The organism is Nocardia thraciensis (assembly GCF_054782435.1).
Genome location: NZ_BAAGSM010000011.1, coordinates 1 through 113551 on the forward strand (window position 1 = coordinate 1; position 113551 = coordinate 113551).

105 protein-coding genes and 4 pseudogenes (1 of these 109 cut by a window edge) are annotated in these 113551 nt (G+C 69.8%); 70 read left to right on the forward strand and 39 right to left on the reverse strand.

Annotation, left to right across the window (positions count from 1 at the left end; translation table 11 throughout):
- Positions 1-132 precede the first annotated feature (132 nt).
- The 3 genes from ACYVLQ_RS05055 to ACYVLQ_RS05065 all read left to right on the forward strand — a co-directional run bounded on the left by ACYVLQ_RS05055 (position 133) and on the right by ACYVLQ_RS05065 (position 3142).
- A complete protein-coding gene (locus ACYVLQ_RS05055; protein ID WP_460696195.1) occupies positions 133-423 on the forward strand; it encodes a hypothetical protein in 291 nt (96 codons plus the stop codon).
- Positions 360-1433 carry a hypothetical protein gene (locus ACYVLQ_RS05060; RefSeq protein WP_460696196.1) on the forward strand — a complete coding sequence of 358 codons (1074 nt, stop codon included), beginning with the start codon at positions 360-362 and terminating at the stop codon, positions 1431-1433. The genes ACYVLQ_RS05055 and ACYVLQ_RS05060 overlap by 64 nt, the downstream gene beginning before the upstream one ends.
- 83 nt (positions 1434-1516) lie before the next feature.
- Positions 1517-3142 carry an AAA family ATPase gene (locus ACYVLQ_RS05065; RefSeq protein ID WP_460696197.1) on the forward strand — a complete coding sequence of 542 codons (1626 nt, stop codon included), beginning with the start codon at positions 1517-1519 and terminating at the stop codon, positions 3140-3142.
- A 518-nt stretch (positions 3143-3660) separates the two neighbouring features.
- Here the strand turns inward: ACYVLQ_RS05065 and ACYVLQ_RS05070 are convergent.
- Both ACYVLQ_RS05070 and ACYVLQ_RS05075 read right to left on the reverse strand, forming a co-directional pair.
- Entirely contained in the window at positions 3661-4542 is an 882-nt protein-coding gene (locus ACYVLQ_RS05070; RefSeq protein ID WP_460696198.1) for a hypothetical protein, read from the reverse strand.
- Positions 4543-4624: 82 nt separating this feature from the next.
- Positions 4625-5167 (reverse strand): hypothetical protein, encoded by a 543-nt coding sequence (locus ACYVLQ_RS05075; protein WP_460696199.1) that lies wholly within the window; start codon positions 5165-5167, stop codon positions 4625-4627.
- A 132-nt stretch (positions 5168-5299) separates the two neighbouring features.
- On the opposite strand from ACYVLQ_RS05075, the gene ACYVLQ_RS05080 reads away from it, so the two are divergent.
- The 9 genes from ACYVLQ_RS05080 (at position 5300) to clpX (ending at position 13560) form a co-directional block, all read left to right on the forward strand.
- Positions 5300-5809: a VOC family protein gene (locus tag ACYVLQ_RS05080; protein ID WP_460696200.1), complete on the forward strand. Its 510-nt coding sequence runs from the start codon at positions 5300-5302 to the stop codon at positions 5807-5809.
- A gap of 48 nt (positions 5810-5857) precedes the next feature.
- On the forward strand, positions 5858-6331 hold the full coding sequence (locus tag ACYVLQ_RS05085) for an NUDIX domain-containing protein (protein ID WP_460696201.1): 474 nt from the start codon (positions 5858-5860) through the stop codon (positions 6329-6331).
- A gap of 184 nt (positions 6332-6515) precedes the next feature.
- The gene (locus ACYVLQ_RS05090) at positions 6516-7937 is read left to right on the forward strand and encodes a sensor histidine kinase (protein ID WP_460696419.1); all 1422 of its coding nucleotides are present in this window, start codon (positions 6516-6518) and stop codon (positions 7935-7937) included.
- A gap of 23 nt (positions 7938-7960) precedes the next feature.
- A complete protein-coding gene (locus ACYVLQ_RS05095; RefSeq protein ID WP_460696202.1) occupies positions 7961-8143 on the forward strand; it encodes a hypothetical protein in 183 nt (60 codons plus the stop codon).
- Positions 8144-8261: 118 nt separating this feature from the next.
- Positions 8262-8831, forward strand: coding sequence for an FKBP-type peptidyl-prolyl cis-trans isomerase (locus tag ACYVLQ_RS05100; RefSeq protein WP_460696203.1), 570 nt, complete (start codon positions 8262-8264; stop codon positions 8829-8831).
- 248 nt (positions 8832-9079) lie between these two features.
- Positions 9080-10459 carry a trigger factor gene (gene tig, locus ACYVLQ_RS05105; protein ID WP_460696204.1) on the forward strand — a complete coding sequence of 460 codons (1380 nt, stop codon included), beginning with the start codon at positions 9080-9082 and terminating at the stop codon, positions 10457-10459.
- Between the two features lie 233 nt (positions 10460-10692).
- A complete protein-coding gene (locus ACYVLQ_RS05110) occupies positions 10693-11280 on the forward strand; it encodes an ATP-dependent Clp protease proteolytic subunit (protein WP_460696205.1) in 588 nt (195 codons plus the stop codon).
- A 30-nt stretch (positions 11281-11310) separates the two neighbouring features.
- Complete coding sequence (locus ACYVLQ_RS05115) at positions 11311-11979, forward strand: ATP-dependent Clp protease proteolytic subunit (protein ID WP_068021188.1); 669 nt, start codon at positions 11311-11313, stop codon at positions 11977-11979.
- A gap of 300 nt (positions 11980-12279) precedes the next feature.
- Positions 12280-13560, forward strand: a complete 1281-nt coding sequence (gene clpX / locus ACYVLQ_RS05120; protein ID WP_460696206.1) for an ATP-dependent Clp protease ATP-binding subunit ClpX — start codon at positions 12280-12282, stop codon at positions 13558-13560.
- 119 nt (positions 13561-13679) lie between these two features.
- Here clpX and ACYVLQ_RS05125 read toward each other — a convergent pair whose 3' ends face one another.
- Both ACYVLQ_RS05125 and ACYVLQ_RS05130 read right to left on the reverse strand, forming a co-directional pair.
- Entirely contained in the window at positions 13680-14246 is a 567-nt protein-coding gene (locus tag ACYVLQ_RS05125) for a carboxymuconolactone decarboxylase family protein (protein ID WP_460696420.1), read from the reverse strand.
- A 317-nt stretch (positions 14247-14563) separates the two neighbouring features.
- Positions 14564-15163, reverse strand: a complete 600-nt coding sequence (locus ACYVLQ_RS05130) for a TIGR03086 family metal-binding protein (RefSeq protein ID WP_460696207.1) — start codon at positions 15161-15163, stop codon at positions 14564-14566.
- Positions 15164-15232: 69 nt separating this feature from the next.
- Here ACYVLQ_RS05130 and ACYVLQ_RS05135 point away from each other — a divergent pair, with 69 nt between their 5' ends.
- Positions 15233-15691: a MarR family winged helix-turn-helix transcriptional regulator gene (locus tag ACYVLQ_RS05135; RefSeq protein ID WP_460696208.1), complete on the forward strand. Its 459-nt coding sequence runs from the start codon at positions 15233-15235 to the stop codon at positions 15689-15691.
- Between the two features lie 251 nt (positions 15692-15942).
- Here ACYVLQ_RS05135 and ACYVLQ_RS05140 read toward each other — a convergent pair whose 3' ends face one another.
- The 5 genes from ACYVLQ_RS05140 to ACYVLQ_RS05160 form a co-directional block, all read right to left on the reverse strand.
- Positions 15943-16470 carry a hypothetical protein gene (locus ACYVLQ_RS05140; protein ID WP_460696209.1) on the reverse strand — a complete coding sequence of 176 codons (528 nt, stop codon included), beginning with the start codon at positions 16468-16470 and terminating at the stop codon, positions 15943-15945.
- Between the two features lie 306 nt (positions 16471-16776).
- Positions 16777-17496: a GNAT family N-acetyltransferase gene (locus ACYVLQ_RS05145; RefSeq protein WP_460696210.1), complete on the reverse strand. Its 720-nt coding sequence runs from the start codon at positions 17494-17496 to the stop codon at positions 16777-16779.
- A gap of 172 nt (positions 17497-17668) precedes the next feature.
- On the reverse strand, positions 17669-18046 hold the full coding sequence (locus tag ACYVLQ_RS05150) for a nuclear transport factor 2 family protein (RefSeq protein ID WP_460696211.1): 378 nt from the start codon (positions 18044-18046) through the stop codon (positions 17669-17671).
- 28 nt (positions 18047-18074) lie between these two features.
- Positions 18075-18929 carry a formate dehydrogenase accessory sulfurtransferase FdhD gene (gene fdhD / locus ACYVLQ_RS05155; protein WP_460696212.1) on the reverse strand — a complete coding sequence of 285 codons (855 nt, stop codon included), beginning with the start codon at positions 18927-18929 and terminating at the stop codon, positions 18075-18077.
- Positions 18926-21226 (reverse strand): FdhF/YdeP family oxidoreductase, encoded by a 2301-nt coding sequence (locus ACYVLQ_RS05160; protein WP_460696213.1) that lies wholly within the window; start codon positions 21224-21226, stop codon positions 18926-18928. The genes fdhD and ACYVLQ_RS05160 overlap by 4 nt, the downstream gene beginning before the upstream one ends.
- 239 nt (positions 21227-21465) lie before the next feature.
- Here ACYVLQ_RS05160 and ACYVLQ_RS05165 point away from each other — a divergent pair, with 239 nt between their 5' ends.
- Positions 21466-21924 carry a hypothetical protein gene (locus ACYVLQ_RS05165; protein ID WP_460696214.1) on the forward strand — a complete coding sequence of 153 codons (459 nt, stop codon included), beginning with the start codon at positions 21466-21468 and terminating at the stop codon, positions 21922-21924.
- Between the two features lie 227 nt (positions 21925-22151).
- Entirely contained in the window at positions 22152-23042 is an 891-nt protein-coding gene (locus tag ACYVLQ_RS05170; protein WP_460696215.1) for an RNA polymerase sigma-70 factor, read from the forward strand.
- A gap of 173 nt (positions 23043-23215) precedes the next feature.
- Here ACYVLQ_RS05170 and ACYVLQ_RS05175 read toward each other — a convergent pair whose 3' ends face one another.
- Complete coding sequence (locus ACYVLQ_RS05175) at positions 23216-24658, reverse strand: MFS transporter (protein ID WP_460696216.1); 1443 nt, start codon at positions 24656-24658, stop codon at positions 23216-23218.
- Between the two features lie 103 nt (positions 24659-24761).
- Between ACYVLQ_RS05175 and ACYVLQ_RS05180 the strand changes: the two genes are divergently transcribed.
- Positions 24762-25202 (forward strand): MarR family winged helix-turn-helix transcriptional regulator, encoded by a 441-nt coding sequence (locus ACYVLQ_RS05180; protein WP_460696217.1) that lies wholly within the window; start codon positions 24762-24764, stop codon positions 25200-25202.
- Between the two features lie 187 nt (positions 25203-25389).
- The gene (locus ACYVLQ_RS05185) at positions 25390-25632 is read left to right on the forward strand and encodes a hypothetical protein (RefSeq protein WP_460696218.1); all 243 of its coding nucleotides are present in this window, start codon (positions 25390-25392) and stop codon (positions 25630-25632) included.
- 19 nt (positions 25633-25651) lie between these two features.
- On the opposite strand, the gene ACYVLQ_RS05190 is transcribed toward ACYVLQ_RS05185, so the two are convergent.
- Together ACYVLQ_RS05190 and ACYVLQ_RS05195 are read right to left on the reverse strand one after the other, a co-directional pair.
- Positions 25652-27208, reverse strand: coding sequence for a glycerol-3-phosphate dehydrogenase/oxidase (locus ACYVLQ_RS05190; protein ID WP_460696219.1), 1557 nt, complete (start codon positions 27206-27208; stop codon positions 25652-25654).
- 306 nt (positions 27209-27514) lie between these two features.
- Positions 27515-28120 carry a TetR/AcrR family transcriptional regulator gene (locus ACYVLQ_RS05195; RefSeq protein WP_460696220.1) on the reverse strand — a complete coding sequence of 202 codons (606 nt, stop codon included), beginning with the start codon at positions 28118-28120 and terminating at the stop codon, positions 27515-27517.
- A gap of 155 nt (positions 28121-28275) precedes the next feature.
- On the opposite strand from ACYVLQ_RS05195, the gene ACYVLQ_RS05200 reads away from it, so the two are divergent.
- Positions 28276-29883, forward strand: a complete 1608-nt coding sequence (locus ACYVLQ_RS05200; protein ID WP_460696421.1) for an FAD-binding oxidoreductase — start codon at positions 28276-28278, stop codon at positions 29881-29883.
- Positions 29880-30821: a YegS/Rv2252/BmrU family lipid kinase gene (locus tag ACYVLQ_RS05205; RefSeq protein ID WP_460696221.1), complete on the forward strand. Its 942-nt coding sequence runs from the start codon at positions 29880-29882 to the stop codon at positions 30819-30821. The genes ACYVLQ_RS05200 and ACYVLQ_RS05205 overlap by 4 nt, the downstream gene beginning before the upstream one ends.
- A 28-nt stretch (positions 30822-30849) precedes the next feature.
- On the opposite strand, the gene ACYVLQ_RS05210 is transcribed toward ACYVLQ_RS05205, so the two are convergent.
- Genes ACYVLQ_RS05210 through ACYVLQ_RS05220 form a run of 3 tightly spaced genes read right to left on the reverse strand, consistent with a single transcriptional unit; the run spans position 30850 to position 34749 of the window.
- The gene (locus ACYVLQ_RS05210; RefSeq protein ID WP_460696222.1) at positions 30850-31842 is read right to left on the reverse strand and encodes a TAXI family TRAP transporter solute-binding subunit; all 993 of its coding nucleotides are present in this window, start codon (positions 31840-31842) and stop codon (positions 30850-30852) included.
- A 1-nt stretch (position 31843) separates the two neighbouring features.
- On the reverse strand, positions 31844-34033 hold the full coding sequence (locus ACYVLQ_RS05215; protein WP_460696223.1) for a TRAP transporter permease: 2190 nt from the start codon (positions 34031-34033) through the stop codon (positions 31844-31846).
- A 50-nt stretch (positions 34034-34083) separates the two neighbouring features.
- Complete coding sequence (locus ACYVLQ_RS05220) at positions 34084-34749, reverse strand: AAA family ATPase (RefSeq protein ID WP_460696224.1); 666 nt, start codon at positions 34747-34749, stop codon at positions 34084-34086.
- A gap of 55 nt (positions 34750-34804) precedes the next feature.
- On the opposite strand from ACYVLQ_RS05220, the gene ACYVLQ_RS05225 reads away from it, so the two are divergent.
- The 10 genes from ACYVLQ_RS05225 (at position 34805) to proB (ending at position 49400) form a co-directional block, all read left to right on the forward strand.
- On the forward strand, positions 34805-35149 hold the full coding sequence (locus tag ACYVLQ_RS05225) for a hypothetical protein (RefSeq protein WP_460696225.1): 345 nt from the start codon (positions 34805-34807) through the stop codon (positions 35147-35149).
- Between the two features lie 287 nt (positions 35150-35436).
- On the forward strand, positions 35437-38124 hold the full coding sequence (locus ACYVLQ_RS05230) for a valine--tRNA ligase (protein WP_460696226.1): 2688 nt from the start codon (positions 35437-35439) through the stop codon (positions 38122-38124).
- The gene (gene folC, locus ACYVLQ_RS05235; RefSeq protein WP_460696227.1) at positions 38121-39593 is read left to right on the forward strand and encodes a bifunctional tetrahydrofolate synthase/dihydrofolate synthase; all 1473 of its coding nucleotides are present in this window, start codon (positions 38121-38123) and stop codon (positions 39591-39593) included. The genes ACYVLQ_RS05230 and folC overlap by 4 nt, the downstream gene beginning before the upstream one ends.
- Positions 39590-39991, forward strand: coding sequence for a DUF4233 domain-containing protein (locus tag ACYVLQ_RS05240; protein ID WP_460696228.1), 402 nt, complete (start codon positions 39590-39592; stop codon positions 39989-39991). The genes folC and ACYVLQ_RS05240 overlap by 4 nt, the downstream gene beginning before the upstream one ends.
- Positions 39992-40037: 46 nt before the next feature.
- A complete protein-coding gene (gene ndk, locus ACYVLQ_RS05245) occupies positions 40038-40454 on the forward strand; it encodes a nucleoside-diphosphate kinase (RefSeq protein WP_068021124.1) in 417 nt (138 codons plus the stop codon).
- Positions 40455-40958: 504 nt separating this feature from the next.
- A complete protein-coding gene (locus ACYVLQ_RS05250) occupies positions 40959-45086 on the forward strand; it encodes a translation initiation factor IF-2 N-terminal domain-containing protein (RefSeq protein ID WP_460696229.1) in 4128 nt (1375 codons plus the stop codon).
- Between the two features lie 784 nt (positions 45087-45870).
- Positions 45871-46182: a 50S ribosomal protein L21 gene (gene rplU / locus ACYVLQ_RS05255; protein ID WP_068021122.1), complete on the forward strand. Its 312-nt coding sequence runs from the start codon at positions 45871-45873 to the stop codon at positions 46180-46182.
- A 113-nt stretch (positions 46183-46295) separates the two neighbouring features.
- The gene (gene rpmA / locus ACYVLQ_RS05260; RefSeq protein WP_460696230.1) at positions 46296-46562 is read left to right on the forward strand and encodes a 50S ribosomal protein L27; all 267 of its coding nucleotides are present in this window, start codon (positions 46296-46298) and stop codon (positions 46560-46562) included.
- Positions 46563-46678: 116 nt separating this feature from the next.
- The gene (obgE, locus tag ACYVLQ_RS05265; protein WP_460696231.1) at positions 46679-48139 is read left to right on the forward strand and encodes a GTPase ObgE; all 1461 of its coding nucleotides are present in this window, start codon (positions 46679-46681) and stop codon (positions 48137-48139) included.
- 160 nt (positions 48140-48299) lie between these two features.
- Positions 48300-49400: a glutamate 5-kinase gene (proB, locus tag ACYVLQ_RS05270; protein WP_460696422.1), complete on the forward strand. Its 1101-nt coding sequence runs from the start codon at positions 48300-48302 to the stop codon at positions 49398-49400.
- Between the two features lie 203 nt (positions 49401-49603).
- Here the strand turns inward: proB and ACYVLQ_RS05275 are convergent, their stop codons facing one another.
- The 3 genes from ACYVLQ_RS05275 to ACYVLQ_RS05285 all read right to left on the reverse strand — a co-directional run bounded on the left by ACYVLQ_RS05275 (position 49604) and on the right by ACYVLQ_RS05285 (position 52115).
- Entirely contained in the window at positions 49604-50959 is a 1356-nt protein-coding gene (locus tag ACYVLQ_RS05275) for a hypothetical protein (protein WP_460696232.1), read from the reverse strand.
- On the reverse strand, positions 50956-51330 hold the full coding sequence (locus ACYVLQ_RS05280; RefSeq protein WP_460696233.1) for a hypothetical protein: 375 nt from the start codon (positions 51328-51330) through the stop codon (positions 50956-50958). The genes ACYVLQ_RS05275 and ACYVLQ_RS05280 overlap by 4 nt, the downstream gene beginning before the upstream one ends.
- 80 nt (positions 51331-51410) lie before the next feature.
- On the reverse strand, positions 51411-52115 hold the full coding sequence (locus tag ACYVLQ_RS05285) for an ESX secretion-associated protein EspG (RefSeq protein WP_460696234.1): 705 nt from the start codon (positions 52113-52115) through the stop codon (positions 51411-51413).
- A 287-nt stretch (positions 52116-52402) separates the two neighbouring features.
- Between ACYVLQ_RS05285 and ACYVLQ_RS05290 the strand changes: the two genes are divergently transcribed.
- From ACYVLQ_RS05290 to ACYVLQ_RS05335, 10 genes are all read left to right on the forward strand, one after another.
- A complete protein-coding gene (locus ACYVLQ_RS05290) occupies positions 52403-55078 on the forward strand; it encodes a phosphoenolpyruvate synthase (RefSeq protein WP_460696235.1) in 2676 nt (891 codons plus the stop codon).
- Positions 55068-58478 (forward strand): AMP-binding protein, encoded by a 3411-nt coding sequence (locus ACYVLQ_RS05295; RefSeq protein WP_460696236.1) that lies wholly within the window; start codon positions 55068-55070, stop codon positions 58476-58478. Before ACYVLQ_RS05290 ends, ACYVLQ_RS05295 begins: the two co-directional genes overlap by 11 nt.
- Positions 58475-58723, forward strand: coding sequence for an acyl carrier protein (locus ACYVLQ_RS05300; protein WP_460696237.1), 249 nt, complete (start codon positions 58475-58477; stop codon positions 58721-58723). The genes ACYVLQ_RS05295 and ACYVLQ_RS05300 overlap by 4 nt, the downstream gene beginning before the upstream one ends.
- A complete protein-coding gene (locus ACYVLQ_RS05305; protein ID WP_460696238.1) occupies positions 58720-60087 on the forward strand; it encodes an SDR family oxidoreductase in 1368 nt (455 codons plus the stop codon). Before ACYVLQ_RS05300 ends, ACYVLQ_RS05305 begins: the two co-directional genes overlap by 4 nt.
- On the forward strand, positions 60084-60992 hold the full coding sequence (locus tag ACYVLQ_RS05310; protein WP_460696239.1) for a nucleoside-diphosphate kinase: 909 nt from the start codon (positions 60084-60086) through the stop codon (positions 60990-60992). Before ACYVLQ_RS05305 ends, ACYVLQ_RS05310 begins: the two co-directional genes overlap by 4 nt.
- Positions 60989-61954 carry a ScbA/BarX family gamma-butyrolactone biosynthesis protein gene (locus ACYVLQ_RS05315; RefSeq protein ID WP_460696240.1) on the forward strand — a complete coding sequence of 322 codons (966 nt, stop codon included), beginning with the start codon at positions 60989-60991 and terminating at the stop codon, positions 61952-61954. The genes ACYVLQ_RS05310 and ACYVLQ_RS05315 overlap by 4 nt, the downstream gene beginning before the upstream one ends.
- A complete protein-coding gene (locus ACYVLQ_RS05320) occupies positions 61945-62556 on the forward strand; it encodes a nitroreductase family protein (RefSeq protein WP_460696241.1) in 612 nt (203 codons plus the stop codon). The genes ACYVLQ_RS05315 and ACYVLQ_RS05320 overlap by 10 nt, the downstream gene beginning before the upstream one ends.
- Before the next feature lie 21 nt (positions 62557-62577).
- Positions 62578-63540, forward strand: coding sequence for a hypothetical protein (locus ACYVLQ_RS05325; RefSeq protein WP_460696242.1), 963 nt, complete (start codon positions 62578-62580; stop codon positions 63538-63540).
- Between the two features lie 219 nt (positions 63541-63759).
- Entirely contained in the window at positions 63760-64287 is a 528-nt protein-coding gene (locus ACYVLQ_RS05330) for a DUF4254 domain-containing protein (protein WP_460696243.1), read from the forward strand.
- A 108-nt stretch (positions 64288-64395) separates the two neighbouring features.
- A complete protein-coding gene (locus tag ACYVLQ_RS05335; RefSeq protein ID WP_460696244.1) occupies positions 64396-64860 on the forward strand; it encodes a pyridoxamine 5'-phosphate oxidase family protein in 465 nt (154 codons plus the stop codon).
- A 9-nt stretch (positions 64861-64869) separates the two neighbouring features.
- On the opposite strand, the gene ACYVLQ_RS05340 is transcribed toward ACYVLQ_RS05335, so the two are convergent.
- Both ACYVLQ_RS05340 and ACYVLQ_RS05345 read right to left on the reverse strand, forming a co-directional pair.
- Complete coding sequence (locus ACYVLQ_RS05340; protein ID WP_460696245.1) at positions 64870-65955, reverse strand: methyltransferase; 1086 nt, start codon at positions 65953-65955, stop codon at positions 64870-64872.
- A complete protein-coding gene (locus ACYVLQ_RS05345) occupies positions 65955-68750 on the reverse strand; it encodes a cytochrome P450 (protein WP_460696246.1) in 2796 nt (931 codons plus the stop codon). Before ACYVLQ_RS05345 ends, ACYVLQ_RS05340 begins: the two co-directional genes overlap by 1 nt.
- 80 nt (positions 68751-68830) lie before the next feature.
- Between ACYVLQ_RS05345 and ACYVLQ_RS05350 the strand changes: the two genes are divergently transcribed.
- Together ACYVLQ_RS05350 and ACYVLQ_RS05355 are read left to right on the forward strand one after the other, a co-directional pair.
- Positions 68831-70111: a glycosyltransferase gene (locus ACYVLQ_RS05350; RefSeq protein ID WP_460696247.1), complete on the forward strand. Its 1281-nt coding sequence runs from the start codon at positions 68831-68833 to the stop codon at positions 70109-70111.
- Between the two features lie 157 nt (positions 70112-70268).
- A complete protein-coding gene (locus tag ACYVLQ_RS05355) occupies positions 70269-71060 on the forward strand; it encodes an ABC transporter permease (protein WP_460696248.1) in 792 nt (263 codons plus the stop codon).
- 30 nt (positions 71061-71090) lie between these two features.
- Here ACYVLQ_RS05355 and ACYVLQ_RS05360 read toward each other — a convergent pair whose 3' ends face one another.
- The 6 genes from ACYVLQ_RS05360 to ACYVLQ_RS05385 all read right to left on the reverse strand — a co-directional run bounded on the left by ACYVLQ_RS05360 (position 71091) and on the right by ACYVLQ_RS05385 (position 77954).
- Positions 71091-71771, reverse strand: a complete 681-nt coding sequence (locus ACYVLQ_RS05360; protein WP_460696249.1) for an alpha/beta hydrolase — start codon at positions 71769-71771, stop codon at positions 71091-71093.
- 397 nt (positions 71772-72168) lie between these two features.
- Positions 72169-73098, reverse strand: coding sequence for a D-isomer specific 2-hydroxyacid dehydrogenase family protein (locus tag ACYVLQ_RS05365; RefSeq protein WP_460696250.1), 930 nt, complete (start codon positions 73096-73098; stop codon positions 72169-72171).
- Positions 73099-73253: 155 nt separating this feature from the next.
- Positions 73254-74222, reverse strand: a complete 969-nt coding sequence (gene ligD / locus ACYVLQ_RS05370; protein WP_460696251.1) for a non-homologous end-joining DNA ligase — start codon at positions 74220-74222, stop codon at positions 73254-73256.
- 44 nt (positions 74223-74266) lie between these two features.
- Positions 74267-76393: a RecQ family ATP-dependent DNA helicase gene (locus tag ACYVLQ_RS05375; protein ID WP_460696252.1), complete on the reverse strand. Its 2127-nt coding sequence runs from the start codon at positions 76391-76393 to the stop codon at positions 74267-74269.
- Between the two features lie 115 nt (positions 76394-76508).
- Positions 76509-76982 carry a VOC family protein gene (locus ACYVLQ_RS05380; protein WP_460696253.1) on the reverse strand — a complete coding sequence of 158 codons (474 nt, stop codon included), beginning with the start codon at positions 76980-76982 and terminating at the stop codon, positions 76509-76511.
- Positions 76983-77069: 87 nt separating this feature from the next.
- On the reverse strand, positions 77070-77954 hold the full coding sequence (locus ACYVLQ_RS05385; protein WP_460696423.1) for an alpha/beta fold hydrolase: 885 nt from the start codon (positions 77952-77954) through the stop codon (positions 77070-77072).
- Positions 77955-78120: 166 nt separating this feature from the next.
- Between ACYVLQ_RS05385 and ACYVLQ_RS05390 the strand changes: the two genes are divergently transcribed.
- Complete coding sequence (locus ACYVLQ_RS05390) at positions 78121-78603, forward strand: hypothetical protein (RefSeq protein ID WP_460696254.1); 483 nt, start codon at positions 78121-78123, stop codon at positions 78601-78603.
- An 83-nt stretch (positions 78604-78686) separates the two neighbouring features.
- Here the strand turns inward: ACYVLQ_RS05390 and ACYVLQ_RS05395 are convergent, their stop codons facing one another.
- Both ACYVLQ_RS05395 and ACYVLQ_RS05400 read right to left on the reverse strand, forming a co-directional pair.
- Positions 78687-79901, reverse strand: a complete 1215-nt coding sequence (locus ACYVLQ_RS05395; RefSeq protein ID WP_460696255.1) for an RtcB family protein — start codon at positions 79899-79901, stop codon at positions 78687-78689.
- 229 nt (positions 79902-80130) lie between these two features.
- Entirely contained in the window at positions 80131-81063 is a 933-nt protein-coding gene (locus tag ACYVLQ_RS05400) for a GlxA family transcriptional regulator (protein WP_460696256.1), read from the reverse strand.
- 71 nt (positions 81064-81134) lie between these two features.
- Here ACYVLQ_RS05400 and ACYVLQ_RS05405 point away from each other — a divergent pair, with 71 nt between their 5' ends.
- Entirely contained in the window at positions 81135-81470 is a 336-nt protein-coding gene (locus tag ACYVLQ_RS05405; RefSeq protein WP_460696257.1) for a cupin domain-containing protein, read from the forward strand.
- Between the two features lie 359 nt (positions 81471-81829).
- Here ACYVLQ_RS05405 and ACYVLQ_RS05410 read toward each other — a convergent pair whose 3' ends face one another.
- A complete protein-coding gene (locus ACYVLQ_RS05410) occupies positions 81830-82024 on the reverse strand; it encodes a hypothetical protein (protein WP_460696258.1) in 195 nt (64 codons plus the stop codon).
- A 69-nt stretch (positions 82025-82093) separates the two neighbouring features.
- On the opposite strand from ACYVLQ_RS05410, the gene ACYVLQ_RS05415 reads away from it, so the two are divergent.
- From ACYVLQ_RS05415 to ACYVLQ_RS05425, 3 genes and pseudogenes are all read left to right on the forward strand, one after another.
- On the forward strand, positions 82094-82933 hold the full coding sequence (locus ACYVLQ_RS05415) for a family 43 glycosylhydrolase (RefSeq protein WP_460696259.1): 840 nt from the start codon (positions 82094-82096) through the stop codon (positions 82931-82933).
- An 85-nt stretch (positions 82934-83018) separates the two neighbouring features.
- Positions 83019-83483 (forward strand): thioredoxin family protein, encoded by a 465-nt coding sequence (locus tag ACYVLQ_RS05420; RefSeq protein ID WP_460696260.1) that lies wholly within the window; start codon positions 83019-83021, stop codon positions 83481-83483.
- Between the two features lie 27 nt (positions 83484-83510).
- Positions 83511-83801, forward strand: a pseudogene (locus tag ACYVLQ_RS05425) (transposase); the annotation flags it as partial.
- Between the two features lie 10 nt (positions 83802-83811).
- Here ACYVLQ_RS05425 and xylB read toward each other — a convergent pair.
- Genes xylB through ACYVLQ_RS05440 form a run of 3 tightly spaced genes read right to left on the reverse strand, consistent with a single transcriptional unit; the run spans position 83812 to position 87294 of the window.
- Complete coding sequence (gene xylB / locus ACYVLQ_RS05430) at positions 83812-85212, reverse strand: xylulokinase (RefSeq protein ID WP_460696424.1); 1401 nt, start codon at positions 85210-85212, stop codon at positions 83812-83814.
- Positions 85209-86222 (reverse strand): zinc-dependent alcohol dehydrogenase family protein, encoded by a 1014-nt coding sequence (locus ACYVLQ_RS05435; protein ID WP_460696261.1) that lies wholly within the window; start codon positions 86220-86222, stop codon positions 85209-85211. The genes xylB and ACYVLQ_RS05435 overlap by 4 nt, the downstream gene beginning before the upstream one ends.
- A 40-nt stretch (positions 86223-86262) precedes the next feature.
- A complete protein-coding gene (locus ACYVLQ_RS05440) occupies positions 86263-87294 on the reverse strand; it encodes a glycoside hydrolase family 172 protein (RefSeq protein WP_460696262.1) in 1032 nt (343 codons plus the stop codon).
- Between the two features lie 267 nt (positions 87295-87561).
- Between ACYVLQ_RS05440 and ACYVLQ_RS05445 the strand changes: the two genes are divergently transcribed.
- Positions 87562-88089, forward strand: coding sequence for a DinB family protein (locus tag ACYVLQ_RS05445; RefSeq protein ID WP_460696263.1), 528 nt, complete (start codon positions 87562-87564; stop codon positions 88087-88089).
- Between the two features lie 50 nt (positions 88090-88139).
- Here ACYVLQ_RS05445 and ACYVLQ_RS05450 read toward each other — a convergent pair whose 3' ends face one another.
- Positions 88140-88388, reverse strand: coding sequence for a response regulator transcription factor (locus ACYVLQ_RS05450; RefSeq protein ID WP_460696264.1), 249 nt, complete (start codon positions 88386-88388; stop codon positions 88140-88142).
- Between the two features lie 288 nt (positions 88389-88676).
- Here ACYVLQ_RS05450 and ACYVLQ_RS05455 point away from each other — a divergent pair, with 288 nt between their 5' ends.
- The 3 genes from ACYVLQ_RS05455 to ACYVLQ_RS05465 all read left to right on the forward strand — a co-directional run bounded on the left by ACYVLQ_RS05455 (position 88677) and on the right by ACYVLQ_RS05465 (position 90759).
- Positions 88677-89588 carry an LLM class F420-dependent oxidoreductase gene (locus ACYVLQ_RS05455; protein ID WP_460696265.1) on the forward strand — a complete coding sequence of 304 codons (912 nt, stop codon included), beginning with the start codon at positions 88677-88679 and terminating at the stop codon, positions 89586-89588.
- 9 nt (positions 89589-89597) lie between these two features.
- Entirely contained in the window at positions 89598-90008 is a 411-nt protein-coding gene (locus tag ACYVLQ_RS05460; RefSeq protein ID WP_460696266.1) for an MmcQ/YjbR family DNA-binding protein, read from the forward strand.
- Between the two features lie 85 nt (positions 90009-90093).
- Entirely contained in the window at positions 90094-90759 is a 666-nt protein-coding gene (locus ACYVLQ_RS05465; protein WP_460696267.1) for a class I SAM-dependent methyltransferase, read from the forward strand.
- A gap of 46 nt (positions 90760-90805) precedes the next feature.
- Here the strand turns inward: ACYVLQ_RS05465 and ACYVLQ_RS05470 are convergent.
- Positions 90806-90915: pseudogene (locus tag ACYVLQ_RS05470) on the reverse strand (PadR family transcriptional regulator); the annotation flags it as partial.
- Between the two features lie 39 nt (positions 90916-90954).
- Positions 90955-91746, reverse strand: a complete 792-nt coding sequence (locus tag ACYVLQ_RS05475) for an IclR family transcriptional regulator (protein ID WP_460696268.1) — start codon at positions 91744-91746, stop codon at positions 90955-90957.
- A 193-nt stretch (positions 91747-91939) separates the two neighbouring features.
- Between ACYVLQ_RS05475 and ACYVLQ_RS05480 the strand changes: the two are divergent.
- Positions 91940-92156, forward strand: a pseudogene (locus tag ACYVLQ_RS05480) (3-ketosteroid-9-alpha-hydroxylase); the annotation flags it as partial.
- Between the two features lie 20 nt (positions 92157-92176).
- Positions 92177-92335 (forward strand): annotated as a pseudogene (locus ACYVLQ_RS05485) (VOC family protein); the annotation flags it as partial.
- A 174-nt stretch (positions 92336-92509) separates the two neighbouring features.
- On the opposite strand, the gene ACYVLQ_RS05490 reads toward ACYVLQ_RS05485, so the two are convergent.
- A complete protein-coding gene (locus ACYVLQ_RS05490) occupies positions 92510-94246 on the reverse strand; it encodes a nitroreductase family deazaflavin-dependent oxidoreductase (protein ID WP_460696269.1) in 1737 nt (578 codons plus the stop codon).
- A 107-nt stretch (positions 94247-94353) separates the two neighbouring features.
- Here ACYVLQ_RS05490 and ACYVLQ_RS05495 point away from each other — a divergent pair, with 107 nt between their 5' ends.
- Entirely contained in the window at positions 94354-94917 is a 564-nt protein-coding gene (locus tag ACYVLQ_RS05495) for a TetR/AcrR family transcriptional regulator (protein ID WP_460696270.1), read from the forward strand.
- Between the two features lie 35 nt (positions 94918-94952).
- On the opposite strand, the gene ACYVLQ_RS05500 is transcribed toward ACYVLQ_RS05495, so the two are convergent.
- Positions 94953-95630, reverse strand: coding sequence for a class I SAM-dependent methyltransferase (locus tag ACYVLQ_RS05500; RefSeq protein WP_460696271.1), 678 nt, complete (start codon positions 95628-95630; stop codon positions 94953-94955).
- A 73-nt stretch (positions 95631-95703) separates the two neighbouring features.
- On the opposite strand from ACYVLQ_RS05500, the gene ACYVLQ_RS05505 reads away from it, so the two are divergent.
- Both ACYVLQ_RS05505 and ACYVLQ_RS05510 read left to right on the forward strand, forming a co-directional pair.
- Positions 95704-96573, forward strand: coding sequence for a helix-turn-helix transcriptional regulator (locus ACYVLQ_RS05505; protein WP_460696272.1), 870 nt, complete (start codon positions 95704-95706; stop codon positions 96571-96573).
- A 67-nt stretch (positions 96574-96640) separates the two neighbouring features.
- Complete coding sequence (locus ACYVLQ_RS05510) at positions 96641-97444, forward strand: NAD(P)H-binding protein (protein ID WP_460696273.1); 804 nt, start codon at positions 96641-96643, stop codon at positions 97442-97444.
- A 7-nt stretch (positions 97445-97451) separates the two neighbouring features.
- On the opposite strand, the gene ACYVLQ_RS05515 is transcribed toward ACYVLQ_RS05510, so the two are convergent.
- Positions 97452-98315, reverse strand: coding sequence for a ribokinase (locus tag ACYVLQ_RS05515; protein ID WP_460696274.1), 864 nt, complete (start codon positions 98313-98315; stop codon positions 97452-97454).
- Positions 98316-98620: 305 nt separating this feature from the next.
- Between ACYVLQ_RS05515 and ACYVLQ_RS05520 the strand changes: the two genes are divergently transcribed.
- From ACYVLQ_RS05520 to holA, 15 genes are all read left to right on the forward strand, one after another.
- On the forward strand, positions 98621-99889 hold the full coding sequence (locus ACYVLQ_RS05520; RefSeq protein WP_460696275.1) for a glutamate-5-semialdehyde dehydrogenase: 1269 nt from the start codon (positions 98621-98623) through the stop codon (positions 99887-99889).
- 162 nt (positions 99890-100051) lie between these two features.
- Complete coding sequence (locus ACYVLQ_RS05525; RefSeq protein ID WP_460696276.1) at positions 100052-100927, forward strand: AAA family ATPase; 876 nt, start codon at positions 100052-100054, stop codon at positions 100925-100927.
- Between the two features lie 3 nt (positions 100928-100930).
- Positions 100931-102424, forward strand: a complete 1494-nt coding sequence (locus ACYVLQ_RS05530) for a vWA domain-containing protein (protein WP_460696277.1) — start codon at positions 100931-100933, stop codon at positions 102422-102424.
- A gap of 71 nt (positions 102425-102495) precedes the next feature.
- Positions 102496-102828 (forward strand): MmcQ/YjbR family DNA-binding protein, encoded by a 333-nt coding sequence (locus ACYVLQ_RS05535; RefSeq protein WP_460696278.1) that lies wholly within the window; start codon positions 102496-102498, stop codon positions 102826-102828.
- A 51-nt stretch (positions 102829-102879) separates the two neighbouring features.
- Positions 102880-103539, forward strand: coding sequence for a hypothetical protein (locus tag ACYVLQ_RS05540; RefSeq protein ID WP_460696279.1), 660 nt, complete (start codon positions 102880-102882; stop codon positions 103537-103539).
- A gap of 37 nt (positions 103540-103576) precedes the next feature.
- A complete protein-coding gene (nadD, locus tag ACYVLQ_RS05545) occupies positions 103577-104218 on the forward strand; it encodes a nicotinate-nucleotide adenylyltransferase (RefSeq protein WP_460696280.1) in 642 nt (213 codons plus the stop codon).
- Positions 104215-104619: a ribosome silencing factor gene (gene rsfS / locus ACYVLQ_RS05550; RefSeq protein ID WP_460696281.1), complete on the forward strand. Its 405-nt coding sequence runs from the start codon at positions 104215-104217 to the stop codon at positions 104617-104619. Before nadD ends, rsfS begins: the two co-directional genes overlap by 4 nt.
- A 68-nt stretch (positions 104620-104687) precedes the next feature.
- Positions 104688-105329 (forward strand): histidine phosphatase family protein, encoded by a 642-nt coding sequence (locus ACYVLQ_RS05555; protein ID WP_460696425.1) that lies wholly within the window; start codon positions 104688-104690, stop codon positions 105327-105329.
- Positions 105319-106425, forward strand: coding sequence for a hypothetical protein (locus ACYVLQ_RS05560; protein ID WP_460696282.1), 1107 nt, complete (start codon positions 105319-105321; stop codon positions 106423-106425). The genes ACYVLQ_RS05555 and ACYVLQ_RS05560 overlap by 11 nt, the downstream gene beginning before the upstream one ends.
- 101 nt (positions 106426-106526) lie before the next feature.
- Positions 106527-107240, forward strand: coding sequence for a diglucosylglycerate octanoyltransferase (octT, locus tag ACYVLQ_RS05565; RefSeq protein ID WP_460696426.1), 714 nt, complete (start codon positions 106527-106529; stop codon positions 107238-107240).
- A 215-nt stretch (positions 107241-107455) separates the two neighbouring features.
- Positions 107456-108298: a DegV family protein gene (locus ACYVLQ_RS05570; protein ID WP_460696283.1), complete on the forward strand. Its 843-nt coding sequence runs from the start codon at positions 107456-107458 to the stop codon at positions 108296-108298.
- Between the two features lie 73 nt (positions 108299-108371).
- Positions 108372-109211 (forward strand): methyltransferase domain-containing protein, encoded by an 840-nt coding sequence (locus ACYVLQ_RS05575; protein WP_460696284.1) that lies wholly within the window; start codon positions 108372-108374, stop codon positions 109209-109211.
- Positions 109212-109355: 144 nt separating this feature from the next.
- Positions 109356-110348 carry a ComEA family DNA-binding protein gene (locus ACYVLQ_RS05580; protein WP_460696285.1) on the forward strand — a complete coding sequence of 331 codons (993 nt, stop codon included), beginning with the start codon at positions 109356-109358 and terminating at the stop codon, positions 110346-110348.
- A 337-nt stretch (positions 110349-110685) separates the two neighbouring features.
- Positions 110686-112254: a ComEC/Rec2 family competence protein gene (locus ACYVLQ_RS05585; RefSeq protein WP_460696286.1), complete on the forward strand. Its 1569-nt coding sequence runs from the start codon at positions 110686-110688 to the stop codon at positions 112252-112254.
- Between the two features lie 125 nt (positions 112255-112379).
- Positions 112380-113351, forward strand: a complete 972-nt coding sequence (gene holA / locus ACYVLQ_RS05590) for a DNA polymerase III subunit delta (RefSeq protein ID WP_460696287.1) — start codon at positions 112380-112382, stop codon at positions 113349-113351.
- 148 nt (positions 113352-113499) lie between these two features.
- On the opposite strand, the gene ACYVLQ_RS05595 is transcribed toward holA, so the two are convergent.
- Positions 113500-113551, reverse strand: the 3' portion of a protein-coding gene (locus tag ACYVLQ_RS05595; RefSeq protein ID WP_460696288.1) for a cytochrome P450. It continues 584 nt past the right edge of the window; 52 of the gene's 636 nt are visible here — the last part of the coding sequence; its start codon lies beyond the right edge, outside the window — the gene reads right to left on this strand; it ends in the stop codon at positions 113500-113502.

Genomic DNA, 113551 nt, shown 5'->3' on the forward strand with positions numbered 1-113551 from the left:
CATGCAGCACAACCGGATCCGACGCATCCGAACCGGATCACAACCACGTAAGACACGGTCTAAGCAGGACACGAATCTGTCTACCGAGACAGGAGCACCGCGCTGGCCGTCCCGATCAGCTACCGACAAGGTATGGATCTGCGGGATGGACTTCGTCTGCTGGCGAAGACCGATCCGGAGAAGGCGAGCGAAGTCGCCGACTACCTGTCGCTGATCGACCGGTACAGACTCGCGATCGGGATCGAGTTGGTGCGCCCGCACGGAACGGAGTGCTACGGCAACTGGCTAAGTGTGGCGGTGGTATCCGCGTGCAGAAATCCTGATGACAAGGTTCGCTCGTCGGCGCAATATTTCTGGTCATGCTGCGGTATGACGATCCGGTACGAGCAGGTGCAAAGGCAGCTCGCGAGCTTGCCGACCTGATCACTGACGATCTCGACCCGTCCACGACCGGAATCGGCTGGTGGGCAGGCTATTCGATGCCCGCAGAAGTGCGCGGATGGCTGTCGTACTACCTTGTCGGCTCTGCCCGAGCGGTCGCGGCCAACCTTGAGGACGCAGCCGTTCATCTCACGAACTACCGAGACGCAGTGCGCCGCGAAGACATCTTCTATGCGCGCCGCGTACGGGCGACAACCGGCATGGCGGATATGCGCAACCGCAACGGTCTCGACGCGAAGAGGATGGCGGAGATCAACGCCGACCGCGGCGGCTTCTTTCGAGCTGTCGGCTCGGTGCTCGACACCCTTGCTGCTGTCGTCATCGGGGTCGGCGCGCTCGACACAAACATCGTCAAGGCAGATTGGTCGACGCTCAACACTGGCGATGCGGCTGACTCCTATCCGCGAACGGCGGGTGATACGAATCGGCGACTGCGCCGATCATTGGCAGATCAGGCGACCAGAGGCGGGACGGAGCAAGACCGGCTCTTGAGGGCAGTTCGGGCTACCATGCAATTCGCAGGACCGCCCGGCTGGGATACATGGACACTCGCCATGCGCAACAGCTTGGTTCACCGCTCGCGATGGATGGATCTGCACATCCAGGTCGATCGCCGCAAGCCGGAGGCCGGACTGTACCGGCCGCTGCCTCGGCAACCGGAGCTGAGTGAGGGGCAGGTGATGCAGCGCGATGGCCAGCCGTTTGATTTCGTGCTCAGCGAGGACGCCGGCACCACGATGACCGGCGTGCTCGGATCGGTTGTCCCTGTCGTGCAGACGGTCACCGAGACCTGCACCAACCTGTGGGCGAAGCGACGCACTGCGCCATCGCTCCTAGAACAACCGTATGACGACCGGCTACCACAACCGGTACCGCCGTTCGCTGGCTACGCCCCTGACTCGATCGCGCACGCCATCAAGAAAGATATGGTCATCGTTGTCGGGCGTGAAGACGGCCCCCGCTTCGCGGCGCTCAAGCCCCGAAACCGTTGACCGGCGCCGGACAGCATCTTATATGTGTTGAACGGACGAGGTGGGAGTGCCTGGCCACGTTCGGATTGTTGTATGATTTGCCTGTGGATATCACGCTACAGCTACCTCATGGAGAGACCATAACTGGGAGCCATCCGGTGGTTGTCATCGGTCCGAATGGAAGTGGAAAGACTCGTCAATCTCGCAATATTAATACGCCAGATAGTCAGCCTATTGAATTCATAAATGCGCTACGGAACACGCGATTGGCCGTCGATCTGCCTGCGGTGGGCTATGAAACTGCACGTAGCCAGTTTGAACAGCAGAAGAGCCAGGCGCGTTCGATTCATTGGGAGCTGACTAGTGAGTTTGACTCCATGTTGTCTCAGCTACTCGCAAATGATGCCTCGATATCCTCAGCTTTCACCCGCAGATTTAGAGAAGATCCCACCACAGCCGGCGTACCCGACGATACTGATCTGTCGCGTGTCGAGGAAGTATGGAAACGTGTCTTTCCTGGGAGGCAGCTGGATTGGGAGGGGTGGAAGCCCAACGTCGTGAGCACCATCTCAGGTAGCCATGCGGCGTACAGCGGAAATCAGATGAGCGACGGCGAGAAATCCGCTCTGTTCTTAGCTGGTCGCGTCTTCACTGCAGCGCCCAACGCGGTGGTAGTGGTTGACGAGCCCGAAACCCATTTCCACCCTTTACTTGCTACCCGCCTCTGGGATCAACTCGAAGATGCGCGGTCTGATTTACGGTTCGTCTACGTTACTCATGATGTGACGTTTGCGATGTCACGGCGCAACGCGCGATTCGTTCTGGCAAGCCCTACTCAGGGGCTAAGATTGGTTGATCTGGGTGCTGGATTGCCTGATGAAGTGAGCACCGTACTGCTGGGGTCGGCATCTCTGTCATTCTATGCGTCTAGAATTGTGTTTTGTGAAGGTGAGCCATCGAGTTATGATGCGAAGCTTTATAGTGCGTGGTTCAACGGGGTAGATACTGTCGTCAGGTCAGTGTCTACCTCGCAGCACGTGCTACGTTGTGTCGACGCTCTCAAGCAGGCAAAGCTTGCGCTCTCTTTGGAGGCGGTCGGCATAATTGACCGAGACCACTACAGTGCGCAATATCTTGAGTCCTTCAACAGCGGAGTTCATGTGCTTCCCGTGCATGAAGTGGAGAGCCTCTTCTGTCTTCCTGATGTGATTGCTGCGGTCGCTGCTCATTTGGATAAGCCTTTCGATCCAGAGAGCTTCAAGGCGAAGATCGTGGAGCGAACGGATAGCAAACAAGTTCATCAGCTTGCTATCCAACGTTGGAAGGCACGAATCGAACCACAGCTTCAAGCGTTGATCGCCGACACCAGTAAGCGCAACAAGACGACTGACGAGTTGGCTGAAGACCTACCAGAGATCTTCGATATGAACACCTGGAAATTTTCGCCAAAAGCTGTCCTTCTTGAGGAATCGGATCGGTTGACATCTGCGCTTGCGGGCGAGTCGCTGCTAGAAATCCTGGCTCTGCTTCCTGGAAAGCCATTGCTGCCCGTGGCGGCGCGGGAGTTTGGGATGAATCCGGAAGCGTATACGGATCTCATTATCGGTTCTTTGCGAAAAGGTTCTTCCAATAAAAATCTGGCAGATGCTGTGGAGAAGGCGCTGAGTCGGCACTTGCCCCCTCGCGCGGTTGCAATATCGGGCATGGATATTCCTCTAGTGTCAGAATAGAGTTGCTGATATTGAACTAGCGCTCTCCTCCGTGTGAATCCCGTAGCCGCACTCCTCGCGCTAGCAGCGCCTCTCGCACGCTCGTCTTCGGCTTGCTGAGCCGTCGGCTGATCGCGAGAAGCGACAGCTTCTCCCGTTGATACAACTTGACGGCAAGATCAACTTCGCTCATAGTCATTGGTTGACGGCGCATAACAACGCCGCGATCTCTCAGCAACTTCAACACTCCCGCTTTGGCAATGCCATACCGCACAGCCAGCTCCGTCGTGGGCACACCATCCTGGTACGCCACCACGATCTCGGCCTGTATCTCGGCAGACAACCGTCGCCGAAGAGCACGCGGCTCCGGCACCGCTACATCTGTCTTCGCAGGTGAGCGGGGTGAGGAAGACTCAACGACCTCTATGGCTCGGTGCAACTGCGCTGCTTGTATGGGGTTCGAGTACCGTCCGAGGAGGTCGACCCGAGGCCGCGGATGTTCCTGTGGCCCTGAGTCGTTCGGCAGCTGTTCCGAGCCGTCAATCGGTCCGGTCGGGGTCCCTCTCACTCGCATCGGGATCCTTTCCGCCGCGCTCCGGCTCCTGCTTGCCGCGGTCTGGCTCTTCCTTGCCGCGGCTCTCCTCGCCGTGGCCGGAGTTCGTGTCGGCGCGGTCGGGTTCCTTGGCGCGCTCCATGACGAACGGGGAGCGCCACCGGAAGGAATTGCCCGGATGCTCGCGGATCCACTGGATGCACGTGAAGGCCGCGCACGCGATCGCCGTAGCCCCGGCCAGCAGGGCCCAGGGGCTGAGACTGGCGCTGGAGAACTCGGCGGATTTGCCCATCCCGGGAATCACCAAGCGGCCGTTGCCGAAAGCCCATGTCATCAACGACCCGACCTGGCCGCCGAGGTCGTATCGGCGCGAGGTCATACCCTTCAGATCCGGGGCCTTGGTGTTGATGTAGACCAGGGCGGCCAGGACGAACACCGCGACGGCAAACGAGGAGATCACCGTTATCCGGGCGATCGCGTCGGATCGTCGGCGCAGGTTGGCGATGGCCGTGACACACATGACGATGATGGCGCCGCTGGCCAGCAGCCCCCAGATTCCCAGGATTCGCGCCGGCGACGGGCCGTGCGTCGACCATGCGTTCATGAGGTTGTTGGTCGCGGTGATGCGCCCGAAGGCGTTGGTATAGGCAGTCCCGGCGGGGCCGCGCGCGGTGAGCCAAGGCTGGAACAGCAGCACGAGCGTGATGACGCCGCCGACCACGGCGATGCTGTACCCCCAGTTCTCGCGGAGGACCAGCAGGTACGGTCTCAGATCGGGTTGGCGGCTCGCCACGTCGGGCCGAGGGGGGTCGGGCGTGACGACCGGATCGCTCGCGGTCTTGCTCCCGCGCCAGGGAGTCGGCTGCATGTGCCGAGTGTAAGTGCCGGTCAGCGCCGTGCCAGTGGTCGATCAGTCCCGCCTGTGGGAACATCGGCGCCCCCGCGGGCGGCTATTTGATCGAGATACCGACGATGCGATTCGCGGTGATCGAACCGTCCCGCTCCCGGTGGCCGTAGGCCATGACCACCGCCCCCTGTCGCACATCGGCCACCTGGGATCCCAACAGCAGATGGACGCGCGTGCCCTCGTCGGTATGGACGGTGGTGGTGACACCCGAGATGCCGTTGATCTGAAGCGTCGCCCCGTCGGTCATGACGACCTTGCCGAAGGTGACCCCATTGCCGGAGCGCGGTCCCGAGGCGGTCGGGCCCGCCTGCGCCTTCGGCGCCTCGACGGCCGGAGCACTGGTGGTGGGAGCCGCCGGGGGTGTTTTCGGACCGGTTGGTCTGGTGGCGAACATGCTCTGGAACATGACCACGAGAAGTATTGTCACGACCGCGATTCCGATGAGCAGGCCGACGTGGAAGAAGCCCCAGGTCCGCGGCGAATCCGGCTGCGCGGCATCGGGCGCGGGGCGGTGCGGCGCGGTGTCGGTTTGCTCGGCGGATAGAGCCTCGGGTCGGCCGGACCACGGCGTGCTCGAGACGGTCATGGGACAAGATTAGGGCGATCGGCGCATCGGCCTCTCGCCACTGGAGGGAGTACCGGTGTCCCGGAACGGGTTTCGAGCCCGCGGAAGCGCCGTTCGCGGTTCACGGCGACGAGGCCGTGATTAACTCCGGGGATGGTGCAACTCAGCTCCCGCACGAGTCTCGCGGGCGAGTCGATCACCCAGATAGCGTGGGTGGTGACCGATGTGGAAGCGGCCGAAGGGTTCCTGAGCACCTGCTATGGAATTCGCGCGTGGAGCCGGATGTCGGAGGTGCACTTCGCGCCCGACAGCTGCACGTACCGCGGTGAGCCCGCGGACTTCACCGCGCACATCTCGCTGTCCTACCGCGGGGACACCCAACTGGAGTTGATCCAGCCGGTCCGCGGCGCGTCGATCTACGCCGAGTTCCTGGAGCGCGGCGGTCCCGGGCTGCACCACATCTGCACGGAGCCGGAGGATTTCGACCGGGCCCTGCGCGATGCGGACGCGCGGGGGATCGAGGTGGTGCAGCGGGGCGATATGGCCGGGGAGATGCGATTCGCCTACCTCGACGGAGCCGCGGCGGGCGTGCCGTTCCTGGAACTGGCCGAGGTCGGGCCGCGGATGCGGGCGCTGTTCGAGCAGATCAAGCGGGCGGCGTGAGCGGCCACGGCGGCGGCGTCCGGGCGCGCGTGCGGCAGACTGGGGCCCATGAAATACAGCGCCGGGGTTCTGCTGTTCCGCCGTGCTCCCGAGATCACGGTGCTGCTCGGCCATATGGGCGGACCGCTGTGGTCGCGTAAGGATCTCGGCGCCTGGTCCATCCCGAAGGGCGAGTACGAGCCCGGCGCCGAGGACGAGCGGACGGCCGCCGGTCGCGAATTCACCGAGGAACTCGGGCTGCCTGTACCCGACGGCGAGTGGATCGCGCTGGGGGAGGTGCAGTACGGCAGCGGCAAGCGGAAGAAGCAGGTCCGGGTGTGGGCGGTGGAGGGGGATCTGGATCCGGCGCGGATTGTGCCGGGCACCTTCGAGATGGAGTGGCCGCCGCGTTCGGGGCGGATGCGGGAGTTCCCGGAGATCGACCGTGCCGAATGGTTCGACCTGGCCTCGGCGCACGACAAACTCGGGGCCGGGCAGCGGCCCTTCCTGCCGCGCCTCGCCGACCATCTGAACGGTTCCTGACCCGCGCGGAGAAAACACCCAGTCCGCTTCCAGCGATCTCCCAGCGCGTCCCGGTAGAGATGGGGTGCGTGAGCAGCGAAGTGGGTCGGCGGGCCGGACGAACGCGGATGCGACCGTGACCGTGCGGGCGGCGCTGGTCCGGCGCGTCTCGGCGGTCCCGCTGCGGATCGGTCTGGTCGTCGCCATGGTGCTGCTGGCGGCGACGGTGCTGATGGCCTCGGGCGTCGCGGTCACCTCGGCGCTGTCGCGGTCGCTGACCGAGCGCACCGACGAGCAGTTGCGCGACGCGGCGAACAGCTGGGCGCAGCCGCGCCCGATGAAGCAGGTGACCACCGACCGGGGAACGCTCTGGGTGCCCGCGGAGCTGCCGGTGCCGCCGCTGCGCGAACCCGCGTCGACCGATCAGCCGCGCAAGTTCTACGAACTGCGCAAATCCCCGGAGGGCCAGCCCTACAACACCGGTATGCGGCAGCCGACGGACGGGCCCGACCTGTCGGACGTGCCGGTCGGCGCGCCGGTGACGGTCGGTTCGGCTGACGGCTCGTCGACGCGGTGGCGGGTGCTGTCGGTCGCCAACGGCGACGGCTCGACGATCGTCGCGCTGCCGCTGACCGACAACCGCGACACGGTCTCGCGGCTGGTGGTGTTCGAGGTCGGCACCGGCGCGGCCGCCCTGCTGCTGCTCGCGGCGGGCGGATATCTCGTGGTGCGCCGCGGTCTGCGCCCGCTGCGGCAGGTGGAGGAGACCGCGGCCGCCATCGCGGGCGGCGACCTGAGCCGCCGGGTGCCGGTGCGCGGGGTCGACACCGAGGTGGACCATCTTGCGCGGTCGCTGAATTCGATGCTCACCCGGATCCAGCACGGTGTCTCGGCGACCGAGGCGTCGGAGGAGGCGGCGCGGCGCTCGGAGGCGCGGATGCGGCAGTTCGTCGCCGACGCCAGCCACGAACTGCGCACGCCGCTGACCACCATTCGCGGCTTCGCCGAGCTCTACCGCCAAGGGGCGAGCCGGGATCCGCGGCGGGTGCTCGAACGCATCGAGGCCGAGGCGGAGCGGATGGGGCTGCTGGTGGAGGATCTGTTGATGCTGGCCCGGCTCGACGCCCAGCGCCCGCTGCGGCGGCAGCCGGTGGACCTGCTCGCGGTGGCCGGGGAGGCGGTGCACAGCGCCCAGGCCGCGGCCCTGGACGAATCCGGCGCCCCGACACACGCCGTAGCGCTCGATATCGCCCCGGGCACAGGAACATTGGAGGTGGACGGCGATGCCGACCGGCTGCGGCAGGTGCTGGCCAACCTGCTCGGCAACGCCCTCGCCCACACCCCGCCCGGAACGCCGGTCAGGGTGCAGCTCACGCCGGGCGCCGAGCAGGTCCGCATCGATGTGATCGACCGCGGCCCCGGACTGTCGGCGGAGTCCGCCGCCCGCGTCTTCGAGCGCTTCTACCGCGCCGATGCCTCGCGCACCCGCGCGAGTGGCGGTGCCGGGCTGGGGCTTTCGATCGTGCAGGCCCTGGTGACCGCGCACGGCGGACGCGTGAGCGTGGACAGCGCACCGGGCGCGGGCGCGACGTTCACCGTCGTGCCGCGGGTGCCGCCCTCGCCGTGACACGGCGGAGACCGGGCTCGCGAATGCGCACGGGGCATGCGAGCCGTGGGCTCACGGGCGGCTCGACGACGGCGTCCAGGGTTTCCTACGAACTGACCGGACTGGGCGCCGCGGGCGCGGCGCACCTGTGCGCGCTGATCGAGTGGATCGGCGACAGCGCACCCGAGATCACCGCCGCCCGACAGCGCGTCGACGAAGTGAGCTGACCCGAGGGCGTGACGTGTGCGCTGCGGGCGGGGCGTGTAGGTTTCCGCGCGGTGGCGTCCGGCCGCCGAGCCGAGACGACCGTGAGGAGAGTGCCGCGTGCGCAGGATGGGCAGGATCGTGTCGACCGGAATGGTCGCGGTGGCGGTACTGGCGCTGGCCGCGTGCGGCGGTGACGACAAGGCGGACAACTCGGGAAGCGAGTCGGCCTCCGTCTCGATGGGCCCGAACCAGATGACCCAGCAGACCGCGCCGAATCTGGTGAACCCGTCGAAGCACGGCCGCGAATGCACGGCCGCCGACGTGAAGACCACCGGGGGCTTCGGTGAGGCCCCGGCCATCACCATCCCCGCCGACTGCGACCCGCCGTCGCAGCTGATCATCGAGGATCTCGTCCCGGGCACCGGCCCCGCCGCGGCGCCCGGCCAGCCGCTGACCATGAACTACACCCTGGTGACCTGGTCGGACGGCAAGAAGCTGGACAGCTCCTTCGATCGCAACGAGCCGTTCGAGCTGACCCTCGGCGCCGGACAGGTCATTCCGGGCTGGGACCAGGGCCTCGACGGCGTGACGCAGGGTACGCGCCGCCTGCTGATCATCCCGCCGAGCCTGGGCTACGGGAAGGGCGGCAACGGCATCAAGCCGAACGAGACCCTGGTCTTCGTCACCGACGCCGTCAAGGTGGGTTAGATCCCGGCCAAAGGCACGCCGGGAAGGCGGGGGTGAGCACGCCGGGAAGTGCGGGGGTGAGCATGCCGGGAAGTGCGGAGGTGAGCATGCCGGGAAGTGCGGGGGTGAGCATGCCGGGGAGGCGGGGGTGAGCACGCCGGGAAGGCGGGGGTGGGATGGCCGCGTCAACCAGGTCGACTAGTCTTGTCGGGATGCGATCGGGGGGACCGACGACGTCAACCAGAGAACAACGAACAAGGAGCATGTCCGTGAAGAGCACCGTCGAGCAGCTGAGCCCGACCCGGGTCCGCATCAATGTCGAGGTGCCCTTCGAGGAGCTGAAGCCGGACTTCGACAAGGCGTACAAGGCGCTGGCCCAGCAGGTGCGCATCCCCGGCTTCCGCCCGGGCAAGGCGCCCGCCAAACTGCTGGAGGCCCGCTTGGGCCGCGGCGCGGTGCTCGAGCAGGTCGTCAACGACGCCCTGCCCGCCCGCTACAGCGAGGCCGTGACCACCTCCGAGGTGAAGGTCATCGGCCAGCCGCAGATCGAGATCACCAAGATCGAGGACGGCGCGGAGCTGGCGTTCAGCGCCGAGGTCGACGTCCGCCCGGAGATCTCGCTGCCCGACTACTCCAGCATCGAGGTCACCGTCGATCCGATCTCGGTCGCCGACGAGGACATCGAGCAGCAGTTGCAGTCGCTGCGGCAGCGCTTCGGCACCCTGAAGAGCGTCGAGCGCGCGGTCCAGGACGGCGATTTCGTCTCCATCGACCTGACGGCCACCGTCGACGGCCAGCTGGTCGAGGAGGCCTCCACCACCGGCCTGTCGCATGAGGTCGGGTCCGGCCAGCTGATCGAGGGCCTGGACGAGACCCTGATCGGCATGGCGGCCGAGGAGTCCAAGGACTTCACCTCGACGCTGGTCGCGGGCGAGTTCGCGGGCAGGGAGGCGGTCATCACCGTCAAGGTGAACTCGGTCAAGGAGCGCGAGCTGCCCGAGGCCGACGACGAGTTCGCCCAGATGGCCAGCGAATTCGACACCATCGACGAGCTGCAGGACGACCTGCGCAAACGGGTCGAACAGGGCAAGAAGGTGCAGCAGGCGGGCGAGATCCGCGACAAGGTCCTCGAGGCGCTGCTGGACAAGACCGAGGTGCCGCTGCCCGAGGGCGCGGTGCAGGGCGAGATCGACGCCGTGCTGCACGACGCGGTGCACGGCTTCGACCACGACGAGGCGAAGTTCGCCGAGGCGCTGGAGGCCCAGGGCACCTCGCGCGAGGAGTTCGACAAGGACTCCAAGGAGGCCGCCGAGCGCTCGGTGAAGACCCAGCTGCTGCTGGACTCCATCGCCGAGTCGGAGAACACCCAGGTCGGCCAGCAGGAGCTGACCGAGCGGATCCTGTTCCAGGCGCAGCGCTACGGCATGTCGCCCGAGCAGTTCATCCAGCAGGTGCAGCAGGCCGGGCAGCTGGGCGCGGTCTTCGCCGACGTCCGTCGCGGCAAGGCGCTGGCCACCGTGGTGGGCCAGGCCAAGGTGACCGACACCGACGGCAACGCCGTGGACACCGCCGAGATGTTCGGCTCGCCCGACGACGCCGAGACCGACGCGGCGGCCGAGTCGGACAAGGCCGGGGCGAACGCCGAATAAAGCGAATGCGACCGCAGCGCAGGGACCTCGCGACGGGTGTCGGCGTTGCGTGCGCGGCAGGGCCGAGCTTCGGCCGGGTTCTGCCGTAAGCGAAGGAAGGGCGGTACCGGGAGTTCGGTGCCGCCCTGCTTCGTTAGGGTTTGTGTCAGCGAATCATTAAAGGCCGTGCTTGCGAGCACCGAGCCGGTGAGAGAGGGCAGGTATCCGTGACAATCAACCAGGCAGGACCGGTCATGACATCCCCGACCGCTGGGCTCAACCTCAGTGACTCGGTGTACGAGCGTCTGCTGCGCGAACGCATCATCTTCCTGGGCACGCAGGTGGACGACGACATCGCCAACAAGCTGTGCGCCCAGATCCTGCTGCTGGCGGCGGAGGACCCCACGCGCGACATCATGCTGTACATCAACTCCCCGGGCGGTTCCGTCACGGCGGGTATGGCCATCTACGACACCATGCAGCTGGTGAAGTGCGATATCGCCACCTACGGCTTGGGCCTGGCCGCCTCGATGGGCCAGTTTCTGCTGACCGCGGGCGCCCCGGGCAAGCGCTCGGCACTGCCGCACGCGCGGATCATGATGCACCAGCCGTCCGCGGGCATCGGCGGTTCCGCCGCGGATATCGCCATCCAGGCCGAGCAGTTCGCGCACACCAAGCGGGAGCTGAACGAGCTGCAGGCGCGGCACACCGGGCAGACGCTCGAGCAGGTCACCGCCGACGCCGACCGCGACCGCTGGTTCACCGCCGCCGAGGCGCTGGAGTACGGCTTCATCGACAACGTGATCACGCACGCCGGCCAGACCAACGGCTCCGCCAGCTAGCTCATCGACTCGAGACTTTTGGAGACGAAGATGACCCATATCGAACCCCGTGCCGGTCTGTCCGGCGTAGCCCCGGCGAGCCCGCAGTCGCGCTACATCCTGCCGTCGTTCATCGAGCACTCGAGCTTCGGCGTCAAGGAGTCCAACCCGTACAACAAGCTGTTCGAGGAGCGCATCATCTTCCTCGGCGCGACGGTGGACGACACCTCGGCCAACGACATCATGGCGCAGCTGCTGGTGCTGGAGTCGCTGGATCCCGACCGCGACATCACCATGTACATCAATTCACCCGGTGGCTCGTTCACCGCGCTGATGGCGATCTACGACACCATGCAGTACGTGCGCGCCGACGTCGCGACCGTCTGCCTGGGCCAGGCCGCCTCGGCCGCGGCGGTGCTGCTGGCCGCGGGTACGCCCGGCAAGCGGGCCTGCCTGCCCAACGCCCGCGTGCTGATCCACCAGCCGTCGCTGGAGGGTGGCATCCAAGGCCAGGTCTCGGATCTGGAGATCCAGGCCGCCGAGATCGAGCGGATGCGGCGGCAGATGGAGACCACGCTGGCCCGCCACACCGGCAAGGACGCCGACACGATCCGCAAGGACACCGACCGGGACAAGATCCTCACCGCCGAGGAGGCCGTGCAGTACGGCATCATCGACCAGGTGTTCGAGTACCGGAAGCTGAGTGCCCAGAAGAAGTGAGGCACAGGGCCTCCCGTCGATTTCGGCGGCGGCGGTCCCGGGCCGCCGCGACGGGAGGCTCGCACGAGAAACGTGCCCAAGTTGTCGACCTTCGTCGTATCTACCGGGTACGGTCACTCTAGGGACCTTTGCTCAGAGGTTGTCGGCACGGTCGAAGGGCCCGGGCAACACTGCCGGAATTTGTGGATATCCGATCGGAGCAGAACTGATCGATGTGCGACGGGTAGCGTTGTTCGGAAGGCGGCTTGTCGGCAGCCGGACAGACGGTTGCACGCGGACAAGGAAGTAGGGACCCACAAGATGGCGCGCATCGGTGATGGCGGCGATCTGCTCAAGTGCTCGTTCTGCGGAAAGAGCCAGAAGCAGGTCAAGAAGCTCATTGCGGGACCAGGGGTGTACATCTGCGACGAGTGCATCGATCTGTGTAATGAGATCATCGAGGAGGAGCTGGCCGAGTCCAGCGAGGTCAAGCTCGACGAGCTGCCGAAACCCGCGGAGATTCGAGACTTCCTGGAGAACTACGTAATCGGCCAGGACACCGCCAAGCGCACGCTCGCGGTCGCGGTCTACAACCACTACAAGCGCATCCAGGCCGGCGACAAGAGTCGCGACGGCCGCGGGGAGCCGGTGGAGCTGACCAAGTCCAACATTCTGATGCTGGGCCCGACGGGCTGCGGTAAGACCTACCTGGCGCAGACCCTGGCCAAGATGCTGAATGTCCCGTTCGCGATCGCGGACGCGACGGCGCTCACCGAGGCCGGGTACGTCGGCGAGGATGTGGAGAACATCCTGCTGAAACTGATCCAGGCCGCCGACTACGACGTCAAGCGCGCCGAGACCGGCATCATCTACATCGACGAGGTCGACAAGATCGCCCGCAAGAGCGAGAACCCGTCGATCACGCGCGACGTCTCCGGCGAGGGGGTGCAGCAGGCGCTGCTGAAGATCCTGGAGGGCACCCAGGCCAGCGTGCCGCCGCAGGGCGGGCGCAAGCATCCGCACCAGGAGTTCATCCAGATCGACACCACCAACGTGCTGTTCATCGTGGCGGGTGCGTTCGCGGGTCTGGAGCGGATCGTGCAGGACCGAGTCGGCAAGCGCGGCATCGGCTTCGGCTCCGAGGTGCGGTCCAAGGCCGAGATCGACACCACCGACCACTTCGCCGACGTCATGCCCGAGGATCTGATCAAGTTCGGGTTGATTCCCGAGTTCATCGGCCGCCTGCCGGTTGTCGCGTCGGTGACCAACCTGGACAAGGATTCGCTGGTCAAGATCCTGTCCGAGCCGAAGAACGCGCTCGTCAAGCAGTACGTGCGGCTGTTCGAAATGGACGGCGTGGACCTGGAATTCACGCAGGACGCGCTGGAAGCCATTGCGGACCAAGCGATCCTGCGCGGCACCGGGGCCCGTGGCCTGCGGGCGATCATGGAGGAAGTGCTGCTGCCGGTGATGTACGACATCCCCAGCCGCGACGACGTCGCCAAGGTGGTCGTCAACGCCGACACCGTGAACGACAACGTGCTGCCCACCATCGTCCCGCGCAAGCGCCAGCCCGCCGAGCGCCGCGAGAAGTCGGCCTAGGTTCTCTCCCCCGATCGTCAGCCCACCGCAGTACAGCGGTGGGCTGACGGCATTTTCGGCGCGCCTCGTGTATCTCCGGCCGAAAGCGCGCCGGAAATACGGGGATGCTAGGGGTTGGACTACCTAGCCCAGGGCACGCGGCAGGAGTCCGTGCTGAAGCCCTGCGCGGTGATGCCCAGGGCCGAGTAGGTGCGTGAGCGCGAATTCTCCAGGGCGATCTGATAGGTCAGCTCCACGACGCCCGCCGTGCCGAACCGCTTCTTCAGATCGGTCACCTGCTCGTCGGTCACCGTGGTCGGGGTGGCGGTCATGGCGTCGGCGTAGGCGATGGCGGCGCGCTCGTCGTCGCTGTAGGACGGCGAAGTCTCGTAGTCGGCGATGTCTTCCAGCTTGTCGACATCGAGGTGGCTCAGTCGCATCAGCATGGCGCCGAAATCGACACACCACGAGCAGCCCACCGTCCATGCCACGCGATAGACCGCGATCTCACGGATCTCGAACGGAAGTGCGGCGCAGGCCTTCTCGACCATGCCCTCGTGTACCGCGCTGGCGGCCAGGAGCCTCGGGTGGTTCGCCGCCACGGCGAACGGCTCCGGCACCTCGCCGAAGCGGCGCTTGCTGTAGCGGTACAGCAGTCGGGTGAGGACTCCGGCCTGCTCGGGTGCGACGGCGGGAATGCGTGTGATGCTCATGGTTTCTCCTTCTGCAGGGTGCTATCCCTTGGACGAGAGACCATCGCCGAGCGTGACGGGTGCCCCGGCGTGACGGCCGCCACGGTGCTCCCGGAGCCCGGGGCGGGGGCGGCTGTGGTCGGGCCGCCCCCGCGGTGAGGAACGCCGTCGGTCCTCGGGTTCGGCGCTGAACACGTCGCCGGTCACATCGTGTCCGGGTTCACCGCGCCGAGGCGAGAGTCAGGGCTCGGGTTCTCGCCATTCCCCGGGTGCCGCCGCGCTCGCGCGCGAAACCAGCCCCGGAGCGGAAGAAATGTGGCGCGGGACACACCCTAGAGTTGCGCGGTCCAGTCGGGGGAGCGGCCGAGGGCGCGCAGGATGCGGTCGAGCGGGGCATCGGAGTCGGCGGCCGGAAGGGCTCGGGCGAAGGGGGAACCGGGCTGCTCCCGCTGCTCGGTGTCCGGGACGCCGAGCGCGATTTCCAGCGCCGGGTCGGCCAGTTCGTCGTCGAGTACGTACGGCAGGCCGAGCGCGCGGGCCGCATCCCAGCCATGCACGACGTAGTCGATGAAGTGGAAGCCGATGGCCATGCTGCCGGGCACGGTGACGCCGGGGCCGAATTCCGGCATGTCGAAGGTCCGGTCCGGCACACCCGGTTCGGCGAAGGCGGCCACTACATCGGCCGCGGCTTCCGCGTAGGCCGCGGCCGGATCGTCGGCGAGCGGACCGGTTTCCCAGGCCACGAGATCGGCGCCGTGGCCGCGGGCGGCCGCCGCGAACCCGCGGTGCTGAACCGTCATGTGGGCCAGTAGCTCCGAGAGCTTCCAGGCGGCGCAGGGGGTGGGCCGATCCAGGTCGGCGGGGGTCAGGTTGGCGACGATGTCGACGCTGTAGTTCACGGCGCGCCGGTTCAGCTCACGAATATCAGGCATAAGCTTATCGTAAGCATATGTGTATAGTAAGTCCATGCGTATTATCTGAAAACGCGTAAGTTTGTGCGCATGGCGAAGACGGAGCGTCCGGATCTGGCGGCGATGATCGCGCCGCTCGCTCGCGGCCTGATGGCGGCCGAGCGGCCGATTCTGGAATCGCACGGGGTGAGCATGTGGGCGTACTCGGTGCTGCTCGCGCTCGGGCGCGGACCCGCACGGGGTCAGGGTGTGCTGGCGGAGGAGATCGGCGCGGATAAGACCCGCATCATTCCGATACTCGACGATCTGCAGGGGCGCGGGCTGATCGAGCGGCGGCCCGACCCCGCGGACCGGCGGGCGAAGCTGTTGGCCGTCACCCCGAAGGGGAAGGCCCTGGCCGCCGCCGCCCAGGCCGACATCCAGGCCATGGAGGAACAGTTGCTCGGTCGGCTGCCGGCCGCCGACCGTCGCGGCTTCCTCAACTCCCTCATCACCCTCTCCGCCCTGCCGCGCGAGGATATCGTCGGCGGGGACGTCACCTCTGCGTGACGGCGCCGGCTCCGGTTCGGAATCGGTGACGGCCGGAGAACCGGCCGCGCCCGTTGACGGGGATCGCCATTGACCCCCCGTGGTTCGCCGTTGAACCTTTATCCCTTTGTCCGGAAATCGCCTGGGCGGCTTCACTTGTTACGACGCCGCCGAGCCCCCAAAATCATCGCCCCACACGAAAGAACCGTGTGGGGACCGGGCGGTGGGTCGTGTGGGGACGGATACCAGCCGTGCTGGGGCCAGCGGGGAGATCAGTGGCGGCGGCGTAGGCGGATGGTCCAGGGGGCCGGGTCGCGGAGTTGGGTGCGTTCGCGGGGGGCGGCGAGCATGGCCGCGAGGCCCGCGGCGGGGAGGAGGATCGAGCCGATGAGACTGAGAGTGTAACTGCTCGTGGACAGTTCGGCGGGCTTGTGGGCGAGGTGGTAGACGAGGTGTGGTACGCCGAAGACGAGCCAGCCCAGCCCGGCGACGCGCGCCAGCAGGCTGTCGCCGAAGTAGAGGGCGGCGGCCGTCACCGCGGCCATCGCCAGGAAGAACGCGCCGACGTCTCCTGCGAGGTGGTGGTTGTAGGGTCCGTCGGCGGCGACCCAGTTCAGGCCGAGCCCCGGGAAGCCGCGAAACCAGGCCGCGGGGGCGAAGACCGCCCACAACCCGGTGAACGCGCCGATCACCGCGGTAACCCACAGCGAGATGTTCGTGATCAGCCACCGCCGCCGATTGACGTCCAGCCGCATCCGCACCCGCAGACTGTCGCCCGCCCGCTGCACCGAGATCCGCATCGGACCCTCCGTTCGCCCGCCCCGTATCGGATGCAGCCACGGTAAACCGGACATTCGGCGTGTACAAGATGGTTTCCGGCAAAAAGCACGCCGGAAAGGGGTGGACGGCACGCGGGAAAGGGTTGGACGGCACGCCGGAATTGGGGGTGGACGGCACGCCGGAGATTGGGCGTACAGTCGGGTGGGTCCGTTCAGGTCTCGGGGTGCTGCTTCTACGTCCTTTGTGGTCCGTTCAGGTCCCGGATGCTGCCCTCTACATCTTTTGTCTTCCCGGCATGCTTTTGGCCGGGATCTCTCACAAACGGACTAGTTGAGGTCCGAGGGGGCTTGGACGATCGTGAGGGCGGAGCGTTGGCGGAGGGTGAAGCCCAGGGTTTCGTAGAGGCTTATCGCCGTGGTGTTGCGGGCGAGGGCGTGCAGGAACGGTGTCTCGCCGCGGGCCCGGATGCCCGCGCCGACCGCGCGGATCAGGCGCGAGGCGATGCCGCGCCCGCGGAATTCGGCGTCGGTGCAGACGGCGCTGATCTCGGTCCAGCCCGGCGGGTGCATGCGTTCGCCCGCCATCGCCACCAGCCGGCCGTGCACCCGCAGGCCCAGGTAGGTGCCCATTTCGATGGTTCGGGGAGCGTAGGGCCCGGGTTCGGTGCGCGCGATCAACTCCAGGATCTCGGGGAGGTCCGCGGCGGTGAGCACATCGAACTCAGGGTCGTGGGCGACGCGCAGCCCGGCCCCGTCCATCTGCACCGACGGAAGCTTGTCCAGCACCGTCCAGCCGTCGGGCGGCACGTGGTCGGGACCGCGCAGCCCGGTGCTGCCGCCCGGGCCGAGGAGCGTGGCCAGATCGGCCCAGTCCTGTGCGTCCAGCACCGCCGGGTGGCCGACGAACCGCGCGACCTCCGGGTCGTAGCGCCCGATCCGCCCTACCCAGCTCGCGAACCGGCGGTGTTCGCCGCGTAGCGATCCCCGAACCGGGTCGTCGAGCGGATGCGGCGAGGCTTCGATACCGATGGCCGACTCGAGGGTCACGCGCACTCCTCCACAACATCATCCGACCGGGAGACACTAGCGAAGCGCACGACCGACGGGCACGAGTTGCGCTCACCGCGATTCGGAACCGAGCACCGCCGCGCACGAGTCTCGCTGCGGCCCCGTGCATTCGGCGGCGACTCCGGTCATCCCGGTCCAAGCGCTGTATGCGTCAGATCTGTTCGACCCGCATGTCGTCCGGGCCCCAGTAGGCGCGCATGCTGGTAATGCGGCCCTCGTCGTCGAACTCCATGACGTCGATCGGGGACAGCGTCATCCGGGAGTCGCCCGCCTCCGTCACCAGCGTGAACGACACCGCGGCGTGGTTGCCGTTGACGCGGAGGGTGTGCAATTCGGTCTTGCGCTGCTGGACCTGCGCGAGCGCGTCGTAGAGTTCGCCGATGGCGGCGTGTCCGCGGCGTGGGTCGCTGCCGATCGGATCCTCCACGACGGCGTCCGGCGCGTACAGCGCCAGGATTTCCGCGGTCGGGCCGGTCTCGACCAGCTGTACGTACCGTTCGACCGCCTCGCGGATCTGCTGCGCTGCCATGGAAACTCCCGCCGAATTGAAACGTGTTCTAGCGCCGCAGCGTAGCACCGTTCGATGCGGCGGTGGAGTCGGCCAGTCCCAGTCTGTGGGCGCCGGAGTAGACGTTCATCGTGTCGCCGCGCAGGAATCCGGCGAGGGTGAGCCCGGATTCGGCGGCCAGGTCGACGGCGAGTGAACTGGGGGCGGAGACGGCGCCGAGGACGGGGATGCCCGCCGTGACCGCCTTCTGCACCAGTTCGAAAGACGCGCGGCCGCTGACGACGAGGACGAGGTCGTGGGCGGGGACGCGGTCCTCGCGCAGTGCCCAGCCGATGACCTTGTCGACGGCGTTGTGCCTGCCGACGTCCTCGCGCACCGCGAGGGCCGTGCCGTCGGCGGTGAACAGCCCGGCCGCGTGCAGGCCGCCGGTGGCGTCGAAAACCGTTTGGCGCGAGCGCAGCTCGTCCGGAAGCACGGAGAGCACGTCGGTGTCGACGACCGGCCCGTCCGCCGGAAGGGGGAAGCGAGTGCGGGTGCGCACCTCGTCGAGGGCGGTCTTGCCGCACAGCCCGCAGGCGCTGGTGGTGAGGAAGTTGCGGGCGAGGATCGGTGTGGGGGTGCGCAATTGGATGTCGAGCACGTTGTAGGTGTTGTGCCCGTTCTCGTCGGCGCCCGCGCAGTAGCGTGCCGAGACGATGTCCTCGCGCGCGCCGATGATGTTCTCGCTCAACAGGAATCCGTGGGCGAGGTCGATATCGTCGCCCGGGGTGCGCATGGTGATGGTCAGCGACTGTCCGTCCACGCGCAGCTCCAGGGGCTCCTCGACCGCGAGCGTGTCCGGACGCCGGACCTGTCCGGCGGGGGTGAGGCGAATCGTCTTCCGTCGTGCGGTAACTCTGCTCATGGCGCGGTACCGGGTTCCAGGCGTACGGTGACGGCCTTCGAGACCGGGGTGTTGGAGCGTTCGGCGACGTGGTCGAGGGGGACGAGCGGATTGGTCTCGGGGTAGTAGGCGGCGGCATTACCGCGCGGGGTGGAATAGCCGACCAGGCGGAATCCGGTGACGCGGCGCTCGGTGCCGTCGGTCCACTCCGAGACCAGGTCCACCAGTTGACCGTCGGCGAACCCGAGGTCGGCGATGTCGTCGGGATGCACCAGCACCACCTTGCGGCCGTGGTGGATGCCGCGGTAGCGATCGTCGAGGCCGTAGATGGTGGTGTTGTACTGGTCGTGGCTGCGCAGCGTCTGCAGGATCAGGCGGCCCTCGGGCACGGGCAGCCAGCGCAGCTCGTTGACCGCGAAGTTGGCCTTGCCGGTCGCGGTGCGGAACTCGCGGGCGTCGCGCGGCGGGTGGGGCAGCTGGAAGCCGTTGCGCTGGCGCACCTTCGCGTTGTAGTCGGCGCAGCCGGGGACGACCCGGGAGATGGCGTCGCGGATGCGGTCGTAGTCGCGCCGGAACTCCTCCCAGGGCACCGGATGTCCGGGTCCCAGCAGTTCCCCGGCGAGTTCGCACACGATGGCGACCTCGCTGCGCAGGTGCGGGCTGACGGGCCGCAGCCGTCCCACCGACAGGTGCACCATGGACATCGAATCCTCCACGGAGACACGCTGTTTGGCGCCGCTGGGGGACAGGTCCTCGTCGGTGCGGCCCAGCGTGGGGAGGATGAGCGCGGTGGCGCCGTGCACGACGTGACTGCGGTTGAGTTTGGTCGAGACGTGCACGGTCAGTTCGCAACTGCGCAGCGCGGCCTCGGTGACCGCGGTGTCGGGGGTGGCGGAGACGAAGTTGCCGCCCATGGCGACGAACACCTTCGCCCGGCCGTCGCGCAGCGCGCGGATGGAGTCGACGGTGTCCCACCCGTGCGCGCGGGGGCTGGTGATGCCGAACTCGGAATCCAGTGCGGCGAGGAAGGTTTCGGGCATCTGCTCCCAGATGCCCATGGTCCGGTCGCCCTGCACGTTGGAGTGGCCGCGCACCGGGCACACGCCCGCGCCCGGCTTGCCGATCATGCCGCGCAGCAACAGCAGGTTGGTGGCCTCCTCGATGGTGGGCACCCCGTGCCGCTGCTGGGTGAGACCCATGGCCCAGCACACGATGGTGGCCCTCGATTCGGCGAGCAGCCGCGCGGTGTGCTCCAATGCGTCGCGGCGCAGCCCGGTGGCCTGCTCGACCACGGCGAGATCGACCGCGCGCAGCTGCTTTTCGTACTCGGCGAAGCCCGCGGTGTGGGTGCCGACGAAGGCGCGGTCGACCACCGAACCCGGGTCGCGGTCGTCGGCCTCCAGCAGCAGTTTGCCCAAGCCCTGGAACAGCGCCATATCTCCGCCGAGCCGGATCTGCAGGAAGTCGTCGGCGATGCGCTGGCCGGTGGTGTAACCCTTGACCGTCTGCGGATCGCGGAACCCGAGCAGCCCGGCCTCGGGCAGCGGATTGACGGCGATGATCCGGGCGCCGTGGCGTTTGGCGTGCTGCAGCGAGCTGAGCATGCGCGGATGGTTGGTGCCGGGATTCTGCCCGGCGATGAGGATCAGGTCCGCCCGCGGGAAGTCATCGATCGTCACCGAACCTTTGCCGATGCCGATCGAGCTGGTCAGCGCGGCGCCGGAGGATTCGTGGCACATATTCGAGCAGTCCGGCAGATTGTTGGTGCCGAACGAGCGGGCCAGCAGCTGATACAGGAACGCCGTCTCGTTGGCGGTGCGGCCGGAGGTGTAGAAGACCGCCTCGTCGGGGGAGGCCAGCCCGCGCAGCGAATCGGCGATCAGCCGGTAGGCGTCGTCCCAGGAGATGGGGGAGTAGTGGGTGTCGCCGGGGCGCAGCACCATCGGCTCGGTGATGCGGCCCTGCTGTCCGAGCCAGTACCCGGATTTGGTCGCCAGCTCCGAAATCGGATGGGCGGCAAAGAATTCCGGAGTGACGGTGCGCAGCGTCGCCTCCTCGGCGACCGCCTTGGCACCGTTCTCGCAGAATTCCGCGACCCGGCGGGCGCCGGTCGGGTCGGGCCACGCGCAGCTGGGGCAGTCGAAGCCGTCGCGCTGGTTGAGGCGGGCGAGGGTGCGGCCGGTGCGGACCAGGCCCATCTCCTCGACGCCGCGCTCCAGCGCGACCGCGACGGCCGTCACGCCCGCGGCCTCGTGCTTGGGAGGTGTGACGCTGAGCTGGGCCTCGTCGATGTCGTGCGTCGGTGCCTTGCGGTGCATGGTCTCCCGTCCTCCTGTCCCACCTGCCCGGGTCATCCGGCCCGACCGGGCAGGTCCGGCGGTGCTGCTCGACAAATTCCGAGCCTACGCCGGACGGTTCGTGGGCTGCGGGAAGGCGCTCGGAGTTGGCGATGGACACAAACCTCGGCGATTCACCCCTCCCCGACTCGGATCTCGCGCGAGGATCAATGCTGCCGGGCGTGCCCGGCGTCGGACGACGGAGACGAGCAAGGACACATATGAGCGAGCGCAGCCAGCGAACAGACGACACAGCCACCCCGGTCGACCGGCGCGGGCGCCTGCGCGCCACGGTGGGCGCGGGGCTCCTCGGCACGGCGGCCGTCGTCGGCTTGGCGATGCCGCAAGCGGCACAGGCCTCGGCCATGCGGCTGGGCGCCACGCCCGATATGGCGTTCGGGATGGCGACGAACTACGGCACCGGCTGCCACTACACGCTGCAGGCCTTCGTGGACGATCCGTCCGCGCCGGTCACCTTTTTCGACAACGGCGTTCCGGTCGGCCGCGTCAAGCCCGGCGGCGCCTACGCCCTGAGCGGATGGGTGCCCGCCACCCAGGGGCCGCACCTGCTCACCGCCGTCCAGGACGGCCAGCCCGCGGAGCTGCCCCCGGCCAGCCTCGCCCTGCGCGTCGGCCTCGGCGTCCACCTCGGCAACGGCTGCAACGTCTTCGGCGGGTAGTGACCTGGCCCACGGGCTGTCACAGCGGTCGTTCGCGCGGTGTCTTCAGGTCGAACACCTGAAGAAGGAGGACTCATGGGCATCGCGCCGTGGATCGCCGCCGGACCGCTGGCCGCCGTGTGCCTCCGGGCGGTGTGTCGTGTTGGATCGAACGACCACCGACGAGAGGACTCTGCCGTGGAGGCATGCACGAGGGCCGACGGCGATCAGGGCCGCGAGGGCGAGTCGTGAGCGCCGTCGATCCCGCGACCGAGGCCTTCGTCTCGTATCGCAACCTGCTGTTCACGGTCGCCTACGAGATGCTCGGGTCGGCGTCGGACGCCGAGGACGTGCTGCAGGAGACCTGGCTGCGATGGTCCGAGGTGGATCTGACGCGGGTGAGTGACCAGCGCGCCTACCTGGTCCGGATCACCACCAGGCAGTCGCTCAACCGTCTGCGGACCATGAAGCGGCGCAAGGAGTCCTACGTCGGCCAGTGGCTGCCGGAGCCGATGCTCACCGCGCCGGACGTGGCCGAGGACGTGGAGCTGGCCGAGAGCGTCTCGACGGCGCTGTTGCTCGTCCTCGAGACGCTCTCGCCGACCGAGCGGGCCGTATTCGTGCTGCGCGAGGTCTTCGACGTCGGTTACGACGAGATCGCTGCCGCCGTCGACAAGAGCGCCGCGGCCGTCCGGCAGATCGCGCATCGCGCCCGCCAGCACGTCGATGCCCGGCGGTCCCGGGCGGTCGTCACCCCGAGCCAGACCCGGGCGGCGCTGGAGTCGTTCCGCCGGGCGCTCGAGACCGGCGACCCGCAGGGCCTGCTCGACGTGCTCGCGCCGGACGTCGTGCTGGTGAGCGACGGCGGCGGGGTCAAGCAGGCGCTGCTGCGGCCGCTCAGCGGCGCCGAGCGGGTGGCCCGCCTCCTCACCCGCGGTCCCGCCAAGTTCGCGGTCTCCTTCACGACCGAACTCTCGGTGGCCAATGGCAACCCGGCGCTGGTGGTGCACCTCGACGGCGAGCTCGACGGGGTCATCACGTTCGCGATGGCGGAAGGCCGCATCGCGGGCCTCTACTTCGTCCGCAATCCGCAGAAGCTGACCCACGTCGAGAGCGAGGTCTCGCTCACCCGGCATTGAGGTCCCGTCGAAAGCGTGCGAACGGTAGTCCGGCGACACCCGTAGATATAGGCAACTTCTATTGACTAAATTCGATGTCGTCAACTACGGTTGCCTAAGTTCTGCTTCTGAGCGAAGGGCGATCGGATGACCAGGCCGTGCTGCGGGTCGAGGGGCTACGAACGCGGTACGACTCAGCCGATCGCGGCCGGTTCGGTGATGGACGTCTGCTCGGCGGATTCCGTTGCCGTGCCACGATGTTCGGGGCGCAGGCCGAACAATGCCGCGAGAATCGTTGCGGCACAGGCGCCCGCGCCGACCCAGAATGCCGCGGTGAACTGGCCTTCCTGTGGGATCGGCAGGTGCGGAAGCAGTTTCGCGGTGAGCAGGGTGGTGATGATGGCGCTGCCCAGCGAACTGCCGACGGTGCGCGAGATGGAGTTGATGCCGTTGGCGATCCCGCTCTGATGATGCGGGACCGCATCGGCGATGAGGGCGGGCATGGCCGCGTAGGCCAGGCTGATCGCGGCGCCGACCACCACGCCGCCCCAGATCACCGAGGTGGTCGCGTCGTGGGCGAGCGCCAGCCAGGCGAACCCCCCGAGCCCGACCAGACCGGCCAGCGCGAGCACCCAGCGCCCGCCGAACCGCCCGACCAGGATGCCGCCGAGCGGAGCCGCGGCCATCGACGCGAGTGCGGTGGGCAGCAGATATTCCACGGAGGCGCGCAGGATCGACGCCTCGAAGCCGTACCCGGCCAGATGCTTCGGCATCTGCGCCAGATACGAGATGCCCATGAACAGCAGGAACATCGAGAAGCCGACGAACATCCCGGCCAGGTTGGTGAACAGCACCGGCCGGTGGGTGAACATCTTCAGATCCACCAGCGGCGCCGGAACCTTGCGCTCGGTGACCACCCACGCCACCGCGAGCACGGCTGACCCGGCGAAACAGCCCAGCGTGGCGGCCGACGCCCAGCCCCACTCGTGGCCCTGCGAGACCGGCAACAGCAGCAGAATCAGGAAGCCGCCCAGCGTGATCGCGCCCGGCAGGTCCACGCTGCCCGGATGCCGTTTTCCGGTGTTGGGCACCGCGACGACGGCCGCGATCAGGGCCAATACCGCCAAGGCGGCCGTGAACCAGAACACGACGTGGTAATCGGGGTCGGCGCCCTTGGTCAGCAGGCCGGTCGCGACCAGGCCGAGGCCGCCGCCGAAGCCCAGCGTGCCGCTCACGATCGCCATCGCGTGGTGCAGGCGTGCGGCGGGAACCTCCTCGCGCAGCATCGCCAGCGCCAGCGGGAAGATCGCCGTCGCGGCGCCCTGCAGGGTCCGGCCGACCAACAGCACGCCCAGGGACTCGGCCAGCGCCGACACCGTGGAGCCGACCGCGGCCACCACCAGCACGGCCAGCAGTGTGGGCTTCTTGCCGTACAGGTCGCCGACGCGGCCCAGCAGCGGAGTGCACACCGCCGCGGACAGCAGCGTCGCCGTGGTCACCCAGCTCACCGAGGTCGTGGACACTCGCAGGTCGGTGGCGATCAGACCCAGGATGGGGACCGCCTGGGTCTGCATCACCGTCACGATCATCGCCGCGAATGCCAGGACGCCGGTCAGCAGCGAGCCCTTCCGCTCCATCTCGGATACCTCCCAGAAGCTTGAACGCGCATATGTTTGAAGTGTTCAAGTATCTAAGGATTCAACGATCGTCGTTGTCAAACGCGCCGGTAGGATCGCCCCTATGAGCTCGACCACAACGCAGAGCACGCTCGCATTGCTGATCTCGCGATTCGTGTCTGCGTACCTGCACGACTTCCTCACCGCCGCGGAGGATCACGGGCTGACGCTGACCCAGGCGAAGCTGCTCCTGGCGCTGAACGAACCGCCGGACGAGCTACCCATGCGGGTGCTGGCCGGGCGGCTGGCATGTGATCCGTCCAACCTGACCGGCGTCGCGGACCGGATGGAGTCGCGGGGGCTGGTCCGGCGCACCGTGAACCCGTCCGACCGGCGCGTCAAATACCTGGCGGCCACCGAAGAGGGGCGGGAGCTGGCCGCGCGGATCCGCGGCTCGCAGGTGCGTGCCTACAAGGCCCTGGCGGAGCTGTCCGCGGCGGAGGAGCGGTTGCTGGCGGGCATGCTGGAGCGCCTGGTTCCGAAGCTGGAGGCCCAGGGGGACTAACCGCTGACCGCGGCGGGACGGCGGGGGCGGGCCTTGCGGTTCAGTTCGTCCGGTGGTGTTCGGCGCCGATCTGCGTCAGCCGTTCGGAGATCTCGGAAATCGCCGTGTCGAGTGGCTCTGTGGCCGATGAGTTTCTCGGGCCGCGGACGCCGCGGCTGCGCGCGGCGGACGGGTGATCGTGCCCCCGATGGCGCTGGGGGACCTGGGCAGCATGGCGATCCTGGCCGACTCGAGCGGCGCCGGAGTGGGAGTGTGGCAGCCCCGGCCTGCACACCGGGTTCGGTGCGATCGGCATCGTCAGCGCGGGCAACTGGACCGAGCATGTCGGCGCCGCGTCCTGGTTCGAACTGAAGACACCCCGCACGGCCGGATGGCGGCCGTCGCCGACCCCGCGGGCGTGCGATCCGACCTGGGCGGCAACAAGTCCTGAGCCGAAGGGGCCGCTGCTGTCAGCCCGCGCTGTGCTGTGCGATCGCGTGCTGTGCCGCGGGCAGGGCGGCGGCGCGGTCGTCCGCGACGAGCCCGATGCGGGTGCGGCGATCGAGCAGGTCGCCCTCGTCCAGCGCGCCCTCGTGTGCGACCGCATAGGCGAATTCGGCACGGAGTACGTCGATTCCGGGCGCCACCGGTTCCCCGAGTGCCGAATCCCGCCGGGCGAGTTCGAGGACCGCGGTGGCCTCGGTGCCGTACCGCTCGATGAGCAGTGGTGGAGCGGAGATGCGGTCGCGGTCGGCACCGGAAACCGCTCCCGCCAGGGGAATTCGCTTGGTACGACAGGGCGTGGCGGACAGTCCGGCGTGCGCGATCGCGGCATCGACGGCGTCCTCGGCCATCTGCCGGTAGGTGGTGAGCTTGCCGCCGACCACGGTGACGGGACCGCCGGGGGAGTGCAGCACGGCATGTTCGCGGGAGATATCGGAGGTGTCGGCGCCGCCCGTGCGCAGCAGCGGCCGCAGTCCGGCGAAGCTGCCCCGGATATCGCTGCGGTGCAACGGTTCTCGCAGCACCGTGTTCACGGTATCGAGCAGGAAGTCGATCTCGCCATCGGTCGGCCGCGGCTCGTCGGGCACCGGGCCGGGGGCGTCCTCGTCGGTGAGGCCGAGATAGACCCTGCCGTGCGCGGCGGGGAAGGCGAAGACGAAACGGCTCGTGCTGCCCGGGATGGACACGGTCAGCGAGGCGGTGAGGCCGCCGAACGCGGCGGCGTCGAAGACCAGGTGGGTGCCGCGGCTGGGCCGCAGTTCGATGCTGCCGTCGACCCGGTCGGCCCACACCCCGGCGGCATTGATCACCGAACGCGCTCGCACGGTGAGGGTTTCGCCGGTGCGCAGGTCCTGTAGCTCGGCCGAATCTCCGGTGACCTGCCGTGCCTCGACTCGGGTGAGGACGGACGCGCCGTACGCGGCGGCGGTGCGGGCGATCGCCACGACCAGCCGCGCGTCGTCGACCAGCTGACCGTCCCAGGCGAGCAGGCCGCCGCGTAAACCGTTGCGGCGCAGGGTCGGTGCCAGTCGCAATGCCTCGGCCGGCGCGACCCGTCGCGAACGCGGCAGGACCGCGGCCGGCGTACCGGCGGTGCGGCGCAACACATCTCCCGCCACGAAACCCGCGCGCACGAGGGCTCGCTGGATCAGTCCGACCTCCGGCAGCAGCGGAACCACCTGGGGGATGGACCTTGTCAGATGAGGTGCGGTGGTGGTGAGCAGAACGTCGCGCTCGACGGCGCTCTCGTGCGCGATGCCGACCCCGCCGCTCGCCAGATACCGCAACCCGCCGTGCACCAGCTTCGAACTCCACCGGCTGGTCCCGAACGCCAGGTCGTGCTTCTCCACCAGCACCGTCCGCAACCCGCGCGCCGCCGCGTCCAGCGCCACCCCGGCCCCGGTGACCCCGCCCCCGACCACCAGCACATCGATTCCCCCGCCGTCACCGAGCGCCTGCAGTTCCCTGCTCCGCCGCTCCGCATTCAGCGCGGAATCCCCGAACCCGCCACGCGCACTACTCATTCCGCGACTCCCATCACCTGTCGACCTTCCCGGACAGCCCTTGACGCCGATCCCCGCTTCCGGATCCGGCAGCACTCACACCGTGGGATACACCGTCACTCACGCACCCCGCCCACGTTCCCGCACTCGCTACAGCGCTCGGAACGAGTGCGGGAACGTGCCCGGGGTGCGTGATCGCGTCGCCCTGTCCGGTCTTCGCGTCGAGGGCTTGAACCGTCCGTGGTGCGACGGTGTCGGCGCACTCTTCGCCTGTTCGCGCACCCTTCGCAGGGCCCTGGGAGGGTGCGGGGGACGGGGCGGGGACGGTCATGCGAGGCGGTCTCCGTCTTCGGGGAGGAGGTAGCCGTCGACGGCGCGGGCCAGTTCGGCGTCGAGGTGTTGTTCGTCGAGGAGGCTGCCGACCATTCCGGCGGACTGGACCGCGGACTGTCCGATCAGCAGGAGCATGGTGGCCAGGTGCTCCGGGTCGCCCGCGCGGATCGAGCCGTCGCGGTGGCCCTCGCGGATCACGGCGGCGAACAGCAGGATCAGCTCGCGCTGATTGCGGCCCAGGCGGCCGAAGACATAGGTCAGCATCAGGTCGGTGTCGGTGCGGAAGATCTTGGCGAACAACGGATTCGCCCGCAGGGTCGCCGCGCCGGACACCACGCCCTCGACCAGGCGGGCGCGCGCGCTCCCGCCGGTAGGGATGGTCCGTCCGACGATGCCGCGCATCTCGCGCACCAGCAGTTGGGCGATCAGCGAGCGGGTATCGGGCCAGCGCCGGTACACCGTCGGGCGGCTCACCCCGGCGCGGCGCGCCACTTCCGTCAGGGTGGTGCGGCGAACCCCGAATTCTTCGACGCAGGCCCGTCCCGCATCGAGGATCGCCAGGTCGATGGCCGACAGCTCGTCGGCATCGGTCGTGTGCATCGCAGTGTCACCGCCGGGTTGTGGGCGCGACCGTGCCGGTCGGCCGGGTCTGTCGTTACTGCTTGACATTCTATGTCACACTGTAACGCATGGTCGACACTCAGCAGCAGACGTCCTCGTCGGGAATGCCGGGCGGGTCGGGGTCGCGCCCGAACATGGTGTGGGACGCCTGGGGCATTCCGGCCGGTCACGCTCCGCTTTCGGAGCGGATCCGCACGCTGCTGGCCCAGGTGTTCGGGGTGTCCGGTGAGTCGGTGGCTCGTCGCGACGAGGGCGAGGTGCCGCTTCGCGAGTCGACGCTGACGGCGGCCCGCCTCGCGGAGTTGTCCTCGGTGGTCGGCGCGGGTCACGTGTCGGTCGACCACCGGGACCGGCTCCTGCACGCGGGCGGCAAGAGCACCCCCGACCTGCTGCGTCGCCGTGCCGACGGGCCGCAGGACGCCCCCGACGCCGTCGTCTTCCCCGCCGACCACGACGAGGTGCAGGCGCTGCTGATCCGATGTGCCGAAGCGGGGATCGCGGTGGTGCCCTTCGGCGGCGGGACCAGCGTGGTCGGCGGCGTGGACCCCGCGCGGGGGCGCTTCGATTGCGTTGTCGCCGTGGATCTCCGGCGCCTCGACGCGGTGGCCGATGTCGACACGGTGAGCGGTACCGTCACCCTGGGCGCCGGGCTCACCGGCCCGCAGGCGGAGAAACTCCTTGCCGGGCACGGTCTTTCGCTCGGCCACTTCCCGCAGAGCTTCGAGTTCGCGAGCATCGGCGGCTTCGCGGCGACCCGTTCGTCCGGGCAGGCGTCGGCCGGATACGGCCGGTTCGACGACATGATCCAGCGGCTGCGGATCGCAACCCCCAGCGGCACACTGGATCTCGGCCGCGCCCCCGCCTCGGCGGCTGGTCCGGACCTGCGCGAGCTGTTCTCCGGATCCGAGGGCGCCCTCGGCATCATCACCGAGGTGACGCTGCGGGTGCACCCGGCCCCGGAAACCGTTGCGTACCAGGCGTGGTCGTTCCCGGATTTCGCGACCGGGGCGGCGGCCCTGCGCACCGTGGTGCAGGCGGGCGCCGCACCGACCGTGCTGCGCCTGTCCGACGAGACCGAGACCGGGCTCAACCTCGCCCGTTCCGGCGACGTGGGCGGCGCCGCGGTGACCGGCTGCCTGGCGATCACCACATTCGAGGGCGCCGCGGCCCATGTCGCGGCGCGCGGCGCCGAGGCGTGCGCCCTGCTCGAGGCGGCGGGCGGCGCCGCGCTGGGCGAGCAACCGGCGCGGGAGTGGGAGCACGGCCGGTTCGCCGCGCCGTACCTGCGTGACGCGCTGCTGGATGTCGGAATCCTCTGCGAGACCTTGGAAACCGCGACCAGTTGGTCGAACCTGGCCGAGCTGAAGGCGAAGGTGACGGCGGCGCTGACGGATTCGCTGTCCGCCCAGGGCACCTCGGCCCTGGTGATGTGCCACATCTCGCACACCTACCCGACCGGCGCGTCGCTCTACTTCACCGTCGTGGCCAAGCAGCTCGAGGATCCGATCGCCCAGTGGCTGCGGGCCAAGCAAGCGGCGGGCGACGCCATCGTCGCGGCGTCGGGCACCATCACCCACCACCACGCCATCGGCGAGGACCACCGGCCCTGGATGCCCGACGAGATCGGCGACCTGGGCGTACGCGTGCTGACGGCGGTCAAGCAGGCGGTGGACCCGACCGGAATCCTCAACCCGGGCAAGCTGATTCCATCGAGTGACGCGGTGACGGGTGGACAATCGTGAGCGCGATCGAATCGGTACTGCTGGTGACCAACCCGCTGTCCGGCCAGGGGCGGGGACTGAGGGCCGCCGCCGCGGCCCGGGCGCGGTTCGCCGAGCGCGGGGTGGAGGTCACCGAGATCCGGGGCGCGACGGCCGCGGAATCGGTCGATCTCGTCCGCGCGGCGGTCGGGAACCGAGGCGAGGCCCCGGACGCGGTGGTCTGCGCCGGTGGGGACGGGCTGGTGTGCCTGACGCTGCGGGCGCTCGCGGAAGCCGGTGTGCCGCTGGGGCTGGTGCCCGGCGGCACCGGTAACGACCTGGCCCGCGAACTCGGCATTCCCGACGACGACGCGGTCGCGGCCGCGGATATCGTGCTCGGCGGCCGCACCCGGTCGATCGATCTCGGCACGGTCGAATCCGAGATGGTGACGGCCGAACACGGCGGGCCGCTGCGGTTCGCGACAGTGACCGGCACCGGCTTCGATGCCCGGGTGACGTTGCGCGCCAACCGGATGCGCCGCCCCAAGGGCTCGCTGCGCTACACCTTCGCCGCCCTCGCCGAGCTGGCGGGCGGCCTGGCCGTGCCGTACCGGATCGAATTGTCCGGTGTGCCAGGGGAGCCCGGTGACACCGTGGTCGAGACGGACGCGGTGATGGTGGCGGTCGGTAATACCCGTACCTACGGCGGCGGCATGATGATCTGCCCGGACGCCACGGTCGACGACGGCCTGCTGGACCTCACCGTGGTGGGTGTCATGTCCCGCCGCGAAATGCTGCGCATGCTCCCCGCCCTCTCCTCCGGAAAACGCATCGACCACCCGGCCGTCACCCAATACCGAGCCGCCACAATCACATTGACCGCCCCGAACGCCCCGGTAACCGCCGATGGCGACCCCGCGGGCACCCTCCCCGCCACCTTCCACGCCTTACCCGCCGCCCAACAGATCCACGTACCCTGACCGTTCCCGGCGAATAGCATGGGGGAATTCAGCCGAGGGCGACTTCTGAACCTCGATGCAGAGTCACCGGGGCCGTGTTGCGCGCGGTTTCCTTGGTGATGCCTTTGGCAGCCGGGTTTGCTTGTTCCAGTTGGGGTTTGCGGTCGAAGAGGGTGCGGGTCAGGACGCAGGCGAGGTTGGCGTCCAGGTCGTCGCGGACCAGGAGGAGGTTGGGGACCACAATGGTCGGGACGTCGGCGCCAAGGCCGTAGACCGCCGCCGGGATCACGCCCTGCTCGTAGCCCGGGTTGATCTTGCGCAGTTCGCCGAGCTGACCGGACACGTCGAGGAACCGCACGCGGTCGCGCGCGGTGGTGAACAGGTCGGTCACGCCGGGCGTGGGCAGGCCGCCGGACCACACCATCGCGTCGATGGAGCCGTCCTTCATCCCGTCGACGGTCTTGGTCAGATCCAGTCGCTGCGCGGCGATATCGGTATCGGGGTTCAGGCCCGCCGCGGCCACCAGCCGATTCGCGATCACCTCGGTGCCGGACTTCGGCGACCCGGTGGACACCCGCTTGCCGCGCAGGTCGGCGACCGAGTTGATACCGGCCCCCTCACGCACGATCACGTGCGTGTAGTTGGTGTAGATCCGCGACAGTGCCTGCACCGGCTGCTTGCGGCCGTCGAAGCCGCCGGTGCCGAGCACGGCGTCGGCGGCGGTGTCGGCGAGCGAGAAGGCGACCTGATAGGTACCGGCGACCAGTTGTTGGATGTTCTGCACCGAGGCGCCGGTCTCCGCGGCGGTGGCCTTGACCTTGCCGTCGGTGGCCGCCGCGAGCTGCTCGGCGTAGGCGTTGCCGAGCGCGAAGTAGACGCCGGTGGCATTGCCCGTCGCGATGCCCACCCGCACCTCCTGCGACACCTGGCAGGTCACCGTTCCCCCGGAGTCGGTGCTGGCGCTGTCACGCCTGCCACCGCATCCGCTGAGCAGCGCGGCCGACACCGCCACCGCGACGACAATGATTGCGGCTCTTCTCATGTCATTCTCCTCCGGCGGGAAGCGAGCGGATCGCCGACCGGCGCCGCGTGCGTAGGGCCGCCGCGGCCGCACCGGCGAGCAGCGCGAGTCCGGCGGCGAGGGTGACGGGGCTCGGGTACAGCAGCGTCAGCCCGGCCGCGGCGGCCAGGATCCGGGCGGCGGGCCCCGCCGGTCCGATGCCGTACATCCAGCCGCCCGTGGCGACCGCGAGCGCCGCCACCGCGAGCGCCGTGACCGCCGAGACCGCCAGCACGTCGAGTACCGCGCCGCGCCCGAGCAGATGCTCGCCCGAGTCGGTCAGCACGAACACGACGGGAACCAGGAACGCGGGCAGCGCGTAGCGCAGCGCCTGCCACATGGCGGCGACGGCGCGGGCGCCGGTGATGGCCGAGGCGCCGACCGCGGCCAGCGCCGTCGGCGGCGTCACCTCCGACAGCACCGAGTAGTAGAAGGTGAACATGGCCACGGCGGGCGCGGGCACCCCGAGCTGGATCAGCGCCGGGCCGATGATCGCCCAGCCGATCACGAACGAGGCCGTCACCGGCACCGCCAGGCCGAGCAGCGCCAGCGCCACCGCCGCGAGCACGACGGTGCAGGCGAGCACCACGCTTGCGTTGTCCGACAGCGCGGAGCCGACCTCGATCAGCAGCGAGGCGAGCTGGGCGCCGAGCCCGGTCTTGGTGGTCATGGCCGTGATCACCCCGGCCGCCGCGCACACCGCCACCACCGGCAGCGCCGAGCGCACCCCCGCCGACAGTGTCCGCAGCAGCTCGGCGACGAACCCGCCCACGGAGATTCGGCTCGCGGCGGGCGAAATTCTCCGGCGCACCAGGCGATCAACGATCGCCAGCACGAAGGTGAGCACGGTCGCATACACAACAGCCCGGGTCGCACTGACCCCGATCAACAACAGCGCCACGATCGCAACCAACGACAAGAAGTGATACCCGAACAGCCCCAGCAACTTCCACACCGTCCGCGACGCGGCCGGGGTGTCGCCGGGATCGTGGGCCGAGCGCGGTGTGGGAACGGTGTCGCCGGGTTCGTGCGCCGAGTGCGGGGCGGCTTCGGTGGGGTCGTGGGCCGAGTGTGGCGGGGGTGGGGTTTTGCTGAGGTCGTGTAGTGCGCCTGGGGTGTGTAGGCGACGGGCGTCGATCTCGACTGCCAACAAGATTCCCAGGTAGTACAGGACGGTCGGTATGGTGGCCCAGCCCAGGACGGTCAGGTAGGAGACGTTCAGGTACTCGGCGACGATGAAGGCCGCGACCCCGAGCGTCGGCGGCGAGAGAATCGCGCCCACCCCGGCGGCCGCGAGCAGCCCCGCGCCCTGCTCCGGCCGGTACCCGGCGCGCCGCAGGATGGGCCAGGTCACCGCGCCGACGCTGACCGCCGTCGCGGTGCCGGATCCGGACACGGTGCCCAGCAGGAAACCCGAGGCGACCGCGGTGCGTCCCGCCGCACTGCGTGAACGCCGGAACAGCGCCACCGAAAGGTCGACGAAATACTGTGCGGCGCCGGAGAATTCGAGTGCCGCGCCGTAGATGGTGAACAACACGATGTAGGTCGCCGCGACGTCCAGCGGCGTCCCGTAGAACCCGCTGCCGGAGTTGTAGAGGGCGTCGACGACCTGATCGAAGTTCAGCCCGGCGTGGGCGATGGTCCAGTGCTGCGGGAGCAGGCCGCCGTAGTACCCGTAGGCCAGGAACAGCAGGCACACCCCGGGCAGCACCCATCCGGTGGTGCGGCGGCAGGCCTCCAGGATCAACAGCAGGAGCACCGCACCCAGCACGACGTCGACCGGCTCGAGCAGCCCCTGCCGGTCCAGGAACGCGTCGTATCCGCCGCCGCCGGTCCCGATCGCCCACGGCAGCACGGGATACAGGCACACCACCAGCGCGACCGCGGCCAGCGCCCAATCGAGCGGCCCCGGTCCCGCGCGCCGATCCAGCCACCGCACCCCGGACCGGTACGACACGAACACCAGCGGCAGCGCCCCCGCCAGGAACAGCACCAGGTAGTACTGGCTGCCCTGGGGCAGGGGCCGGAACACCTGCCACAGTGCGAGCACCGCGAGCGCGAACGCGCCGACGGCGACCATGCGCTCCGGAATTCCGGACAGCGGCCGCGCGGGCCGTTCCTGATCGTCCGCGCTCAATTCCGCCGGTGTGACGGGGGCGACGCGGACGGACATGGCGAGACGATAGCAACGCCGGGGCCCCGCCAGGCTCGGATTCGAGGCACTCAGGAAATGAACGAAATCGCCCGCAGCTTGGAGACCGTCGTGCGATCGAGCACGACCACGGAGGTGGGAACAGGACGCGGCGCGGTCCCGTCGGCGACGCGGCCGACGATCCGCCGCCAGCGGCTGTAGTGCAGTGCGAAGCTGATCCGGCTCACGCGGCGACCGCGTGCGCGCTGCCCGGCCTGCGCCGCCTCGGCGGCGACGTCGATCATGATGATGTGTACCTCTCGGCCCCCCTGCGCGGCCCAGGACGCGATCAGACGGCGAACCCATCGGCGAGTTCCGCAGTCGTGCACCACCACCGGGGTGCGAGCCCCGTGCAGCGCTCGGCGGATGCGGCGGTAGTGGGTGAGATGCACGATCGGCAACCACAGCGCGTACGGCAGCCACCCGAGCCGCAAATGCCACCAGTTGCGGGACTGCTGCGAGTCCACGAGGGTCGCGCCGCCGTGCTCGACCGCCGCCACCGCCGTGCCCACATCGCCGAACAGGCGGCGCAGCGCGGTGCTCTTGCCCGCGCCGGGAACCCCCGTGAAGATCACGGCCGACGTTGCGGGATAACGCAATTCGTCGACGTCACGGCCCCGTAGATCGTGCACTGTATCGGGGGTGACGACGTGCGGTTCGGGGGAGCGCAGCTGGCCGATTTCGAGCGGAGGGTTCACCTCTTCCAGCGTCCCGGCTGGAAACCCGTTCTGCAACAGGGAAGACCCTGATTTCGTGCCCGGAAACACGGCGTGGGAGAAGATTCGAGTCGTCCCGAAAACGGCAACACTGCTTGCCGAAATCGCCGGTGCGGGGCAGCCGCGCAATGCTCCGGCCGACCATATACAGGGCCTTCTGTCCCGGGACGGGATGTCGCCCGCCGAACTGCTGGCCGCCGGGTACGGGGTCGAGCTGATCGACGATCGGGCGATCGGCGCGGCGGGCTCCGGTCCGGAATTCGAGCTGCGGCTGGCGGGCGGCCGGGCGTTGCGGTCGGGGCGGGTGCTGGTCGCCACCGGCCTGCCGGAGATCGCGGGCGTGCGACCGCCGCTGGCGCCCCGGCCGCCGCCATTGCGCTGAATGCCGACCTGATGGAGGAAGATTCGACAATCGGCTGAATCCGCGCCTGTTTTTGTGCTGCGGCACACACTCGCGACCCGAGATCTGGGCTGTTTCCTGAACCGGAACTGAGGGGCAAAGTCGCACCTACGCAACGGATTCGGGCAAAACCTGAGAATTGCATATGGATTGGTCGAGGTGACCGAGATCGGCGGTAGTCTCAATGTCGTGGGCGGGGTTTTCGGTGTCCCTCATCCGCCGAAAACCCCGCCCTTCGACTGTCTGACCCCAGTCCTTAGAATCTCACGGTGACCAGCACAGCCTCTGAGAACCCACGTGATCGTGCCGACGCCCTCCCCAAGAGCTGGAATCCCAGCGACGTGGAGGCAGACCTGTACGAGGGCTGGGTAGGCGCCGGTTACTTCACCGCGGACGCCGCCAGCGGCAAGCCGCCGTACTCGATCGTGCTGCCCCCGCCGAATGTGACCGGCAATCTGCACATGGGCCACGCGTTCGACCACACCCTCATGGATCTGCTCACCCGCCGCAAGCGCATGCAGGGCTGCGAGGTGCTGTTCCTGCCCGGCATGGACCACGCCGGGATCGCCACTCAGAACATCGTGGAGAAGAAACTCGCCGTCGACGGCAAGTCCAAGGAGGACTTCGGCCGCGAGCTGTTCATCGATAAGGTCTGGGACTGGAAGCGCGAATCCGGCGGCACCATCCAGGGCCAGATGCGCCGGCTCGGCGAAGGCGTGGACTGGAGCCGCGACCGTTTCACCATGGACGACGGCCTCTCGCGGGCGGTGCAGACCATCTTCAAGCGGCTCTACGACGCCGGGCTCATCTACCGCGCCGAGCGGTTGGTGAACTGGTCGCCGGAGCTGCGCACCGCCATCTCCGATATCGAGGTCAAATACGAGGACGTGGACGGCGAGCTGGTGTCGCTGCGCTACGGCTCGCTGAACGACGACGAGCCGCACGTGATCGTGGCCACCACCCGCGTGGAGACGATGCTCGGCGACACCGCCGTTGCCGTGCACCCGGACGACGAGCGCTACAAGGCATTCGTCGGCACCACCTTGTATCATCCGATCACCGGCCGCCAGATCCCGGTGATCGCCGACGACTACACCGATCCCGAATTCGGCACGGGCGCACTGAAGATCACCCCGGCGCACGACCCCAACGACTTCGAGATCGGCCTGCGGCACAACCTGCCGATGCCGACGATCATGGACGAGACCGGCCGGATCGCCGGTACCGGAACCGAATTCGACGGCATGGACCGGTTCGAGGCGCGGGCGAAGATCCGCGGACGGCTCGAGGCAGAGGGCCGCGTGGTCGGCCGCAAGTTCCCCTACAGCCACAGCGTCGGCCACTCCGAGCGCAGCGGCGAGCCGATCGAGCCGCGACTGTCGATGCAGTGGTGGGTGAAGGTCGAATCGCTGGCCAAGGCCGCCGGGGACGCGGTTCGCAATGGCGACACCGTGATTCATCCGGCGAGCCAGGAGCCGCGCTGGTTCGCCTGGGTCGACAACATGCACGACTGGTGCATCTCGCGCCAGCTGTGGTGGGGCCACCGCATCCCGATCTGGTACGGCCCCGAGGGTGAGATCGTCTGCGTCGGACCGGACGAGCGGGCGCCCGAGGGCTATGTGCAGGACCCGGACGTGCTCGACACCTGGTTCTCCTCCGGCCTGTGGCCGTTCTCCACCATGGGCTGGCCCGACGCCACCCCCGAGCTGGCGAAGTTCTATCCCACCAGCGTGCTCGTCACCGGCTACGACATCCTGTTCTTCTGGGTGGCGCGGATGATGATGTTCGGCATGTTCGTCGCCGACGACCCGGCCATCACGGCGGGCAAGGATTCGGGCGCGGTGCAGGTGCCGTTCCGGGATGTGTTCCTGCACGGCCTGATTCGCGACGAGCAGGGCCGCAAGTACTCCAAGTCGAAGGGCATCGGCATCGATCCGCTCGACTGGATCGACGAATACGGCGCCGACGCAACACGATTCACCCTAGCCCGGGGCGCGCAGCCGGGCAGCGACCTGTCGGTGGGCCCGGCGCACGTGCAGGCGTCGCGCAACTTCATCACCAAGCTGTTCAACGCGACGAAGTTCGCATTGATGAATGGTGCGGTTTCGGGGGAGGTCTCGGCCAGGGACACGCTGACCGATGCCGATCACTGGATCATGGATCGGCTGGAAGAGGTTCGCGCCGAGGTGGATTCGGCCTTCGACCGCTACGAGTTCGGCAAGGGCTGCGAGGCGCTGTACCACTTCGCGTGGGACGAGCTGTGCGACTGGTATCTGGAGCTGGCGAAGGTGCAGTTCGCCGAGTCGGAGGAGCGCGCCGAGCGCACCCGCGTGGTGCTCGGCAGCGTGCTGGACGCGCTGCTGCGCATGCTGCATCCGGTGATCCCGTTCGTCACCGAGACGCTGTGGAAGGCCCTCACCGGCGGCGAATCGGTGGTGGTCGCCGCCTGGCCGCAGCCCTCCGGGATCGCCGCCGACGAACGCGCCGCCCGCCGCATCGCCGACGCGCAGAAGCTGATCACCGAGATCCGCCGCTTCCGCAGCGATCAGGGCCTCACCGACAAGCAGAAGGTGGCGGCCCGGCTGGTCGGCGTCGACACCGCCGACCTGACCGGTCTGGACGCCGAGATCGCGGCGCTGGCCCGCCTCACCGAGCCCGGCGACGGCTTCTCGGCCACCGCCTCGGTGGAGGTCCGGCTGTCGGCCGCCACCGTGACCGTCGAACTCGACACCTCCGGCACCGTCGACCTCGACGCCGAGCGCCGCCGCCTGGAGAAGGATCTGGCGGCCGCGCGGAAGGAGTTGGCGGGCACCGCCGCGAAGCTCGGCAACGAGGCATTCCTGGCCAAGGCGCCCGACGAGGTGGTGGCCAAGATCCGCGACCGCCGAGAGGTCGCCGAATCCGAAGTGGCGCGCATCTCCGCGCGGCTCGACGAGATCGGCAAGGCGGGCCGGTGAGCGCGGGCGAGGACGGCGCGAACGCCGAGCCGGAGCGGCAGCGCGGCGGGGAGCAGCGCCTGCACTCCGGCCCGTCCCCGGTCGACCTCGCCGAAATGGCGCTGGTCGAGGCCGAACTCGACCGGCGCTGGGGCGAAACCAAGATCGAGCCGTCGCTGACTCGCATCGCCACGCTGATGGACCTGCTCGGCTCGCCGCAGCACGGGTATCCGGCCATCCATGTCGCGGGCACCAACGGCAAGACCTCGGTCACCCGCATGATCGACGCGCTGCTGAGCGCCCTGCACCGGCGCACCGGCCGCTTCACCAGCCCGCATCTGCAGCTGGCCACCGAGCGCATCGCCGTCGACAACGAACCGATCAGCCCCGCCCGCTACGTCGAGATCTATCGCGAGTTGCAGCCGTACCTGGACATGATCGACCAGCAGTCGCAGGCGGCGGGCGGGCCGCGGCTGAGCAAGTTCGAGGTGCTGGTCGCGATGGCCTACGCCGCCTTCGCGGAGGCGCCCGTGGACGTCGCGGTGGTGGAGACCGGGATGGGCGGCGCCTGGGACGCCACCAACGTCATCAATGGCCAGGTCGCGGTGATCACCCCGATCGGGCTCGACCACACCGTCTATCTGGGCCCGGATCTCGCCTCGATCGCGGGGGAGAAGGCCGGGATCATCAAGACGGCCGCCGAGGATCCGCTGGTCCCGCGCGAGACCGTGGCCATCATCGCCGAGCAGGAACCGGAGGCGATGGAGGTGCTGCTGCGGCGCACCGTCGAGACCGACGCCGCGGTGGCCCGCGAGGGCGCGGAGTTCCGGCTGCTGTCGCGGCGCGTCGCCGTCGGCGGGCAGGTGCTCGAAATCCAAGGGCTGGGCGGGGTGTACGACGAGATCTTCCTGCCGCTGCACGGCGAGCATCAGGCCCGCAACGCGGTGGTGGCGCTGGCCGCGGTGGAGGCGTTCTTCGGCGCGGGCGCGCAGAAGCAGCTCGACATCGACGCCGTCCGTGCGGGATTCGCGACGGCGATCAGCCCCGGCCGGATGGAACGCATGCGCAGCGCGCCGACCATTTTCCTCGACGCCGCCCACAATCCGGCGGGTGCGCGGGCGCTGGCCGCCGCGCTCACCGACGAGTTCGACTTCCGCAAGCTGGTCGGTGTGGTCGCGGTGCTGTCGGACAAGGACGCCGCCGGTATCCTGCGGGCACTGGAGCCGGTGTTCGACGAGATCGTGGTCACCACCAACGGTTCTCCGCGCGCCATGGCCGTCGACGACCTCGCCGACCTGGCCGTGCAGACCTTCGGCGACGAGCGCGTCGTCACCGCCACCACCCTCGCCGACGCCGTCGAATCCGCGATCGCGATCGCGGAGGAGGCCGGGGAATCCGGGGAGCCGGTGTCCGGCGCGGGGATCGTGATCACCGGTTCGGTCGTCACGGCGGGGGCCGCGCGCTCCCTGTTCGGAAAGGATCCCGCATGACCGACAAAGCCGTGCCGCCGCCCGCCACCGATCCGTGGAAGGGGCTGCGCGGCGTCATGGCCGGGGCGCTCGTCCTCGAGGCCATCACGGTGCTGCTGGCGCTGCCGGTGGTCGCGGCCGTCGGCGGCGGGCTCAGCCCCTGGTCGATCATCTTCCTGGTGGGCCTGGCGGTGCTGATGATCCTCGGCGCGGGACTGCAGCGGCGGCCGTGGGCGGTGCCGTTCAACCTGGGGCTGCAGGTGGTGGTGCTGCTGGGCGGGTTCCTCCACGCCTCGCTGCTGGCCATCGGAGTGATCTTCGCCGCGGTCTGGGCGTTCATCCTGGTGCTGCGCTCGGACGTGAAGCGCCGCATGGACCAGGGCATGCTGCCCAGCCAGCGCACGCAGCAGGGTTCCTGACGGCTGCGGTTCGGAATACCGTGCGCAGGCCGGTTACAGTGTCGCCGTGACTGAGCAGACGTTGGTACTCATCAAGCCCGACGGCGTGGCCCGGGGCCTGATTGGTGAGGTCATCACCCGCATCGAGCGCAAGGGACTGAAGATCGCGGCACTGGAGCGGAAGCAGGTCTCCGAGGAGGTCGCCGCGGCCCACTATGCCGAGCACGCCGAAAAGCCTTTCTACGCCTCGCTTATCGAGTTCATCACCTCCGGCCCGGTGGTCGCGGCCGTCCTCGAAGGCCCGCGCGCCATCACTGCCTTCCGCCAGATCGCGGGCGGCACCGACCCGGTCGAGAAGGCCGTACCGGGCAGCATCCGCGGCGACTTCGCCCTCGAGACCCAGTTCAACCTCGTCCACGGTTCCGACTCGCCCGAATCCGCCAAGCGCGAGATCGCGCTCTGGTTCCCCGAACTCACCCAGTAGCCAGGCCCGGTTCCGGTCCGCGATACCGCGCCGAGCGCCGAATTCGGGAGCTGCGACGGTGGGCGCGATGTCGTGCGAGTGCGCCGCGGGCCTGGGCCGGACGGGCCCGGAGCCCCCGTAGGAGAGCGTCGATGGCGGAGGCCCGGCGCACGGTATGGGATACTGACATCGGATGTGATCGACGCTCGCCGTTTGCGGTGGGTGGCGAAAGCACCCGATGGCATCGCGGTTCGACGCCGATCATCGCTGCCCCCGGACGGTTCCAAGACTCGGCTGTCCGGCCGGCACGCTGGATGAGCGCTCGAGTCCCGGTGTCGAAGCCAACAGCCAGGCGCCGCGTGACCAGTTAGCCCGACCGACGAACGACAAGGTGATAACGGGGCACGCGGGGCGAGACCACAGGACCTCGCGCCCCCGCGGTGTGAGGCGAACGGACAGTGCCCCCGCGTCGGCCGCGTCACTCCCCGTACGGGAGGGACGCGCCCGGGGGCCCGAGGAGATTTCGTGGCCGATCAAGAGCCGCAGGATACGTCGCAGAGCAATGGTGAACCCGCCTCGAACGAGGCGGCCGGGGCAGGGGAGGCGGCGCAGTTGCCCGAACGAATCCGGGTCCACGCGCTGGCGAAGCTGCTGGGGACCACCAGCAGACGCATCCTGGCCCACCTGACCGAACTGGGCGCCGAGGCCCGCAGCCCGCAGTCCAACCTGGACCGCACGGTCGCCGAATCGGTCCGGGACGCGCTCGTCCCGGACGAGGAGACGGGGTCATCCGGTCCCGCCGCCGCGACAGCCGCGCCCGCGGTAGCCGGGACCGCGCCGAATCCGGCGCAGCCGACCGCGGCCGATGCGACCGCCGGCGGGGAGACCGCCGGAACGGCCGCAGCCCAAGCGGCTGGTGCGACGGGTGCTGCCGGGGCGAATGTCGGGACGGGTGCTGCCGGGGCGAATGCCGGGACGGGTGCTGCCGGAGCGAACCCGGGGGCGTCCGCGGTCGGAGCGAATGCCGGGGCGTCCGCAGCGAAGGCGTCGGCTGGAAAGAACGCGACCGAAGCAACTGCGGGGACGCCAGCTGAAACCACCGCTGGGACGACCGCAGGTGAAACCGCTGGGAAGGCCGCGGGCGAGGCGACCTCCGGCGCCGCATCCGAGATGTCCGCTCGGACCACTGCGGCCGATGCTGGCGAGGCGGTGTCGGTCTCTTCGGGGGCCGCCTCCCACGGCGCGCCGATGTCCGCCGCGTCGTCCGGGCGGCCCGCCGAACCGCCGCACCCCAGTCAGTCGCTGTTCACCAGCCCCTTCCACGCGCCGGAACCGCCCGCCCCCGAGCCGGTGGTGTTCGAGACGCCCGCCGTGGTGGCCACGCCGCTGTTCCTGCCGCCGGATGCCACCGCCGCCGAGGAGATGCGGCGCAAGCGTCGTGTCGAGCGGCAGACCAAGAGCGAGGACAAGCCCGACAAGCCCGCCGAGGACAAGCCCGCCGAGCCGCGGTCCGAGGACAACTCCGCCGAGGAGGCCGAGACCGAGTCCGGCACGTGGGACGACGACCAGTCCCGCGACGACGGCGAGGACGGTGGCCGTTCGCGCCGCCGTCGCCGCGGTCGCCGCGGACGTGGCCGGGGCCGCGGCGAACAGCACTCCGACTCCGACGATGACGACAACGACTCCGACGACACCGACGACACCGACCGGGAGTCGGCCGAGTCCGGCTCCGAGGACGGTGACGCCACCGAGGACAACGCGGACGACGGCGTCGTGCCGGAGGGTTCCAGCCGTCGCCGCCGTCGGCGGCGGCGCCGCAAGACGGGCGACGACTCCGACGGCACCGAGCCGAGCGACGACGATCCGCCGAACACCGTCGTGCATGAGCGCGAGCCGCGCAACAAGCGTCGCGCGGCCAGCGACGAGGTGCAGGGCATCAGCGGCTCCACCCGGCTCGAGGCCAAGCGTCAGCGCCGCCGCGACGGGCGCGAGGCCGGTCGCCGCCGTCCGCCGATCCTGACCGAATCGGAGTTCCTGGCCCGCCGCGAGGCGGTGGACCGGGTGATGGTGGTGCGCGAGAAGGTCTTCCCCGACCAGCACGACCACGCGTCCGCCACGACCCAGGTCGCGGTGCTCGAGGACAACATCCTGGTCGAGCACTTCGTGACCAGCACCGGCCAGGCGTCCATGGTGGGCAACGTGTACCTCGGCAAGGTGCAGAACGTGCTGCCCAGCATGGAGGCGGCGTTCGTCGACATCGGCCGCGGCCGCAATGGCGTGCTCTACGCCGGCGAGGTGAACTGGGAGGCCGCCGGGCTCGGCGGCAAGGAGCGCAAGATCGAACAGGCGCTCAAGCCCGGCGACACGGTGCTGGTGCAGGTGTCCAAGGACCCGGTGGGCCACAAGGGCGCCCGGCTGACGACGCAGATCTCGCTGGCGGGCCGCTTCCTGGTGTACGTGCCGGGCGGGTCGTCCACCGGCATCAGCCGCAAGCTGCCCGACACCGAGCGCAAGCGCCTCAAGGAGATCCTCCGCGACATCGTGCCGCAGGACGCGGGCGTCATCATCCGCACCGCGTCCGAGGGCGTCAGCGAGACCGAGCTGGCCCGCGACGTGGAGCGGCTGCAGGCCACCTGGAAGACCATCGAGGGTCAGTCCAAGAACGGCTCGGGCGCGCCGAAGACGCTGTACGAGGAGCCCGACCTGCTGGTCAAGGTGATCCGCGACCTGTTCAACGAGGACTTCTCCAAGCTGGTTATCGAAGGTGACCGATCCTGGACGACCGTCGAGAACTACATCCGCACGGTGGCGCCGGACCTGCTGGCCCGGGTCGAGCGGTACGACAACAGCACAGTCGACGTTTTCGGCAGCTTCCGCATCGACGAGCAGTTGGCCAAGGCGCTCGACCGCAAGGTGTGGCTGCCCTCGGGCGGCACGCTGATCATCGAGCGCACCGAGGCGATGACGGTGATCGACGTCAACACCGGCAAGTTCACCGGCGCGGGCGGCAGCAACCTGGAGGAGACGGTCACCCGCAACAACCTCGAGGCCGCCGAGGAGATCGTGCGGCAGATGCGGCTGCGCGATATCGGCGGCATGATCGTCGTCGACTTCATCGACATGGTGCTGGAATCCAATCGGGACCTGGTGCTGCGTCGCCTGACCGAGGCGCTCGGCCGCGACCGCACCCGGCATCAGGTGTCGGAGGTGACGTCGCTGGGCTTGGTGCAGATGACCCGCAAAAAGCTGGGCACCGGACTGGTGGAGGCGTTCTCCACCGTCTGTGAGCACTGCCACGGCCGCGGCATCCTCGTGCACAACTATCCGGTCGAGACCGCGCCCGCCGAGGACAGCTCGGGTCGTCGCGAGGGCCGTCGCCGCCGCAAGGACAAAGAGAAGGAAAAGGACAAGCCCGCCGCTCCCGCCACCAACGGCACCGCCCATGCAGACGGCGACCACGAGGAGGACGCGGCCGCCAAACGGGCGCACCCGGTCGCGCTGGCAATGGCCGCGCACCAGTCCGAGGGCGTCACCGAGGCCGAGCTCGAGGTCGTGACGGCGGAGCCGGGCGCGGCGAGTTCGGCAGCGACACAGACGGAGCCGGAGGCCGGAACCGACCGCGCGCCGGGCCGCGAGCCCTCGGGCCCCGCGACCCGCTCGCGTCGCCGGGCACGGCGCGGGAGCGACCGCAGCGCGGACCGCGCCGAAGCCGCCGCCTCCTCCGGCCCATCGCCGGAGCCCGCCAGCGCCTCGACCGCAACAGCGTCCGACACCACCGCGCCGACCACCCCACGCCCGGCCACCGCGGCCGCACCGTCGGGCACCGCCGCCGATGTGTCCTCGCACGCCGCCACCGGGCCGGACGTCGGTGTGTCGAGCCCCACTGCCGGGCCGGATGCCGGTGCGTCGAGCGCTACCTCCGGATCGGATGCCGGTGTGTCGAGCACTTCTGCCGGGTCGGACGCGGGTGCGTCGCGCACCGCTGCGCAGTGGGGTACCGCTGTGGCGGGGACGTCGGACGTCGCTGCTTCGTCGGATGCTGCTGTGCCATCGGGCACCGCTGCCGGGTCGGGTGCGGGTACATCGTCCGGTGCGGGCATCGCCTCGGACGCTGGTGCATCGGGCACTGCTGCCTCTTCGGACGTGGTGGGGTCTTCGAGTCCGGACGCGACATCGGGTCCGGGTGTGGTGAGCACGGCTGCGTCCACGGGCGCGGATGTGGCGGGCACTGCTGCGGGATCGAGCACGGCTGTGTCGGCGGGGTCGTCGGGCGCTGCTGCACAGTCTGATGCCGGTGCGCCGTCGAGTGCGGCTGCTCCGTCGGATGGTGGTGCCGCAACATCGGGAACTGCCGCGCCTTCGGGTGCCGGTGGGGCGGGGACCGTGGCACCTGCGGCGAGCCGCGGAGCCGGGGCGGGCTCCACCGGCGCGCAAGCTCCCGAGACGGTTCGTCGCGGGCGTCGCCGGGTGGCGCGCAGTACCGCCGCCCCCAGCACCGACGCCGAGGGTGCCGTGTTCGTGCTCTCCAGCACGGAACAGCAGGCCCCGTCCGTCGACCTCACCGACATCCCCGTCCCGGAGGTGGCGCCGCGCAGTCGCCCGCGCCGCCGGGCGGCGGGCCGGGCCGCGGGAGCCCCGGAACAGTCCGACTGAGAGCGATCCGACCGCAGGCCCGCGCCGCCCCGGCGCGGGCCTGCGTCGTGTCGGGGTTGCCCGAGTGCATCGTCATGTCCGGCGTTCCAAGCACACCGTCATGTCCGGTGACTTCCCGTACTCAGTCATTCCGGCGTGTCTCAGGTACTTCGCCATTCCGGCATGTCTTAGGTACTTCGCTATTCCGGCATCTCTCAGGTACTTCGTCAATCCGGCGTGGCTCAGGTACTTCGTCAATCCGGCATGTCTCAGGTACTTCGCCATTCCGGCATGCTCTTGGCCGGAATCTCTGCATGCTGTGTGGATCCCGTCCAAAAGCATGCCGGGAATGATGGGGGCAGGCCGCCGGAGGTGGGGGTGGTCGTGCCCGCGGGGGGTGGTGGTCGTGCCCGCGGGGGGTGGTGGTCCTGTTCGACGTGGGGCGGTCGCCGTGTCGGGGGTGAAGCAGTGGCTGGGTGGGGGCTTGGGGTGGTGGGTGCGTCGGAGGTGGGTCGGGCGGTGGATGTGGCGGGAAGGATGGGGTGGGTGTGTTGGGGGTGGGGCTTGGGGGCGGTTTGGTTGGGTGGGTGGGCGTCCTGTAATCTTGGACAGTCGCTGCCCGGTGACAGCACTTAGCTGTGTCGCCTGACTGCTGTTGAGCAGGGCCGGTTCCGTTCGAGAGCCCACCAGGCGCCGAGGCGGCGTGATTACCAGACCAGACGTGCGGCGGTCTCCGGTGCGATCCGGCAGTCCGGCCGCGTGAGCACAGTGCCGAGCACTAGTAGAGGAAGAGGGTAGCCGACCGATGGCAACGTACGCGATCGTCAAGACCGGCGGAAAGCAGTACAAGGTCGCGGTCGGTGACCTGGTGAAGGTCGAGAAGCTCGAGGGTGAGCCGGGCACTGCCGTGTCGCTGTCGCCGGTGCTGGTCGTGAACGGCGCCGAGCTGACCACCGATGCGGACAAGCTGGCCAAGGTGTCGGTGTCCGCCGAGGTGGTCGAGCAGACCAAGGGCCCGAAGATCCGCATCCACAAGTTCAAGAACAAGACCGGCTACCACAAGCGTCAGGGCCACCGTCAGAAGCTGACGGTCCTGAAGGTCACCGGCATCAAGTAAGTCCGACCAGGGGTGCGAACCCCGGCATGAGCGGTCAGGCCCGGAGGCGGCAGCTTGCGTAACCACGTAGGGCCACGATCATGCCGAATTGACACTGCACGAGGAGTTCTGACATGGCACATAAGAAGGGTGCATCCAGCTCGCGCAACGGTCGCGACTCGAATGCCCAGCGGCTCGGTGTGAAGCGCTTCGGCGGCCAGACCGTCAAGGCGGGCGAGATCCTGGTTCGCCAGCGTGGCACGCACTTCCACCCCGGCGTCAACGTCGGTCGCGGCGGCGACGACACGCTGTTCGCCCTCGAGGCGGGTGCGGTCCAGTTCGGCAGCAAGCGTGGCCGCAAGACCGTCAACATCGTGGTCCCGGAGCCGGCGCAGGCCTGAGCCGCGCCGGAGCCTTTCCACAACTCTTCGAAGCGGGTCAGGGTGACGAACACCCTGGCCCGTTTTCGCGTCTGCAGGACCAGTCGACCCGTTCGAGAAGGAGGATGATCAGGTCCATGTCCAAGTTCATCGATCGCGTCGTGCTGCACGTCCGCGCCGGGAAGGGCGGCCACGGGTGTGCGTCGGTCCATCGGGAGAAGTTCAAGCCGCTGGGCGGTCCCGACGGCGGTAACGGGGGCAACGGCGGGGATGTGATCCTCGAGGTCGATCCCAATGTGCACACCCTGCTGGACTTCCATTTCCACCCGCACGCCAAGGCGGGGAGCGGCAAGCCCGGCGAGGGCGGCAACCGCGACGGCAAGCAGGGCGGCGAACTGCTGCTGAAGGTGCCGGACGGCACCGTGGTGATCGGCCCAGACGGCGAGGTGCTGGCCGATATGGTCGGCGCCGGAAGTCGGTTCGTCGCGGCCCGGGGTGGGCGCGGCGGGCTCGGCAACGCGGCGCTGGTGTCGCGGGCGCGCAAGGCGCCCGGCTTCGCGCTGCTCGGCGAGGAGGGCGAGGAACGCGACCTCGTTCTCGAGCTGAAGTCGGTCGCCGATGTCGGGCTCGTGGGCTTCCCGTCGGCCGGGAAATCGTCGCTGGTCTCGGTGCTGTCCGCGGCCAAGCCGAAGATCGCCGACTACCCGTTCACCACGCTGGTCCCCAACCTCGGCGTGGTGTCCAGCGGCGACACCACCTTCACCGTCGCCGACGTGCCCGGCCTGATCCCCGGGGCGAGCGACGGCCGCGGTCTGGGCTTGGACTTCCTGCGCCACCTGGAGCGGTGCGCGGTGCTGGCGCACGTGGTGGACTGCGCGACCCTGGAACCCGGCCGCGACCCGATCTCGGATGTGGACGCACTGGAGGCCGAGCTGGCCGCGTACAAGCCTGCGCTGCAGGCTGATTCGGGGCTCGGCGACCTGGCGGACCGCCCACGCGTGGTGATCCTCAACAAGACCGACATACCCGATGCCGACGAACTCGCCGATATGGTGACCCCGGAGTTCACCGAACGCGACTGGCCGGTGTTCAAGATCTCGGCGGTGAGCCGGGAAGGCTTGCGGCAGTTGAGTTTCGCGCTCGCCGACCTGGTTCGCGAGTATCGCGAGGCGCATCCGAAGGCGGCGCCGAAGCGGCCGGTGATCCGGCCGGTGGTCAAGGGCGAGAGCGGTTTCTCCGTCGAGGTGGATCCCGACGTGCCCGGCGGTTTCATCGTGCGCGGCGAGCGGCCCGAGCGCTGGGTGCGCCAGACCCAGTTCGACAACGACGAAGCCGTGGGCTACCTGGCCGATCGGCTGGCCCGCCTGGGCGTGGAGGAGCGGCTGGCGAAGCTCGGCGCCGAGCCCGGTGCCCCGGTGACCATCGGCGATATCAGCTTCGACTGGGAGCCGCAGATCTCCGCCGGCGTCGACACCGTGATGACCGGCCGCGGCACCGACCCCCGCATCGACCAGTCCGAGCGCATCTCGGCGGCCGAGCGCAAGCACGCCTCCCGAGTCCGCCGCGGCCTGGTCTCGGAGGACGAGGACCGGGCATGAGCACGAAGGGCCGCCGGAGTATGGCTCGGGCAGGGGCGCGGAGGGCCGCCGGGATGTGGACCGGGCAGGAGCGCGGAGGGGCCGCCGGGATGTGGACCGGGCGTTTTTCGGTGCTGTGAGAGTGAGTTCTGGTATGACGCAGGTTGATTCGGGACGTGAGCTGAGCGAGGCGCGACGGGCGATCGCCACGGCGCGCAGCGTGGTCGTGAAGATCGGGTCGTCGGCGCTGACCAGCCTGGAGGGCGGGCTCGACACCGGGCGGCTGGACCGGCTGGCCGATGCCGTCGAGGCACGGATGCGGGCCGGGTCCGACGTGATCGTGGTGTCCTCCGGTGCCATCGGCGCCGGCATCGCCCCGCTCAAATTGTCCTCGCGGCCAAAGGATTTGGCCACCAAACAGGCAGCGGCGAGCGTCGGGCAGCTGGCGCTGGCGCACGCCTGGGGGACCTCCTTCGCTCGCTACGAGCGCACCGTCGGCCAGGTGCTGCTGACCGCCGGGGACTTCTCCCGCCGCGAGCATCACCGCAATGCGCAGCGGACGCTGGATCGGCTGCGGTCGCTGCACGCGGTCGCGGTGGTCAACGAGAACGACACCATCGCCACCGAGGAGATCCGTTTCGGCGACAACGATCGGCTGGCCGCGCTGGTGGCGCACCTGGTCGGCGCGGATGCGCTGGTGCTGCTGTCGGATGTGGACGGGCTCTACGACGGCGACCCCCGCAAGGGTGCGGCGGCGTTCATCCCGGAGGTGCGCAGCAGCGCCGATCTCGACGGCGTGATCGCGGGCAGCGGCGGAGCACTCGGGACCGGCGGCATGGCCTCGAAGCTGTCCGCGGCCCGGCTGGCCGCCGACGCCGGTGTGCCCGTGCTGCTGGCCGCGGCCTCGGACGCGGCCGCCGCGCTCACCGGCGCCTCCGTCGGCACCGCCTTCGCCGCGCGTCCGGTCCGCCTGTCGGCACGCAAGTTCTGGGTCCGGCACGCCGCCGACAGCCGCGGCGCCGTCCTGCTCGACGAGGGCGCCGTGCAGGCCGTCGCACACCGCCGCCGCTCCCTGCTGGCCGCGGGCATCACCGGCGTCCGCGGCCGCTTCTACGGCGGCGACGTCATCGATCTGATCGCCCCCGATGGCCGCGTTGTCGCCCGCGGCGTCGTCGAATACGACAGCACCGAACTCCAGACCATGACCGGCCGCTCCACCACCGAACTCCCGGAAGGCATGCAGCGCCCGGTAATTCACGCCGACGACCTGGTGAAGGTGTAGGGGCGCAGACCTTCGCGTGATCCCGACGATCTTCGTCATCCCGGCACATTTCGGCCGGGCTCTACCGAGAGATTCCGGCCAAAAGCCCGCCGGAATGACTGTAAGGACGTGGCGGGCGATGGGTTGGCTGTAGGGGCGTTGCGGGCGACCGGGTGGCTGTCGAGATGTTGCGGGCGGAACTCGGTGGCAGGGTGTTGCGGGCCTCAGTTGCTCGGCGGGCTGACGCCGGGTTGGTCGGGGGCGTTGGGGGATGGGGATTCTTCGGGGATCGGGCCGGTGACTCCGGGTTGGCCCTCCTCGTCGGTGAGGGGTGGGCCGGGTGGGAGTTGGTCCGGGGGTGAGGCTGGAGGTGGTGGGGCCGTTGAGGGTTCGGGTGTCGGGGAATGGGGAGGAGGTGGTGGGGCGGGTATCGCCGATGGCGGAGGAGGTGCCGAGGACTCCGGGGCTGGTGGAGGTGCCGGAACCGTTGTGCCGGTGGGGGGTTGGGGCGCGGCGGGTGAATTCGGTGCGGGCGCCGGGGAGTGGTCGGGGGTCGGGGCGGGAGGCGCCATGGTGGCCGTGGGCTGGTCGGGGGAAGGTGTTGCGGGCGTTGGGGGCTGGGGCGCCGGGCTCGGCTGGCCGGGGGCGGGCTCCGCGGGTTGCCCAGGGGAGGTAGGTGGTTGAGGCTGTCCCGGCGGTGGTTGCTCCGTGGGCGTGGATGGTTGCGGCTGGCCAGGGGAAGGTGTTGGGGGCGTAGAAGATTGGGGAGGGGAGACGGGTTGGCCCGGGGTGGGATCCGTGGGCTGGCCAGGGGTGGTTGGAGGTTGCCCCGGGGTGGCGGGGGCGGGTGGTTGGCCCGGAGTCGTGGGCGGCTGGGGCTGATCCGAGGGCGTGGGTCGCCCGGGGGTCGACTGGTCGGGGGTGGAATCTTGCGACAAGTTCGGGCCGTTGGCCGACGGTGGCGGAACCGATTGCGGGGCAGCGGGATACGGTGACCCCGGAGCCGCGCCGGGGAGCGGCGGCGGGTCGGGCAGGGCCGGAACTCCGGTGCCCGCGACCGAGTACGCGGGCTTGTAGATCATGTTCATCGCCAGCAGTGCCTCCTGGCGCAGCGCCTCCTGCGCCACCTGCGCCTCGATGACACGGGCGGACTCGAGTATGCGGGCGATCGCGCCGATCGGGCCGGAGTCGCCGGGCGGCACGACGGCCAGCTTGACGGCCTCGGCGGCCGCCGCCAGCGCGCCCAGGCGCGCGCCCACCTCGCCCATCACCGCGGCCAGTTCCTCGACCGATTCGGCCAGGGCGCGGCTGCTGGCGTAGGCGGCCTCGGCGGCGGCGCCGTCCCAGCCGACGGCATCGATCGCCCGGTCCACGTTGCCCTTGGTGAGCGGCATGAAGGTGGTGAGCGTGCCCGCGCCCTCCAGCCATGCCAGCGATGCCTGCAGGATCTCCCCGGCATCGATCCGCTGGGTGCCCGCGTGGATCTGCTCGTGCGGCATCGACTCGAAATGTTCCATCGCGCTGATGTATTCCGGGTCGGTGTCGCGCGGTCGCGGTCCGTACCGGAACTCCGCGGTCATCGCGCCAACCTCGATGGGAGCGCGCGCAGGGCGGCGGCGCTGGCGGCCTCGGCCTCTTCGTGCAATCCGGCGCTGATCAGGAACCCCTCCTTCATCCGGTAGGAGGCGGCGATGTGCTGATCGAGCAGCGCGACCGTATCCCGCGCCTTGCGGGCGAATCCGGCCTGCAGCTGCTCCGCCGAGAAGAATCCCCCGAAGCCGTGCAGGTCGGACGCAGATTCCAGGCGTTGCTGCAGGTGGCGCAGGCGCTCGATCTGCTGGTCGTACAGCTCGGCGCAGCGCCGCGCCGCGTCCGGATCGAATCGGACGGTGCCGCTCTGCGCCGCCTGCAGAAATCTGGCGATGTCGGCCTGACTCGCCTCGATCGTCATGCGCACGCACCCCCTACGGATCGGTCGGTCGTGACTCAGCCTAATCGCTCAGCCGGTTTCCGGTCAGCACGTGTGGGCGCTCACCGGGGTATGCGCTTCTGGAGATGCTGCGCGATCTGCTGGGCGGACGCGGGGACCACGTGCACCTCCTCGCCCGCGCGGATCAGGTAGCGGCCGTCGTCGGCGACGTCGATCCAGGTGTAGTAGACCGGCGTGGGCGGATCGGCGCGATCCAGGCGCGATTCGATGCGTATATGGCCCTCGGCGGTGTGCGGCTCGAGCAGCAGGCGCCGGATGCGCGGCACCGGCGGCCGGGTGGTGGCCACGGATTCCTCGTCGCGCACCGCGGCGGCGGCCGCCGAACGGGCCGGTTCGCGGCCGGGCGGCGCGTCGGGCAGCAGTGCGGCGATCCGGGCGCCGAGCTTGGCTCTGTGGCCGATCGAGATGTGCACGCGACCGCCGAAGCCGGGGCAACCCCCCGGGTCCTGCACGGCGAGCACCGCATGGTCGAAGACGGCGGCGCCGAGCGCGCGGATCTCGCTGCCGGGGGCGTGCCGTCCGCCGATCGCCACCACCCGGGTCTGCGGCGCGGCGAGAATGCGCAGGCAGGCGGACAGATCGGGGTCCGAGCGCAGCGGCAGCCGCACCTGCAGGGTGCGGCGCAGGCTATCGGCCTCGTCTTCGGTGCGGGGAGTCTCGAGGATCCGGAGCGGAAACGGATGGCGATCCAGGTCGGTCTCGCGCCAGATGTGTGCGAACTCGTCCGGTGTGAAAGACCAACTCACGCCGACAGACACCCTTCACCGATCGTCATGCCCCTCGTAGCGTAGCGGGGCGCCGGGCGAGCGGCCAGACCATCCGGAATCCTGGATCCGTGGGGTGCGTACGTTAACGCACCTGGATGACACTCGATATATCCGAACAACACCGTGGTGACCGCCTGCGCACCAAGAGTATTCCGGGCCGTCCCGTCGAGGGACGTCCGAAAGTTGAATGTTTCAGATATACCGTGGCAGAACCCGCGGCGCAACCGCCGCGCAGGCGGCGCCCGCGCCTGTGACGGGAGGGTGCCGTGCACGTGCTGGATCCGGACACCGGGGACGCCGACGCCTACGGCGGTAAGGCAAGCGGCCTGTGGAGGCTGCGGCGGGCAGGATTCCGGGTGCCGGAATGGGTGACGCTGGAATCAGCGCTCTTTCACGAGCTGGGATCTGAAATAATCGCTGCGGCAGCGGAATTCACCGAGTCCGCCGATATGGATCAGGCGCTCCGGCGCGGCGCCGCACTGCGCGAGCGCATCCTGGCGGCGGCGCTGCCGCCCGTGGTCGCCGACCGCGTCCGGGAGGCGTGCGCGCGGCTCGGCGATGTGGCGGTGGCGGTCCGCTCGTCGGCTGCGGTGGAGGACGGTGCGGGGTATTCGTATGCGGGCCAGTTCGATTCGCTGCTGAACCGGCGGGGCGCGGCGGTCGGCGCGGCGGTGCTGGCGTGCTGGGCCTCGGCGTACTCCGAGCGCGTGGTCCGCTACGCCTTCGCCCACGGCCTGCCACTGCCCGCCGCGCCCGCGGTGGTGTTGCAGCGGCTCGTCGCCGCCCGAGCCGGGGGCGTGCTGTTCACGGCCAACCCGATGACCGGCGCGCCGGACGAACTCGTGATCGGCGCCGTCCACGGCCTGGGCGAGGGTCTCGTATCCGGCGCCGTCGACGCCGATTCGATTGTGGTGGACAGGATTTCGGGTGCCGTCGTAGAGTCGGTGCGAGGTGAGAAGACGACGGCGTACCGTCCCGACGGCGAGTACGGCTGCGTGGCGGTGCCGGTAGCCGCCGAACGGAGCGCGGAGGCGGCGCTGTCGGACGCCGAGGTGGCGGAGCTGGTCGAGCTGGGCCGCCGGATCGAGTCGGCGTTCGGCACACCGCAGGACATCGAGTGGGCGATCGATGAGCGGGGCCTGTGGGTGCTGCAGGCGCGGCCGATCACCACCGCGGTAGGGGTGCGGCTGCGCGGCGCCGGTGAACAGCTGGAGCCAGGGGAGTTGCGAATCTGGGACAACTCCAACATCATCGAGAGCTTCAACGGCCTGACCTCGCCGCTGACCTTCACCACGGCCGCCGACATCTACGGCCGGGTCTACCGCGGGTACGCGGAGTCGCTGCGGGTGCCGCCGCGTCAGCTGCGCCAGACCGACGCCTGGACGGGCGTGTTGCTGGGCACCTTTCACGGCCGGGTGTACTACAACCTGCTGCACTGGTATCGGATGGTGGGCATCGCACCGGGCTATCCGCTCAACCGCCGCGTGCTGGAGGCGGCGCTCGGCGTCGCGGAGCCGCTGCCGGACGAGGTCGCGAAAACGCTGCGCCCCTTCACCTTTGCCAATCCGGCGGCGAGGCTGTGGTCGCGCACGGTAACCACGGCGACCTACCTGCGGCGCATCGCCGGTATCGACGCCATGATGCGGCGGTTTCTGACCGAGTTCTACCGCGTCTACGACGAATTCGACGCCCTCGATGACGCCGAGCTGACCGGGCGACAGGCCTACTCCCGCTACCGCGAACTGGATAGCGAACTGGTCCGGCGGTGGGGCCCGCTGATGGTGCTCGATGCCATTCTGCTGACCCTCACCGGCCTGTTGTACGTGCTGACCCGGCTACTGCTGCCGAAGGCGCCGGAATGGTTCCTGTATGCGGCCGCGAGCCCGGGGGAAGACGTGGAATCGGCCGAACCGGCCCGCGCCATGGCGGCGATGGCGGAGGTGGTGCGGTCGGATCCGGGGCTGCGCGAGATCGTCGAGAAAGTTGCGCCCGAACGCGTTCGCGCGGAGCTGCGGGCCGCCGGTCGCACCGAATTCCTCGCGCTCGTGGACGATTACGTCGCCCGCTACGGCTACCGCAGCATCGACGAACTGAAGTTGGAGACGCCGGACCTGCGCGAGGATCCGGCGAGCCTGTTCGTACTGCTGCGCGGTGCGCTGCCGCAGGAACGGTCCCGGCGCGGCGGTGAAGCGGACGCCTATCTGGACGCGCGGCTGCGCGGTGTGCGGCGCGCGCTGTACGAACGACTGCGCCGCAAGGTCGGCCGCTGCGCCGCGCATCGGGAGCGACTGCGGTTCTGCCGCACCCGCGCCTTCGGCATGGTGAAGCGGATGATCCGGGCGATGGGCAGGGATCTGGTCGCCCGGGGAGTGATCGACGACTTCGCCGATGTGTTCCAGCTGACGGTGCAGGAACTGCGCGGCTGCTACGAGGGCGCGGAGACCGAGTCGCTGCGCGGGGTGATCGCGGCCCGAAAGCAGCAGCGCGCCAGCGACTCCCGGCTGGTGGCACCCGCACGCTTCGTCACCCGCGGCCCGGGTTTCGGGCGGGCCGAACTGGCCGCGCAGGGTTGGGTGCCGGTCACCGATATGCCCGCCGCGATGGCCGGAGCGGTGCTGACCGGGACGCCGTCGGGGCCCGGGATCGGTACCGGGACGGCGGTCGTGGTCGACCGCCCTCGGGATGTCGCGGGCGGGGTGCTGGTCACCTACCGCACCGATCCGGGGTGGGTGGCCGCGCTGCCCTCCGCCGCGGCGCTGGTCATCGAGCGCGGCAGCCCGCTCACCCATGTCGCGATCGTCGCCCGTGAACTCGGCGTGCCGACAGTCGTGCAGGTGCCGGACGCCACCACCAGAATTCGTACCGGAATGCGGGTTCGGGTCGACGGCACCGGTGGAACTCTCACCGTGCTGGCCGAAGGAGACGATCCGCATGCAGGTTGACGACGATATCGCGAGGGTGCGGGGCTGGTTGGCCGATCCCGCCGACGGCACCGGCATCCACCTGGCCGACGAGGCGGACGGCTGGGAGTTCCGGTCCTACCGGGACCTGGCGGACCTGGCCTGGGCGGTGGCGGCGCAGCTGCGCGGCGCCGGGCTCGTCGGCGGCACCGGCGCCTGCGTGATCATGCCGACCGGATTCCCCTGTGTGGCGGCGTTCTACGCGGTGTGGGCCTGCGGCGGGGTGTTCACGCCGGTCGCGCCGCCGACATTCGGCGATGTCGCACAGTACATCTCGCACGTCGCGGAGATTTTGCGACAGGCGCGGCCGCACGTCGTGGTGACCTCGGCGGACCTGGAGGCGCTGGTGCGCCGGGCGATGTCGGAGGCGGGGCGCGCCGACGAGCCGGTGCTCGTCGGGGAACCGGAGCCGGTGGCCGAGCGGGAGTTCGGCGCGCCGGGCGAGTGTGCGCTGCTGCAGTTCACCTCCGGGTCCACCGGAACGCCGCGTGGGGTTCGGGTGTCGTGGCGGAATCTGGCCAACAACGTCGCGATGATCACCCGGCTGGTCGACTGGCGGGCCGGGGAGGCTATGGCGTCCTGGCTGCCGCTGTACCACGACATGGGGCTGGTGGGCGCGTTCTTCACCACCGTCACCAACCAGGGCGACCTGTATCTGATGCGCCCGGACCAGTTCATCCGCGACCCGGTGCGGTGGCTGCGGGCGATGACGCACGCGCAGCACTCGCCCTCGCCGTCCTTCGCGCTCGGCTATGTGGCGCACCGGGTTTCGCCCGAGCAGATCGCGGCGCTGGATCTGTCCGGGTGGCGGACGCTGGCGGTGGGGTCCGAGCCGGTCGAGGTCGCCGATCTGGCGTCATTCACCGAACTGGCCGGGCCCCAGGGGTTTTCGGCCCGAGCGTTCACCCTCGCCTACGGGTTGGCGGAGGCGACGCTGATGGTGTCCTCCTCGGCCCGCAACCGGCCGCTGACCGCACTGCGCCTGGACGCCGCGAGCCTGCGCTTCGGGCGGCCGATCCGGGTGGTGGACGAGGCGGCCCTCGACGACGGCCGGTGGGTGACGGGTCCGGGCTGGATCACCGGGCTCGGGTACTCGACCGCGGAGTCGATCGTCCGGGTCGTCGGCGAGGACGGGCGGGAGCTGCCGGACGGAACGCTCGGCGAGATGGTGGTGACCGGCGATTCGGTGGCCCTGGGTTACACCGATGCGGCGGACGGGGGAACTCGCGTCGAGGACGGTCGGTTGTGCACCGGTGATGCCGGATTCCGGTATCGCGGTGAGGTTTTCGTCCTCGGGCGGATGGGATCGAGCTTGAAGGTGCGGGGGCGGTCGGTGTTCATGGAGGACATCGAGTCGCGGGTGGCGCGCGAAACCGGGATCACCAAGGGCAAGCTCGCCGCGGTCGCGCTCGCCGATGCCGGGGCGCAGGGGGTCGCGCTGTTCGCCGAGATCGCGCCCGGGCCCTGGACGGCGCAGGCCCGCAGCATTGTTCGCGGCGCCCTCGGACCGGCACAGACCGTCACGATCGTCACGGGTCCGCGCGGGCTCATCCGGCGCACGTCGAGCGGCAAGCCCCGGCGCAGGCATATGTGGCAGCTGTTCCGCGACGGCGGACTGGACGGGGCCGAGGTGCACGAGGACGTGGGTGAGCGAACTCAGTCGCCCGGCCCGATGCGTGACGGCGCACAACGGTCTCCGGTGCTGTCTGTGGAAGCGGCACAAGACCTGCTCGGCCGGGCACTGAACCAGGTTGCGGTAGCGGAGAATTCGGCGATGCTGCTCGAGGGGTCGCTCGCCGAGGGATTCGGCAATGCCGGTTCGGACGTGGACTTCCTGGCCGTCACCCCCGGCGCGGAGGAACTGCCGACGCTGCCCACGGTGCTGTTCATCGACGGCCGACGTGTCGAGGTGCGCACCCGCTCGGCGGGGCAGCTGCGCGGCCAACTGGAGCGGGTCGCCGGGGCCGACAGCCCGGCGGCGCTGGACGAGGACGTACTCAACCGCTGCCAGCGGTTCCTGCACGGCACCGTCTTGCGTAGCGGTCCGGGAGGCCCCGACATCACCGAATTGCGGTCGCCCCTGCCGCCGGACGAGTTCGCGCGGATCCTCGGCGACTGGTGGTCCGAACGCGCCCGGCAGGCGCTGCGCTACGCGGTCGCCCTGCACGCCATGGGGGAACGGGAGGAGGCCGACGAGTGGGCTCGCGACGGGCTGCTGCAGGCGGTGAAGGCATGGGCGGCCCGCCGGGGCGAGACCTATGTCGAAACCAAATGGCTGCCCGAACAATTGGACCGGATCGCCGAGCGCGCAGGCGACGACGATCGGTTCGTGCGCGAGGTGGTCGCTCGTTATCGCGCGGTGGGCCGCTCGGCGTCATTCAGCAAAACACTCACTCTGGCAACGGGATTCGGTGCCTGTGGTGTGGTCGACGATCCCGATCACGTGGTGCTGGCTCGGGTGCCCGGGGTGACGACATGGGGCATCGGGGAGCGGGTGCATGTGATCCGGGGAGACAGTGACGTATTCGTGTTGTCCGAGCGCGGCGGGCGGGCGTGGCGGTCGGTCGTGCTGCGGCGATCCGTGCGGGACGTGCTAGAGCGCGGCGATATCGGGGCCGAGTTGGCCGAATTCGTGCGGCTCGGGCTGGTGGGCCTGCAGTGGCGCGGCGGTGGGGCGATCACCCCGGCGCTGGCGATGTGCAAGCCGCTGCGGCCCTACACGCCGGCGCCGGGGCGTGGCGTGCCCGCGCTCGGGCTGTCGGGAGCGGCACGCGAGGCGGTGCCGGAGGGCGCCGAGCCGATCGCAACGCTGTCGCCGCTGCCCGCCGCGCGTTTCGTCGCGTGCGCGCTCGATCTGGTGTGGTCGAACGTCGTGCTGGAGAACGCGCGGGAGGATCTCGTCGGGGCGGTGAAGGGCGGTCAGGGCGCGGTCGCCGATATCGCGGCGCACCGGCTGGCGGCCATGTGTGTGCGAATGCTGTTGTCCGCGTACGGTATCCATCCCCTTCCGGCCGATGTGGCCCCGGCCCGGACACTGGCCCGCCTGCTGCCGGGTCCGGCGGGCGGCCGGGCGGAGTTCCCAGGGATGGTGGAAGCGGCCGGGCGCGTAGACTTTTCGCAGACGCTCGTGGCCGGTGACGATCCCCTGGCCGAGCTGGCTCGGCTCGACGATCTCGTGGCCCGGGTGCGCGCCCACGTCGGTGGCGACGACTTCCCGGCCTCGTTCGACTCGCGGGAGCAGTGGCGGCGCACCCTGGACATCAGCTACGACTGGCTGCGCGTCGCCGGTTACCTGGATACCGATCTGCCGCTGGACGAGGCCCGCGATCTGCTGACCTCCGGCGGCAGGCAACCGCATCTGCGGGAAGGAGGACCGCGATGACCACCGTGGACGACGCCGTGGCGCAACGGGTTCGGCGACTGATCGAGGCGATGGCTCCCGAACCGCGCGCCGGGGAGGACGATCGGCGACTCGTCGAGGACCTCGGCTTCGATTCGCTGCGCCTGATGGAACTGACCGTCGTCCTGGAACGCGCCTTCGAGTTGCCGCGCTACCGGCCCGAGCAGCTGGCAGGGGTCCGGCGGGTCGGCGATGTGGTCGCCCTGATCAAGGAGGGCGCTCGGTGACCGGGAGGTGCGGGGTGCTCGTGAGCGGGGCCAGCGGGCTGGTCGGCGCCGAGGTGGCCGCCCGGCTGGTCGCCGCCGGAACACCGGTAACCACTGTGCTGCACCGGAACTCGCAGATCCTCCGCAGCGACGGCGCGTCGGTCGACCGGGTCGTATCGGTGACCGGTAACGTGCGGCGCCCGCGCTTCGGCCTGCCCGCCGCGGCCGAGGCCGAGTTGGCGGGTCGGGTGGGAGTGGTCGTGCACGCCGCGGCCACCACCGCGTTCGACGCCACCGCAGAGGAATACGAGGAACTCAATGTGCGCGGCGCCGCGCACGCCGTCGACCTGGCGCTGCGCTGGGACGTGCCGCTCGTGCACGTGAGTACCGCCTACGTCTGCGGCATGCGCGGCGGGACCGTCACCGAGGCCGATCTCGACACCGGTCAGGAATTCGGAAACGGCTACGAGGACAGCAAGTTCCGCGCCGAGCGGCTGGTGCGCGGCACGCCGGGGCTGCGGTGGGCGATCGTGCGCCCCGGGATCGTGACCGGCGCCACCGACACCGGTGCGATCCGCGACTACAAGAACCTGTACACGGTGGTGAAGCTGATTGTGGAGGGCAAGCTGCGCTCGCTGCCGGGGCGCTACGACGCCACGCTGTCGGTGGCGCCGGTCGACCATGTCGCGGACGTCGTCGCCGCGGTCGTGCGCGATATCGGCGCGGTCCACGGCCGCACCTTCCATGCCGTGGGTCGCGACACCCTCTCGCTGCGGGAGGTTTCCGACGTGCTCGCCGAGTACCCGTCCTTCCACGTGGCCACCTTCGTACCGGCGGCCTCGTTCGCGGTGGCGGACCTGGATCCGGTCGAGCGTGAGTACTACTTGCGCATCGGCGCGCTCTACACGAGCTATTTCGCGCGCCGGTTGCGGTTCGACACGACGAATACCGATGCGCTGCTGGGTCGTCCGGCACCCGCCACCGGCAAGGAATACCTCCGCCTGCTCCTCGACTACTGCCTCGAGTCCGGCTACCTGGGCACCCCCCTGCCGTCGATCCAGGAGGTGCTCGCAGCACACGCCGACCCCGGGCCCAATGCGGCAGCGCCACCTCGGTCATTCCGGGTTGATGCGTCTGCGCCACCTCAGTCATTCCGGCGTGCTTTTGGCCGGAATCCGCAGCAAGCGGGCGTAGATCCCGGCCAAAAGCATGCCGGGATGACTGGTGGCGTGGGTGCCGGGATGCCTGGTGGTGGGGGTGCCGGGATGCCTGGTGATGGGGGTGCCGGGGTGACTGGTGGTGAGGGTGCCGGGGTTACTGGTGGCGTGGGTGCCGGGAAGTCTGGTGGGGAGCGGGGCGGGACTGATCGGGGTGGGTGCGTATGACCTCCGGGTTGCGTGAGCTGTTGGCGGCGCTTACTCCGCTGGCGGAGAAGGCTGATGCCTATGCCGCCGATACCTATGTGCAGGAGTGTGTTGCGCATCTGGAGGAGGTCGGGATGGATGCGGGGAAGTTCGCGTGCGAGCACTCGATGGTGCTGGTGAAGCCCGACGCGATCGTGGCCCGCGCGGTTCGGCCCACCCTGGACTGGCTGCGAGACAACGACTTCCGCGTCGTCAGCGCCCGGACTCTCACCGCGGACCGGCATGTCGTGCGGGCGCTGTGGTACTTCGCCTGGAATATCGCCTCGCCCGAGCGCCGCAGGCTGGCCGATCTGCTGGTGGAGATCTCGGATGCGCTGGTGCTGGTGGTCGCCGGCCCCGTGCGCGAGCTGCCTACCCCGGTGCGGCTGACCGCGTCGAAGGGCGCGACCGATCCGCGCAAGCGCCGCCCCGGCGAGCTGCGCCACCTGCTCGGACGCGACAGCTACCTGTTGAATCTGGTGCATTCGCCCGACGATCCGGCAGATGTGCTGCGCGAGTTCGCGATCTACTTCGACGAGGGCACGCGCTCGCGAGTGCTGGCGCAGGTGTGCACCGGCACCGACCGATCGGAGTACGCGGTGACGCTGGCCGATGACCTCTACTCCCACACGCCCGCACGCGATTTCGACCGCGGCCGCGCGCTCGACCGGATCCTGGCGGATCTCGGCGGCGTGCCCGACGGATTCGACCCGGAGTCCGACGAGCACTGCGCGCGGCTGCTGCGCCGGGCATGGGCGGCCGATCGGACCATGGACGCGTGGTCGGTGATCGTGCTCGGGTCCCAGGTACTTCCCATGCGCACCGGCGCCGGACCGCAGGCGTTGCGGCCGGTCGGTGCGCACGATTGGTTGGAGGGTCGACCATGACGACGGACACCGCGACGGTGCAGGCCGCGAGCCACGTGCGCACCATCTCCCGGCTGCTGGCACATCGCTGCGCGGTATCGGAGGTCTTCGTCACCTCGCTGCACGCCGTGTCGCCGGACGAGTTCGTGGCCGGCGCGCAGCTGCCACGCATGCACGCCTACTACGGCGATCACGCCGAACCTCTTGCCGCGCACTACGACCCGCTGCTGGTGATGGAGGTGGCCCGGCAGGCGGCGATAGCGCTCACACACGAATATTTCGGCGTACCAACGGATATGGCGTTCATCGTGCGCACCTTCAACGGGGCCGCCGCCGACAGCGACGCCTGGTCGATCGGCCGAGCGCCCGCCGACCTGATCCTGACCGTCTACATCACGCGGCGGCATCGGCGCGCGGGCATGGTGTGCGGACTGGACATGGTGCTCGAGATCGACTGCGGCGGCGCGCCGATGATGACCGTCGACGGATCCTTCACCTGGATACCCCCGCGGCAGTGGGACAGGCTGCGGGCCGAGTTCCGGGAAAGCCTGGGTCTAGGTCCTTTTCACGGTGCGCCCGTGCATACCGAGCGCGCCGTCCCCGCGGCGGTGGCGCGGGAGAACCGGCGCAATGTGGTGATCGCGCCGATCCGGCGCAGGGGCGCCGTCGCCGCGGCCGCGCTCGCCGCCGACACCGCGCATCCGTTCCTGTTCGACCATCCGCTCGACCACATCCCCGGCAGCCTGCTCATCGAGGCGGCCCGGCAGACGGCGTCGGCGATGCTGATGCCGCGCCCGCCCCGATTACGCCGCATCGCCAGCGCCTTCGACAGATTCGTGGAGTTGGACCGCGGGGCCGAATGCACCGCGGAGATTATCGAATTGGCGCCGCCCACCATTCGATGCGATATTCATCAGAGCGGCACGGTCGCCGCGCGGATCGAACTCGAATTCGCCGGACGTCAGGAGCTGTCGTGCGAGTGACCGACCTGTTGACGACGACGCGGTCGTTCCGGCGCCGACTGGATCTTTCGCGCCCGGTGCGCCGCGAGGAGGTCCAGGAATGCCTGGATATCGCGGTGTGCGCGCCGAGCGGGTCGAATCGTCAGCCGTGGCGGTTCCTGGTCGTGCGGGATCCGCAGCGTCGCCGGGAGATCGCGCGATATTACCGAAAGGGCTTCGAGCAGAACATGTCCGGGCGCACGCCGCGGCCGGATCAGCTGGCCGACCTGGCGTCGGCGCGCTATCTCGCCGAGCATCTGCACGAGGTTCCGGTGCTGGTGCTGGTCTGCGCGATGGGGCGGCCGCCCGCCGCGGACGACCGGACGCTGGCGAGCTTCTACGGATCGGTGTACCCGGCGGTCTGGAACCTGCAGTTGGCGCTGCGCGCCCGCGGGCTCGGCTCCTGCCTCACCACCGCGCACCTGGCCTGCGAGCGCGAGGTGGCCGAACTGCTGGGCCTGCCGTTCGACCAGGTCACCCAGGTGGCGCTGCTGCCGGTGGCCTGGCTGCGGCCCGGCCCGGATACCGCACCGCCGCGACGGCCCGCGGCCGAGGTGACCATGTGGGATCGGTGGGAGTCGTGAACGCCGAGGAACGGGCAGCGGATGAACAGTGATACGCGTGCGACCGGGTACCGCCGGGGCGTCGCCTCGGCGGTGGTGCGTCTCGCCCGGTTCACTCGGGTGCGGTACGAGCCGCACTACCTGCTGTATGCGGTGTTGTTCACGCTGGCCGTGGAGGGGACGGCGGCGCTGGTGTCGGGCGTGCAGTGGCGGCCGGGTGCCGCCACCCTCGTCCGGATCGCGGTGGTGGCGGCGGTGCTGCTGTACCTGCGGATGGTCGACGAGCAGAAGGATCTGGACTACGACCGCGAATACCACCCGGATCGGCCCCTGGTAACCGGCGCGGTGCGTGCGGGGGAGTTGCGGATCGCGATGGGGGCCATCGCGCTGGTGGCCGCGGGTGGATCGCTGGCACTGTCGGTGCGGTCGGCCGTAATGATCACCGCGGCACTGGTTTACGGCCTCGTGCTGTGGGGATTGGAGCGGCTGTCGGCCACGGTGCGGAATGCGATCATGCTGAACCTGGCGGTGACCTATCCGGTGCAGCTGTTCATCATCGGCTACATCGTGGCGTCGGCGATCGATACCGGGCAGGCCCGATCCGGTTGGGCGGCAGGGGCGGTCGCGGTGATCTTCGCCGGGGCCTTCCTACAGTTCGAATTCGCCCGCAAGACCGTGCACGAGCGGCATCCGGGGCAGCAGTTCTACTCGAATGCGCTGGGCCCCATCGGAAGCGCCGCGACGGGAGTGCTGTGCGCCGTCGTGGCGGTGGCGTGCGATCTGATCCTGGTGCGCCCGTGGGAGTATGCCGTACCGAGCGCCCTGATCGCCTGGATCCCGTTGGTGCTGTTGGTGTTTCCCCTGTGGGGCACAGTTGAGTTCGCGCGGGGCGGCGATTCGGGCGGCGGACGCGCCGCTCGGGCACCGTATCCCCTGGTACCGTCCGTCGTCTTCGTCCTTACGCTGTACGTCGCTCTGATCGTCCAGGCGCTCGTGCTGTCCTGATCCGGCCCGATGGTCACCGCAGGGCCACCGAAAGGGCAGTGGCAGGGCCGGGCGAAACGCGCATGCTTGACAGTGCACCCGGCGCCGCAAGGAGATGTCCCCTTCGCAGAGAGCGGCGCGCCGGATCCGGCGCGGTCCGCCCTTGCCGCGCCGGGCTCGCGGTCCGGCGTCCGCGTGCGGCGCCGGGTGCGCCCGTTCGCCGCTTGGAGGTACACGCAGATGTACGTGCCGCAACCGGACGGCATGGATCGGCCGTCCGCCGGTCCCGTGATCGCCCGCCCCGCCGGGCGCGCCGTCGTCCGCCGTCGCAGCGCGGGCCGATGGCGATCCGACGGCCCCGCCCCCGTCCTGCCGGACTGGCACGAACTGCTGTCCGCATTCCTCGGCCACATCGGCGACGTTCCCGGCGACCATCCGGTCACCCGCACCGCGCGGGCCCTCGCCGAACTCCATCTGGCACGCCACCGCGATCCGCGGCGCGCGGACGAAATCGACGGTCGCCGTAGCGAACTCGTCGCATCTATTGACGACTGGGTGGCCGCGCACACGGTCGCCCGCCCGCGCGCGCAATCCCTCGGCGCCGCCGTCGACGCCATGGCCGCCGCGCAGGTGCGCGCCGCCCATCTGCTCCGCAGCGTCGAGAACGTCGGCGACGAGCGGGTGCACGCCGCCTGGTTTCGGCTGGCCGCGCTGGCCGACGGCTGGACCGACCTGGTGCAGCAGACGACCGGAGTGCGGGCAGGCTGAGCGCGATCGCCTGTTTTTCGGCACATTTCCGTTTGGGCCGGGGGCATTACGGGAAAGTTGTTAGGACCCTCATGCACACGGGACACGACGAGCGGGGCACACAGCGCAATGACCAGCCGAGCCGACGGCGAGCGCGAACGGATAATCGAGGATATGGGCGCTCCCGCGCAGCAGGTTCCGCGCGACTTGACCAACGCCGAGTCGCTACGGTTGCTGGCGCGCGTGCGGTTCGGCCGGATCGTGTTCGCCCGCTACGCGCTGCCCACCATCCGCCCGGTCAATCACATCGTCGACGACGACGCGATTGTCATCCACGCCAACCGCGGCACCGCCGTGAGCCCGGACCGGCAGGTGGTGGCCTACGAGGCCGACACCATTGATGAGCGGACCCACCGCGGCTGGTGCGTCATCGTCACCGGGACCGCCGAGGCGGTCACCGATCCGGACGAGTTGGAGCGCTATCGCGGGCTGCTGCGGCCCTGGCTGCCGGGTCCGCGCGACCACATCGTGCGCATCGAGCCCGACATCATCACCGGTGTCGAATTCGTCGACCCGGACGATTCCCCGCTCTGACCGCGCCTTTCAGTTCGGGCGAGCCTCGATGACAGATTCCGGGCAGATGGTCGGCACGACGCGGCCGACCGCGAATCCGGCGGCGGTCAACAGGTTCCGGTACTCGGCCTCCGTGCGTTCGCGGCCGCCGCTGTGGATCAACATCTCCAGGTCGACGAACTTCCCAGGATGCGGCCCGCCGCCGGTGGGGAGCAGCAGTTCCACGACGAGCAGGCGAGAGTCGCCGGACATCGCGGCGCGCACGGTGCGCAGGATCCGCAGGGCCTGATCATCGGGCCAGTCGTGCAGTACATGCCGGAGCAGATACGCGTCGCCGCCGGGTGGCACGGCGTCGAAGAAGGATCCGGCGCGCAGCGAAACCCTCTCCGCCACACCGATTTCGGCGAGACCGGGGACGGCGCTGGACAGCACCTCCGGCAGGTCGAACAGGATGCCGCGTGAGTGCGGGGCGCGGGTCAAGATCTCCGCCAGCATCGCGCCCTGCCCGCCGCCGACATCGACGATCGTGCCGAATCGGGCGAAATCGTATGTGGCGGCGACAGGTTCGGCGGTCAGGGAGCCGATGCTCGTCATCGCGCGGTCGAACAGGTCGCCGAATTCCCGGTCGGCGCCGGCGAATTCGAAGAACGAGGCGCTGCCGGTCGCCGGTGCGCCCGTACGAACCGCGTCGGCGAGCCGGGACCAATGCGCGCGATGGGTCTCGGAGCCGAAGAACAGCGCGGTGTCGCGCAGTGAGACCGGCGCGTCTCGGCAGAGCGCCCGGGCGGCCGGGGTGAGCGCGTAGCGGCCGTCGCGGCGGCGGGTGAAGATCCCGTAGGAGGTGAGCAGCCGCAGCAGGCGGCCCAGTGCATCCTCGTCGGCGCCGACCGCGCGGGCCAGCTCGGCGCGGGTGCGCGGGCCCGCGGCGAGCGCATCGGCGATACCGAGCGCCGCGGCCGCGTGGATAGCCTGCGTGAGCCAGCCCGCCGCGAGCAGCTCCATCAGCGTGACGGGCCCGGGCGCGAGTCGGCGATACGCGTGGCCGAGGGCGTCGCGCAGCGCCTGTACCGCCCGGACCACCGGAATCGGCGGCGGGAGGGGGAGGCCGAACGCCATCACGTCCCGGGCGCCTGCCTGCGGAGCAGAGCCACCGGGAGCCGCGCGGGCGCGGCGACGAAATCCCGGCTGGCCGGGCGGACCCGATAGCCGGGCTGGGGCACGGTCTCCCAGTGCGTGAGCAGCGCGGCGGTCTGCAGGATGATGGTCATCATCGCGAAGTTGCTGCCGGGGCAGTGCCGCGGGCCGACCGAGAACGGCAGGACGGCCGCGCGGTCGATGGCCTCGGCGCGGCCGGGCGCCCAGCGCTCGGGATCGAAGGTGTCCGGATCCGGGAACCAGCGGGCGTCGTGGTGAATCATGTACGGGCTGAACGCCACGGTCGCGCCGGGCGGCAGCGCGAAGGCGCCGACGCGGACCTCCCCAGCGGCGGTCTGCGTGCTGACCCAGGGCGCCCACATGCGCAGCGTCTCCTGCAGTACCCGCCGCAGATAGGGCAGGGCCCCGGCATGTTCCGGGCGGACCGGGCCCGCGCCGACCACCTCGTCCATTTCCGCGCGCACCCGGGCCGTGATTTCCGGATTGCGCATCAGCTCGTGCCACAGCCAGGCGAGCGTCGACGCGGTCGAGCCGATGCCCGCGGCGAGCATGAGCAGCAGTTCGTCGATGATCTGCTCGTCGGACAGCCGGGTCCCGGTCTCCTGGTCGGTATGGCTGATGAGCGCGGACAGCACATCGTGGAAATCGCTGTCGCGGCGGCGATACTCGGTGACGACCGCGCCGATCTCGGTCCGCAGCCGGGCCGCGCGAGAACGAAAGCGCCGGTCGGCCAGCGGCCGAAGGCGGCGCACCGCCGGGGGCAGGGCGGCGCGCTGGATCACCTGGCCCAGCAGCCACGGAATATGCTCGCGGATCTCGTCTTTCGCGTCAGCGCTGAAATCCGCGGTGAACAGCGTGGCCGAAATGGTGTCGAGCACAACGCGATGCGCCTCGTCCATCAGGTCGGCCCGGCCCGCCCGCAGCCCGTCTGCCCATCGCTCCGCGATATCGGCTGCGGCCCCGGCATATTCGACCAGGCGACGCTGTCGCAGCGCCGGGGCGACAAGGCGGCGGCGCAGCTCGTGCGGTGCGCCGCTGAGCACATTGGAGGCCTCGTGGATGATCTCCTGCACCGCTTCCCGCAGCTCCTCGCGGTGGAACTCACCGGCCTCGCCGAAGGCGACCGCGCGGACCAGCTCCGGGGTCGTGACCACGTAGGCGGGGCGCGGGCCCAGCTGTACCCGCACCACCTCGCCGAGCGGGCCGAGGGAGGTGACGAATCCGAGGGCGTCGCGCAGGATGTGCAGGCTGTGGCCGAGCAAGGGGAGTGCGCCAGGGGCGGTGGGGATTTCGGATTCCGGGCGGGGCGGCGTGGTCGGCGCGATCGCCTCGTCGTAGACGTCGAGCATCTTCTCGGTCTGCTGCGACTGCCGGACCGTATCGGCCTGCGCGGCCAGCTTTTCCCGCATATCGGCCAGTCGGGACCGGTCGGCGGCCAGCTCCCGCAGCGTCTCGGCGATCGCGGCGGGCGAGGGGCCGTGCGTGCGCACCCCGCCGCCCTCGGGGATCGATTCGGCCAGATCGCGATCGCAGTAGACCACCGGCAGGCCGACCACGACCGCCTCCAGCAGCGCCATGCCCTGGGTGTCGAAACCGCTCGACGGGAACAGCAGCACATCGTGTTCGCGCATCGCCGCGAGGCAGTCCGCCTGACTCACCTCGCCGTGCAGTCGGATGCGCCCGCCCGCCGCGTCCGCGATCTCCCGGACCTTGTCGAATTCCGTTCCGTCGCCGTAGATGTCGAGTACGCAGCTCTCGGCGAGAACCACCGCCTCGACGGCCGCGAGCGGGCGCTTCTCGGCCGACAACCGCCCGCACCACAGCGCGCGCAGCGGTGCGGTCGGGGCGGCGCCGGTGGTCGCGGTGTGCTCGCCGGTTCGAGGTTTGTCCACTGTTATCTCCGCCTCCGGGTGTCGCGGGGTCGAAAGGGTTTGCTGCCGAAGGGGTTCGGCGTGTTGGGGGTGGTGTGGTGGTGCGGACTCGGGCGGGCCGGGGCCCGATGGGCCGAGGTGCGCGAGGAGTTCGTCGTCGATTCCGTTGGACACCACGCGCATCGGGCGGTCCAGGCCGTGGGCGCGCAGCCGATCGGCGAAGTGGCGGGACGGGACGACGACCGCGTCGGCCGCCGTGGCGTGGCCGACCACCGTGCGCCACGCGTGGTGCGCGGCGCGGGACTCGTCGAGGCGCGGTGTTCGCACGGAGCCGCGCAGGAACAGCCCGTGCAGCCCGCGCATGGCGAGCGCGGTGAGGTACGGCGCGGGTGAGGTGTGTGCGATGAAGGCGTCGTCGCGGCTGTGCACCGACTGCACCAGCGGCAGCCCGTGGCGCCGCGCGGCCCGCACGCCCAGGATGCCGACGCCGTAGGTGGTGTGGCCGTGCACGACATCCACCGGCCCGCGCGCGGCGAACACGCCGTCGATGAACCGATCGTTGCCCTTGGTCGGTATGACCACGGGGTAGCCGTTGACGAGCACACCGCGTAACCCGGACAAGAAGAACACGTCCGGGTCATGGGTGGATGTGCGCGCGTTCGGGTCGTGGGTGGGTGTGTGCGCGTTCGGGTCGTGGGTGGGTGTGTGCGCGTTCGGGTCGTGGGTGGGTGTGCGCATGTTCGGGGCTTGGGTGGGTGGTCCGGGGGCGGTGAACAGCGTGACGCGGTGTCCGAGGCGCTGCAGGGCGTGACGTTGTGAATTCACCGAAGATTGGATCCCGCCCACCGTGGCCGGGTGAAAATCGGTGAACATCGCGATGTGCACGGGCTTACCCTACGGCGGTCGCGGGGTACACGAGCGAAGTTCGATCACGTGGGCCGGGCTCGAGCCGGAGAGGACACCGTATGAAAGTGGCGATTCCGCTGACCGGCACGCGGGGCGATGTGCAGCCTGCGGTAGCCCTCGGTCTGGAGCTGCGACGGCGCGGGCACGAGGTGCGACTGGGGGCGCCGCCGAATCTCGTCGACTTCGTCACCCGTGCCGGACTGAACGCGCAGCGCTGTGGGCCCGACGTGCAGCGGCTGTACTCCTCCGAGCAGGGTCAGCGGGCGCTGGCCGCGGGCAGCAGCTTCCGCCTCATGCAGCTGGTCGGCAGGCAGATGGCCGACTACGCCGACCGGATGAACCGCGAGGTGATCGAGGTCTGCGCCGACGCCGACCTGATCGTGGCCACCATGCTCACTGAGGATCGGGCGCACGCGGTCGCCGAGGCGATGCGGGTGCCGATGGTGTCGCTGCACGGCTTTCCCTGCCGCAGCAACGGCGCCTATCCGTTCCCGGGCGCGCTGCCGCCGCGGTGGCGGCCGCCCGCCGCGGTGAACCGGGCCACCTGGGCGCTGGCGGAGAATCTGCGGCGCGTGGTGTTCCTGCGCTACCTCAATCGTCTGCGCGCCGAACTGCGGCTGCCCCGCAGCTTCGCGAGTACCGCGGCCGAGCTGGCGCGCGACGGCGTCCCGGAGGTGCAGATCTACGATGCGGCGCTGGTCCCCGGGCTGCCCGAGCAGTGGGATCGGCGGCGGCCGTTCGTCGGCTTCCTGCCGCTGGAACGGTCCGCGCGCGAGGCGATCGGGGACCTGGCGGCCGACCACGCCGATCTGGTCTCGTGGCTGCGGCAGGACGCGCCGCCGGTGTACTTCGGCTTCGGCAGCATGCCGATCCGGGATACGCACGCCGTGCTGGCGATGGTCCGCGAGGTGTGCGATCGGCAGGGATTGCGCGCACTGGTCAGCGCCGGTTGGAGCGATCTCGACGCCGCGAACGCCGAAACCGGGCCCGGCATCCGGGTGGTGGGTCCGCTCGCCCACGACCTGGTTTTCCCACTCTGCGCCGCCGCCGTCCACCACGGCGGCATCGGGACCACGTTCGAGACCCTGCGCGCCGGGCTGCCGACCATGGTCTGCTCGGTATCGTTCGACCAGCCGATGTGGGGCGGACAGGTCGAACGCCTCGGGGTGGGCGCGCATCTGAGTTTCCGGAAGCTCGACAGCGAGCGGCTCGCGGAGGGGGTGCGTCACATTCTGCGGCCCGAGGTCGGCCAGCGCGCGAAAGAGCTTGCGGCCCAGCTGCAAACGAGTTCGGATGCGACGGCCAGGACGGCCGATATCGTGGAGGCGGCCGCCCGGTGAGAACTATCCCCGTAGTCCCCGCGCACGCCGGGACCGGCACGCCGGCTACGCCCGCGAGGTACGAACCTATCGGCGTGGCGGTGCCTGCGGGGGAGGACACCGCGCGTTGTCATGCTCGCCAATCATCGAAGCGCGTGATGACGGGGAGTGGCCCGGGATGACGCGCGGCCCGGGGCGCGCGGCGGTGACGGTGTGCACCGACAGTTGGGTGATGCTGCGGCGTTGTCTGCGGCGGACGGTGCGCAGCCGGGACACGCTGCTGATCTCGATGCTGCTGCCGGTGCTGATCATGCTGCTGTTCGTCTACGTGTTCGGCGGCGCGATCGAGGTGGACATGCCCTATATCGCGTATGTGGTGCCGGGGATCGTGCTGCTGTGCACGGGATTCGGGGCCTCGATCACGGCCACGGCGGTCGCGCAGGATGTGCGCGGCGGGGCGATCGACAGGTTCCGGACGCTGCCGGCCTTTCGCCAGGCATTGCTGGCCGGGCATGTCGGTGAGGGGGTGCTGCGCGACCTCGGGGTGATCGGCCTGCTTTTCCTGGTGGCACTGATGCTCGGATTCCGGCCCCGCGCAGGGCTTTTCGATTGGCTCGCGGTGGTCGGCATGATCGTGCTGCTGGTGCACGCCGTCACCTGGATAGCCGTCGCGCTCGGCCTGCTGGCCCGAAGTCCGGAGGCGGCAGGCGGTTTCACCTACGCCGTCATGTTCGTCCCCTACGTCAGCAGCGCCTTCGTCCCGGTAGTGACGATGCCGGGCTGGCTGCGCGGTTTCGCCGAACACCAGCCCGCGACTCCGGTGATCGGTGTCATCCGCGGCCTGCTCACCGACACGTCGGTGGGGGCTGCCTGGCTGGCTGTGGTCTGGTGCCTCGCGCTGGCGGGGCTGGGATTCGCCTGTGCCGCCCGGCTTTTCGAGCGAGCGTCGAAGGAGTCTGGGGTGCCGTGAACGCGGCGCGTGCCCGCCGCGGACAGGGATCTACAGTTCGCACCAGTAGCGATGTAGGCGTTCGGCGAGGGCACGGGGGTGGCTGAGCATGACGCCGTGACTGCCGTCGATCTCGTCGGGGGTGATGCCGAGCCGGTCGCGGACCAGCGGACGCAGGAATTCCGGTGGGAAGAAACGATCGTCGCGGCAGAGCAGGAAGCGCGTCGGGACCTTCGGCCATTCCTCGAGGGGGATCGGTTCGCCGCCTCTGGTTCCGGCGTCGGTGCGTTCGCGCCGCAGCGCCTCGGCCGCCAGGTCGGCCGGGACGTCGTGCATGAAGACGTCGATGATCTGCTCCGGGGTGTCCATGGCGACGCCGCGGCCGTCGTATCCGGCCTCGGACCACCAGGCATCGGGCGCCTGGCCCGGCACCGGGATCATTCCGCTCACCAGGACCAGCAGCTCGGTGTCGATCCGCGAGCACACCACCGGCGCGGTCAGGGCGCCGTAGGAATGCGCGACCACCACGACATTCGTGCGGTCGCCGATATCGGCGATCACCGCGTCGGCGTACTCCGATATCCCGTTCGCCGGATCCTCGATCGGCAGGTCCACGGCGACCACATCGTGTCCGTACGCCCGCAATTCGGGCTCCACCAGATGCCAGTCCCACGAGCTGCTTCCGCCACCGTGTATCAGCGCGAAGGTAGCGGTCTTCCGGTCGAGGCTCATTACGGACCTGCCTATCGCGTATCAGTTGTCGTGTGAGCCTACCGGGCACGTCAACCGGCCTCGCTCGAACAGAGCGAGGCCGGTCCGGGTGGGAGCGCCTCCGACCTTATGCCCGCGCCGGCAGCACCCGGCCGTCTCGGTTGCGCCACCGCGTGGGAGCGTTCCAGCATGCGCTGCCGGTGCCGTTCCGCGGTCCGCAGGGCGCTGGGCCGCTGGGCGAGGACCGGTGCGCCGTCGAACCCGGTTCGGACAGTCCGCGACTACTGGCCCTCTACCGGGGGCATGCTGGATGCCGATTTCGAGGTGGTGGACTCGCCTGAGCTGGTCGAGGTCGTGCGCGCGCTCGCCGACAGATATCGGCGGTCGGTCTCCGGGCACGCGTGAGCCTGTTCGCCCGTCAGTATCCGGCGACGACGTCGATCCGGGCGGCGAGGTCGTGGCCCGAGACGAAGCGGCGGACGTTCTCGGCGACGTGGTCGGCGAAGGCCGCGGTGCGCAACTGTGGGGGGTTCGAATCGTGCGGGGTGACAATGGCATTCGGCAGATCCCAGAGCGGGTGGCCGTCGGGGAGTGGTTCCGGGTCCGTGACGTCGAGACCCGCGCCGCCGATGGCGCCGTCGCGCAGGGCCCGGACCAGGGCGTCGGTGTCGATGAGGCTGCCCCGCGCGATGTTGATCACCCACGAGGTCGGTTTCAGCTGGGCGAGTTCGGCCTTGCCGACGAGATGGCGGGTGTCCGCGGTGGCGGGTGCGGCCACCACGACATGGTCGGTGCGCGGCCACACCTCCGACAGTCGGTGTGCCGGAACGGTTTCCACCACGCCGGGCGCGGAAACAGGTGTGCCGGAACGGTTCACCGCGATGACCCGCACGCCGAACGGGTGCAGCAGGGTGATGAGCTCGCGGCCGATGCCACCCGCGCCGACGATGGTCACGGTGGCGCCCCGCAGGGTGCCGACGTGCGGGAAGAACTCGGCCTGCCGCCAGCGACGAGCCTGGATGTGCTCGGGCAGATACCGCACACCCGCCAGCAGCAGCATCAGCGCGTGCTCGGCCACGCTGTTGGCGAAAGCACCTGCGGCGGAGGTGAACACGACGCCGGGATGACGTTCGAACACGCCGGAGTCGAACCATTCCTCCACGCCCGCGGAGAACAGCTGCACCCATTCGATACCGTCGGGCAGCCGCTCCGGGAAGCCCTGCGGTTCGCCGTCCCAGACCAGCGCCTTGGCCGATTCCAGCTCGGCGACCGCGCCGCCGCCCGCTGCGATCGCCTGCTCGAGCAAGGGGGTCGGTGCGGGTCCCAGAGCAATCGGTACCGACGTCATAGCGATCTCCTTCGCAGTCGCGGGGTGTTCGTGCGGGGGTCCTGATGTGCGACCAGGCTCAGGGCCGTGTGTCCCGGGCCAGATGCACTCTATCGGGTTGCTTTCGAGTGGAAATTCTGCGCTGATGCCCCGGTCGGCATACGGGCCGATGCCTCTTATTCCTCGGGCGCGCCCTCATCCAGGTCGATCTCCACCTGCTCGCGGTCGGCCCATTCCAGCAGCGGCTGCAGTTGGAACACGGCGTCGTCGATCCCCGCGTGCAGGTCACCCAGCTTCGCGTAGCGGTCGGGCACCGTGGCCATAGTGAAATCGCGCGGCTCTATATCGGGGATCTCGTCCCAGCGCACCGGGGTCGATACGGTGGCCTCGGGCACGCCGCGCACCGAGTACGCCGCGGCGATCGTATGGTCGCGGGCGTTCTGGTTGTAGTCGATGAAGAGCAGCTTCGGGTCGCGGTCGCGGCGCCACCAGGTGGTGGTCACATCGTCGGGCAGGCGGCGCTCGACCTCGCGGGCGAAGGCCAGGGCCGCGCGGCGCACGTCCTGGAAGCCCCACTCCGGCGCGATACGCACGTAGACGTGCAAACCCTTGCCGCCCGAGGTCTTCGGCCAGCCGACCGCACCGATCTCGTCGAGCACCTCCCGCACGACCCCCGCCACCCGCTGCACCCGCGACCACGGGCAGTCCGGCATCGGGTCCAGGTCGATCCGCCATTCGTCGGGCTTCTCGGTGTCGAACCGGCGCGAGTTCCACGGATGGAACTCCACGGTCGACATCTGCGCCGCCCAAACGACGTCGGCGAGTTGGCTCACGCACAGTTCGTCGGCGGTGCGGCCGTAGCGCGGGAAATACACGCGAACCGTCGGGATCCAGTCCGGCGCGCCGGCGGGCACTCGCTTCTGATGCACCTTGCCGCCCGGCAGGCCCTTGGGGAACCGGTGCAGCATGCACGGCCGGTCCCGCAGCGCCTTGACGATCCCGTCGCCGACGCTCAGGTAGTACTGCACCAGGTCGAGCTTGGTCGCCCCGGTCTCGGGGAAGTACACCCGATCCGGATTCGACACGCGAACCGTGTGCTCGCCGACGGTCAGCTCGATCGCGGGCGACGCAGACTTGCTGGCCACCTGTCCGACGATAGCTACTCGATCATGCTCTGGCACGCGAACGATCAGCTCGGTGTCGCCAGGGCGAACGGCAGGACGGCGGGCGCCCCGGCCTGGCGTAGGGCGCGGGCGGCGAGGGTCATGGTCCACCCGGTGTCGGTAAGGGCGTCCACCAGGAGGACCGGACCGTCGAGACCGGTGAGGTCGGGGACCTCCCAGGAGTCGAACAGGGCGGCGACGCGGTGGGCGGAGTTGGCGGCGGAGACCGGTGCGCGGTCGGGTCGGGGCGACAGGATGCCGAGATCGCGCAGGCGGCCCACGCGCGCCAGCCGGGCGGCCAGGTCGGCGGCCAGCCGGGGCCGCGTCGGTGATTCGAGGGCCATGACCGATGTGGGGCGGTCGGCCCAATTCCATTCGCGCAGAATGGCGATGCACGCGTCGAAGACGTGGTCGGGCACCGGGCCGTCGGGGCCGTCGAGCAGGGCGCGCAGCCGCTGACCCCAGCCCAGGTCGCTGAGGCGGCCCAGCACCCGGCCGGTCTCCGCACCGTCGGAGATCTTGCCGGACAACGGGACTCCGAGCTTGGCCATGCCGGTCGGCCATTGTTTGCGCGGGGCCAGGTCGATGCCCGGACGGTCCAGCCGGGCGCGGGTGGCGGCCAGCTCGCCGGTGTCGACCTCGGTGTCGTGGCGGGTACCCGTGCAGTTGTCGCAACGGCCGCACGCTGTTTCGGTGAGGCCCGGATCGTCGAGCTGGCCGCGCAGGAAGTTCATGCGGCAGCCGGTGGTGGCCTGGTAGTCGATCATCGCCTGCTGTTCGGCCTCGCGCGCCGCCGCGAGGCGTTCGTAGCGCTCGGTGTCGTAGGTCCACGGCTCGCCGGTCGCGATCCAGCCGCCGCGCACGCGGCGGACCGCGCCGTCCACGTCGAGCACCTTCAAGACCATCTCCAGCCTGGAGCGATTGAGCTCCACCAGCGGTTCCAGCGCGGCCGTGGACTGCGGGCGCTCCCGGTCGAGTGCGTCGAGCACCGCGCGCACGATGTGCTCGCGGGGGAACGCCACCGAGGCGAAATAGCTCCAGATCCGGCGGTCCTCCGGGCCGGGCAGCAGCAGCACCTCGGCCCGATCGGTGCCGCGACCGGCGCGGCCCACCTGCTGGTAGTAGGCGATCGGGGAGGACGGGGCGCCGACGTGTACGACGAAGCCGAGATCCGGCTTGTCGAAGCCCATGCCGAGCGCGGACGTGGCGACCAGCGCCTTCACCTCGTTGTCCAGCAGCGCCTGCTCGAGCACCTCGCGCTCGGCCGGGTCGGTCTGGCCGGTGTAGGCCGAGACCCGGTGGCCGTGCGAGGTGAGGACGTCGGCCAGGTCGTGCGCCGCCGCGACGGTGAGGGTGTAGATGATGCCGGAGCCGGGCAACTCGTGCAGATGTTTGCTCAGCCAGGCTGTGCGCTGTACCGCGTCGTCGATGCGGATCACCGACAGGTGCAGCGACTCGCGGTCCAGCGTGCCGCGCAGGACGAGGGTGTCCGCTCCGTCGCCCGGCTCGGCACCCGATTCGCCGACCCGGATGCCGCCGATCTGGGTGGCGACATCGGTCACCACCCGGTCGTTCGCGGTCGCCGTCGTGGCGAGCACCGGGATATCGCTGCCGAGGTCGGCGATCAGGGTCCGGATGCGGCGGTAGTCGGGCCGGAAGTCGTGCCCCCAGTCGGAGACGCAGTGTGCCTCGTCGATCACCACCAGCCCGGCGTCGGCGGCCAGTTTCGGCAGTACCGAATCGCGAAAGTCCGGATTGTTCAACCGCTCCGGGCTCACCAGCAGGACGTCGACCTCGCCCGCGGCCACCCGGGCATGGATCTCGTCCCAGTCGGTGACGTTGCCGGAGTTGATGGTCTCCGCGACCACCCCGGCGCGCTGCGCGGCCGCCACCTGGTTGCGCATCAGCGCCAGCAGCGGCGACACGATCACCGTGGGCCCGCGCCCGGCCGCCCGCAACAGCTTGGCGGCGATGAAGTACACCGCCGACTTGCCCCACCCGGTGCGCTGCACCACCAGTGCCCGGCGCCGCTGCACCACCAGCGCCTCGATCGCCGTCCACTGATCCTCCCGCAGCCGCGCATGCGGCCCGGCCAGCTCATGCAGCAGTCTCTCGGCGGATTCCCGCAGATCGGTCGTAGTCACGCGCTCCATCGTGCCGGACACCACCGACACGGGCGAGCCTGCGCGGCCTCCCGCACCCCGTGTTCGTTCCCGCACCCGCTGCGCGAGATGCGACGGGTGCGGGAATGTATGCCGGGAGGTGTGGTCAGCTGGCCTCGTAGGCCTTGCGCATGGTGGCTAGGTCGATCTTCTTCATGGTGTACATGGCCTGGAGGGCGCGTTCGACGGCCGCGGGGTCGCCCTTCATCAGGTCGTTGGCCTCCGCGGGCCAGATCTGCCACGGCACGCCGTACTTGTCGTTGAGCCAGCCGCACTCGATCTCCTGGCCGCCGTCGGCGAGCAATGTGTCCCAGAGGCGGTCGACCTCGTCCTGGCTGTCGCAGTTGACCAGTAGCGACATGGCGTGGGTGTAGTGGTACTCACCGCCGCCGTTGATCGCCGTGAACCGCTGCCCGGCCAGTTCGAAGTCGACGACCATCGCCAGATCGGCCGGGCGTGGGCCGCCCTCGGAGTAGTACTGGATGTCGGTGATCTTCGAATCCGGAAACAGCGAACAGTAATAGGTGGCGGCTTCCTCGGCCTCGGTGTCGTACCAGAGGTTGGTGACGATCTTCTGCATGATGACCTCCGCTCGGAATGTGACGAGTTCACCACTGCGGACGCGTCGAGCGTGGGAAATTCAGCGATTCCGCTGTCCGGCAGGCCGCTATGCGCTGTGGCGCTCGGTGGCCGCGGCCAGCTCCAGCAGCCGGGCACGCACCAGGTCCGGGCGCTCCTCCGGGATGAAATGCCCACAGCCGGAGACGTATTCGACGGTGTAGTCGTCGGCGATCGCGGTGTCGGCGGACGCCAGGGACCGGTGGATGGCGCCGTCGTCGATGCCGAACAGGGCGCGGATCGGAAGGGTGGCGCGGCGGCGCTCGGGGCGGCGCTGCGCGGGCATCTCGCGCAGTAGGAACGTGCGGTAGGTGTCGGTGGCGGCGCGGGCGGTGACAGGGTCGCGGAAGCTGTCGCTGTAGGCGCGGACCGTCTCGGGGGTGAACGCGACGCCATCGGTGACGCTCAGCCGGAAGACCCGATCGATGAAGGGAGTGCGGCGGTGCAGCGGCACCCCGAAGGCCGCCACCAGCGGCTGATACAGCAGGAAACGCCAGAAGTGCGGGGCTGTCGTCCGCGCCGTGTTCCAGGGGTGAGCGATATTGAGCGGCAGAAAGCCGTCGAAGCGTCCGGGATCGCGCAGCACCATCAGGAAGCCGACGTAGCCACCCCAGTCGTGCCCGGCCAGCAGCGCCCGCGAGACGCCCAGCTCGTCCAGCAGCGCCAGCACATCCCGCGCGACCTCCTCCTTCACCCAGCGGTGCGGCGCCGGGCCGGACCAGCCGTAGCCCGGCAGGTCCGGGGCGATGATCCGCAGCCCGGCGGGCGGATCTGCGAGCAGATGCCGGTAGGCGTAGTGATGCTGTGGCCAGCCGTGCAGCACCACCACCGGCCGCCCGTCCGCCGGACCGGCCTCGGTCACGTGGAAGCGGACGCCGCGAGCGGTCACGAATCGGCGCCGCACTCCCGCGACGGCAGGTGGTTCGGAGGTCACATCGGTCGAGCCCATACCCGATGCTAACCAGCAACGACGACAGAAAAGCCACGCCGGGAACGATTTCCGCCTCCGGTCGGACATATTTCCGACCCAGGCAGGACAATGGGTGGTGCAGAGACGACGACGTCTCGTGGCACCGCGGGTATGCAGGGAGGACGGGGCGATGCCGAACAAGTTCGAGTCACCTGCGGGCTGGGCTCCGCCGGGCGCGCAGTTCCAGAACCGCGGCGGGGCGGGCCGCACGTTGGTCGGCGTGCTGTTCGGGCTGGTATTGACCCCGATCGGCATCGCGTTCGCCGCCAAGGGCGGCGCCGACATCCGCTACTGGGTGATCGTCGGCGCCGTCACCGATCGCTGGACGGCCGCCCTGGAGATCGTGGGCGGTTCGCTGCTGCTGATGCTCGTGGTGGTGCTGGCCGCCTACTCACCGCTCGGCGCCGCCGTCGCTGGCCTGGTATGGGGCGTTCTCCCCGGCGCGCTGCACATCCTGTACCCGGACGAGACCTTCGGCCTCATCGCCGATCTGCCGTGGGTGAACGACGCGCTGCTGGTCGCGTTGCATGCGTGGGTCACTTACGGTTTCGCGCTCATCTCGGGATTCATGCTGCTCGGCGCGGGGCTGGTAGGGGTCGTGCGGCGGCGGTGAGCGCGGCCCGCGCGGGCATCGTTCGAGGTGTAGCGGCAGCTTCTGCCACCTCGACCCGATTCGTGTCCGCGCAGGCCGGATGCCTAACCCTTCACACACAACACCTGCCGCAGTGTCGCGACGACCTCGACCAGGTCCCGCTGGGCGGCAATGACCTCATCGATGTCCTTGTACGCCGCGGGGATCTCATCGAGCACCCCGGCGTCCTTGCGGGATTCGACGCCCTCGGTCTGCGCCACCAGGTCCGCCACCGTGAACTGCTTCTTGGCGGCGTTGCGGCTCATCCTCCGCCCCGCCCCGTGCGAGGCGGACTGGAACGAGGCCGGATTTCCCTTGCCGCGCACCACGTACGAGCGCGTGCCCATCGAGCCGGGGATCAGCGCCAGGTCCCCGGCGCCCGCCCGGACCGCGCCCTTGCGGGTCACCAGCATCGGCGTGCCGTCGATGATCTCCTCCGCCACGTAGTTGTGGTGGCAGGAGATCGGCTGCTCGAAATCTACCGGCAGCGAGTCGAATTCGTCGCGGACGGCCTTGCATACGAGCGCGAGCATGACCGCACGGTTGCGGGCCGCGTACTCCTGAGCCCAGGTCAGGTCATGCCGGTAGGCATCCATTTCCGGCGTGCGGGAAAGGAATACGGACAGATCGCGATCGATCAGGTTCCGGTTGTGCGGCAGCGCCTGGGCCACCTTCATGTGCCGCTCGGCCAGTTCCTTGCCGATATTGCGGCTGCCGGAATGCAGCAGAATCCACACGTGATCGTCTGTGTCCAGGCAGACTTCGACGAAATGGTTGCCCCCGCCCAGGGTGCCCATCTGCTTGTGCGCCTTGGACTCTCGCGACTGCACGCCCGAATCGAGATCGCCGAAGCCGCCCCAGAATCGGTCCCAGCCCGCCCGCAGCGCGGCGCGCGGGCCGGCGAGTTCGGCCTGCAGTCGCGCCACATCCACCGGTGCCTCGTGCGCGGAGAAGCCCACCGGCACCGCCGCCTCGATCCGCGACCGCAGCGAATGCAGGCTGTCGGGTAGGTCGGCGGCGGTCAGCGAAGTGCGCACCGACTCCATGCCGCACCCGATGTCGACGCCCACCGCGGCGGGTGCGACCGCATCGCGCATGGCGATGACCGAGCCGACCGTGGCGCCCTTGCCGACGTGCACGTCCGGCATCACGCGGACGCCGTGTACCCATTCCATCCCCGCGAGGGTGCGCAGTTGGCGCAGTGCGGCCGGGTCGACCTCGTGCTCGTGGGCCCACATCAGCGTCCGCGCCCGGGTGCCGGGCAGCTCGACGGGAAACATGTCTCGATCCTCTCTCATGGTGACGCAAGTCCACGGTAGGGATCGACGGTGTACGGCGCATTCGAATTTGCGCCGGTCACAAGTGTGACGGCCCACGAGGCCGTCAGTGCGGAGACGCGGACAGGGCCGAGCGCAGGGCCGCGAAGGTGGTCGCGTTGGCGCGCTGTGCGGCCGGCGCAGGTGCGCGGCCTCCGGGTCAGGGCGGCGCGGGCTCGGCCTCGGCGGCCCGTCACGAGGTCCGGAAGGTCCGGCGGTAGGCGCCCGGCGTCGTGCCGACCTGGGTGCGGAAGCGGCGGCGCAGGTTGACCGCGGACGCGAGGCCGACCCGGGTGGCGATCGCGTCGATCGGCAGGTCAGTCTGTTCCAGAAGCGTGCGGGCCTCGGCGATGCGGCGTGCCAGGAGCCAGGCGCCCGGGCTGGTGCCGAGCTGGTCGGCGAAGCGGCGGGCGAGGGTGCGAGGCGAGACGTTGAGGTGCGCGGCCAGGTGGTCCACCGACAGCGGCGCGGCCAAGCGCTCGCCCGCCCAGTCGAGCAGTCCGCCCAGCGCGTCGGCGGGTGGCGGGGGCGGTGCGTATTGGACCTGGCCACCCTCGCGGTGCGGCATCACCATGTGCCGCGCGAGGAGCGCCGCATGGGCGGCGCCGTGATCCGTCCGGACCAGGTGCAGGCACAGGTCGATACCGGCGCCCGCACCGGCGCTGGTGGCGACGTCGCCGTGGTCGACGAAGAGCCTGTCCGCCTCCACGAGCACCCGGGGGAACTCACGCCGCAGTTGCTCGGCGCGTGCCCAGTGCGTGGTCGCGGCGCGTCCGTCCAGCAATCCCGTGCGCGCCAGCGCGAACACGCCGGAACAGATCGTGACCAGCCGGGCCCCGCGAGCGTGCGCCCGCAGCAGCGCGCGGCCCACGCGGGGCGACAGCGGCGTCTCCACCGGGAGCCAGCCGGGGATCAGCACGGTATCGGCGGACGCGAGCGCCGACAGGCCCTTCGGTACCGACATGTCGTACCCGGCCGATGTGGCCACCGGGCCGGGCGTCTCGGTGCACACGTCGAAGACGTAGTGCTGCGGCACCCCGGACCGCTCGGTGCCGAAAACCTCCACGGCGCAGCCGAGCTCGAACGTCGACTGCACCGGCCGCACCAGGGCCACTACGCGATGCATGGCAGAAAAGTACCCTACGAAGTCTTTCCTGACACTGTTCGGGTGTCGCCGCGTGCGGCAACGTGACAGCTGTGCAATCCGAGATTCTTGCCCAGGAGGGCTACACGTCCGTCGCCGTCACCGAGGCGCCCGTCCGCGAGATCTTCCCCGGGATCCGGGTCCGTTCGCTCTGGGAGGGCCCGACCGGCGCGCACGCCACTGTGCTGGAGATGGACCCGGGCACGCGCTGGCCGCGCCGCGACGTGCACGAGCCCGGCCCCGAGGAGGTCTACGTGGTGGCGGGCACCTTCAACGACGGTGCGCGCGACTATCCGCCCGGGACGTTCCTGCACGCTCCGGCCGGATCCTGGCACGTGCCCGCGACCACGACCGGCTGCACGCTGTTCGTCTTCTATCCGGAGGGTTAGCGGGCGGCCCGATCGGCCGCGCCTTCGGGATCTTCTGGAAGGGAACGTAATTCGCTCTTGCGGACCTTGCCGCCGGAATTGCGGGGGAGGGAGTCGACGAACCGGAGCCGGGCCGAGGAGGCGGCGGCCGGCCGTGCGCACTGATACCGCTGCCCTCCGCCACGGCGCCGGTGCGCAAATCTCCGCAATCATCCATGGCCGCACGCGATCTGGTGCCTACAAATCTCGGGTGGATCTGGTGGAGCTGTACGGCCACCTGCTGGCGGGCAGTGCGGGCGAACTCGTGGCGGCGGCCCGGCTGGTGGCCGACGCCGACCGCCACGCCGTCGGCGGTCCCTACGAGTAGTCGCGGAAAGTCATCAGGAAGCCGGCCGCGGGAGAACGAAGAGCGCCACGTAGCCGACGACGCGCAGCGGCAGCGATGGGATGTTCTGCACCCACAGCCCGCTGATCATGGCCGTCAGCATCATGAGCACTCCGTAGAATGGTGTTCGCTTCGGATGTTTTCCCAGGCGACGTCCCATGTCGATGGCGTACCCGATCTGCCGCGACATCCTCGCAACCTCGGATGCCCCGGCGTGTCGCGGTGTGCGGGGCGGGCTAGGGGCGGCACGGTTGAGGGTATGCGGGTGAGTGCGGGCCGGTTCCATCACATCTACGATCCGAGTGTGGGGGAAGCGTGCCCCTGGTACATCAACGACCACACCCTGATTCGTGACGAATCCGGCCGCTGGCATCTGTTCGGCATCACCCATCCCGAACCGGCCGACCCCTGGGACGAGACCGAATTCGCCCACGCCACGGCCGATCTGCTGCACGGGCCGTGGATAAAGCAGCCGCCCGCGCTGACCGCCGACCCCGAGTACGGCGAGACTCACCTGTGGGCGCCGTACGTCCTGCGCGCCGAAGACCGGTACTACATGTTCTACGACGGCGGGGGAGCCGACCGCACCGCCACCGCCATCAACCTGGCCACCTCCACCGACCTGACGACCTGGACCCGGCGCCCGGACGGCCCCCTGTTCCACGACGGCTACGACGCGCGGGACCCGATGGTGCTCAGGCTGGAGGACCGATGGGTCATGTACTACTGCGCGACCGACGACCCGGCGGGCGGGCACCACGTGGTCGCCTACCGCACCAGCACGGACCTGGTGAGTTGGAGCGAACGCGCGATCGCCTACATCGATCCCCGCACGGGCACCGGCGCGGGTCCCACCGAATCGCCATTTGTATTGTGGCACAACGGCTCCTGGTACCTTCTCGTCGGACCGCGGCCCCGATATACCGGAACCGATGTCTTCCGCGGCGATGATCCGCTGCACTTCTCGGTCGCCGATCGGTCCGGCCATATCCGGGCGCATGCCGCCGAGGTCGTGGACGACGGGGAGCGGCTGTGGGTCACGCACGCGGGCTGGGGCCAGGGTGGCGTGCACCTCGCACCGCTACGCTTTCGCGGGTGAACGCGAGGGCGGATGACTCGGCGCGGGTCTTCATGGAAGAATCCGGGCACATGTCGGCGAATCCGAGCGTCACCGGGAGGAGCGCATGCCCACGCACGCGTTGACGCAGCAGACCTTCGACCAGGCCGTGGCTCGCAGGCCCATCGTGCTGGTGGACTTCTGGGCCGACTGGTGCGGCTGGTGTGCGCGGTTCGCGCCGATCTACGAGGAGTCGTCGAACCAGCATCCGGAGATCCTGCACGGCACGGTCGACGCCGAGGCGCAGCAGACGCTCGCGGCGGCCGCGCAGATCACCAGCCTGCCCACGCTGCTGGGCTTCCGGGAGGGCCTGTTGGTCTACACGAAGCTCGGCTTCCAGACCGCCGCCGAGCTGGAGGACGCCGTGCAGACGATCCAGTGGATGGATATGGACGCCGTACGCCGCGAACACGCCGCGCAGCGTCCCGGCTCGGTGGACGGCGCCGGATCGGAGCCGCCCGCTGCCGCGCGTCATGCCGGGCTCGCCGGTGGTCCGATTCGCTACGGCTGGCCAGGTTTGAAGCTGCGCTGACTGTCTGATCCAGCCGATCGTGTCCAGCTGGACGTGCATCTGATCCTCGACAACGCCTCCACCTACAAGATACCGGCGGTAAAGCGTTGGCTCACAGCACATCCCAAGTTCGTACTGCACTTGACCCCGACCAGCTCGTCGTGGCTGAACCTGGTCGAACGCTGGTTCGCCGAGCTGACCACCAAGAAGCTGCGCCGCTCCACCCACACTAGCTCAACACCGACATCCGAGCCTGGAACGACAACCCCCACCTACGTCTGGACCAAGACCGCCGACCAGATCCTCGAATCCATCGCCCGCTACTGCCAGCGAATTAACGCTCACGACACTAGCCGCCGTGAATCAGCTGTCGTATTTGACGGTACTGCGAGCGGATCTCCGGGCCGTTTCCGCCCGGTGGCGCCTGAAATTCTCGTGCGGGTGGTGGCGCCCAAGCTGGTGGTTCGGAGGTGCCCGCGAGTGCCCAGGCGGCCTGGCGGGCGGCGCCGCGGGCAACGTATTCCTGTGGTTCGGGGACCTCGACGGTGATCTCGAAGATCTGGGCGGCTACCTCGGCGACGAGGCGGTTGGCGGCGGCGCCGCCGATGAGCAGGACCCGCCGGGATTCGATGCCGTCGGCGCGCAGGCGGTCGAGCGATTCGGCGAGGTTGCACAGCATCCCCTCGATACCGGCCCGGGCCAGGTTGGGCGGGTTCATGTTGTCGAGGGTGAGCCCGTGCAGCGTGCCGGTGGCCCCGGGCAGGTTCGGGGTGCGCTCACCCGCCAGATAGGGCAGCAGGGTCAGGCCCTCGGCACCCGGAACGGACTGCCGGGCAAGGGCTTCCAGATCGGAGAGCCCCACGCCCGCGAGCGCCGCGGTGCGGTCGAGCACCCGGGCGGCGTTCAGCGTGCACACCAGCGGCAGAAAGGCCCCGGTGGCGTCGGCGAATCCGTTGATCGCCCCGGTGGCGTCGGCACTCGGCCGGGTGTTGCGGGTGAAGACCGTGCCACTGGTGCCGAGCGATACCACGACGTCGCCGTCGCCGATGCCCAAACCCAGTGCGGCGGCGGCATTGTCGCCGGTCCCGGCCGCGACCAGCAGTCCCTCCGCGGTGTGCCCGGCCGCCTCGGACGGTGCCAGCACCCGCGGCAGTTCCGGAATCCGGTCCCGGAAGGCCAGGGCCACAAGGTCTTTGCGGTACTCCCCGGTCGCGGGCGACCAGTATCCGGTGCCGGAGGCATCGCCGCGGTCGGTCGTCGGCTCGACGTCGGGGGTGCCCCCGCGCAACCGCCAGGTCAGGTAGTCGTGTGGCAGCAGCACCCGCGCCACCCGATCCGCGTTCCCGGGTTCGTGGTCGGCCAGCCAGCGGAGCTTCGCGACGGTGTGCGCGGCCAGCGGCACCAACCCCGCCGCCTCGGCCCACGCCCGCGGCCCGCCCAGCTCGGCGACCAGCTCGGTGGCGGCCGCCGCCGAGCGGGTGTCGTTCCACAGCAGTGCTTTTCGCACCGGAACGCCGTCGGAGTCCAACGCGACCAGGCCGTGCTGCTGGCCCGCCACCGCGATGGCGGAGACCCCGTCGAGTAGCCCGTCGGTGACCGACCGCAACGCGCGCCACCATGCCTCGGCGGGCGCCTCGGTCCCATCGGGGTGCGGAATCCGGCAGTGCCGCAGTATCTTTCCGCTGTCCGCAGCGCAGACGACGACCTTGCAGGACTGGGTCGAGCTGTCGATTCCGGCTACCAGCATCAGATACGCTCCCGCGACGACGGCCGGATCTGGATCTTGCGCCCCGCCCCGGACCGGAACGTCTCCAGCGCCTCGGAGAAGTCGGTGAGCGGGAAGTGGTGGGTGATCATGGTGTCGGTGTCGATCACGCCCTCGCCCAGCAGGTCGACGGCCCGGCCGAAGCTGTGCAGCACCGCCATCGAACCGACGATGGTGATCTCGTCGTTGTAGACGCGGAACGGGGAGATCGCGGCCCGGGCCTCGCCGGGAGCCACACCGAACTGCTGGAACGTCCCGCCGCGCCGGACCCGCGCCAACCCGTCCTCGATGGCCGATATCGCACCCGTGCAGTCGATCACGATCTCCCAGCCCTGCGGGCGATCGAGTTCGTCGGCGTCCGCCGCGGCCGCGTCGGCGCCCAGCGTCCGCGCCACCTCCAGCCGCGCGGCATTGACGTCGACCATCGACACCGAGGCCGCCCCCGCGGCGATGGCCAGTTGCAGCATCAGCAGCCCCATGGTGCCCGCGCCGTAGATGAGATAGTGCGAACCCAATTGCCGCGGCAGCACATCGAAGCCGTGTACCGCACACGACAGCGGCTCGACCAGGGCCCCGTGCACGGCGGATACGTGGCCGGGCAGGCGATGGCAGTTGGCGGCGGGCACCTTCACGTAGTCGGCCATCGCGCCGTCGACGGTATCGCCGATGGCGCCCCAGTTCTCGCACAGATTGCCGCGGCCGATCGAGCAGAAGTGGCAGTGCCCGCAGAACAGGGACGGATCGACCGCGACCATATCGCCGACCCGCACGCCGTCGGTCCCCTCTCCGCCGCGCGCCACGACCTCACCGGCGAATTCGTGGCCGGGCACGATCGGATACGGTGTCGGCGGGAATTCCCCGGCCACGATGTGCAGATCGGTCCCGCAGATCCCGACCGCGCCGACCTGCACCACTACCTCGCCCGGACCGGGCGCCGGATCCGGCACGGTCGTCACCGAGAACTGTCCGGGTTTCTCGATCACCAACGCACGCATTGCTCCACCTTGCCTCGAAAAGAGCGGCAAGTGTCCGGTTTCACGGCGATTGGCGACGACCGGTGACCGACCGATGCTGGTACCACAGCGCGGTGGTGGCGATATCGGCCTGTTCGAGCGGCAGATAGCGGCCGTCGTCGCGCCAGCCCAGCGCCTGCACGGTGACGCGCAGGCTGCGGTCGAAGCAGATCGGGTCGCGGACGTGCCAGCGGTAGATGCCGAACTTCTGGTCCGGACGGTAGATCCGGTCGGCGGGCAGGGCCTGCACGAATCCGAGGTAGGGCGTGGAGTAGGTGCGGTAGCTGCCGCCGAGGTCGAAATTCCAGGCCCCGCCGACGTAGTCCTCGGTGCCGGTGCCGCAGATGGTGGGGGATTCGGTGTCGCCGTCGAGGTAGAACTTCACCTCGCCCTCGCCCCACCAGCCGGGCGCGTTCGGCACGATCGCCAGGTAGGTGCCGACGTAGCGGCCCGGCCCCGGCACCTCGCCCAGGATGGTGTGAATCGCCGGGCTGCCCAGCGGGTTTCGGCGCTCCCAGCGGGCGTGCAGGTAGCCCGCGGTGCGGGGCACCTCCTGCTCCAGATAGGTCAGCTGGTAGTACACCGGCACCTGCCGGTCGCTGCCGTTGTGCAGCGTGACGCGGGCGCGGGCGCGAAAGGGCATGGGCCAGAAACTGTTCAGCCCGCCCGCGGGCGCGACCACCACCATCTCCGAATTCACCAGGGCCAGTTCGTCCCAGGCATTGCAGAAGAACGCGCCCAGCGGCACCTCGATCGCGGGCCGGGTGTCGGCGTCCCAGTACATGCGCAGCGTCAGCTGCTGCAAGACATCGCGGTCGGTGGTGAGCCAGAAATGCCGGATGATGCCGGGCCCGGCCACGTCGGCCAGTGTGGCCGTGGCCCCCGCCGGTAGGTCGATCGACGGGGAGACCTTCCATCCGATGCCCAGGTCGCAGGCCGCATCGCCGCCCGTGCCGGTGGTCGCGCGGCCGCCCGCCCCCGGTGCCCCGGCGGGGTTCTCCGGGCTGATGGAGCGGGTACGCGCCTGATCGAGCCGCCATATCTCGTGCACCATCGCGATTTTGACATGCCACCCCGCCCGCGCGGTCACGATTCGCCGAGGCGGGCCATTATCTCCGTCCGGGCGGTCGCGCTGAACAGGCCTGAAACTGCGCTACCACGAAGCAGGTTCGGGCGCCCCGCTCGTGTTGCTGCACGGTTCCGGGGCGGGGGTGACGGCCCCACCCCTCCTCCTCGACAGCCGCCCAACTCCCCCTCCTCGGCTGCGCTCAACCTTCATTCCCCGGCGTGCTTTTGGCCGGGGTCCGTTACCGTCGGAATCATGACCTGGATCGCGCCACGGATCGACCGGCCCCGCGATATGACCGTGAAGGTCGGCGACGAACGCACATTGCTGCAGTCCTGGCTGGACTTCCAACGGCTGACCCTGTTGGTGAAATGCCAGGGCCTGACCGCCGAGCAGCTGCGAGCGCGCAGTGTCGAACCATCGACACTGTCGCTGCTCGGCCTGGTCCGGCACATGACCGACGTGGAGCGCTCTTGGTTCCGGAAGCTTTGCGCCGGTGAGGATCTGCGGTATCGCTACTCCACCCGCGACAATGTCGACGGCGAGTTCGACGATGTCGACACCGCCGACCCGGAGGCCGATCTCGAGCGCTACCGCGCCGAACTCGAACTGGCCGACAAGGCGGTCGCCGACCTCCCGCTGGAGCACACCTTCGTCCACCCTCGCTCGGCACAGGCCATCAGCCTGCGCTGGGTATACCTGCACATGATCGAGGAATACGCCCGCCATAACGGCCACGCCGACCTGCTCCGCGAACGCATCGACGGCAGCACCGGCGCCTGATTGCGGCCAGCAGCATGCCGGAAATGATATTCGGGTGGATGCCGGAGGAGCTACAACCCGTGATCCCGTGCCCACCCGGCGATCTGGGTGCGGGAGGTGAAGCCGAGCTTGGTGAGGATGTGCTCGACGTGGGTTTCCGCGGTGCGCACCGAGATCGCCAGGTCGGCGGCGATGCGCTTGTTGCTGTACCCGGCCGCGACCAAGCGGGCGACGTCGCTGAGCGTGACCAGGTCCGGATCGTGCACATCGGCCAGCTCCACCAGCCGCACGCCGTCCGGGAAGGCGCGCCATCGCCTCACCGACCTGCCGGGAGAGCCGGGTCTTGCCGACGCCGCCCGGGCCGAGCAGCGTCAACACCCGAGTCGAGGGCAGCAGCCGCTTGGCGGTGGCCAGTTCGTCGCGGCGGCCGACGAAGCTGGTGACCTCGGCGGGAAGGTTTCCGGAGACACGCCGCGCCATGGTTGGTAACACTATCGTGACCTGGGTCGCGTGCGGACCACATCGGCTATGGCGGTGCGGGGCGTGCGGTCGCGGCCCCGGGCATAGGCTGGATAACCGAACCGACACCCGACCCTAGGAGGCCCGCAGTGCGGATCGGCATCCTGCTCAACGAACCGACCGGACCCGACGCGCTGCGCCGGATCACCGACGACCTGGCGCAGGCCGCGGCGGAGGGCTTCGATTCGGCCTGGCTGTCGCACATCTTCGGCATCGATGCCCTGACCGCGCTGGCCGTCGCGGGCAGTCAGGTGCCGAGCATCGAGCTGGGCACCGCCGTCGTGCCCACCTATCCGCGGCATCCGGGCACGATGGCGCAGCAGGCGCGCACCACCGCGCTGGCGGCCGGGCCCGGCCGCCTCACCCTGGGGATCGGCCTGTCGCATCAGATCGTCATCGAGAACATGTTCGGCTACGACTTCGGCCGCCCCGCCCGGCATATGAAGGAGTACCTGTCGGCGCTGCTGCCGCTGCTGGACGGGGAGCCGGTGTCGTACTCCGGCGAGACCCTGAGCGCCAACCTGGCCCTGTCGGTCCCGAACGAGGGCAGGATTCCGGTGCTGGTGGCCGCGATGGGGACGCAGATGCTGAAGCTGGCCGGTCGCCGTACCGACGGCACCGTGCTCTGGATGACCGGTCCGGCGACCATCCGCGAGCACATCGCGCCGACCATCACCGCCGCCGCGACCGAGGCGGGCCGCCCGGCGCCGCGGGTGGTGTGCGCGCTGCCGGTGCTGGTCACCGACGAGGTCGACGCCGCCCGGGAGAAGGCCGCCGAGATCTTCGGCGCCTATGGCACGCTGCCGTCGTACCGGGCGATGATGGACCGCGAGGGCGCCGACGGCCCGGCCGATCTGGCGATCATCGGCTCCGAGGAGCAGGTGGCCGCGCGCGTACGGGCGATCTTCGAGGCGGGCGCGACGGAGTTCTACGGCGCCGTCTTCGCTGGCGGCGACGCCGCGGCCCGCACCCGCAAACTCCTTGCCGGACTGGCCGACTGAGGATCGCCGATGGCGCGACGCGCACGCGTGGACGACGTGCACGAGCTGGCCGGGGCCATGCCGCACGTGACGGTCGAATACGGTCCGCAGGGCAACCCGGTCTATCAGGTCGGGCGAAAGTCGTTCGTGTTCTTCCGAACCCCGCGCCCGGACGCGTTCGATCCGGTCTCGGGTGAGCGCTTCGCCGACGTGATCGTGTTCTGGGTGCCTTCGGAATCCGACAAGCTCGCGCTCGTGCAGGACCCGGACTCGCCGTTCTTCACCACCCCGCACTTCGACGGCCACCCCTCGGTCCTGGTGCGGGGCAGCCGGATCGGCGAGCTGGGCCTGGACGAACTGACGGAAGTGGTTCAGGACGCCTGGCTTTCCCGCGCCTCGCCCACCCGCGCGAAAAAGTGGCTGGCCGAACACGATTCGTAAGCGACTGCTCATGTTCTCCTGGGTGCGATTCCCACGCCGCAGCGGTCTTGACCTCGAGTGGGGTTGAGGGTGTTGGGTGGAGGGCATGACGCAGACCGCAGAGTTCTGGAACACTGTCTATGACAACGACACGGCGCCGTGGGTGATCGGGGAACCGCAGCCCGCGATCGTGGCGCTGGAGCGCGAGGGGCGAATCTCCGGCCGGGTGCTCGACCCCGGTTGCGGCGCGGGCGAGCACACCATCCTGCTCACCCGGCTCGGCTACGACGTGCTCGGCGTCGACCTGTCTCCCAGCGCCGTGGCCTATGCGGGGCGCAATGCCGCCGAAAAGGGCGTTCCCGCCGCGCAATTCCGGGTCGTCGATGCGGTGCGCGTCGGCCGTGAGCCCGAAAGCGGCGCGGTGCTCGGCGTTTTCGACACCATCGTCGACAGCGCGCTGTTCCACATCTTCGGCGAGGATCCCGAGGCCCGCGCCGACTACGTCCGCGGCCTGCATACCCTGTGCAAGCCGGGCGGCTCCGTGCACGTGCTGGCACTGTCGGACACCGAGCCGGGCATCGGTCCCCGCATCAGCGACACCCTGATCCGCGAATCCTTCGGCGACGGATGGGAAGTGGAGGACCTGCGGCCCAGCAGCTACCGCGGCCGGGCCACCGGGCTGGTCGCCGAGGGCGTCGAGGAACTGGGGCTCGAATCCGAGGACGGCATCATCGACACGGTCGCCTGGTTGGCACGCATCCGACGTATCTAGCGCCGGGACTTCCGCCATTCCGGCACGCTTTGGCCGGCATTCACTGCAGATTCCAGTCGGCCCACTTCTTCAGGTCGTAACCCGACAGTTCCTCGGCATGCGACAGCATTCCGAGCACGGCCAGGAAGTGATCGGCAGGTCGGGACCGGGGGTCATCGGCGAACAATATCGCCCGGGCATGTTCCGGGACCGGGGCTAGCGCCATCGCGCCCGCCGCGGGAACAGGGTGCGCCCGGCCTCGTGCGCTACCTCCGACACCACCCTGGCCAGCCGGTCGAAGCTCATCGCGTCGGCCCGCCCGGACAGCGACAGGGCAGCTGGGGCGGCGCCGCGAGCCCGTAGCGGCGCTGCCACACAGGCGATTCCGGCGACGGACTCCTCGCGGTCCACCGCCACGCCCTGCCGCAGCCGGATCTGGCCGAGTTCGCGGCGCAGCGCCACGGGCTCGCACAGGGTGCGCGGCGTCAGCCGGGGGAGTCGGGAGCGGAACGCGGCCTCGGCGATGGTGGGTTCCAGGGCGGCCAGCATGGCTTTGCCCAGAGCCGTTGCGTGCGCGGGCATCCGGCCGCCCAGCCGGGTCGGCAGGGCCGCGGCGAATCGGCCGCCCGCCTTGTCCAGGTAGACCACATCGCGTCCGTCGAGCACCGCGAGGTGGCCGACCATGCCGGTGCGCTGGGACAGCTCGTGCAGCAGTGGGCCGACCGCGTCGCGAATCTCGTTGTGGTCGGCGGTGAGTCCGCCCAGCTCCAGGGTTCGCATGCCGAGCCGGTAGCCACCGGAGGTGTGCGCCAGCCAGCGCAGCCGGATCATCTGGTCCAGGATGCGGTGCACGGTCGAGCGCGGAAGTCCCGTCCGCTCAACGAGTTCCAATAGGGTCAGCGTCGGAGTGGCGGCATCGAACGCATCGAGGATCAGGGTCATCCGCTCGATCATCGAGACCGGGACGGCACCGCCGCGGTCCGCGGGTGGCAGCACGGTGACGGTCATATGTTCCTCCGTTGGTTCATATGCAGTCTGGAAATATTTCGACCAGGCATGTTCAGACCCATAGTTTGTGTCCCCAGTCACAGTGACCCGTGACATGCGGATCGCGAATCGGTGGAACTACGTACGTCCTACCGATCTGTTTCCCGGTCACCGGACCTGTGTATTGACCCCTCCGCGGGCCCACCCGCTCTGAATCACGCCGATGCTGTCGATCCTGAAATCTGTGCTGGCGCAGGGAACGGGGCGCTGCACCCCTGATTTACGCCAACCGTGACGGGCGGTCGGTCATCTTCGCCCGGGAGCTGGCCAGGCTGTCGGCCGCCCACCCCGCTGGGCTACGCGTGGTGCACTGGCTCGAGAGCGTACAGGGGTTGCCATCGGCAGAGCAGATCGCGGAACTGACCCAACCCTGCTTCAAGGAGCTACCTCCATGTCTGTCGTCAGTTCCCTCGGCTACGTGCGCGCCGGAATCGCCGACCCCGACGCCTGGCGCAGGTTCGCCTTCGACACCATCGGCTTCGCAAAGGGCTCCGGCCCCGATCCGAACTCGATCTACCTGCGCACCGACGAGCACACCTACCGGCTGGAACTCGTCCCGGGCGAGCGCGACGAGGTGCTGGCCGTGGGCTGGCAGGTCGCCGACGCGGCGTCGCTGGCCCTGGGATCTCGAATTCGGTTGCGAGGGAATGCTCGTCGGCGACGACTACGTGGCAGAGGAGATGACTGCGGACAGCTACCGGGGCCACGAATGGAACCGAACGCGCTAGCTCGCGACCGCGGAATCGTTGTCGGTGAAGGTGACTCGCACGGAGACCGGGGTGGTCTGGAGGGTGGCGAAGGTGGCGGCGGTGAGGGGCGCCAGGGCCGGGTGCGGGGCGAAGGCGCGGGCGCGGGCTACCACGTCGTCGTCGGGACGCAGTTCGGCGGTGCCGGTGCGCCACCGATCACCCTGCCGCAGGCGGACTTCCGGATTGGCGCGCACATTGTTGCCCCAGCCCGAACGCATTCCGTGCTGGCAGATGATCCACGCGCCCTCGTTGTCGAACAGCACCGACACCGGCACCCGGCGCGGTTGCCCGGACTTGCGTCCGATGGTCACCAGCTCGGTCGCGAAGGTAGACCGCACGCCGAGCCGATTCAGGGCCAGGAAGGTCGGGTTGGCGACATAGCGGCCGACCGTCCGCTCGATGCGGAACTTGCGCGCCTGCCCGTCCGCCTTGCGCGCACCCGAATCCTGGCGTGCCCCAACGGCATTCCGCTTGGGTCGGAACGCCTCGATGCCGTGGTGGCGCACGATGGTCGCCGCCGTCAGCCACGGGGAGCGGGCTGGGTCCGGATCCTTCCCCGCGCCGAGCCGGTGCAGCTGATCGGTGTGCCACTGCAGGTCCAGGGCGCCGTCGAAGGCCCGGAGGCTGGCGCTCGTCGCCAGTCGCCCGCGCAAGCCGAGGGAGATGACCGGCGGCCGCAGCGCATCGGTCCGGCCGCCGAGCAAATCGCCTGCCGCCGAGGGGATGACGGCGGCAGGACGGCCGAGGCCCACCACCTCGCAGGTTCCCGAGGCGACGGCCTCATCCATCGCCGACCGGGATCGGAACCCACCGGTGACCGCGAGCGGGACCGCCCCGGCCGAGCGCCGGGCGGTCTCGGCGTATTCCAGGAAGTACGCCTCTCGCGCCCGGGTGCTCGCCGCGGCCGTGCGCGGCCGCCCCATCATCGCGGGGGATTCGTAACTGCCGCCGCTGATTTCGATCAGATCCAGCTGCTCCGCCGACAGCGCCTCGAGCACCGCGCGCGATTCGTCCTCGGTGAATCCACCGCGCTGGAAATCGGCGGAATTGAGCTTGATGGCCACCGCGAACCCCGGACTCACCGCGTCGCGGATCGCCCGCACGACCTCGACCGCGAACCGCCTGCGCCGCTCCGGGTCGCCGCCCCAGTCGTCGGTGCGCTGATTCGACCGCGGCGACAGGAACTGCGAGACCAGATAGCCGTGCGCACCGTGGATCTGCACGCCGTCGAACCCCGCGGCCTCGGCGACCCGGGCGGCGGTGGCGAAGCGTGCGATGAGGTCGGCGATCTCGGCCTCGGTCAGCGCGCGCGGCGCGGGCAGGCCCGGGATCTCGGGCGCGATCGCCGACGGCGCCACCGGTCGCCGCCGTGCAACCAGTGGATTGGCCTGCCGCCCAGGGTGATTCAGCTGCATCCACACGGGCGTGCCGCCGTCCGCGGCGGCCTTCGCCCACCGGGTCAACTCGTCCAGGTGCCGCTCGTCCTCGATGGCGACATTGCCGGGCTCGCCCAGTTGGGTGCGGTCGATCATCACATTGCCGGTGACGATCAGGCCGAAGCCACCCGCACCCCACCGCCGGTACAGCCGCTGCAGCCGCTCGTCCGGCCCCAGGTCGGCCGCGCCCAGGCCCTCGCTGAGCGCCGATTTCATGATCCGGTTCGGCAGCGCCCGACCGCAGGGCAGGGGCAGTGGGTCGTGCAGGCTCGCCATCGTGGTGCTCCTCCGTCGCCGTAAACCGATCGGTTTAGCTGGAGGCTAGTATACCGATCGGTCTAGGGCAAGGTAGGCTGGACTCGAACCGGAAGGAGGGATGCACCGTGGGTGCTCGGGAGCGGCTGATCGACAGCACCGTCGATCTCATGCGCCGCAACGGCGTCGCGGGGACGGGCATCGCGCAGCTGCTCGCGCACAGCGGTATCTCGCGCCGCTCGGTGTATCTGAACTTCCCCGACGGCAAGGCCGAACTGGTCGCCGCGGCCACCCGCAGCGCCGGTGCGGCGGCGAGCGCGATGATTCGCACCCTCACGGCGGGCGCCGACCTGGCCTCCTGTGTGGCCGCTTTTCCCTCGATATGGCGTGAGGCCCTGCTGACCAGCGATTTCACGGCCGGGTGCCCGATCGTGGCGGCGGCGCTGGGTCGCGCCGAGTCACCGGACGCGGCGGATGCGGCGGGGGAGACCTTCACCGAGTGGGAGCAGATCCTCGCCGAGCGCTTGCGCGCCGAGCAGGTCGCCCCCGATCGCGCGCTGTCGCTGGCGACCACGATCGTCGCCGCGATCGAGGGCGCCGTGGTGATGTCGCTGGCCACCCGTTCGGTCGCGCCCCTCGAACGCGTCGGGGAACAGATGTCCGCGCTCGTCGGCCACTACACCGACAAATAGCACGGCTGTATCTCCCCACATTCCCGGCCTCTGGTTCACTCCGGGCGGGTGGCGCGGTAGTACGTGACGCGGCCCAAGCGGCGGTGCCGGTGGGAGGCGACCACCGTGCAGTCGAACCCAGTCTTGCGCAGTAGCCGGGGGATCGCGTCGCCGAGATTGTCGCCGATGTGGCCGGTGCGCAACATGAGTCGTGCCGCCAGACCGTCGGCCGGGGTCATCGGCCCGCCCACGTCGGCCAAGTGTAGCCGACCGCCGGGGCGCAGCACCCGAAACACCTCGGCGGCCATCGCCGTTTTGGTGTCGGCGTCGAGATGATGGAACATCAGCGACGACAGCACCCGGTCGAATTCGCCGTCCTCGTAGGGGAGTTGCTGGACGTACGCGTGATCGAAGCGAATTCCCGATAGCCCGTGGGCTTTTCGCTCGGCACGCACGAGCGCACGAGGATCGGGATCGGAGCCGACCAGCTCGGCGCCCGCCCGGGTGCGTTTCGCGCGCAGAGTGAGATTGCCTGTGCCGCAACCGACTTCGAGGACGCGGTGGTCGTCGCGGAGTTCGGCCTGCGCGATCAGCCGCTTGTGCAGGCCGGGCGCCCCGAACGCCCGGCTCATCAGATCGTAGAGGGGCAGCAGGCCGTCGCGGCCCGCCGCGGGAAGGTAGTCGTGCCGGTTCCCCATGGCATGCGTGACGGAATGTGGACGATTTTCGGTCATGTCTTCCATGGTGTACAGAGTCGGCCCACCGTAGTCGGGTGATCGTCGGAAGAAATAGGACTATCTTCGGCAGATGGGAGAAGTCACTCGGATGGTGCGCCACCGGCGGGGCGTGCCGGTGTTCGACTATCGAACCGACGGGGTGACACCCCCGGTGTCGATCCTGCGTTTGGACCGGCGCACGCGGGTCGAGTTGCGCCCGCACATCCACGAATTTCCGGCGCTGTGGTTCGTCGCCGAGGCCGGTGCGCTGTTCGTGATCGGCGCCGGACAGGTCGTCGACGTCACCTCCGTCCGGATCATCGACGGCGGCGTCGGGGTCTTCTTCGACCCGGCGGCGCTCGGTGGCGAGGGCCGTGTTCCGTGGCCCGCGTGGCGGTCGCATCCGCTGCTGTTCCCGTTCCTGCACGAACGATCGAGCGGGGTGCTGGAGTTGGCGATGCCCCCGGACAGCGTCACCCTGTGGGCCGCCACCATCGCGGCCATCGAGACCGAACTCGCCGACCGGCGCGACGGATACCGGCAGGCGGTCTCGGCGCACGTGACACTGCTGCTCATCGACCTGGCGCGACTGGCGGCCGATGTGGTGGGAAATCTGCGCCGCGGCGGCGAGCCGTTGCTGGCAGCGGTCTTCGAGGTGATAGACGAACGTCACGGCCAGCCGCTGTCGCTGCGCGACGTGGCCGGAGCGGTCGGAATGACGCCGGGTCACCTGACCACCGTGGTCCGCCGCCGCACCGGCCGCACGGTGCAGGACTGGATCATCGAGCGACGCATGGCCGAGGCCCGCCGCCTGCTCTCCGACACCGAGCTGCCCATCGCCGAAATCGCCAGGCGCGTAGGGATTTCCGATGCCGGGTACTTCGCCCGCCTGTTCCGCCGCGTCCACGGCCTGCCGCCGCGGCGCTGGCGCGGGCCCGCCGCGGCAACCTCCCGTCGCTGAACCTTCCGCCAGGTCGTGCCAATTTGGTATGTGCTTCCCGGGGTGGTCGGCAACTACGCTGTGCCCCATGAAGATTCTGGTCACCGGAGCCACCGGGAACATCGGTCGGAAAGTGGTCGATCACCTACTCGCGCTGGGCGCCGACGATGTTCGCGCCCTGTCCAATCACCCGGAGCGGGCCGGGCTGCCCCAGGGCGTGGAGGTCGTGCGCGGCTACCTGCGCCGGATGTCGTCGCTGCCCGCGGCGTTCGAGGGCGTGGAACGCATGTACCTGGCGCCCGTGCTGGAAACCGTGACCGAGGTCGTCGACCTGGCGCGGCAGGCCGGTATCCGCCGCATCGTCGACCTGTCCGGCGACGAGAGCACCGACTGGCAGCCGATCGCGCAGGCGGTGGAGAAGTCCGAGCTGGCATGGACGCACCTGTACGCGGGTGAATTCACGGAGAACACCATGATGTGGGCGGATCAGGTGCGCGCCACCGGCGCCGTGCGTGAACCGTATCCGGAGTCGGCGAATGCCCCCATCGCGATGGACGATATCGCCCGCGTCGCCGCGACTGTGCTGACCCAGGACGGCCACGACGGTGTCACCTACACCCTGACCGGCCCCGAAACCCTCACCAGGGCAGAGCGTGTCCGCCAGCTCGGCGCCGCGCTGGGGCGTGACCTGTCCTTCCTGACCGTGTCCCGCGCGGAGGCGATCGGCATGCTGCAGCCGACGATGGGCGAGTTCGCCGAATGGTATGTCGACGGTCTCGCGTCGATGGTCGACGATCCGCAGGTCGCGACGACCGCCGTCGCCGACCTCACCGGCCGCCCGGCCACGACTTTCGCGGAGTGGGCGGCCGCGAACGCCGACCGGTTCCGCTGAGCGCGGTCTATGCGGACCCCGACGACAGTGCGGTCTCGATCTCGCTCCGGCTCGGAATCGATGCGCTGGCACCGAGTTTGGTGGTGGCGAGGGCCCCGGCGGTGCATGCCCAGGCGAGGGCTGCGCCCGGCCCCTCGTGCCAGTGCGCGGCCAGCGCGCCGGTGAAAGTGTCACCGGCGCCCGTGGTGTCGACCGCGCGGACGGGGACGCCGGGATGGCTGCTCTCGCCCTCGGGTCCGCGATAGGTCGCGCCCTCCGCGCCGCGCGTCACGACCAGGTGGGGGACGCCGTCGAGTACCGGACCCAGCTGCGCCGCTTCGCCCTCGTTCACCACCGCGATATCGACCGCGGACCAGAACTCGGACGAAAGGTCTTGCGTGGGAGAGGGATTGAGTAGCACCGCGGTGTCGTTGGCGCGGGCGTGGCGGGCCGCGGCGAGCACGGTCGCAACCGGTATCTCCAACTGGCACAGCAGAATATCGGCCTCGGCGACGGTCGCGAGGTCCTCGTCGCGGAGTTCGCTCAGGGCGCCGTTCGCCCCGGCGACCACGATGATGCTGTTCTCACCCGCGTCGTCCACCACGATCGCCGCGACCCCGCTGGGCCCCGGAACCGATCGCAGCCGCCGGGATCCGACACCGGCGTCGTCCAGTACCTTGCGCAGCTGGGTGGCGAACAGATCGTCGCCGACCGCCCCGACGAATTCGACCTCCGCCCCCGCCCGCCGCGCCGCGATCGCCTGATTCGCCCCCTTCCCGCCGGGCACCATCTCGAACCCGCGCCCCAGCACTGTCTCCCCGGGTTCCGGCCGCCGCCCGGTCGTCGTGACGAGATCCATATTGATGCTGCCCACCACCACGATTCGCGCCATGCCAGCACAGTAGCCGCGTGACACGGCAAGACCGGCCGATCCCGCCCTACGCGTGTACCGCGTTCCGGGGTGCCGCCGAGTGCACTGCGCCCGGCCCAGCACCCCGAACGGAGCATCCTTCGACCACCCGCACAAGTTCCGTGCCGCGCTACGCCGCCCGCATAGGCCGCGCCGCGCCGCTCTGCCGACGGTGTCGCTGGGCGTGCGCCCGCGTGGGCCGTGCCGCGCCGCTCTGCCGACCACATCGGCGGGTGCCGTGTGAGTGGGTGGTGAACATGATTCCGCCGGTCAGTAGGCTGTCGGCTATGACTGCTCCCACTGCCACCGATCAGGACAGCGTCCGCGCGGTGGTGCACGACGCGGCGCGCCGGGCCCGGGTGGCGGCGCGGACGCTCGCCCAGCTCACCACCGAGCAGAAGAACACCGCACTGCACGCCGCCGCCGATGCGCTGCTCGCCGCCAAGGACCGCGTGCTCGACGCGAACATCGAAGACATCGAGACCGCGCGGGCCGCCGGCACCGCCGATTCACTGCTGGACCGGCTGCGCCTGACCGAGGCCCGCATCGAGGGGATCGCCTCCGGCCTGCGCCAGGTGGCGGGCCTGCCCGACCCGGTCGGCGTGGTGGTGCGGGGCTCGACGCTGCCAAACGGCCTGGACATCCGCCAGGTGCGGGTGCCGCTGGGCGTGGTCGGCATGGTGTACGAGGCGCGGCCCAACGTCACCGTCGACGCGTTCGGGCTGGCGCTCAAGTCCGGGAACGCCGCGCTGCTGCGCGGCTCGTCCTCGGCCGCTCACTCCAATGCGGCGCTAGTCGCGGTGCTGCGGGAAGCGCTTGCCGCACAAGGCCTTCCCGAGGACGCGGCGCAACTACTGCCCAGCGAGGACCGCTCCAGCGTCACGCATCTGATCCAGGCGCGCGGCCTGGTGGACGTGGTGATCCCGCGCGGCGGCGCCGGGCTGATCAGCGCGGTGGTCCGCGACGCCCAGGTGCCGACCATCGAGACGGGGACCGGCAACTGCCACGTCTACGTGCACGCCGACGCCGACCTGGACATGGCCGAGTCGATCCTGCTCAACGCCAAGACCCGGCGGCCCAGCGTGTGCAACGCGGCCGAGACCGTGCTCATCGACGACGCTGTCGCCGCCACCGCGGTGCCCCGGCTGCTCGAGGCGCTGCAGCGGCACGGCGTCACCGTGCACGGCGATCTGCCCGGCCTGATCCCGGCGAACGACGCGGACTGGGGCGAGGAGTACCTGACCCTGGACATCGCGCTGAAGGTGGTCGCCGACCTGGACGCGGCCGTCGACCACATCAACACCTGGGGCACCGGCCACACCGAGGCCATCGTCACCGCCGACCTGAAGGCCGCGCGCGAGTTCACCGCCCGGGTCGACGCCGCCGCGGTCATGGTCAACGCCTCCACCGCCTTCACCGACGGCGAGCAGTTCGGCTTCGGCGCCGAGATCGGCATCTCCACCCAGAAGCTGCACGCCCGCGGCCCCATGGGCCTGCCGGAACTGACGTCGACGAAGTGGGTCGTCTGGGGCGACGGGCAAACTCGCCCGGCCTGATTCCCTCGAGAGCTGGTGGTGCGGGTAACGCCGGGTATCTCCGCGCGGGCTCGGCTGTGTACCGTCGACCACGAGTGTTCTATACGGTGCATAGGCGCGCGCGGCTCGCGGGCCGGTAGAGCTGTACGGGAGCGGCCGCCGCTCCGAAGGAGGACCGCAACGGTGCAGACCGCAACGCACGAGCCCATCTTCGCGTCGGTCGACGACGTGATCTCACGGCTGGCGAAGACCGGCTACCTGGCCGACAAGGGCACCGCCACCTCGGTGTTCCTGGCCGATCGGCTCGGTAAGCCGCTGCTCATCGAGGGTCCGGCCGGTGTCGGCAAGACCGAGCTGGCGCGCGCGGTGTCCCAGGTGGCCGGGGCCGAGCTGGTGCGGTTGCAGTGCTACGAGGGCATCGACGAGGCGCGGGCGCTGTACGAGTGGAACCACGCCAAGCAGATCCTGCGCATCCAGGCCTCCAGCGAACACGGCTGGGAGGATACGAAGGCAGACGTCTTCAGCGAGGAGTTCCTGCTGTCGCGGCCGCTGCTCACCGCGATCCGGCGCACCGATCCGACGGTGCTGCTGATCGATGAGGCCGACAAGGCCGATGTCGAGATCGAGGGCCTGATGCTCGAGGTGCTCAGCGACTTCGCCGTCACCGTGCCCGAACTGGGCACCATCGCCGCCGCGCGTCGGCCGTTCACGGTGCTGACCTCCAACGCCACCCGCGAGCTGTCCGAGGCGCTCAAGCGTCGCTGCCTCTACCTGCACATCGACTTCCCCGGCGAGGAACTGGAGCGCAAGATCCTGGCCAGCCGGGTGCCCGAGCTGAAGCCCGCGGTGGCGGCGCAACTGGTGCGGGTCGTGCACGTGCTGCGCGGCATGCAGCTGAAGAAGCTGCCGTCGGTCGCGGAGTCGATCGATTGGGGCCGCACCCTGCTCGCGCTGGGCCTGAGGGATCTCGACGACAAGACCGTCCGCGCCACCCTCGGCGTCGTGCTCAAACACCAGAGCGACCACCAGCGCGCGCTGGCCGAATTGAAGCTGGCCTGACCGATGCCCGGCAAGCGCACCACCTACGGATCCCGGCCGAAAGCACGCCGGGAATATTATGGGGGAGCACGCCCGGACTCGGAACTGCTTGCGCCGCACGGGATTCCCGGCCATCTCGTAGGCTTCGTGGAAGCGTTGCGCGGCAGGGGAATTCCGGTCGGGCCGTCGGAAACCGTCGACGCGGGACAGGTTCTCACGGTGCTGGACCTGATGGACCGCGAGATGTTGCGCGAGGGCCTGGCCTGCGCGCTGCTGCGCCGCACGTCTCAGCGCACGACCTTCGACGGGCTGTTCGACCTGTGGTTCCCGGCGGCGCAGGGCGAGCGCGCGGGCGCCGCGGACGTCGAGATCCCGCGCAAGCCCGACGGCGAGGTCGACATCATCGAACTGCGGAAGATGTTGGCGGAGTTGCTCGTTGCCGATCCCTCCGGACAGCGGACGCGGCAGTTGCAGGAGCTGGCCGCGCAGATGGTCGAGCAGATGGGGCAGTACCAGTCGGCGAACGGCCCGTCGTTCTCGGCGTATCAGACGCTCAAGGAAGTACAGCCCGAACTGCTGGTGAGCAAGCTGCTCGCGGGATTGGCCGCGGGACTCGACGAGGCGGACGCCGGGCCGTCGGAGTTCGACTCCGAGATCGCCCGCCGCGCCGCCCGCCGCCGCGTCAAGGACTTCCGCGCCACCGTCGAGGCCGAGACCCGCCGCCGCGTCGCCGAGCGCATCGGCCGCGACCGCGTGGCCACCTACGGCGTGCAGCGTCAGGCCGAGGACGCCGACTTCCTGCGCATCTCCGAGAACGAGCTGGCCGAGTTGCGCCGCTCGAGTCACCGGCTGGCGCGGGTGCTGGCGTCCCGGCTGGCCGCGCGCCGCCGCCGGTCGCGCCGTGGGGAGATCGATCTGCGCAAGACGCTGCGCAAATCCATGTCGACCGGCGGGGTGCCGATCAAGCTCGCCGCTCGCAAGCCCCGGCCCGGCCGCCCGGATCTCGTTCTGCTGTGCGATATCTCGGGTTCGGTGGCCGGATTCTCCAGCTTCACCATGCTGCTGGTGGACGCGCTGCGCGAGCAGTTCTCCCGGGTTCGCATCTTCGCGTTCGTGGACCGCGTCGACGAGGTCACCCACCTGTTCGACCAGGTGACGCCGCTGGACCAGGTGACGCGGCGCATCTTCACAGAAGCGAAGGTGGTCGGCATCGAGGGGCACTCCGACTACGGTTGCGCCCTGGCGGGTTTCGCCGAGAACTGGCCCGACGCGGTCACCAGCCGGACCTCGCTGCTGATCCTCGGCGACGCCCGCACCAACTACCGCGATCCCGCCCTCGACACCCTGGGCCAGCTCGTCCAGGTGGCCAAGCATGCCTACTGGCTCAATCCCGAAGCGGAAAAGATGTGGGGGACAGGCGATTCCGCGGCCAACCGCTACGCCGAGATAATCGAGATGCACGAGTGTCGCTCGGCCAAGCAACTGACCGCCGTCGTCGGCCGCCTGCTGCCGGTGTGAGCGGCATGCCTCGGCCCGCTCGATGTGTCACCCCGGCGTGATGTGATCGAGGCCCGGCGGAAGGAGACGAGATGGACCTGCTGCGGTACTGCCTGTCGAAACCCGGCGCCTGGCAGGACGAACCCTGGGAGGGCGATGTGGTGGCGAAGGTCGGCGACAAGATCTTCGCGTTCGTGAGCGCGGACTCGGTGACCCTGAAATGCGGGCGCAACCGCGTGGAGGCCGATGAGCTGGTGCACGTCTACCCCGAGGATGTGGCAGCCTCCGCCTATATCGGCCGCTACGGCTGGAACAGCGTCAAGACCGGTGGCGCGGTCCCTGTTGACGAATTGCGGGAGCTGGTCGATATCTCCTACGACGCGGTGGTGGCGAAACTGCCGAAGTCCAAGCGCCCCACGGCCTGAGGATTAGTGCTTGTTAAGCGCACCGCAAGCGCCGGGGGCGACGATTCGCGCGTGCCGAGCCGACCGCGGGATGCCGCCAACCGACCAGCCGATCCGCAGCGGGTTGCGGCGGCGCCGGGGGAGGATCCGCGCGCGGAGATAGCGGCACTGCTCGAATTCGCCACATCCAGGCTGTCCACCGACGCGGCCAGCGCCGAGTCGGCCTTGCGGCGTGCGGCGGTGCTCGCCCGGGAGGCGCTGCCGATCGAACAGCTCGCGAGGCTGCACTCGCTGATCGTCACCGCCGTCGCCGCCCAGCCCGGCCGCGACCTCGACTTGGCGGCGGCCGCCGTGCGCGCCGCCGACAGCTGGCACGGCCTGTCCGTCGCCGATACCGCGCACCACACCCTCGTCGCCGCCCGCACCCACTATCGCGCGGGCCGCCACCGCGAGGCCGCCGCCCTCTACCGGTGCGCGCTCGCGCACCCCGACATTCCCTACCCCGCCCCCGAAATCGCCATCTTGCACGAGCAGTTCGGGCAATGCCTGCTGGCGATGCACCGATATCGCGCGGCGGCACGGGAATTCACCGCCGGTGCGCGCCTGGTCGCCGATGATCCCGAAAGTCGCGAGCTGTGTGCCGACCTGCTCGACTCCGCGGCCACCGCTCGCACATCGGCGGGGCTGCGCCGCGTGGTCGCCGCCCTCGCGCGGCGTGCCCTGACACGGTGACCGGAACGGTGCACTCGTCCCAGTAAGCTCGGCATTCGTGCAAGAAAAAGGTCGGCGCAAACTGGGTGTGATGGGCGGGACGTTCGATCCCGTCCATCACGGGCACCTGGTGGCAGCCAGCGAGGTCGCCCATCGTTTCGACCTCGATGAAGTGATATTCGTCCCGACCGGGCAGCCGTGGCAGAAGTCCACCAAGCGGGTCAGTCCGGCCGAGGACCGGTATCTGATGACCGTCATCGCGACCGCGTCCAACCCCCGGTTCTCGGTGAGCCGGGCCGACATCGACCGCGGCAAGGTCACCTACACCGTCGACACCCTGCGTGACCTGCAATCCCAGCATCCCGACGCCGACCTGTACTTCATCACGGGTGCGGACGCGCTATCGAGCATCCTGACGTGGCAGGATTGGGCGGAACTGTTCGAGCTGGCGAAGTTCGTCGGGGTGAGCCGTCCGGGGTACGAGTTGAACATCGACCACCTCGCCGAACACCTGCGGGATATGCCGGCCGATGCGGTCACCGTCATCGAGATCCCGGCCCTGGCGATCTCGTCGAGCGAATGCCGTCGCCGCGCCGCCGAGGGGCGGCCGGTGTGGTACCTCGTTCCGGACGGGGTCGTGCAGTACATATCGAAGCGGCACCTGTACGTGCCGGGAGGGAACGGGAAGGTAGCCCTGTGACAGCAACTGTCGAAGCGGTCGACATGGCGCAGATCGCCGCGCGCGCGGCCGACGAGAAGCTGGCTTCGGACGTGGTGGTGCTCGACGTTTCCGAGCAGCTGGTGATCACCGACTGCTTCGTGATCGCGTCCGCGCCGAACGAGCGGCAGGTCAACGCGATCGTCGACAATGTCGAGGAGAAGTTGCGGCTGGCCGGGCACAAGCCGGTGCGCCGCGAGGGCACTCGCGAGGGGCGCTGGGTGCTGCTCGACTATGTCGTGGTCGTGGTGCACATCCAGCACAGCGACGAGCGCGATTTCTATGGGCTGGAACGGCTGTGGAAGGACTGCCCGCAGGTTCCGGTCGAGGGGATCGGCGGCCCGCGCGGCGACGGCGCCGAGGCCGCCGAGGCCGCCGAGTGAGCCTGGGTTCCGGAGGCGCCGAGCTCCACGGTGACGAGTCGAATGCCCGGACCGGCAAGCACGCCGGGGTGCGGCGGCTGATCCTGCTGCGGCACGGACAGACCGAATGGAACGCCGCCGAGCGCATGCAGGGGCAGACCGACACCGAACTGAGCGAGCTGGGCCGCCGCCAGGCCAAGGACGCCGCCCGCGACCTGGTCGGCCACGACGCGATCGCCATCGTCTCCTCTGATCTGCGGCGCGCCTACGACACCGCCGTGGCCCTGGCCGATTCTTCCGGGCTCGAGGTGGTGCGCGACGTCCGGCTCCGGGAGACCAGCCTCGGGGAGTGGGAGGGGCTGACCCACATCGATGTGGACGAGCGATATCCCGGCGCACGGCAGACCTGGCGGCTGAACGCCGATTTCACCCCGCCGGGCGGTGAGAGCAAACTCGAGGTCGGCGCTCGCGCGCTGCCGGTCGTGCGTGAGCTGTTCGCCGCGCGCGGCGACTGGCCCGGCCGTACCATCATCCTGGTCGCGCACGGCGGGTTGATCGCGGCACTGACCGCTGCGCTGCTGGAGTTGCCTCAGCGGAATTGGCCCGTGCTCGGCGGGCTGGCCAATACCAGCTGGGTGCAGCTGAGCAGCCACGGTCCGAGCATCGAACAGCCCGGGTGGCGGCTGGATGTGTGGAACGCGGCGGCAAAGGTAGCACCTGATGTCCTCTGAAAAGTCCTCCGACGACCGGGACGAACCGGTCCGGCAGGTATCCGACGAACTGCTCCGCAAGGCGTCCGAGGGGCCCGTGCGGCACCTCCCCGACGCCTTGTTCGGTGGTCCGGCGCCGGAACCGGCTGCGCCCGAACCGGCCGAACCGGAAACGCGGCCGGACGCCGAGGCGGAAGCGGAGCCGGAGTTCGAACGCGGCGGGGCGGTCCCCGACGAGCTGTTCCGCAAGGCCTCCGACATGCCGGTCCGGCACCTCCCGGACGTGCTCTTCGGCGGCCCCCTGACCCCGGTCGAACCGGTCGAGCAGGAAAGCGGCGAGACAGCGGCCGCCGATGCCGAACGAGATGCGGCACCAGCCGACACCGAAGCGGGTGCGGTGACTGAGCAAGATTCGGCGGAATCGGGCGTACAGCAGGCGAATGTCGAGCCCGGTAGCGATGAAGCGGTGGTGGCGGCCGATGCCAAGGAACCCGCGGCGATACCCGAGTTGGTGGAAACGGCCGCGGAGCAGGACACTGCCGATACGGAGTCTGTGACACCTGACGCAGGAGTTGTCGAGCAGGGCGCTGCACCAGCCGAATCGGTCGAGCGGCAGGATGCCGACGGCGAGACCGGTGGCCCTGTGGCGGCCGACGCCGGGACCGGCGCGCAGGATTCGGCGGCGGAGGTAACGGAATCGACTGAGCGGCAACAGAGTACCGACGGCGAGGTCGGCGCCGCCGAGTCGGTAGTGGCCGACGCGGGCGTCGACGCTGCCCCGGCGACGGATTCGGTTGAGCGGCAGGACAGTACCGACAGCCGATCCGGCGCGGCCGAGGAATCGCCCGTTGCGGAGGCCGGGGCAGGCGTGGAAGCAGCGGCCGCCGACACTTCCGCCGCGCCGGATCAGGACCCGAACGTCGATGCCGCTGCCGAAAAAGCCGCACAGGCCGGAGCGGATTCGGTTGCGGCGAGCGGCGATACCCCGACCCCGGTGGAGCGACCGGCTCCGCCGGAAACCGTTGCTCCGGCCCCGAGTTCCGGTGCGCCGGGCGCGGCCGGTGGCGGTCGATTGAAGCGAGCGATGAAACGTCTGTTCGGAGGAAAATCGACGTGACCCCATCCAGCCCAGCCGAATCCGGTGCCGACGATCGGGCCGCACAGCCCGATCCGCAGCCCCGCGACGACCTCGCGACCACACCAGGCGCCGACCGACCGGTGCTGGTCGTGATCGCGGACTCGCTGGCGTACTTCGGACCACAGGGTGGGCTGGCCGCGGACGATCCGCGAATCTGGCCGAATCTCGTTGCGGCCGAGTTGGATTGGGATGTCGAGCTGGTCGCCCGGATCGGCTGGACCTGCCGCGACGGCTACTGGGCGCTGATCGGCGACCCACGGGTGTGGGCGGTCGTGCCGCGCGCGGGCGCGGTCGTCTTCGCCACCGGCGGTATGGATTCGCTGCCGTCGCCGCTGCCGACCGCCCTGCGCGAGCAGATCCGCTACCTGCGGCCGCCCGGGCTGCGCCGTGTGGTCCGCGGCGGCTACCAGTGGCTGCAGCCGCGGCTGGCGAAGCTGGGCAGGCCGGTGGCGCTGCCGCCGCATGTGAGCATCGACTATCTCGAGCAGGCCCGGAACGCGGTGGCGCAGCTGCGTCCCGACCTGCCGTTCGTCGGTGTGCTGCCGTCGGTGCACGACTGCGAGGCCTACGGCCGCGTGCACACGGGCCGCGAGCCCGCGGTGCGCGCCCTGCGCGCGTGGTCGGCGAAATCCGGTGTGCCGCTGGTGGATCTGGCCGAAGCCGTGCGCGACAACATCTTCTCCGGCGAAGCCAACCCCGACGGCATCCACTGGGGCTGGGAAGGACACACCGCCGTCGCCCGCGCCATGGTGAAGGTGCTGGCGGAGGTCCGCGCCCCCGAGGGCGGTGCATGAGCCCCACCCGCTCCGCCGCCCCCGCACCGCCCGGCGGTCCCGTCGAGCCGCGACGAGCCGAGATCCCGACGTACCCGCTCGCCGAGCGGCCCGGCGGTGCCGTCGGTTCGGTGTCGCCGAGGTGGTCTCGCCGCCCGGTTGGTGATGCTCGTCCGTGGCGGTACCGTGGCGAGTTGCGTGGCACGGTTGCGGATGCGCGGGAGGCCGGGTAGCGGATGGCCGTCGTGGTGGTGACCGATTCCTCCGCCAGCCTGCCCGCCGAACTGGTGGCGGACCTGGGCATCGTCGTGGTTCCCCTGCACGTGCTGGTCGACGACCGCGCGCTGGGCGAGGGCGTCGACGACGAGCCGATCGACTACACGTCCGCGACGGTGACCACCTCGGCTCCGTCGCCGGGCGAGCTGTGCGCGGCCTACGAGCGGGCGCTCGCCCTGAGCGACGGCGACGGCGTTGTCGCCGTGCATATTTCGCGTCAGCTGTCGGCCACCTGGGAGGCGGGCAGGCAGGCGATCCGCGATATGAACGCCGCCGAGCGGGTGCGCCTGGTGGATTCGCTCAGCGCGGGGCTAGGCACGGGTCTGCCGGTGCTGGCGGCCGCGCGCCGCGCCCACGCGGGCGCGGCGCTGGAGATCGTCTACGACGCCGCCACCTCGGCCGCCGCCCGCGGCCGGGCGTTCATCGTGGTCAACCGGACCGAACAGCTGCGCCGCGGCGGCCGCCTCAGCTCGGCCGCCGCCTTCTTCGGCACCGAGTTGGTCACCAAGCCCATCCTGCAGATGGTCGACGGTCGACTCGAACTGCGGGAGAAGGCGCGGACGCGGTCCAAGGCCTATGCGAAGCTCGTCGCCGCCGCGGTGGACGCGGCGGGCGAGGACGGCGCCACCGTGGCGGTCCAGCATCTCGGCGCCCCGGACGCCGCCGACACCCTCACGGCCCAGCTGACCGCTCTCATCCCCGGCATCCGCGAGTTGGTCACCGCGGAATTCGGGCACACCCTCGCCGTGCATCTGGGGCCGGGTGCGGTGGGCGTGCTCGTCGTACCGGGCGGTTGCGGCTGACGTCGCCGCGCTCCGTTTGCCGAATCGGCAACAAATTTTGCCTGTCGGTGTGGTTCGGCGGCATGGTCGAACCATGAACCACGACGACTTCGATTGGGCCGCCATGGCCGAGATGCTGGTGGACGAGGGCGAGGCGTACAGCCCCTACCTGCACGCCGCGTTCGATCGGCTCGCGGAGTTGGAGCCGAAGCGGATCCTGGACATCGGCTCGGGCCCGGGTGTCGCGGCGTGCCTATTGGCGCGGCGCTTTCCTGATGCCGAGGTGATCGCGGTGGACGGGACTCCGGAGTTGCTGCGGATCGCCGAACAGCGGGCCGAACGGCTCGGCGTCCGGCTGGGTACTCGGGTGGCGGAGTTTCCGGCGGGGCTCGCGGAGCTGCCCGAGGCGGATCTGGTGTGGTCGGCCAATGTCGTGCACCACGTCGGGGATCAGCTGAACGCGCTCACCCGGATGGCCGGGCTGCTGCGTCCGGGCGGCGTGCTGGCCATCGCCGAGGGCGGGCTCCCGGCCCGCTGGCTGCCGCGCGATCTCGGGTTCGGACGGCCCGGCCTGCAGGTCCGGTTGGACGCCGCGATGGCGGAACGCTTCGACCGGATGCGTGCCGAACTGCCCGATTCGGTGGCGGTGGCCGAGGATTGGCCCGCCATGCTGCGCGCCGCCGGGCTGGTCGACGCGCACAGTCGCAGTTTCCTGGTGGACCGCCCCGCACCCTTGGGCGACGGCCCGCGTCGCTCGGTCCGGCAGTGGCTCGAGCGCAGCCGCCACATGCACGAGGAGGCGCTCGACCCCGACGACCTGGCAACCCTGAACCGCCTGCTGGATCCCGCCGACCCGGAGTTCATCGGCAATCGCGCCGACGTCTTCCTCCTGACCGCCAGGACGGTCCACTACGCCCACCGCCCGTCCGACTGAGGCCAGCGCGACGTCGCCGCTGTTCCCGGCCGGACGCCGCGGGCGAATCGGCGCGGTTCTCCACAGCCGGTCGGTTGTCCCCAGGTCTGTCGAAAGCCCTTGACGGCCGGGCGGTCTCGGAAATTCGGCGCATACGGTGGCCGCATGGCGCGAAACGAGGAGCGACGGCGGGTGCGGGAGCGGCTCGAGGCCATCGCATCGAAGCCGACCGACACGCGACCGTTTCCCGGCGGTCGCTGGCACCTCGACGAGCTCGCGGCCGACGGAAAGGATGGCCCCACCGAAACGGTCCCGGACCGAGAGCCCCCACCCCACGGGGGTCCCGAGTGGCGGAAACGGTCCGGCGGGGAAGAGGTCGAAGGCCCGCGCGTGCCGCAGTGGCTGCGGGAGCCGCGGGGCCGTGAGGTCCCGTGGCACGAGCGGCTGATTCCCGAACGCCTGCGCGGAACCCGGCTCGACCCCGGTCGGCGGGGCGTGCTGGTACTTGCCGCCGCGGGGCTGGTCGCGGTGCTGCTCGCCGCCGCCGCGATACATCGGGAAAGGCCTGTCGCACAACCTGTCCCGCCGCTCCCGGCGGTGCGAACGAGCACCGCCACCGCGTCCGAATCGGCCGGAAGGGCGGAGACGCCGAACTCCACGCCACCCGGCGGGCGCCCGGCCGAGCTGGTGGTGAGCGTGATCGGCCTGGTCGAGCATCCCGGACTGCTGCGTCTGTCGGCCGGCTCCCGGGTCGCCGACGCCCTCGCGGTCACGGTGGCGCAGGACGGCGCTGATCTGGGTGGGCTCAATCTGGCCCAGCGCCTGGCCGACGGCGATCAGGTCGTCGTCGGTGCCGCGGGTCCGCAGCAGGGCCCGCCACGACTGGGCAGCGTCGTCATCCCGGGAGGGCAGCGCCCCACCGCTCCCGGCGGAAGTCCCGGCGCCCCAGTGCCTTCCGGCTCCGCGGCGAAGGTCGACCTGAACACCGCCACGGAGGCGGAACTGGACGCCCTGCCCGGCGTCGGACCGACCACCGCCCTCGCGATCCTGGCCTGGCGCACCGAACACGGCCGCTTCACCAGCGTCGACCAATTGGCCGAGGTCACCGGAATCGGCCCTTCCCGCCTGGCCCGCCTCCGCAACCTGGTGACGGTATGACCACTGCGACAAGCCGCCACACCGCGTCCGCCGGATCGCTCCCTCGGTCGCCGGGCCACGAGCCGATGACATCGGCCGCATCCGCGACGAGCAACGACCATGTCGTGCCGCGTGGATTCGTCGGTCGCCCTGGTTATATCGCGGGGTGCGCAGCGGTCCGGACGGCCGCGAGACGGCGATTCTCGGCTGAGATTGCCGGGCGTGGGCGGACTGATCGACTCGCGCCCTCGTATCGACGACATGCTGACCTGACGATCGGCAGGGCTTCGCAGTTCGACAGTGACGCCTTCGCTGTAGACGGGTAGCGCCCGGGATCTCTGCGAAGGCGGATTTGACGGTGACAACGGACGGGGATTCGATGGAGGGTGCGGAACGTCCGGGTGAGCGGGGGCCGATCGTCGAGCCGACGCCGGTGGATGTGCGGCTGCTGCCGTCAGCCGTGGTGTGCTGGGGCGCAACGATTGTGGCGGTCGTCGGCGGGTGGCGGACAGGGCTTGTGCTCGCCGCGGGGTTGGTCGTTGTAGGAATCGGCTTGGGCGCGTGGCTGGTTCGGACGATGCGAACCGATCCGCGCCGGATGCTCGCGGCTGTGGCGCTGGCCGCTGTGCTGGCGGGAGCGGGCTTCGCGGCGGCCGCGGCCTGGCGTGAGAGCCGCACGGCGGCACATCCGCTGCGGGCGGCTGCCCCCGGTACCTATGTGACGGTCGTCGTCACGCCGGTCGACGATCCGAAACCCCTGCCCGGCAAGGCGTTCGGAGGGCGTCACTGGCTGCTGCGGGCAGACCTGCGGGAATACCGGCACGCGGAGACGGCTGTGCGGGTGGGCGGCGCGGTTCTCGTCCTCGCACCCGAGCAGGGGTGGTCGACGCTACTGCCGGGCCAGCGCGTGGAGTTCCGCGCGCGACTGGACCGGCCGTGGCGGCGGGATCTCACGGTCGCAGTGCTCCGCGCGCAGGGGCCGCCGACCGACGTGGCGGCGGCGCCGTGGTGGCAGCGTGCCGCAGGCGTCGTGCGGGCGAGGTTCGCCGCCTCGGCCGGTCGCGCCCTGCCCGACGATGCCGCCGGACTGCTGCCCGGCCTCGTCGTCGGTGATGTCTCCCGTCTGCCCGATCACGTTCGCGAGAACTTCGTCCAGACCGATCTGGCGCATCTGACGGCGGTCTCCGGCATGAATGTATCGATACTCCTTGCCGCCGTGCTGATTTCGGTGCGTACCCTGACTCTGGATGCCCGGCTCGGGATCTCGCTCGCGGCCTTCGCCCTGGTGCTCTTCGTGATCCTCGCCCGGCCGTCGCCCTCGGTGCTGCGGGCCGCGGTGGTGGGTGCGATCACGGTACTCGCTCTGCTGACCGGCCGCCGAAAACAGGCGCTGCCCGCGCTGTGCGCGGCGGTCCTCGGCCTGCTCGCCTACGCGCCCGCACTCGCCGTGGACGCCGGATTCGCACTGTCGGTCCTGGCCACGGCCGGATTGGTCCTGCTGGCACCGCGCTGGTCGCGGTGGCTGCGGGAGCGCGGCTGGTCACGGCTCCCCGCCGAGGCGCTGGCGGTGGCGACGGCGGCCTTCCTGGTCACCACGCCCATCATCGCCGCCCTGACCGGCCACGTCGGTCTCCTGGGAATCCTCGCGAACGTCCTGGTCGAGCCGGTCGTCGCCCCGCTCACCATCCTCGGCACGATCGCCGCCGCGCTGTCGTGCCTGTGGCCCCCCGCCGCGACAGCGGTCCTGCACCTGACGCAACCGATGCTGTGGTGGCTGCTGACCGTCGCGGAACGCCTTGCGGCGCTGAATGTTTCGCTCACGGTTCCGAACGGCGGGCGCGGCGCGGCGATCGTCGTCGTGATCGTGACCCTCACAGTGGCGGTCCTGTGCCGCCTCACCCGCCCGCGCGACGGTCCCGACCGGTGATGTTCCGGCGCCGAACGAATGCCCGCACGGGTGTCGGCGAGACGGTACAGACCGGCGGCGGCGAAATGTGCGGGTCGACGACAGGGTATCGGTGGATGTCGGTGCGCACCCGTAGGATCGTCGCCGTGACCGAACGCCCCGCACCCGTCCATCTCGTGCTCGGTGAGGAAGAGTTGCTGATCGATCGCGCGGTCTCCGCGATCGTCGGCCGGGTACGCGCCCTCGCGCCGGACCCGGAAGCATTGCCCGTGGACCGAATGCGCGCGGGCGATGCGAGCACCTCCGAGTTGGCGGAGCTGCTCAGTCCGTCGCTGTTCGCCGAGGACCGGGTGATCATCCTGGAATCGGCGGCCGAGGCCGGTAAGGACGCGGTCGCCGTGATCACCGATGCGGCCGGGTCGCCGCCCGAGGGCGTGGTGCTCGTCATTCTGCATACCGGCGGCGGGCGCGCCAAGGCGCTCGCCCCCGCCCTGCAGAAGGCGGGCGCCGAGGTGCATCAGTGCGCCAAGATCACCAAGACCGGTGAGCGAATCGAGTTCGTGCGCAACGAGTTCCGCGCCGCGGGCATCCGGGTTCCGGCCGAGGTGGTGCAGACCGTGCTTGAGGCCGTCGGCTCGGATCTGCGGGAACTGGCCGCCGCGTGCTCGCAACTGGTCGCCGATACCGGCGGCCGGGTCGATGTCGGCGCGGTCCGCCGCTACTATTCGGGCCGGGCCGAGGTGACGGGTTTCGACGTCGCCGAACTCGCCGTCGCGGGCGACCGACCGGGCGCCATGGAGGCCCTGCGCTGGGCCACCGACCGCGGCGTCCCGGCCGTCCTGCTCGCCGACGCCCTCGCCGATTCGGTGCACACCATCGCCAAGGTCGGCTCGGCCGGTCGCGGCGACCCGTTCAAGCTCGCCTCCACCCTGGGCATGCCCCCGTGGAAGGTCAAAAAGGCCCAGGGCCAGGCCCGCGGCTGGAACCCCGCCACCATCGGCACCGCCCTGCGGGTAGTCGCCACCCTGAACGCCGACGTCAAGGGCGGCGCCGCCGACACCGACTTCGCCCTCGAACACGCCCTGTCGAAAATCCTCGACCTACACGGCACCACCTGAACCCGGACCGGGCGCCACGATCTCCAGCGCCGGACAGTAGCTCCGGAACCCTCCTCGCCGTCGTAGGGTTCGGGTAGCTGTCGCGCGGGAAGCGACGGATATGGACACATACGCTGATCAAGTCCAGACGGTGTCGGCGTGGGTGTGTTCACCAGGTGATCTGGACGGCGATCGGTCCGGTGTCGGCGTGGCCGCGGGTC

What these genes read in the sequence shown, in the direction of transcription:
- ACYVLQ_RS05310 (WP_460696239.1), top strand. Translation starts at nt 60,084, where the DNA reads ATGACCTCCGGGTTGCGTGAGCTGTTGGCGGCGCTTACTCCGCTGGCG.
- ACYVLQ_RS05085 (WP_460696201.1), top strand. Translation starts at nt 5,858, where the DNA reads ATGAAATACAGCGCCGGGGTTCTGCTGTTCCGCCGTGCTCCCGAGATC.
- ACYVLQ_RS05095 (WP_460696202.1), top strand. Translation starts at nt 7,961, where the DNA reads ATGCGCACGGGGCATGCGAGCCGTGGGCTCACGGGCGGCTCGACGACG.
- ACYVLQ_RS05400 (WP_460696256.1), bottom strand. Translation starts at nt 81,063, where the DNA reads ATGCATCGCGTAGTGGCCCTGGTGCGGCCGGTGCAGTCGACGTTCGAG.
- obgE (WP_460696231.1), top strand. Translation starts at nt 46,679, where the DNA reads ATGTCCAAGTTCATCGATCGCGTCGTGCTGCACGTCCGCGCCGGGAAG.
- ACYVLQ_RS05215 (WP_460696223.1), bottom strand. Translation starts at nt 34,033, where the DNA reads ATGTCCGTCCGCGTCGCCCCCGTCACACCGGCGGAATTGAGCGCGGAC.
- ACYVLQ_RS05300 (WP_460696237.1), top strand. Translation starts at nt 58,475, where the DNA reads ATGACCACCGTGGACGACGCCGTGGCGCAACGGGTTCGGCGACTGATC.
- ACYVLQ_RS05440 (WP_460696262.1), bottom strand. Translation starts at nt 87,294, where the DNA reads ATGGTGCACGAGATATGGCGGCTCGATCAGGCGCGTACCCGCTCCATC.
- ACYVLQ_RS05515 (WP_460696274.1), bottom strand. Translation starts at nt 98,315, where the DNA reads ATGGCGCGAATCGTGGTGGTGGGCAGCATCAATATGGATCTCGTCACG.
- ACYVLQ_RS05060 (WP_460696196.1), top strand. Translation starts at nt 360, where the DNA reads ATGCTGCGGTATGACGATCCGGTACGAGCAGGTGCAAAGGCAGCTCGC.
- rpmA (WP_460696230.1), top strand. Translation starts at nt 46,296, where the DNA reads ATGGCACATAAGAAGGGTGCATCCAGCTCGCGCAACGGTCGCGACTCG.
- ACYVLQ_RS05325 (WP_460696242.1), top strand. Translation starts at nt 62,578, where the DNA reads ATGAACAGTGATACGCGTGCGACCGGGTACCGCCGGGGCGTCGCCTCG.
- ACYVLQ_RS05070 (WP_460696198.1), bottom strand. Translation starts at nt 4,542, where the DNA reads ATGCAGCCGACTCCCTGGCGCGGGAGCAAGACCGCGAGCGATCCGGTC.
- ACYVLQ_RS05330 (WP_460696243.1), top strand. Translation starts at nt 63,760, where the DNA reads ATGTACGTGCCGCAACCGGACGGCATGGATCGGCCGTCCGCCGGTCCC.
- ACYVLQ_RS05180 (WP_460696217.1), top strand. Translation starts at nt 24,762, where the DNA reads ATGAGCTCGACCACAACGCAGAGCACGCTCGCATTGCTGATCTCGCGA.
- ACYVLQ_RS05275 (WP_460696232.1), bottom strand. Translation starts at nt 50,959, where the DNA reads ATGACCGCGGAGTTCCGGTACGGACCGCGACCGCGCGACACCGACCCG.
- ACYVLQ_RS05365 (WP_460696250.1), bottom strand. Translation starts at nt 73,098, where the DNA reads ATGACGTCGGTACCGATTGCTCTGGGACCCGCACCGACCCCCTTGCTC.
- ACYVLQ_RS05340 (WP_460696245.1), bottom strand. Translation starts at nt 65,955, where the DNA reads ATGGCGTTCGGCCTCCCCCTCCCGCCGCCGATTCCGGTGGTCCGGGCG.
- ACYVLQ_RS05335 (WP_460696244.1), top strand. Translation starts at nt 64,396, where the DNA reads ATGACCAGCCGAGCCGACGGCGAGCGCGAACGGATAATCGAGGATATG.
- ACYVLQ_RS05375 (WP_460696252.1), bottom strand. Translation starts at nt 76,393, where the DNA reads ATGGAGCGCGTGACTACGACCGATCTGCGGGAATCCGCCGAGAGACTG.
- rplU (WP_068021122.1), top strand. Translation starts at nt 45,871, where the DNA reads ATGGCAACGTACGCGATCGTCAAGACCGGCGGAAAGCAGTACAAGGTC.
- ACYVLQ_RS05535 (WP_460696278.1), top strand. Translation starts at nt 102,496, where the DNA reads ATGGACCTGCTGCGGTACTGCCTGTCGAAACCCGGCGCCTGGCAGGAC.
- ACYVLQ_RS05390 (WP_460696254.1), top strand. Translation starts at nt 78,121, where the DNA reads ATGCCGAACAAGTTCGAGTCACCTGCGGGCTGGGCTCCGCCGGGCGCG.
- ACYVLQ_RS05200 (WP_460696421.1), top strand. Translation starts at nt 28,276, where the DNA reads ATGGTGTGGGACGCCTGGGGCATTCCGGCCGGTCACGCTCCGCTTTCG.
- ACYVLQ_RS05130 (WP_460696207.1), bottom strand. Translation starts at nt 15,163, where the DNA reads ATGCCTGATATTCGTGAGCTGAACCGGCGCGCCGTGAACTACAGCGTC.
- ACYVLQ_RS05490 (WP_460696269.1), bottom strand. Translation starts at nt 94,246, where the DNA reads ATGGCGAGCCTGCACGACCCACTGCCCCTGCCCTGCGGTCGGGCGCTG.
- ACYVLQ_RS05185 (WP_460696218.1), top strand. Translation starts at nt 25,390, where the DNA reads ATGGCGCTGGGGGACCTGGGCAGCATGGCGATCCTGGCCGACTCGAGC.
- ACYVLQ_RS05280 (WP_460696233.1), bottom strand. Translation starts at nt 51,330, where the DNA reads ATGACGATCGAGGCGAGTCAGGCCGACATCGCCAGATTTCTGCAGGCG.
- ACYVLQ_RS05140 (WP_460696209.1), bottom strand. Translation starts at nt 16,470, where the DNA reads ATGCGGATCTCGGTGCAGCGGGCGGGCGACAGTCTGCGGGTGCGGATG.
- ACYVLQ_RS05395 (WP_460696255.1), bottom strand. Translation starts at nt 79,901, where the DNA reads ATGTTTCCCGTCGAGCTGCCCGGCACCCGGGCGCGGACGCTGATGTGG.
- ACYVLQ_RS05165 (WP_460696214.1), top strand. Translation starts at nt 21,466, where the DNA reads ATGAGCGAGCGCAGCCAGCGAACAGACGACACAGCCACCCCGGTCGAC.
- ACYVLQ_RS05465 (WP_460696267.1), top strand. Translation starts at nt 90,094, where the DNA reads ATGACGCAGACCGCAGAGTTCTGGAACACTGTCTATGACAACGACACG.
- ACYVLQ_RS05315 (WP_460696240.1), top strand. Translation starts at nt 60,989, where the DNA reads ATGACGACGGACACCGCGACGGTGCAGGCCGCGAGCCACGTGCGCACC.
- ACYVLQ_RS05055 (WP_460696195.1), top strand. Translation starts at nt 133, where the DNA reads ATGGATCTGCGGGATGGACTTCGTCTGCTGGCGAAGACCGATCCGGAG.
- ACYVLQ_RS05570 (WP_460696283.1), top strand. Translation starts at nt 107,456, where the DNA reads ATGGCCGTCGTGGTGGTGACCGATTCCTCCGCCAGCCTGCCCGCCGAA.
- ACYVLQ_RS05090 (WP_460696419.1), top strand. Translation starts at nt 6,516, where the DNA reads ATGGTGCTGCTGGCGGCGACGGTGCTGATGGCCTCGGGCGTCGCGGTC.
- ACYVLQ_RS05190 (WP_460696219.1), bottom strand. Translation starts at nt 27,208, where the DNA reads ATGAGTAGTGCGCGTGGCGGGTTCGGGGATTCCGCGCTGAATGCGGAG.
- ACYVLQ_RS05520 (WP_460696275.1), top strand. Translation starts at nt 98,621, where the DNA reads ATGACTGCTCCCACTGCCACCGATCAGGACAGCGTCCGCGCGGTGGTG.
- ACYVLQ_RS05075 (WP_460696199.1), bottom strand. Translation starts at nt 5,167, where the DNA reads ATGACCGTCTCGAGCACGCCGTGGTCCGGCCGACCCGAGGCTCTATCC.
- ACYVLQ_RS05460 (WP_460696266.1), top strand. Translation starts at nt 89,598, where the DNA reads ATGGCGCGACGCGCACGCGTGGACGACGTGCACGAGCTGGCCGGGGCC.
- ACYVLQ_RS05560 (WP_460696282.1), top strand. Translation starts at nt 105,319, where the DNA reads ATGTCCTCTGAAAAGTCCTCCGACGACCGGGACGAACCGGTCCGGCAG.
- ACYVLQ_RS05115 (WP_068021188.1), top strand. Translation starts at nt 11,311, where the DNA reads ATGACCCATATCGAACCCCGTGCCGGTCTGTCCGGCGTAGCCCCGGCG.
- ACYVLQ_RS05110 (WP_460696205.1), top strand. Translation starts at nt 10,693, where the DNA reads ATGACATCCCCGACCGCTGGGCTCAACCTCAGTGACTCGGTGTACGAG.
- ACYVLQ_RS05080 (WP_460696200.1), top strand. Translation starts at nt 5,300, where the DNA reads ATGGTGCAACTCAGCTCCCGCACGAGTCTCGCGGGCGAGTCGATCACC.
- ACYVLQ_RS05510 (WP_460696273.1), top strand. Translation starts at nt 96,641, where the DNA reads ATGAAGATTCTGGTCACCGGAGCCACCGGGAACATCGGTCGGAAAGTG.
- ACYVLQ_RS05575 (WP_460696284.1), top strand. Translation starts at nt 108,372, where the DNA reads ATGAACCACGACGACTTCGATTGGGCCGCCATGGCCGAGATGCTGGTG.
- ACYVLQ_RS05530 (WP_460696277.1), top strand. Translation starts at nt 100,931, where the DNA reads ATGCCCGGCAAGCGCACCACCTACGGATCCCGGCCGAAAGCACGCCGG.
- ACYVLQ_RS05135 (WP_460696208.1), top strand. Translation starts at nt 15,233, where the DNA reads ATGGCGAAGACGGAGCGTCCGGATCTGGCGGCGATGATCGCGCCGCTC.
- ACYVLQ_RS05295 (WP_460696236.1), top strand. Translation starts at nt 55,068, where the DNA reads ATGCAGGTTGACGACGATATCGCGAGGGTGCGGGGCTGGTTGGCCGAT.
- ACYVLQ_RS05505 (WP_460696272.1), top strand. Translation starts at nt 95,704, where the DNA reads ATGGGAGAAGTCACTCGGATGGTGCGCCACCGGCGGGGCGTGCCGGTG.
- ACYVLQ_RS05445 (WP_460696263.1), top strand. Translation starts at nt 87,562, where the DNA reads ATGACCTGGATCGCGCCACGGATCGACCGGCCCCGCGATATGACCGTG.
- ACYVLQ_RS05360 (WP_460696249.1), bottom strand. Translation starts at nt 71,771, where the DNA reads ATGAGCCTCGACCGGAAGACCGCTACCTTCGCGCTGATACACGGTGGC.
- ACYVLQ_RS05475 (WP_460696268.1), bottom strand. Translation starts at nt 91,746, where the DNA reads ATGACCGTCACCGTGCTGCCACCCGCGGACCGCGGCGGTGCCGTCCCG.
- fdhD (WP_460696212.1), bottom strand. Translation starts at nt 18,929, where the DNA reads ATGAGCAGAGTTACCGCACGACGGAAGACGATTCGCCTCACCCCCGCC.
- ACYVLQ_RS05580 (WP_460696285.1), top strand. Translation starts at nt 109,356, where the DNA reads ATGGCGCGAAACGAGGAGCGACGGCGGGTGCGGGAGCGGCTCGAGGCC.
- ACYVLQ_RS05195 (WP_460696220.1), bottom strand. Translation starts at nt 28,120, where the DNA reads ATGCACACGACCGATGCCGACGAGCTGTCGGCCATCGACCTGGCGATC.
- ACYVLQ_RS05175 (WP_460696216.1), bottom strand. Translation starts at nt 24,658, where the DNA reads ATGGAGCGGAAGGGCTCGCTGCTGACCGGCGTCCTGGCATTCGCGGCG.
- clpX (WP_460696206.1), top strand. Translation starts at nt 12,280, where the DNA reads ATGGCGCGCATCGGTGATGGCGGCGATCTGCTCAAGTGCTCGTTCTGC.
- ACYVLQ_RS05240 (WP_460696228.1), top strand. Translation starts at nt 39,590, where the DNA reads ATGACCGACAAAGCCGTGCCGCCGCCCGCCACCGATCCGTGGAAGGGG.
- ACYVLQ_RS05420 (WP_460696260.1), top strand. Translation starts at nt 83,019, where the DNA reads ATGCCCACGCACGCGTTGACGCAGCAGACCTTCGACCAGGCCGTGGCT.
- ACYVLQ_RS05410 (WP_460696258.1), bottom strand. Translation starts at nt 82,024, where the DNA reads ATGTCGCGGCAGATCGGGTACGCCATCGACATGGGACGTCGCCTGGGA.
- ACYVLQ_RS05160 (WP_460696213.1), bottom strand. Translation starts at nt 21,226, where the DNA reads ATGCACCGCAAGGCACCGACGCACGACATCGACGAGGCCCAGCTCAGC.
- ACYVLQ_RS05435 (WP_460696261.1), bottom strand. Translation starts at nt 86,222, where the DNA reads ATGCGTGCGTTGGTGATCGAGAAACCCGGACAGTTCTCGGTGACGACC.
- ACYVLQ_RS05150 (WP_460696211.1), bottom strand. Translation starts at nt 18,046, where the DNA reads ATGGCAGCGCAGCAGATCCGCGAGGCGGTCGAACGGTACGTACAGCTG.
- ACYVLQ_RS05415 (WP_460696259.1), top strand. Translation starts at nt 82,094, where the DNA reads ATGCGGGTGAGTGCGGGCCGGTTCCATCACATCTACGATCCGAGTGTG.
- ACYVLQ_RS05210 (WP_460696222.1), bottom strand. Translation starts at nt 31,842, where the DNA reads ATGAGAAGAGCCGCAATCATTGTCGTCGCGGTGGCGGTGTCGGCCGCG.
- ACYVLQ_RS05500 (WP_460696271.1), bottom strand. Translation starts at nt 95,630, where the DNA reads ATGACCGAAAATCGTCCACATTCCGTCACGCATGCCATGGGGAACCGG.
- ACYVLQ_RS05350 (WP_460696247.1), top strand. Translation starts at nt 68,831, where the DNA reads ATGAAAGTGGCGATTCCGCTGACCGGCACGCGGGGCGATGTGCAGCCT.
- ACYVLQ_RS05355 (WP_460696248.1), top strand. Translation starts at nt 70,269, where the DNA reads ATGACGCGCGGCCCGGGGCGCGCGGCGGTGACGGTGTGCACCGACAGT.
- ACYVLQ_RS05380 (WP_460696253.1), bottom strand. Translation starts at nt 76,982, where the DNA reads ATGCAGAAGATCGTCACCAACCTCTGGTACGACACCGAGGCCGAGGAA.